At 64.9% G+C, this 113,670-nt stretch carries 105 protein-coding genes and 1 pseudogene (1 of these 106 only partly in view); 49 read left to right on the forward strand and 57 right to left on the reverse strand.

The window, feature by feature from the left end:
* Positions 1-177: 177 nt before the first annotated feature.
* From KHO41_RS09775 to KHO41_RS09795, 5 genes are read right to left on the reverse strand one after another with little or no spacing between them, the layout of a single operon-like run.
* Positions 178-663, reverse strand: a complete 486-nt coding sequence (locus KHO41_RS09775; RefSeq protein ID WP_244873767.1) for a RidA family protein — start codon at positions 661-663, stop codon at positions 178-180.
* Between the two features lie 40 nt (positions 664-703).
* The gene (locus KHO41_RS09780; protein ID WP_211953086.1) at positions 704-2,059 is read right to left on the reverse strand and encodes an amidohydrolase family protein; all 1,356 of its coding nucleotides are present in this window, start codon (positions 2,057-2,059) and stop codon (positions 704-706) included.
* A 55-nt stretch (positions 2,060-2,114) separates the two neighbouring features.
* Positions 2,115-3,089: a Bug family tripartite tricarboxylate transporter substrate binding protein gene (locus KHO41_RS09785; protein WP_211953087.1), complete on the reverse strand. Its 975-nt coding sequence runs from the start codon at positions 3,087-3,089 to the stop codon at positions 2,115-2,117.
* Between the two features lie 23 nt (positions 3,090-3,112).
* Positions 3,113-4,204: an amidohydrolase family protein gene (locus KHO41_RS09790; RefSeq protein WP_211953088.1), complete on the reverse strand. Its 1,092-nt coding sequence runs from the start codon at positions 4,202-4,204 to the stop codon at positions 3,113-3,115.
* 30 nt (positions 4,205-4,234) lie between these two features.
* Positions 4,235-4,864 (reverse strand): nuclear transport factor 2 family protein, encoded by a 630-nt coding sequence (locus KHO41_RS09795; protein ID WP_244873768.1) that lies wholly within the window; start codon positions 4,862-4,864, stop codon positions 4,235-4,237.
* 298 nt (positions 4,865-5,162) lie between these two features.
* Here KHO41_RS09795 and KHO41_RS09800 point away from each other — a divergent pair, with 298 nt between their 5' ends.
* Complete coding sequence (locus tag KHO41_RS09800) at positions 5,163-6,065, forward strand: LysR family transcriptional regulator (RefSeq protein ID WP_211953090.1); 903 nt, start codon at positions 5,163-5,165, stop codon at positions 6,063-6,065.
* A gap of 205 nt (positions 6,066-6,270) precedes the next feature.
* Here the strand turns inward: KHO41_RS09800 and KHO41_RS09805 are convergent, their stop codons facing one another.
* From KHO41_RS09805 to KHO41_RS09835, 7 genes are read right to left on the reverse strand one after another with little or no spacing between them, the layout of a single operon-like run.
* Positions 6,271-7,593 carry an MFS transporter gene (locus KHO41_RS09805; RefSeq protein ID WP_211953091.1) on the reverse strand — a complete coding sequence of 441 codons (1,323 nt, stop codon included), beginning with the start codon at positions 7,591-7,593 and terminating at the stop codon, positions 6,271-6,273.
* A gap of 32 nt (positions 7,594-7,625) precedes the next feature.
* Positions 7,626-8,639, reverse strand: coding sequence for an amidohydrolase family protein (locus KHO41_RS09810; protein ID WP_211953092.1), 1,014 nt, complete (start codon positions 8,637-8,639; stop codon positions 7,626-7,628).
* A complete protein-coding gene (gene nbaC, locus KHO41_RS09815; protein WP_211953093.1) occupies positions 8,636-9,205 on the reverse strand; it encodes a 3-hydroxyanthranilate 3,4-dioxygenase in 570 nt (189 codons plus the stop codon). Before nbaC ends, KHO41_RS09810 begins: the two co-directional genes overlap by 4 nt.
* Before the next feature lies 1 nt (position 9,206).
* Complete coding sequence (locus KHO41_RS09820; protein ID WP_211953094.1) at positions 9,207-9,638, reverse strand: RidA family protein; 432 nt, start codon at positions 9,636-9,638, stop codon at positions 9,207-9,209.
* A 52-nt stretch (positions 9,639-9,690) separates the two neighbouring features.
* On the reverse strand, positions 9,691-10,491 hold the full coding sequence (locus KHO41_RS09825) for a 2-keto-4-pentenoate hydratase (protein WP_211953095.1): 801 nt from the start codon (positions 10,489-10,491) through the stop codon (positions 9,691-9,693).
* 1 nt (position 10,492) lies between these two features.
* Positions 10,493-11,317, reverse strand: coding sequence for a 2-keto-4-pentenoate hydratase (locus tag KHO41_RS09830; protein WP_211953096.1), 825 nt, complete (start codon positions 11,315-11,317; stop codon positions 10,493-10,495).
* Positions 11,318-11,323: 6 nt separating this feature from the next.
* On the reverse strand, positions 11,324-12,787 hold the full coding sequence (locus tag KHO41_RS09835) for a 2-hydroxymuconic semialdehyde dehydrogenase (RefSeq protein WP_211953097.1): 1,464 nt from the start codon (positions 12,785-12,787) through the stop codon (positions 11,324-11,326).
* Positions 12,788-12,956: 169 nt separating this feature from the next.
* Between KHO41_RS09835 and KHO41_RS09840 the strand changes: the two genes are divergently transcribed.
* A complete protein-coding gene (locus tag KHO41_RS09840) occupies positions 12,957-13,904 on the forward strand; it encodes a LysR substrate-binding domain-containing protein (protein WP_211953098.1) in 948 nt (315 codons plus the stop codon).
* 7 nt (positions 13,905-13,911) lie between these two features.
* On the opposite strand, the gene KHO41_RS09845 is transcribed toward KHO41_RS09840, so the two are convergent.
* The gene (locus KHO41_RS09845; protein ID WP_376989745.1) at positions 13,912-14,226 is read right to left on the reverse strand and encodes a hypothetical protein; all 315 of its coding nucleotides are present in this window, start codon (positions 14,224-14,226) and stop codon (positions 13,912-13,914) included.
* A 406-nt stretch (positions 14,227-14,632) separates the two neighbouring features.
* Here KHO41_RS09845 and KHO41_RS09850 point away from each other — a divergent pair, with 406 nt between their 5' ends.
* The 3 genes from KHO41_RS09850 to KHO41_RS09860 all read left to right on the forward strand — a co-directional run bounded on the left by KHO41_RS09850 (position 14,633) and on the right by KHO41_RS09860 (position 17,566).
* Positions 14,633-15,946, forward strand: a complete 1,314-nt coding sequence (locus KHO41_RS09850) for an MFS family transporter (protein ID WP_211953100.1) — start codon at positions 14,633-14,635, stop codon at positions 15,944-15,946.
* A gap of 118 nt (positions 15,947-16,064) precedes the next feature.
* On the forward strand, positions 16,065-17,003 hold the full coding sequence (locus KHO41_RS09855; RefSeq protein ID WP_211953101.1) for a LysR family transcriptional regulator: 939 nt from the start codon (positions 16,065-16,067) through the stop codon (positions 17,001-17,003).
* A gap of 89 nt (positions 17,004-17,092) precedes the next feature.
* Complete coding sequence (locus tag KHO41_RS09860) at positions 17,093-17,566, forward strand: aminoacyl-tRNA deacylase (RefSeq protein ID WP_211953102.1); 474 nt, start codon at positions 17,093-17,095, stop codon at positions 17,564-17,566.
* 52 nt (positions 17,567-17,618) lie between these two features.
* Here KHO41_RS09860 and csgH read toward each other — a convergent pair whose 3' ends face one another.
* The 3 genes from csgH to KHO41_RS09875 are packed head-to-tail and all read right to left on the reverse strand — an operon-like array spanning position 17,619 to position 20,135.
* Positions 17,619-17,930, reverse strand: a complete 312-nt coding sequence (csgH, locus tag KHO41_RS09865; protein WP_211953103.1) for a curli-like amyloid fiber formation chaperone CsgH — start codon at positions 17,928-17,930, stop codon at positions 17,619-17,621.
* Positions 17,931-17,943: 13 nt separating this feature from the next.
* Positions 17,944-18,744 (reverse strand): ethanolamine ammonia-lyase subunit EutC, encoded by an 801-nt coding sequence (gene eutC / locus KHO41_RS09870; RefSeq protein WP_211953104.1) that lies wholly within the window; start codon positions 18,742-18,744, stop codon positions 17,944-17,946.
* A gap of 8 nt (positions 18,745-18,752) precedes the next feature.
* On the reverse strand, positions 18,753-20,135 hold the full coding sequence (locus KHO41_RS09875; protein ID WP_211953105.1) for an ethanolamine ammonia-lyase subunit EutB: 1,383 nt from the start codon (positions 20,133-20,135) through the stop codon (positions 18,753-18,755).
* Positions 20,136-20,301: 166 nt separating this feature from the next.
* Here KHO41_RS09875 and KHO41_RS09880 point away from each other — a divergent pair, with 166 nt between their 5' ends.
* A complete protein-coding gene (locus tag KHO41_RS09880) occupies positions 20,302-20,529 on the forward strand; it encodes a LysR substrate-binding domain-containing protein (RefSeq protein WP_211953106.1) in 228 nt (75 codons plus the stop codon).
* Between the two features lie 1,072 nt (positions 20,530-21,601).
* On the opposite strand, the gene KHO41_RS09885 is transcribed toward KHO41_RS09880, so the two are convergent.
* Complete coding sequence (locus KHO41_RS09885) at positions 21,602-22,111, reverse strand: nucleoside deaminase (protein WP_211953107.1); 510 nt, start codon at positions 22,109-22,111, stop codon at positions 21,602-21,604.
* A 139-nt stretch (positions 22,112-22,250) separates the two neighbouring features.
* Between KHO41_RS09885 and KHO41_RS09890 the strand changes: the two genes are divergently transcribed.
* Together KHO41_RS09890 and KHO41_RS09895 are read left to right on the forward strand one after the other, a co-directional pair.
* Complete coding sequence (locus KHO41_RS09890; protein WP_244873769.1) at positions 22,251-23,177, forward strand: LysR family transcriptional regulator; 927 nt, start codon at positions 22,251-22,253, stop codon at positions 23,175-23,177.
* A gap of 303 nt (positions 23,178-23,480) precedes the next feature.
* On the forward strand, positions 23,481-25,493 hold the full coding sequence (locus KHO41_RS09895; protein ID WP_211953108.1) for an alkaline phosphatase D family protein: 2,013 nt from the start codon (positions 23,481-23,483) through the stop codon (positions 25,491-25,493).
* A gap of 54 nt (positions 25,494-25,547) precedes the next feature.
* Here KHO41_RS09895 and KHO41_RS09900 read toward each other — a convergent pair whose 3' ends face one another.
* The 3 genes from KHO41_RS09900 to KHO41_RS09910 form a co-directional block, all read right to left on the reverse strand.
* Entirely contained in the window at positions 25,548-26,537 is a 990-nt protein-coding gene (locus KHO41_RS09900) for a Bug family tripartite tricarboxylate transporter substrate binding protein (RefSeq protein ID WP_211953109.1), read from the reverse strand.
* A 78-nt stretch (positions 26,538-26,615) separates the two neighbouring features.
* Positions 26,616-27,818, reverse strand: a complete 1,203-nt coding sequence (locus tag KHO41_RS09905) for a porin (RefSeq protein WP_211953110.1) — start codon at positions 27,816-27,818, stop codon at positions 26,616-26,618.
* Positions 27,819-27,862: 44 nt separating this feature from the next.
* Positions 27,863-28,663, reverse strand: coding sequence for an alpha/beta fold hydrolase (locus tag KHO41_RS09910; protein WP_211953111.1), 801 nt, complete (start codon positions 28,661-28,663; stop codon positions 27,863-27,865).
* 229 nt (positions 28,664-28,892) lie between these two features.
* Here KHO41_RS09910 and KHO41_RS09915 point away from each other — a divergent pair, with 229 nt between their 5' ends.
* On the forward strand, positions 28,893-29,831 hold the full coding sequence (locus KHO41_RS09915) for a LysR family transcriptional regulator (protein WP_211953112.1): 939 nt from the start codon (positions 28,893-28,895) through the stop codon (positions 29,829-29,831).
* Here KHO41_RS09915 and KHO41_RS09920 read toward each other — a convergent pair.
* Positions 29,828-30,538 carry a TetR/AcrR family transcriptional regulator gene (locus KHO41_RS09920; protein ID WP_211953113.1) on the reverse strand — a complete coding sequence of 237 codons (711 nt, stop codon included), beginning with the start codon at positions 30,536-30,538 and terminating at the stop codon, positions 29,828-29,830. The genes KHO41_RS09915 and KHO41_RS09920 overlap by 4 nt on opposite strands.
* Before the next feature lie 209 nt (positions 30,539-30,747).
* Between KHO41_RS09920 and KHO41_RS09925 the strand changes: the two genes are divergently transcribed.
* The 8 genes from KHO41_RS09925 to KHO41_RS09960 all read left to right on the forward strand — a co-directional run bounded on the left by KHO41_RS09925 (position 30,748) and on the right by KHO41_RS09960 (position 39,303).
* Positions 30,748-32,034: an alpha/beta fold hydrolase gene (locus tag KHO41_RS09925; RefSeq protein WP_211953114.1), complete on the forward strand. Its 1,287-nt coding sequence runs from the start codon at positions 30,748-30,750 to the stop codon at positions 32,032-32,034.
* Positions 32,035-32,077: 43 nt separating this feature from the next.
* The gene (locus KHO41_RS09930; protein WP_211953115.1) at positions 32,078-32,734 is read left to right on the forward strand and encodes a VOC family protein; all 657 of its coding nucleotides are present in this window, start codon (positions 32,078-32,080) and stop codon (positions 32,732-32,734) included.
* Positions 32,731-33,003, forward strand: coding sequence for a hypothetical protein (locus KHO41_RS09935; protein ID WP_211953116.1), 273 nt, complete (start codon positions 32,731-32,733; stop codon positions 33,001-33,003). Before KHO41_RS09930 ends, KHO41_RS09935 begins: the two co-directional genes overlap by 4 nt.
* A gap of 15 nt (positions 33,004-33,018) precedes the next feature.
* On the forward strand, positions 33,019-34,716 hold the full coding sequence (locus KHO41_RS09940; RefSeq protein WP_211953117.1) for an AMP-binding protein: 1,698 nt from the start codon (positions 33,019-33,021) through the stop codon (positions 34,714-34,716).
* Complete coding sequence (locus KHO41_RS09945) at positions 34,713-35,471, forward strand: maleate cis-trans isomerase family protein (protein ID WP_211953118.1); 759 nt, start codon at positions 34,713-34,715, stop codon at positions 35,469-35,471. Before KHO41_RS09940 ends, KHO41_RS09945 begins: the two co-directional genes overlap by 4 nt.
* Positions 35,472-35,481: 10 nt before the next feature.
* Positions 35,482-36,615: an FAD-dependent monooxygenase gene (locus KHO41_RS09950; protein ID WP_211953119.1), complete on the forward strand. Its 1,134-nt coding sequence runs from the start codon at positions 35,482-35,484 to the stop codon at positions 36,613-36,615.
* Between the two features lie 80 nt (positions 36,616-36,695).
* Positions 36,696-38,111, forward strand: a complete 1,416-nt coding sequence (locus KHO41_RS09955; RefSeq protein WP_211953120.1) for an MFS transporter — start codon at positions 36,696-36,698, stop codon at positions 38,109-38,111.
* Between the two features lie 25 nt (positions 38,112-38,136).
* Positions 38,137-39,303 (forward strand): MBL fold metallo-hydrolase, encoded by a 1,167-nt coding sequence (locus KHO41_RS09960; protein ID WP_244873770.1) that lies wholly within the window; start codon positions 38,137-38,139, stop codon positions 39,301-39,303.
* Positions 39,304-39,445: 142 nt separating this feature from the next.
* Here KHO41_RS09960 and KHO41_RS09965 read toward each other — a convergent pair whose 3' ends face one another.
* Genes KHO41_RS09965 through KHO41_RS09975 form a run of 3 tightly spaced genes read right to left on the reverse strand, consistent with a single transcriptional unit; the run spans position 39,446 to position 42,946 of the window.
* On the reverse strand, positions 39,446-40,348 hold the full coding sequence (locus KHO41_RS09965) for a LysR substrate-binding domain-containing protein (RefSeq protein ID WP_211953121.1): 903 nt from the start codon (positions 40,346-40,348) through the stop codon (positions 39,446-39,448).
* 53 nt (positions 40,349-40,401) lie between these two features.
* Complete coding sequence (locus KHO41_RS09970; RefSeq protein WP_211953122.1) at positions 40,402-41,634, reverse strand: metal-dependent hydrolase family protein; 1,233 nt, start codon at positions 41,632-41,634, stop codon at positions 40,402-40,404.
* 13 nt (positions 41,635-41,647) lie between these two features.
* Entirely contained in the window at positions 41,648-42,946 is a 1,299-nt protein-coding gene (locus KHO41_RS09975; protein WP_211953123.1) for an MFS transporter, read from the reverse strand.
* 512 nt (positions 42,947-43,458) lie between these two features.
* Between KHO41_RS09975 and KHO41_RS09980 the strand changes: the two genes are divergently transcribed.
* Positions 43,459-44,232: a cupin domain-containing protein gene (locus KHO41_RS09980; RefSeq protein ID WP_211953124.1), complete on the forward strand. Its 774-nt coding sequence runs from the start codon at positions 43,459-43,461 to the stop codon at positions 44,230-44,232.
* Here KHO41_RS09980 and KHO41_RS09985 read toward each other — a convergent pair.
* Entirely contained in the window at positions 44,223-44,681 is a 459-nt protein-coding gene (locus KHO41_RS09985) for a DUF6130 family protein (RefSeq protein WP_211953125.1), read from the reverse strand. The genes KHO41_RS09980 and KHO41_RS09985 overlap by 10 nt on opposite strands.
* Before the next feature lie 266 nt (positions 44,682-44,947).
* Here KHO41_RS09985 and KHO41_RS09990 point away from each other — a divergent pair, with 266 nt between their 5' ends.
* Positions 44,948-45,943, forward strand: coding sequence for an alpha/beta fold hydrolase (locus KHO41_RS09990; RefSeq protein WP_211953126.1), 996 nt, complete (start codon positions 44,948-44,950; stop codon positions 45,941-45,943).
* Between the two features lie 248 nt (positions 45,944-46,191).
* Positions 46,192-47,250, forward strand: a complete 1,059-nt coding sequence (locus KHO41_RS09995) for a helix-turn-helix transcriptional regulator (protein WP_211953127.1) — start codon at positions 46,192-46,194, stop codon at positions 47,248-47,250.
* Here the strand turns inward: KHO41_RS09995 and KHO41_RS10000 are convergent.
* On the reverse strand, positions 47,235-48,071 hold the full coding sequence (locus KHO41_RS10000; protein WP_211953128.1) for an avidin/streptavidin family protein: 837 nt from the start codon (positions 48,069-48,071) through the stop codon (positions 47,235-47,237). The genes KHO41_RS09995 and KHO41_RS10000 overlap by 16 nt on opposite strands.
* A 230-nt stretch (positions 48,072-48,301) precedes the next feature.
* Here KHO41_RS10000 and KHO41_RS10005 point away from each other — a divergent pair, with 230 nt between their 5' ends.
* From KHO41_RS10005 to KHO41_RS10035, 7 genes are all read left to right on the forward strand, one after another.
* Complete coding sequence (locus KHO41_RS10005; RefSeq protein ID WP_211953129.1) at positions 48,302-50,983, forward strand: LuxR C-terminal-related transcriptional regulator; 2,682 nt, start codon at positions 48,302-48,304, stop codon at positions 50,981-50,983.
* A gap of 226 nt (positions 50,984-51,209) precedes the next feature.
* The gene (locus KHO41_RS10010) at positions 51,210-53,288 is read left to right on the forward strand and encodes a hydantoinase/oxoprolinase family protein (protein ID WP_211953130.1); all 2,079 of its coding nucleotides are present in this window, start codon (positions 51,210-51,212) and stop codon (positions 53,286-53,288) included.
* A 17-nt stretch (positions 53,289-53,305) separates the two neighbouring features.
* The gene (locus tag KHO41_RS10015; protein ID WP_211953131.1) at positions 53,306-54,964 is read left to right on the forward strand and encodes a hydantoinase B/oxoprolinase family protein; all 1,659 of its coding nucleotides are present in this window, start codon (positions 53,306-53,308) and stop codon (positions 54,962-54,964) included.
* 34 nt (positions 54,965-54,998) lie between these two features.
* Entirely contained in the window at positions 54,999-56,384 is a 1,386-nt protein-coding gene (locus tag KHO41_RS10020) for an aminopeptidase P family protein (protein ID WP_244873771.1), read from the forward strand.
* An 80-nt stretch (positions 56,385-56,464) separates the two neighbouring features.
* Positions 56,465-57,352 carry a hypothetical protein gene (locus KHO41_RS10025; RefSeq protein WP_244873772.1) on the forward strand — a complete coding sequence of 296 codons (888 nt, stop codon included), beginning with the start codon at positions 56,465-56,467 and terminating at the stop codon, positions 57,350-57,352.
* A 15-nt stretch (positions 57,353-57,367) separates the two neighbouring features.
* A complete protein-coding gene (locus KHO41_RS10030; RefSeq protein ID WP_211953133.1) occupies positions 57,368-58,186 on the forward strand; it encodes an aspartate/glutamate racemase family protein in 819 nt (272 codons plus the stop codon).
* A gap of 34 nt (positions 58,187-58,220) precedes the next feature.
* Positions 58,221-59,606: an MFS transporter gene (locus KHO41_RS10035; protein ID WP_211953134.1), complete on the forward strand. Its 1,386-nt coding sequence runs from the start codon at positions 58,221-58,223 to the stop codon at positions 59,604-59,606.
* A 72-nt stretch (positions 59,607-59,678) separates the two neighbouring features.
* Here the strand turns inward: KHO41_RS10035 and KHO41_RS10040 are convergent, their stop codons facing one another.
* Positions 59,679-60,848, reverse strand: coding sequence for a GGDEF domain-containing protein (locus KHO41_RS10040; protein ID WP_211953135.1), 1,170 nt, complete (start codon positions 60,846-60,848; stop codon positions 59,679-59,681).
* A gap of 200 nt (positions 60,849-61,048) precedes the next feature.
* Here KHO41_RS10040 and KHO41_RS10045 point away from each other — a divergent pair, with 200 nt between their 5' ends.
* Entirely contained in the window at positions 61,049-61,519 is a 471-nt protein-coding gene (locus tag KHO41_RS10045; protein WP_211953136.1) for a carboxymuconolactone decarboxylase family protein, read from the forward strand.
* Entirely contained in the window at positions 61,519-62,376 is an 858-nt protein-coding gene (locus KHO41_RS10050; protein WP_211953137.1) for a sigma-70 family RNA polymerase sigma factor, read from the forward strand. Before KHO41_RS10045 ends, KHO41_RS10050 begins: the two co-directional genes overlap by 1 nt.
* Positions 62,377-62,414: 38 nt before the next feature.
* On the opposite strand, the gene KHO41_RS10055 is transcribed toward KHO41_RS10050, so the two are convergent.
* The 6 genes from KHO41_RS10055 to KHO41_RS10080 form a co-directional block, all read right to left on the reverse strand.
* A complete protein-coding gene (locus tag KHO41_RS10055; RefSeq protein ID WP_244873773.1) occupies positions 62,415-63,446 on the reverse strand; it encodes a DUF1254 domain-containing protein in 1,032 nt (343 codons plus the stop codon).
* A gap of 61 nt (positions 63,447-63,507) precedes the next feature.
* Positions 63,508-64,848: a DUF1214 domain-containing protein gene (locus tag KHO41_RS10060; RefSeq protein WP_244873774.1), complete on the reverse strand. Its 1,341-nt coding sequence runs from the start codon at positions 64,846-64,848 to the stop codon at positions 63,508-63,510.
* An 11-nt stretch (positions 64,849-64,859) separates the two neighbouring features.
* Positions 64,860-65,606, reverse strand: a complete 747-nt coding sequence (locus tag KHO41_RS10065; protein WP_244873775.1) for an SDR family NAD(P)-dependent oxidoreductase — start codon at positions 65,604-65,606, stop codon at positions 64,860-64,862.
* Positions 65,607-65,639: 33 nt separating this feature from the next.
* Positions 65,640-66,395: an SDR family NAD(P)-dependent oxidoreductase gene (locus KHO41_RS10070; RefSeq protein ID WP_211953141.1), complete on the reverse strand. Its 756-nt coding sequence runs from the start codon at positions 66,393-66,395 to the stop codon at positions 65,640-65,642.
* Positions 66,396-66,406: 11 nt separating this feature from the next.
* Complete coding sequence (locus KHO41_RS10075; protein WP_211953142.1) at positions 66,407-67,342, reverse strand: alpha/beta hydrolase; 936 nt, start codon at positions 67,340-67,342, stop codon at positions 66,407-66,409.
* Positions 67,343-67,378: 36 nt separating this feature from the next.
* Positions 67,379-68,971: a flavin-containing monooxygenase gene (locus KHO41_RS10080; protein ID WP_211953143.1), complete on the reverse strand. Its 1,593-nt coding sequence runs from the start codon at positions 68,969-68,971 to the stop codon at positions 67,379-67,381.
* A gap of 249 nt (positions 68,972-69,220) precedes the next feature.
* Here KHO41_RS10080 and KHO41_RS10085 point away from each other — a divergent pair, with 249 nt between their 5' ends.
* On the forward strand, positions 69,221-70,192 hold the full coding sequence (locus KHO41_RS10085) for a LysR family transcriptional regulator (protein WP_211953144.1): 972 nt from the start codon (positions 69,221-69,223) through the stop codon (positions 70,190-70,192).
* A gap of 969 nt (positions 70,193-71,161) precedes the next feature.
* Here the strand turns inward: KHO41_RS10085 and KHO41_RS10090 are convergent.
* Together KHO41_RS10090 and KHO41_RS10095 are read right to left on the reverse strand one after the other, a co-directional pair.
* Positions 71,162-71,713: a DUF2939 domain-containing protein gene (locus KHO41_RS10090; RefSeq protein ID WP_211953145.1), complete on the reverse strand. Its 552-nt coding sequence runs from the start codon at positions 71,711-71,713 to the stop codon at positions 71,162-71,164.
* A gap of 99 nt (positions 71,714-71,812) precedes the next feature.
* Positions 71,813-72,163 (reverse strand): putative periplasmic lipoprotein, encoded by a 351-nt coding sequence (locus KHO41_RS10095; RefSeq protein ID WP_211953146.1) that lies wholly within the window; start codon positions 72,161-72,163, stop codon positions 71,813-71,815.
* A 240-nt stretch (positions 72,164-72,403) separates the two neighbouring features.
* Between KHO41_RS10095 and KHO41_RS10100 the strand changes: the two genes are divergently transcribed.
* The 6 genes and pseudogenes from KHO41_RS10100 to KHO41_RS10125 all read left to right on the forward strand — a co-directional run bounded on the left by KHO41_RS10100 (position 72,404) and on the right by KHO41_RS10125 (position 76,108).
* A complete protein-coding gene (locus KHO41_RS10100) occupies positions 72,404-72,811 on the forward strand; it encodes a PPC domain-containing DNA-binding protein (protein WP_211953147.1) in 408 nt (135 codons plus the stop codon).
* Positions 72,812-72,905: 94 nt separating this feature from the next.
* Entirely contained in the window at positions 72,906-73,331 is a 426-nt protein-coding gene (locus KHO41_RS10105) for a DUF3574 domain-containing protein (RefSeq protein WP_211953148.1), read from the forward strand.
* A 145-nt stretch (positions 73,332-73,476) separates the two neighbouring features.
* Positions 73,477-73,857 carry a hypothetical protein gene (locus tag KHO41_RS10110; protein ID WP_211953235.1) on the forward strand — a complete coding sequence of 127 codons (381 nt, stop codon included), beginning with the start codon at positions 73,477-73,479 and terminating at the stop codon, positions 73,855-73,857.
* Positions 73,858-74,053: 196 nt separating this feature from the next.
* Positions 74,054-74,356, forward strand: coding sequence for a hypothetical protein (locus KHO41_RS10115; protein ID WP_211953149.1), 303 nt, complete (start codon positions 74,054-74,056; stop codon positions 74,354-74,356).
* 366 nt (positions 74,357-74,722) lie between these two features.
* Positions 74,723-74,885 (forward strand): annotated as a pseudogene (locus tag KHO41_RS10120) (tripartite tricarboxylate transporter permease); the annotation flags it as partial.
* A gap of 188 nt (positions 74,886-75,073) precedes the next feature.
* On the forward strand, positions 75,074-76,108 hold the full coding sequence (locus KHO41_RS10125; protein WP_211953150.1) for an AI-2E family transporter: 1,035 nt from the start codon (positions 75,074-75,076) through the stop codon (positions 76,106-76,108).
* Here the strand turns inward: KHO41_RS10125 and KHO41_RS10130 are convergent.
* A complete protein-coding gene (locus tag KHO41_RS10130) occupies positions 76,089-77,264 on the reverse strand; it encodes a helix-turn-helix transcriptional regulator (protein WP_211953151.1) in 1,176 nt (391 codons plus the stop codon). The genes KHO41_RS10125 and KHO41_RS10130 overlap by 20 nt on opposite strands.
* Positions 77,265-77,472: 208 nt before the next feature.
* Here KHO41_RS10130 and KHO41_RS10135 point away from each other — a divergent pair, with 208 nt between their 5' ends.
* Positions 77,473-78,372, forward strand: coding sequence for a DMT family transporter (locus tag KHO41_RS10135; RefSeq protein WP_211953152.1), 900 nt, complete (start codon positions 77,473-77,475; stop codon positions 78,370-78,372).
* A 25-nt stretch (positions 78,373-78,397) separates the two neighbouring features.
* Positions 78,398-78,529: a hypothetical protein gene (locus KHO41_RS41650; RefSeq protein WP_280519694.1), complete on the forward strand. Its 132-nt coding sequence runs from the start codon at positions 78,398-78,400 to the stop codon at positions 78,527-78,529.
* A 120-nt stretch (positions 78,530-78,649) separates the two neighbouring features.
* Here KHO41_RS41650 and KHO41_RS41655 read toward each other — a convergent pair whose 3' ends face one another.
* Together KHO41_RS41655 and KHO41_RS10145 are read right to left on the reverse strand one after the other, a co-directional pair.
* On the reverse strand, positions 78,650-80,233 hold the full coding sequence (locus KHO41_RS41655; protein ID WP_211953153.1) for a methyl-accepting chemotaxis protein: 1,584 nt from the start codon (positions 80,231-80,233) through the stop codon (positions 78,650-78,652).
* A 400-nt stretch (positions 80,234-80,633) separates the two neighbouring features.
* A complete protein-coding gene (locus KHO41_RS10145) occupies positions 80,634-81,716 on the reverse strand; it encodes an alkene reductase (RefSeq protein WP_211953154.1) in 1,083 nt (360 codons plus the stop codon).
* A 161-nt stretch (positions 81,717-81,877) separates the two neighbouring features.
* Between KHO41_RS10145 and KHO41_RS10150 the strand changes: the two genes are divergently transcribed.
* Entirely contained in the window at positions 81,878-82,792 is a 915-nt protein-coding gene (locus tag KHO41_RS10150) for a LysR family transcriptional regulator (protein WP_211953155.1), read from the forward strand.
* 41 nt (positions 82,793-82,833) lie between these two features.
* Here KHO41_RS10150 and KHO41_RS10155 read toward each other — a convergent pair whose 3' ends face one another.
* Entirely contained in the window at positions 82,834-83,577 is a 744-nt protein-coding gene (locus tag KHO41_RS10155; RefSeq protein WP_211953156.1) for a FadR/GntR family transcriptional regulator, read from the reverse strand.
* 128 nt (positions 83,578-83,705) lie between these two features.
* Here KHO41_RS10155 and KHO41_RS10160 point away from each other — a divergent pair, with 128 nt between their 5' ends.
* The 5 genes from KHO41_RS10160 to KHO41_RS10180 all read left to right on the forward strand — a co-directional run bounded on the left by KHO41_RS10160 (position 83,706) and on the right by KHO41_RS10180 (position 89,479).
* Positions 83,706-84,485, forward strand: a complete 780-nt coding sequence (locus tag KHO41_RS10160) for a (Fe-S)-binding protein (protein ID WP_211953157.1) — start codon at positions 83,706-83,708, stop codon at positions 84,483-84,485.
* Positions 84,482-85,189, forward strand: a complete 708-nt coding sequence (locus KHO41_RS10165; RefSeq protein ID WP_211953158.1) for a LutC/YkgG family protein — start codon at positions 84,482-84,484, stop codon at positions 85,187-85,189. Before KHO41_RS10160 ends, KHO41_RS10165 begins: the two co-directional genes overlap by 4 nt.
* Positions 85,186-86,631: a LutB/LldF family L-lactate oxidation iron-sulfur protein gene (locus tag KHO41_RS10170; RefSeq protein ID WP_211953159.1), complete on the forward strand. Its 1,446-nt coding sequence runs from the start codon at positions 85,186-85,188 to the stop codon at positions 86,629-86,631. The genes KHO41_RS10165 and KHO41_RS10170 overlap by 4 nt, the downstream gene beginning before the upstream one ends.
* Positions 86,632-86,874: 243 nt before the next feature.
* Positions 86,875-88,584, forward strand: a complete 1,710-nt coding sequence (locus tag KHO41_RS10175; protein WP_211953160.1) for a lactate permease LctP family transporter — start codon at positions 86,875-86,877, stop codon at positions 88,582-88,584.
* A 124-nt stretch (positions 88,585-88,708) separates the two neighbouring features.
* Positions 88,709-89,479: an SDR family NAD(P)-dependent oxidoreductase gene (locus KHO41_RS10180; protein WP_211953161.1), complete on the forward strand. Its 771-nt coding sequence runs from the start codon at positions 88,709-88,711 to the stop codon at positions 89,477-89,479.
* A 109-nt stretch (positions 89,480-89,588) separates the two neighbouring features.
* Here KHO41_RS10180 and KHO41_RS10185 read toward each other — a convergent pair whose 3' ends face one another.
* The 3 genes from KHO41_RS10185 to KHO41_RS10195 all read right to left on the reverse strand — a co-directional run bounded on the left by KHO41_RS10185 (position 89,589) and on the right by KHO41_RS10195 (position 92,354).
* A complete protein-coding gene (locus tag KHO41_RS10185; protein ID WP_211953162.1) occupies positions 89,589-90,890 on the reverse strand; it encodes a type II toxin-antitoxin system HipA family toxin in 1,302 nt (433 codons plus the stop codon).
* Between the two features lie 3 nt (positions 90,891-90,893).
* Positions 90,894-91,268 (reverse strand): helix-turn-helix transcriptional regulator, encoded by a 375-nt coding sequence (locus KHO41_RS10190; protein ID WP_211953163.1) that lies wholly within the window; start codon positions 91,266-91,268, stop codon positions 90,894-90,896.
* Positions 91,269-91,463: 195 nt separating this feature from the next.
* Complete coding sequence (locus KHO41_RS10195) at positions 91,464-92,354, reverse strand: LysR family transcriptional regulator (RefSeq protein WP_244873777.1); 891 nt, start codon at positions 92,352-92,354, stop codon at positions 91,464-91,466.
* 143 nt (positions 92,355-92,497) lie between these two features.
* Between KHO41_RS10195 and KHO41_RS10200 the strand changes: the two genes are divergently transcribed.
* The 3 genes from KHO41_RS10200 to KHO41_RS10210 are packed head-to-tail and all read left to right on the forward strand — an operon-like array spanning position 92,498 to position 95,092.
* Positions 92,498-93,043: a cysteine dioxygenase family protein gene (locus KHO41_RS10200; RefSeq protein WP_211953165.1), complete on the forward strand. Its 546-nt coding sequence runs from the start codon at positions 92,498-92,500 to the stop codon at positions 93,041-93,043.
* A gap of 12 nt (positions 93,044-93,055) precedes the next feature.
* On the forward strand, positions 93,056-94,060 hold the full coding sequence (locus tag KHO41_RS10205) for a uroporphyrinogen decarboxylase family protein (RefSeq protein WP_211953166.1): 1,005 nt from the start codon (positions 93,056-93,058) through the stop codon (positions 94,058-94,060).
* A 51-nt stretch (positions 94,061-94,111) separates the two neighbouring features.
* On the forward strand, positions 94,112-95,092 hold the full coding sequence (locus KHO41_RS10210) for a Bug family tripartite tricarboxylate transporter substrate binding protein (RefSeq protein WP_211953167.1): 981 nt from the start codon (positions 94,112-94,114) through the stop codon (positions 95,090-95,092).
* 30 nt (positions 95,093-95,122) lie between these two features.
* On the opposite strand, the gene KHO41_RS10215 is transcribed toward KHO41_RS10210, so the two are convergent.
* The 3 genes from KHO41_RS10215 to KHO41_RS10225 all read right to left on the reverse strand — a co-directional run bounded on the left by KHO41_RS10215 (position 95,123) and on the right by KHO41_RS10225 (position 99,278).
* Complete coding sequence (locus tag KHO41_RS10215) at positions 95,123-96,253, reverse strand: CaiB/BaiF CoA transferase family protein (protein ID WP_211953168.1); 1,131 nt, start codon at positions 96,251-96,253, stop codon at positions 95,123-95,125.
* A gap of 20 nt (positions 96,254-96,273) precedes the next feature.
* Positions 96,274-97,254, reverse strand: coding sequence for a Bug family tripartite tricarboxylate transporter substrate binding protein (locus KHO41_RS10220; protein ID WP_211953169.1), 981 nt, complete (start codon positions 97,252-97,254; stop codon positions 96,274-96,276).
* Between the two features lie 230 nt (positions 97,255-97,484).
* Positions 97,485-99,278, reverse strand: coding sequence for an acyl-CoA dehydrogenase family protein (locus KHO41_RS10225; RefSeq protein ID WP_211953170.1), 1,794 nt, complete (start codon positions 99,276-99,278; stop codon positions 97,485-97,487).
* A gap of 140 nt (positions 99,279-99,418) precedes the next feature.
* On the opposite strand from KHO41_RS10225, the gene KHO41_RS10230 reads away from it, so the two are divergent.
* Complete coding sequence (locus KHO41_RS10230) at positions 99,419-100,318, forward strand: LysR substrate-binding domain-containing protein (RefSeq protein WP_211953171.1); 900 nt, start codon at positions 99,419-99,421, stop codon at positions 100,316-100,318.
* A gap of 1,044 nt (positions 100,319-101,362) precedes the next feature.
* Here the strand turns inward: KHO41_RS10230 and KHO41_RS10235 are convergent.
* The 4 genes from KHO41_RS10235 to KHO41_RS10250 all read right to left on the reverse strand — a co-directional run bounded on the left by KHO41_RS10235 (position 101,363) and on the right by KHO41_RS10250 (position 105,033).
* Entirely contained in the window at positions 101,363-102,415 is a 1,053-nt protein-coding gene (locus KHO41_RS10235) for a porin (protein ID WP_211953172.1), read from the reverse strand.
* Positions 102,416-102,464: 49 nt separating this feature from the next.
* Positions 102,465-103,244, reverse strand: a complete 780-nt coding sequence (locus tag KHO41_RS10240; RefSeq protein WP_211953173.1) for a cyclase family protein — start codon at positions 103,242-103,244, stop codon at positions 102,465-102,467.
* Between the two features lie 141 nt (positions 103,245-103,385).
* Entirely contained in the window at positions 103,386-103,928 is a 543-nt protein-coding gene (locus tag KHO41_RS10245; protein WP_244873778.1) for a flavin reductase family protein, read from the reverse strand.
* The gene (locus tag KHO41_RS10250; RefSeq protein WP_211953174.1) at positions 103,918-105,033 is read right to left on the reverse strand and encodes an LLM class flavin-dependent oxidoreductase; all 1,116 of its coding nucleotides are present in this window, start codon (positions 105,031-105,033) and stop codon (positions 103,918-103,920) included. The genes KHO41_RS10245 and KHO41_RS10250 overlap by 11 nt, the downstream gene beginning before the upstream one ends.
* Positions 105,034-105,352: 319 nt before the next feature.
* Between KHO41_RS10250 and KHO41_RS10255 the strand changes: the two genes are divergently transcribed.
* Positions 105,353-105,814 carry a MarR family winged helix-turn-helix transcriptional regulator gene (locus KHO41_RS10255; protein WP_211953175.1) on the forward strand — a complete coding sequence of 154 codons (462 nt, stop codon included), beginning with the start codon at positions 105,353-105,355 and terminating at the stop codon, positions 105,812-105,814.
* A 20-nt stretch (positions 105,815-105,834) separates the two neighbouring features.
* Here KHO41_RS10255 and KHO41_RS10260 read toward each other — a convergent pair whose 3' ends face one another.
* The 8 genes from KHO41_RS10260 to KHO41_RS10295 all read right to left on the reverse strand — a co-directional run.
* Complete coding sequence (locus KHO41_RS10260; RefSeq protein WP_211953176.1) at positions 105,835-106,452, reverse strand: flavin reductase family protein; 618 nt, start codon at positions 106,450-106,452, stop codon at positions 105,835-105,837.
* Between the two features lie 75 nt (positions 106,453-106,527).
* Positions 106,528-107,301, reverse strand: a complete 774-nt coding sequence (locus KHO41_RS10265; RefSeq protein ID WP_280519695.1) for a maleate cis-trans isomerase family protein — start codon at positions 107,299-107,301, stop codon at positions 106,528-106,530.
* Positions 107,301-108,344 (reverse strand): carbon-nitrogen hydrolase family protein, encoded by a 1,044-nt coding sequence (locus KHO41_RS10270; RefSeq protein ID WP_211953177.1) that lies wholly within the window; start codon positions 108,342-108,344, stop codon positions 107,301-107,303. The genes KHO41_RS10265 and KHO41_RS10270 overlap by 1 nt, the downstream gene beginning before the upstream one ends.
* A 29-nt stretch (positions 108,345-108,373) precedes the next feature.
* On the reverse strand, positions 108,374-109,285 hold the full coding sequence (locus tag KHO41_RS10275) for a fumarylacetoacetate hydrolase family protein (RefSeq protein ID WP_211953178.1): 912 nt from the start codon (positions 109,283-109,285) through the stop codon (positions 108,374-108,376).
* Between the two features lie 205 nt (positions 109,286-109,490).
* Positions 109,491-110,615, reverse strand: coding sequence for a cupin domain-containing protein (locus KHO41_RS10280; RefSeq protein ID WP_211953179.1), 1,125 nt, complete (start codon positions 110,613-110,615; stop codon positions 109,491-109,493).
* A 14-nt stretch (positions 110,616-110,629) separates the two neighbouring features.
* Positions 110,630-112,936 (reverse strand): bifunctional salicylyl-CoA 5-hydroxylase/oxidoreductase, encoded by a 2,307-nt coding sequence (locus KHO41_RS10285; RefSeq protein ID WP_211953180.1) that lies wholly within the window; start codon positions 112,934-112,936, stop codon positions 110,630-110,632.
* Positions 112,937-113,017: 81 nt separating this feature from the next.
* On the reverse strand, positions 113,018-113,446 hold the full coding sequence (locus tag KHO41_RS10290; RefSeq protein ID WP_211953181.1) for an acyl-CoA thioesterase: 429 nt from the start codon (positions 113,444-113,446) through the stop codon (positions 113,018-113,020).
* A 22-nt stretch (positions 113,447-113,468) separates the two neighbouring features.
* A protein-coding gene (locus tag KHO41_RS10295) for an indolepyruvate oxidoreductase subunit beta family protein (RefSeq protein WP_211953182.1) crosses the window boundary here: on the reverse strand, positions 113,469-113,670 show its end. 1,295 nt of this gene lie beyond the right edge of the window; the window shows 202 of its 1,497 coding nt (coding positions 1,296-1,497); its start codon lies beyond the right edge, outside the window; the stop codon is at positions 113,469-113,471.

Genomic DNA, 113,670 nt, shown 5'->3' on the forward strand with positions numbered 1-113,670 from the left:
CGCCCCTTTGGGGCAACCAAAACGCGTTTTTGGTTACTTTTGTCGCTCGGACAAAAGTGACTCGCCGGCTACGCCGGCGAAACAGCAGCGCCAGCGAAGAGCGACAACCCGCCCCAACGAGAAGCCCCGTAGGCTACGCCGGCGAAACAGCCGCGCATGCCAAGCACAACAACACAATCACTTCCCCAAACACCCCCCTTTAACACATTTATCCCCTATCACCGCCACCGCCTGCACCTCAACCTGCATCCCCGGCACCGCCAGGTTAGAAACCGTAATCTGCGCACTAGCCGGATAGTTCCCATCCGGGAACATCTCCTTCCGAACCTTCGAGAACGCGGCGCCATTGCGAGCATCCGTCAGATACGCCGTCATGCTGACCACATCCTTGAGACTGCCGCCAGCCCGCCGGAGCGTCTGGTCAATCAACGCAAACACCGTCCTCGCCTGCGCCTCGAAATCTCCCTTGATGTCCTTGCCGTTGAGATCCGTGATCGTCGTTTCCCCAGCCAGCCAGACGATACGCCCCCCTTCGGTAACGACCGCAGGCGAGTAGGAACGGCCCTTGATGCGCTCGCCCTGCTCCATGTATTCCGCGGCCTGCGCAGTGCCAGCCAGTGCGCAGCACGCAAGCAACGCTGCAGTGAACTTCGAAACCTTCATCGGTTGTCTCCCCTTTTTTGTATTTGAAAAATTGATGAATTCAGGCGGCACGCGCAAACCGATGCCGCAGCCCCTGGATCGATGCCGCCGCATCGCTGACGATGGCGGACACATCGACACGCGTATGGCAGCCATTGCGCACAAGCACCCTGCCATCCACCAGCACCGTATCGACATTGGACGGCTGCGCCGAATACACCAGCGCATGCACTGGGTCAATCACAGGGGCCACGTTGGCATCCGTGGTCCGTACCAGGATGATGTCGGCACGCTTGCCCGGCACCAGCGATCCGATACGCGCATCCAGACCCAGATCCCGCGCACCATCGATCGTCGCGAGTTCGAGCAGGCGGCGCGGCGGCAGTGGCACCGTGCTGCCGAAGCGCTGCTTGTGCGACCACAACAGCGCTCGCATGCAACTGAAGTAGTCGGCATTCGCCGACGCCGCAGAACTGTCGACGGACAGGCTCTGCTGCACCCGATGATCCATCAACTCCTGGAACTGGATCTCGCCACGCGTGGCCTGCGCATAGTGCATCTCGATCACCGGCGAGCACGAGAACGACGTGCCGGAGGCCGCGAGCAATTTCGCCTCGTCCGGCGATACGCCCTGCGGATGAACCAGTTGAAGATCGCGTCCGAGCAGCCCCTCGGCGGCAAGCACCGAGACTACGCCGGGTCGCGCATGCATGGTGATGGGCAAGCCAAGCGCGCGGATTCCAGCCATCTCGGCCTTGACCACGTCGATGGGCACCGCGCCGCGCGGATTCGATACCGGCGTGCGCACCGCTGCGCCAAGCGTGAGGAGCGTGGAGTCCGGCATGCCTTCGCGCTGCACGCGTGCCAGGTCTTCCAGGTCCATCATCTGGTCGAGGGCCAGCTCCTGCCCCCAGCCGTATGAAAAGCGGCCGCGTACACCCATCTCATGCATCGCACGCAGTTCCGCGTCCGCATGCTGCGGGCTCCGGGTGTTGTGCGACCAGTTGTTGACCGTGGTGATCCCCGAAGCGAGGCCTTCTGCCAAACCCAGCCGGATGGAGTGGTAGGAGTCCTCCGGCGAGAAGAACGGGCCGATCTGCAGCGTGGTCGGAAAGTATCCATGCTCGGGATCATCGCCGCGAACCAGCGCGCGCAGCGAGCTGTTCCAGAGGTGCCAGTGCGTATCGACCAGTCCCGGCATGACGATCATGCCGCGCGCGTCGATCTCCGCCATGCCGGGCTTGCCGAGCCCGACTCCGATGTCGACGATTTCCCCGTCGACGACATGCACGTCCGCCTCCGGCAGGTCGCCAAGCGTCGCGTCCATCGTGAGCACATGGCCCCCGCGTATCACGAATTCCGCTTCGCCTGGCAACGGCTGCTTCGTCACGTTCGCACTGCTCGCATTCTTGAACATCGAAATCTCCGACTCTCTTTTTCTGGGTTGTTCTTGTTTGAGACTTGCCAGGCCTTTATTCGGCCTTGGCCCCGGTGAGCCGGATCAGCTTTTCCTTCTGGCTACGGTCGGCCTGGATGAACTTCGCAAAGGCGTCCGGTGTGGAAAACACCGGATCAAAACCACGCGACCGCACGTAGCGCTCGATGAAGGCCGGGTCCGCCGCCACGGCGGCGACATCACGCGCAATCTTCTGCACGACAGGTGTTGGCGTGCCGCCCGTCACGAACAAGCCGAACCACGACTCATGCGGATCGATGTCTGCAAAGCCCGCTTCGGCCAGCGTCGGCACCTGCGGCATGCCCGGCAGCCGCTCGCGACGTGCGATAGCCAGCGCCTTCAGCTTGCCGGCGCGCAGATAGCCTTCGGCAGCCGGGACGCCGGCCAGCGTAAGCTGAACTTCTCCGGTCAGCACGGCGGTAACCGCCGGCGTGATGCCCTTGTACGGAATCTGCGTCATCTTCACGCCACGGCGCGCGTTGATGCCCTCGAACAGCAGGTGTGGCAGGCTGCCCGATCCATACGTGGCGTAGCTGAGCGAATCCGGCCGGGCCTTCGCCAGCGCCACCAGTTCCTTCATGTCCGACGCGGGCACCGATGGATTGGCGACAACCATCTGCGGCAGGCTCACCAGCTCCGAGATCGGTACCAGTTCCCGCGCCGGATCGTAGGGCAGCTTGTCGAACAGGTAAGGGTTGCTGGTGACGGTGGCTTCGCTCGTCAGCAGCAGCGTGTGGCCGTCCGGCAGCGCCTTGGTCACCGCGACCGTGCCGATGATCGTCGACGCGCCCGGCTTGTTCTCGACGATGACGGGCTTGCCCCATTTCTGCTGCAGGCGCTCGGCCAGCACACGGGCCATGCCGTCGATGCCGCCGCCGGGCGCGTACGGCACGACGATGCGCACGTTCTGCGTCGGGAACGACTGTGCCGCCGCTACCAGCGGCAGTACGCACAACGCCGCCGCTACCCATTTGATGCTCTTGGAATGCATTGCTGGCTCTCCGCCCTTCTCTTTCAGTTCGTACGCGCGGCCGCAGCCAGTTGTTCGCGCAATTGCGGCATCACCCGGAAGGCGTTGTCGCGATAGACCGCCTGCAGGACCTGCGGCGACAGCCCCGATGCTTCCAGGCCGGTGGCAATCTTCGCCGGCTCGACCCATGGATAGTCCGAGCCGAACACGATCTGGCTCGGCGGCACGATCATCTTCAGGATGCCCATATGGATCGCGTCCGCCGCTGCGGCCGTGTCGTAGTAGAAGCGTCGGAACTGGTACAGGCGCGAGTCGGCCGGGGCTTCGCGCGCAAGCGATGCCGCGGTTTCGCCGACCAGGAAGCGTTGCGCCCAGATGCTGCCGCCGCCGTGCGACCAGATGTATTTGATATCCGGCGTGGCCTTCGCCGTGCCGCCCTGGACCAGGCTCACCATGGCACGCGCCAGGTCCGAACCCAGTTCGACGAACGTCGGCAGGATGCCCGGCTGGAATTCCCACGCGCAGCAGCCCGGTGCCGTGGCGTGGATATAGACCACGGCCTTGCGGCGGTTCAGTTCTTCCCAGACCGGCCAGAACGACTTGTCGCCGAGCCATTTGTCGCCGTAGCTCGACAGCAGGCCTACGCCGTCCGCCTTGAGCGTGTCGAACGCGTATTCGATCTCCTTCAGCGTGGCATCGATATCCGGCAGCGGCAGCACGGCAAACTGGCCATAGCGGCCCTTGTGGTCCGACTTCATCGTCGCCGCGAAGTCGTTCATGTCGCGCGCCGCGCGCCGCGATTCTTCGACGTTGCCAAACCACACGCCCGGTTGCGTGACCGACAGGAAGGCTTTCTCGACATTGCCGCGATCCATCGCTTCCAGGTCCCTGGCGATCGTCCAGCTCTTGAACTGGTCGAAGCCGAGCACGGGCTGGACCTTGTGCTTGGACTCCACCAGCCTGACCCACGCCGGGGAAAAGTAGTGGTGATGGAAATCGATGCGCCCGCCACCGGGGCCGATCGTTTGAGCCTTTGCCAGGCCGGTCGGCATCAGCGCAGCGCCTGCCAGCGCTCCCAGCGAGCCTAGAAAATGGCGCCGCGACTGGCAGCCTTCGTGATCACAGTGTGTATGCAAGATGCGGGTCTCCGGTACGGGATGCGAGGCTTACTTCTCGCCGAACAGCGCGTAAGACGGATCGGCCTTGCCCAGGCGCGGCGCGACTTCATAGCGCTTTTTCACGTCGTCGGCGGACACGTAGCTGATGCGGCGGTAGTCCGAGACGGTCTGCCGGCTGTCCAGCGCCCATTTGCCATTGCGGCGCGACCACGTGTCGAGGTAGCGCGAATGCATCCAGCGTTCCTCGTACTGGTCGTCCTGGCCTTCACGCTTCACGAGCAGCGTGGCCGTACCGGTGGATTCGCTCACGGCCTTGTCGCCCTTCACCTCGATCAGGATATTGCTGATCCGGTGGTTGTTGCCGAGCATCTCGGTGTGCGCCTTGATCAACCAATCCACATACGCCGACCACGACGGGAACGTGCGCTTGCCGAACTGCATGCGCGCTTCCGGATGCGCGATCGACAGCAGCATGTCGCGGTCGAGCCGGTCGAGCGCGCGCGGGTACTTGTAGAGGAGTTCGGTGATGGCCTGCTTGCTGAGCAGTTCGTCGAGTTGTGCCGCCTGCGTCGGTTGCACCGACTGCGCGTGCACGACAGTGCTCATTCCGCATGCCGCGAAACACGCCGCCGAGGCCAGCACGACGCCGAGCAGCTTGCGGCTAAGGGTACGTTGCATCTTGACAGTCTCCATGAGTTTCAGGGTCCGGCGCGTCGCAGTGCGAGTCGGGCTCCGTGTTGTTCTGGCGTGTATTTCAGCGAATTCGAATCCATTCAGCAAGCGATTAAATTTAATGGTTTGATAAGAAATACTTGTTCACGGCCGCGGAGCCAGATTTCGCGCGGGACGGCGACACAGTGCCTGCATGCGGGCGCTGCACGCGATGTCGTGATCCGGTGACACGCCGGCCGCAAGCTGCGGCACATCGGCTATGCTCGGGGAACTAGTCAATCCGGCAGATTCATAAGAACCGCATATGAACGTGACCCTGCGGCAGTTGCGCGCGTTTGTCGAAGTCGCGCGCAGTGGCGGCTTTACCGCGGCCGCGCCCAAGCTTCATCTGACCCAGTCGGCCACGAGCCTGCAGATACGCGAACTGGAATCGCAGCTCGGGCTGCAGCTGATCGACCGCTCCACGCGGCGGTTCGCCCTGACCGATGCCGGCAGCGAGTTCCTGATCAGCGCCATGCGCATCGTCGGGGATGTCGAGCAGTCGGTGGCCGATACGCGCGAGCTTGTCCACAAGCGGCGCGGCCGCATTACCGTGGCCACCACGCCGCTGCTGGCGTCGACGCTGTTGCCGGAGAGCATTGCGCACTTCCTCGACGCCTATCCTGCAATCACCGTGCGCATCGCCGACCTGCCGGCCGAACAGATCGGGCGCCGCGTGCTGAGCGGGGACGTGGATTTCGGCTTTGGCGTGTTCCCGGAAGAAGACGCGCAGTTCGACCGCATTCCGCTGCTGCGGCATCCGCTCGGCGTGATGGTGCCCAGCAGCTGGCCGCTGGCCACGCGCAAGCGCGACCTGGTGTGGTCGGACCTGGAAGGGCAGCCGCTGATTGCCATGTCGCACGCAACCGGCATGCGTACGCTGATCGACCAGCAACTGCACCAGGCCGGCGTGCAGATCAATCCGCGTTTCGAAGTCGCGTATCTCGGAACGGCCGTGGGCCTGGCTGAGGCCGGCCTTGGCGTGACCGTGGTGCCAGCCTATGTCGGCAAGCTGATGGGATCGGACCGCGTGCGCTTCCGGCCGCTGCACAAGCCCGTGGTGCACCGTCAGATCGAGCTGATCGTGCGCGCGGGGCGCTCGCTGTCACCGAGCGCCGCGGCGTTCCGCGATTGCCTGGCGGCGCGCTGCCAGATGCTGAATGGCTGATCGGGGGCGTGCCAGCTTGTTTGCTCCCCTCTCCCGCATGCGGGAGAGGGGTTGGGGGTGAGGGCAGGAGCCTCCACGAAGTCGAAGCGGTCGCATCGAGACACGCCAACCCTCACCCCCGGCCCCTCTCCCATGCATGGGAGAGGGGAGGCACCGTTGGCAGCTTTTCGCTTTGTCGGCGGCCTCAGGCGCGCCATCGCAAGCGTCAGCGCTGTGCCACGGCCAGCGTAGACCGGCCATGGTTCACCAGCGAGATCGTCACCGCTGCAATCACTGCAGGCAACGCGATCACGAGGAAGTTCTGGGCGAGCGGCAGCGACATGCCGATGACAGCGCCGATGACGATCGGCGACAGGATGCCCCCGGCCCGCCCCACGCCGAGCATCAGGCCCAGGCCGGTCCCGCGGCACGCGGCCGGATAGAACTGGCCGCAATAGGCACACGACAGCGTTTGCGTTCCGATCGTGCAGGCACCGGCAAGTCCGACCAGCACGTACAGCGCCCATGTCGGCATCTGGCTGCCAAGCAGTGCAATGGACATGGACGCGACGACGAACATGAGCACCAGCACCACCTTGATGTGCAGCCGGTCCGCAAGCCAGCCGCCGCCGATCGCGCCGACCGTGGCGCCGATATTCAGTACCAGCACGAAGGTCAGGGCCGAGCCCAGGCTGTAGCCGGCGGTGGCCATCAGCTTCACCAGCCATGAGTTCAGCGCGTAGACCATGAACAGCGACATGAAGCACGTTGCCCAGAACATGAGCGTGCTGAAGCCGCGCCCTTCGGCAAACAGCGTACGCAGCGGCGCATCGTGCTGCCGCGGCGTGGCCGACAGCACGAACTCGTCATCGGGGTTGAACACGTGTTGGGGCGCAATGCGCGAGAGAATGCGCTGCAGCTCCGCCGTGCGGCCCGTCTTCAGCAGGAATGCCATCGATTCCGGCATCTGCTTCCAGATCAGCGGCAGCAGGATGACCGGGGTACCCGCGGCGATGAACACGCTCTGCCAGCCATAGGATTCGATGAGCCCCTTGCCGGTCACCGCCGCCAGCATGCCGCCCACGGAGTAGCCCGAGAACATCACCGTGATCAGCGTGCTGCGCATGCGCAGCGGCGCGTACTCGCTCATCTGCGCGATCACGTTTGGCATGACTCCGCCCATGCCCAGTCCCGCCAGGAAGCGCAGCGCGCTGAAGCTCACCGGATCGCTTGTCAGGCCGGCGGCCGCGGTGCAGACGCTGAACAGCGCAATACACACGACAATCACACCGCGCCGCCCCACACGGTCGGATACGGTGCCAAACGCCACGTTGCCGAACATCATGCCGAACAACGCGGAGCTGACCATGAAGCCCGCCTGCGTGGCATCCACGCCCATCTCCTTCATGATCGACGGCAGCGCAATGCCGGCGACGGCCAGGTCGTACCCGTCGAAGATGATCGCCATTGCGCACCAGAACAGCACGACGCCGTGGAACCGCGTAAAGCTGGCTTCGTCCGCCAGCCGGCTCGCATCAACTTGCTTCATGGTTGTCTCCTCTTATGTTTTTTCCTGTTCAGTCATGCCGCCTTGTGCCGCGCGTCGAGCCTGAAAAAGCCGCTCGCGTTGTCCGCCAGGATCTTCCGCTTCTGCGCACCGTCGAGGAACGACACCTCGCGCACCAGTCCGCCCACTTCCTGCTCGCCGAGCGGGAACGGATAGTCAGAACCGAGCATCACGCGCTCGACGCCCATCACGTCGACGAGCAATCGCAGCGCGCCTTCATCGAAGACGATGCTGTCCACATGCAAGCGGTGCGCGTACTCGGACGGCGGACGCGGGCAGTCCTTGCGCACGATGTCGCGATGCTTCCACGCGTTGTCCGCGCGGCCCAGCAGGAACGCGAAGCTGCCGCCGCCATGCGCAAAGCAGATGCGCAGCGACTCGGGGATGCGTTCAAGCGCGCCAGACAGGATCAGCGACATCATGCCGAGCTGCGTCTCCGCGGCCATGCTGACCAGCCACGGCAGCATCCATTGCTTCATGCGCTTGCCGCCGCCCATCATGTCCCACGGGTGCACAAGCACGGGAATGTCGTTCTCGGCGCAATACGTCAGGAAGTCGACAAGGTCCGGATGATCGAGGTCCTTGTCTCCGACGTGGTTGCCGATCTGCACGCCGACGCAACCGTTAGCCACGGCGCGCGATGCCTCGGCGCACGCCAGGCGCGTGTCCTGCAGCGGCACCTGCGCGAGTGCCTTGAGCCGGTCCGGGTGCCCCGCGCAGAACGCCAGCGCCTTGTCGTTCATCTGCGCGGCCCAGTCGGCGGCCTTGGCTGCGTCCCAGCCATAGCCGAACATCACCGGCGTGGCGCAGACGAGCTGCGTGGCAATGCCCTGCGCATCGAGTTCGGCGACGCGAAAATCGGCATCCCACAGCGCGCGGTACACGGGCCGGAACGGTTGGTCGGCCAGCATGATCTGCCCGGTCTCGCCGGACGGATCGACCGCGAGCCACGGTGCGCGCTCCGCATCAACGGCCTGTGCTTCCTGGCGGCTGATGAGCGGAAGAAAGTGCGAATGGATGTCGATCATGAAAAGTGTTTGGCGAGCGTGCGGTGCCAGGCCTGGAAATCGCGGCCCGGATGGATTTCGCCGCAGGCCGGGCAGCGGCGGGCATCCTCGGAGCTGGCGTAGAACTTCTCATACAGCGGCGGCAGGTCGGCCACGATGCTTTGCAGCGTCACCTCATGACGCTGCACCACGGTGCCGCAGCTTGCACAGCTCCACTGGAACGCATCGTTCTGGCCCTGCGGACGCTTGCGCTCGACCACCAGGCAGCGGCTGTCGGCCTCGGGGCGCTGCGGCGAATGCAGCGTGTGCGGCGGCAGCAGGAACATGTCGCCCTCGCGCAGGTCGACGCGCTCGTAGCGGCCGTTCTCCCACAGCAGCAGGTAGGCGTTGCCCTTGAACTGGTAGAACAGTTCCTCGATCGGGTCATCGTGGAAATCGCTGCGTTCATTCGGGCCGCCGACCACGGTGACCATCATGTCGCTGTCCTGCCAGATCTGCTGGTTGCCGACCGGCGGCTTCAGCTTGTCGGCGTGGTCGTCGAGCCAGCGCTTGAAATTCAGCGGCCGGCCGTATTTCAGGTCGAACATGTCATGCCTCCTGTCTGGCCAGCGGCTTGTACGCCGTGGCCTTGATCTCGATAAGCAGGTGCGGGTGCGGAAGCTGGTGCACCGCCACTGTCGTCCGCGTGGGGCCGTCGTAGTCGAAGTACTCGGCCCAGACTTCATTGAAGCCGCCGAAGTCGTTCATGTTGACGAGGAACACCTGCGTCTCGACCAGATCGGCCAGGCTCGCGCCGGCGTTCGCCAAAATGTCGCGGATATTCTCGATCACCGCGCGCGTCTGCACGCGGATGTCGAGTTGGGTCACGCCCATCTCGTCGGCCTGCGCGCCGGCAAAGCTGTTGTCCGGCAGGCGCGAACTCGTGCCCGAGACGAACAGGAAATCGCCCGCACGCTTGCAGTGCGGAAAGCGGCCCCTTGGCTTTGCCTTGCCCTGCACCAGATGCGCCTCTATCGGCATGGTTGGTGTCTCCTGATAGCTGTTGAATGCGTGGTTGCCGCGGGTACGGCAGTCAGTCTGGCATGCCCGCGCGCGTGGTGAACGACACGCTGCCCAGCGCGTTCGCGCCGCTGCCGATATGGCAGCCCACATGCAGCCCCGGGCGCAAGGCCTCGGCCGCGGTGGCCGCCCCGGCCATGATCAGCGAGCCCGCCGGCAGGCTGACCTGCGCCGCGTGCAGCAGCCGCGAGGCCTGGACTACGGTGCGCAGCGGGTGGCCGAGAATCGCGCCCGTCGAGCCGACCTGCACGTCGCGGCCATCGAACTGCATGCGCACGCCAAGGTTCGCCAGGCCCGTGAAGTCGCGCGACCACGCGCCCACCACGAGTCCGGCCGACGAACAGTTGTCGGCTACGACGTCTTCCAGGCTGAAGCGGAAATCGCGGTAGCGCGAGTCGATGATCTCCATCGCCGGCGCGACCGCTTCGAGATAGTCCGCCGCTTCCAGCGCTGTCAGCGGCGCATCGATGGTCCGGCGCGTCACAAAGCAGACTTCCGGCTCCACGCGCGGGTGGATATAGCGTCCAAGGTGGATCGTACCGCCATCTTCCTCGAGCATCGCATCGGTGAGGAAGCCCCAGATCAGGCTGTCCACGCCCATCTGCACCATCTTCGCGCGGCTGGTGAAGCCAAGCTTGATGCCCTTGACCTGTTCGCCGCGCGCGACGCGGTGCTGGATCGACGCGCGCTGGATCGCGTACGCCGTCGGCAAATCGAAATGGCCGGCTTCGAACTGCGGCATCGACTGCGCCTGCATGGCGGCGGTATCAAGCGCGAGTGCCGCGTCGACGATCGTCTGGCTCATGTCGGTCATCTCAGGCATCTCCTTGCTTGCTGTCGGCGCGGAACGCGGCGGTCACGGCACCGAGGCCCTCGATGCGTGCGGTGAAGACATTGCCCGGCTGCACAGTCGCCATCGGGCCGAGTGCGCCCGTCAGGATCACGTCGCCGGCCTTCAGCGGCGCACCGACGCGGCTCATGGTGTTGGCAAGCCACACCGCCGCGTTGAGCGGATTGCCCAGGCATGCGGCACCGGCGCCGACCGACACCGGGTCCCCGTTAAGCTCCATGCTCATGCCGCAGTTGGCCAGGTCCAGCGCGCCAAGCGATACCGGCCGCGTGCCCAGCACGAACAGGCCTGACGACGCGTTGTCGGCAATGGTGTCGGTCAGGCGGATGTCCCAGCCGGCCACGCGGCTGCCGACGATCTCGATGGCCGGCAGCGCGAAGGCCGTGGCCCGGATCACGTCCGCCACGGTGTTCACCTCGTGCGGCAAGTCGCGTTCGAGCACCAGCGCGACTTCGGCCTCCACCTTCGGCTGCAGGACATCGGCACAATCGATGTCTTCGCCGTCCTGTCGCGCCATGTCGGCGAACAGCATGCCGAAGTCCGGCTGGTCCACGCCGAGTTGGCGCTGCACCGATTTCGCAGTCAGCCCGATCTTGCGGCCGACCAGGCGGCGGCCGGCGCGCAGCGCGCGCTCGGTGTTGTACTGCTGGATCGCATAGGCCTGCGCGATCGGGTCGGCGCCACCCGCGCTGGCGTGTGCAATGGCATCGCGCACGGGCAGGCACGGCTGGCGGCGTTCGGCGGCGAACCAGAGCTGGTCGGCGGCCTCGATAAGTTCAGGGTTCAGCATGCGGGCTCACGGGTTGACGCAGATGGTGGTGGTGGACGAATAGAAGTCCAGCGAATGGCGCCCGCCTTCGCGGCCAAGGCCCGACAGGCGCGTGCCGCCGAACGGCGTGCGCAGGTCGCGCAGGAACCACGTATTGACCCAGACGATGCCGACGTCGAACTGGCGCGTCACGCGGTGCGCACGGCCCAGGTCGCGCGTCCAGACCGAAGCAGCCAGGCCATAGCGCGAATCGTTGACGCGCGCCACGACCTCGTCGTCGCTGTCGAACGGCGCGATGTGGCAGACCGGACCGAATACTTCTTCCTGCACGCAGCGCGCCGAATCGGGCAAACCCGTCCAGATCGTCGGCTGGACGTAAGCGCCGTTGTCGCGCGCATCGCCGAACTGCGGCACGCCCCCGCCCGCGACAACCGTCGCGCCTTCTTCGCGCGCCAGCGCGAAATAGGACAGCACCTTGTCGCGATGGCCGTGCGAGATCAGCGAACCCATCTCCACGCCATCCTCATCGGGATAGCCGATGCGCATGGCCTCGGCCCGTGCCTTCATGGCCGCGACGAAGCGCTCGAAGATCGGACGCTCGACATACACGCGCTCCGAGCACAGGCAGACCTGCCCGGTGTTGGTAAAGCTCGAACGCGTGACGCCGGCCACGGCCTTGTCGAAATCGCAGTCGGCGAAGACCACGGCCGCATTCTTGCCGCCAAGCTCGAACGACACTTCTTTCACGCCGTCGGCAACAGCCTTCATGATGGTGCTGCCGGTGCGCGATTCACCGGTGAAGGTGATGGCATCGATGTCCGGATGGCGCGACAGGAACTCGCCCGCCGAGCCGCCGCCGAAGCCATGCACGAGGTTGAAGACGCCCGGCGGCACGCCTGCCTCCTGCATGACTTCTGCGAGCAGCGTCGCGCTGCCCGGCGTTTCTTCAGATGGCTTGATCACCACCGCATTGCCGCAGGCCAGCGCCGGCGCGACCTTCCAGGTCATCAGCAGCATCGGCAGGTTCCAGGGCGAGATGATCGCGACCACGCCGTGCGGCTTGCGCACCGTATAGCTGAAGACATCGCCATCTGCCGCGCGCATCTCGAAGCACTCGCCGCCGGCCTGGCCGGCCAGTTCGGCGAACGTGCGGAAGTTCTGCACGCCGCGGCGGATATCGAGCATGCGTGCCTGGTGTTCGGGCCGGCCGGTGTCGGCGACTTCGGCCGCCACGAACGCGTCGAAGCGCTTTTCGATGCCGTCAGCAACGGCTTGCAGCACCCTGGCACGCTCGGCTGGGGTAGTCCGGCCCCACGGACCAGCCAGGGCGGCGCGCGCGGCGCGGACGGCACGGTCGACCAGATCGGCGTCGGCCTCGCAGACGGTGCCGATCACGGTGCCGTTGACCGGCGAGATATTGGGGAAGCCTTTGGCGGACTCGACGAAGCGTCCGTCAACGTAGTTCCGATACAGGGTCGGGGATGGTGACAAGACTGTCTCCTCGCAAATGTTTGCAGGCAGTGTATCGACGCCATCTATTCCTGAAAAATGAAACTTTCGGCTCCTGATATTCCAGACTAGAATACTGGGCACGCCACGGAGCCTGACCACGCGGCGCGACCTTCCGCCTTCGTTTGTCGCCTGCAAAGCGCCTTTCCCCATGTCCCTGAATCCCGCCTCGCTTGGCCGCAAACTGCGCTTCGCGCAGATCATCGTGTTCGAACAGGTGCTGCGTAGCGGCTCGATCCTGCGCGCGGCGCAAGCGCTCAACATGACGCAATCGGCGGTCACGAAGGTGATCCACGAACTGGAAGGCCAGCTCGGCGCGCCGCTGCTGATCCGCGGCAATCGCGGCGTGACCACGACCGAGTTCGGCGAGCTTGTCGCGCGGCGCGCCAAGACCCTGCTGGCCGAGCTGCGCCACCTGACCGACGAGATCAGCGCCTTCCGTGAAGGCACGTCGGGGCAGGTGCTGATCGGCACGCTGATCTCGGCGTCGGCGGTGCTGCTGCCGCGCGCCATCCAGCTGCTGAAGGAACAGGCGCCGGCGGTGTCGGTCACCTTGCGCGTCGGCCAGATGGACCAGCTGCTGCCCGCGCTGGCTGTCGGCGACCTCGACGTGGTGGTCGGGCGGATTCCGGAGGATGTGTCGTGGCGGGCGACGGCACCGGGGCTGGAAGCCGAAATCCTGCACCGGGAGCCGCTGTGCGTGGTCGGCGGCATGCATCATCCGATGGCATCGCACACTTCGACCACCCTGCAGGCGCTGAGCGACTACCCGTGGATCCTGCCCACGCGCGACTCGTCACTGCGGCAGACGGCCGAACACCTGTTCTACGACGCGGGCCTGGCGCTGCCTGCGAACGTCGTGGAGTCGCTGTCGGTCATGACCAACGTCGCGCTGATGTTCGACCAGAAGACCCTCGGGCTGATGCCGCGCTCGGCCGCGCGGCAATTCGTCGACACAGGCAGTCTCGCGATCATCCCGCTGGAGAATGCGCCGTCATTCGGCGATGTCGGCTTCTTCGCGGTGCCGGGCACGCTGGCCGTGCGCGCGGTCGAACTGTTCAAGGATTGCCTGCGGGCAGCCGCGCGGGAAGTCGGCTAGCGTCCCGTCATTCGCACCGCTCGCGCGCCAGCGTCTCGCGCGTATAGCCGTGCCGCACGCGCAACTGGTGCTCGACCGCATCGGCCTGGTCGAGACAGGCGAACATCAGGTCGTCCTTCACACGCTGTGGCACGCCCTTGAGCCGGGGCGCCTCATACGAAATCCGCCGCGCGCGGCAGCGCAGGAACAGCAGGGTTTCGGTCGTGGCGGCGGCAAGCTGTTCCTGGTCGATGCGCTTGCATTCGACCAGATCCTGCGCCCACGACGGCTCGGCTGCCGCGAGCAGCATCAGGCACACCCATTTGCGCAGGGAACGGGGCATCGGCATGTGAGTTGGGGACGCTACGGGACTCATCATTGTCCACCGGCACGCGCCTTTCAAGCCGACCGGCACCTCTGCCCCACAGGCGCCTGGCAAGACAGTGTGTCCAGAGCGCGGAACAATCGGCCGCCAACCCAGTCGCCACGTAACAAATGTTGCATCGCAACAGGATACACGACGCGGCCGGGGTGTGCAGGCAGCCCCGGTTCGCGTTAGGCTGAAAAGCACCGACGCGCCGCAGTGTGCGCGGATTCACGCCAGTCAGTACGGGCAAGATGCCCGCCTTCCTCCAGCCGCCCCGCCCCATCCCGGAATCCGGCGGCGTTCCAACCGGCGCGAGCCGCCCTGCGGCCAAGCTGACTCCTGCCAGCCGCCGCGCATCGCCCCCTGACTGCAAAACACAACAATGACCGATCTCACAGCCAACTCCAACCAGGCCACCGCGCCATCCGCCGAAGAGGTGCGCAAGCGCGTCTTCGCCATCGTTGCCGCGTCGTCCGGCAACCTCGTCGAATGGTTCGACTTCTACGTCTACGCGTTCTGCGCCATCTACTTCGCGCCGTCGTTCTTTCCCAAGGCCGATCCGACCGCGCAGTTGCTGAACACCGCCGGCGTGTTCGCCGCAGGCTTCCTGATGCGGCCGATCGGTGGCTGGCTGTTCGGCACCATCGCCGACCGCCACGGCCGCAAGAACTCGATGCTGATCTCCGTGCTGATGATGTGCTTCGGCTCGCTGCTGATCGCGAGCCTGCCGACCTACGACAGCATCGGCAACTGGGCCCCGGCCCTGCTGCTGCTCGCGCGCCTGATCCAGGGCCTGTCGGTTGGCGGCGAATACGGCACCACTGCGACCTACATGAGCGAAGTGGCACTGCGCGGAAGGCGCGGCTTCTTCTCGTCTTTCCAGTACGTCACGCTGATCGGCGGCCAGTTGCTGGCAGTGCTGGTCGTGGTGATCCTGCAGCAGCTGCTCGATGAAGCCGAGCTCAAGGCCTGGGGCTGGCGCATTCCGTTCGTGGTCGGCGCCATTACCGCCGTCGTGGCGCTGTTCCTGCGCCGCACGCTGCACGAGACCTCGTCCGCTGCCACGCGCGGCAGCAAGGAAGCCGGCAGCGTCGCGGAGATCTTCCGCAACCACAAGGTCGCGTTCTTCACCGTGCTCGGCTACACCGCGGGTGGCTCGCTGATCTTCTACACCTTCACCACGTACATGCAGAAGTACCTGGTCAACACCGCGGGCATGTCGATCAAGACCGCCAGCTATGTGATGACGGGATGCCTGTTCCTGTACATGTGCATGCAGCCCGTGTTCGGCGCGCTGTCGGACCGCATCGGCCGGCGCAACAACATGCTGCTGTTCGGCGCGCTGGGCGCGCTCGTCACGGTGCCGGTCCTGACGGCGCTGCGCACGGTGAGCAGCCCCGAGCTGGCGTTCGTGCTGATCGCGGTGGCGCTCGCCATCGTCAGCTTCTATACGTCGATCAGCGGCATCGTGAAAGCGGAGATGTTCCCCGCCGAAGTGCGCGCGCTCGGCGTCGGCCTGGCTTATGCGATCGCCAATGCTGCGTTCGGCGGCACGGCCGAGTACGTGGCGCTGGGGCTCAAGTCCATTGGCCACGAAACCGCGTTCTACTGGTATGTCACCGCGATGATGGTGATCGCGTTCCTGGTCAGCCTGCGCCTGCCGCGCCAGGCGAAGTACCTGCGTCACGAACACTGAGCCGGCATTGCGCGCCATGCCGGCGGCCGGGTGCTGGCGGCGGCGCGTGGCAATATACGGGTGCGGACGCTGCCGCCGGCAGCCCGCACCCTGAACCGCCTGCCCCCTTCCCTCATCCATGGATCTCAACGCCCTGCGCCTGTTCGTCGACATCGTCGATGCCGGCAACCTCAGCGCCGCCGCGCGCAAGCTCAAGATGACGCGGGCCAACGTCAGCTATCACCTGAAGGCGCTCGAGGAAGAACTTGGCGTGCAACTGCTGCGCCGGACCACGCGCCACGTGGAGCCGACGCCCGTGGGCGCCGGGCTCTACGAGCATGGGCGCAACATCCTTGGCGAGGTGGCAGCGGCCAACGCGCTGATCAGCAATATGGGCAAGAGCCTGCAGGGCCATGTGCGGCTGTCCGTGCCGACGGGCCTCGGGCACACCATGCTGTCGCCGCTGCTGGTGCAGTTCAAGCAGCGCTATCCCGACATCCTGCTCGACGTGGTGTTCGACAACCGCGTGCACAACCTCGTGTCGGAAGACGTCGACGTCGCGCTGCGCATCATTTCCACGCCGCCCGATTCGGTGGTCGCCACCGAGATCGGCGAAGTCGACTGGGTCGTGTGCGCCGCACCGGCCTACCTGGCCGCACACCCGGCGCCCAGCGTACTCGCGGAACTGGACGGGCATGCCGTGGTGTGCGCATCGCCGGTGGGCCAGAAGCTCAAGGTGTCGGGCTTGCCGCCGCATGGCGTCGGCGCACGCGAACAGATCGTGCTGGAACCCACGCTGAGCTCCGAAAACTTCGGGTTCCTGAAAGAGGCCGTGCTTGCGGGGCTGGGCATCGGCATCTTCCCCATCTACGCGATCGGCACGGAACTCGCCAATGGCACGCTGGCATCGCTGCTGGATGGTTACCACGTCAGCGTGTTCGGCAGCCGGCTTTACATGCTGACCATGCCCAACCGGTACCAGACGCTGGCCACGCGCTGCCTGCTGACCTTCCTGAAGACCGAACTGCAGGCCGTGTGGCCGCGGCTGCACGCCACGCCGGTCCAGCGCCAGGCCTGACGCCACGGTCTATAGTAGGAGCACAAGGAAAACCCTTGATCCCGGCCGGTGCCCGGGGGGTGCCGGCCCCTGCATCCAGAGGAGCAACCATGGCCCTCGCAAGCACGCTGGCAACCTGCCTGAGCAGCAAGAATACGCAGTACGACATCATCCACCACCCGTACACCCTCAGCAGCATGGCCACTGCCGAGGCTGCGCACATTCCCGGAGACCGCCTGGCCAAGACCCTGTTGCTCGAAGACGAGATGGGCTACGTTGCTGCCGTGATCCCGTCGAACCATCACCTGCACATGGCCGCCCTGTGCGAACAGACCGGCCGCAAGCTCGTGCTCGCGCACGAGGACGAAATCCGCGAGGTCTTCAAGGACTGCGACCTCGGCGCGATTCCGCCCGTGGCCATGGCCTACGGCATGCAGACCTATGTCGACGACAGCCTGATGAAGCACCCCGATGTCTATTTTGAAGCGGGCGATCACCAGGAACTGGTGCACATGAGCATGGACCAGTTTTCGAGCCTGATGTCGGATGCCGAGCAGGGGCATTTCTCGCGGCGCATGATGTAGCCGCTGCTATCAACATCGCAACGCGCAACGGCCGGCCTTGAGCCGGCCGTGGTCATTTGGCGCTGCAGTCGAGCTTGTACTGGCCGACTACAACATTGCCCTCGCGCAGCGTCAGCCCGACCTCGCACTTGCCCCCTCGCACCGGCGTTACCGTCATGGTTGACACCTGGCTCGGCTGGTTCTGCCCGACGTGCACCATGCCACTCTGCGCGACCGCCGACGAGCTGCCCTGCCCGCTGTTGCGCAGCCGGATGTCGTACTGCAGGTCTATTTCCCGGGCCGCGCTGACATACGCGATGATCGTCGTCATGCCGTTGCCGGGGTGGGATTCCAGCCAGGCCTGCAGGTTGATATCGGCTTGCATAGTGGTCTCCGTGTCATGTCCCGAGAGCGTTGGCCGGCCCGTCTGACTCGTCCGACAACCCTTGCGCACTGTCGTCCTTGAGTGCGACGCCCGAGCAACCAAGTGCCGCAGCGCCACGTAACAGGAAGACCAGCCGGCTGGCCGCCTGCTCGTAGGACAGCCCTTCGGGCCGAACGTTGGAAATGCAGTTGCGCTCGGCGTCGGTGCGGCCGACGCGCGGCGCATACGTCAGGTAGAGGCCAAGGCTGTCCGGCGAACTGAGTCCCGGCCGTTCGCCGATCAGCATCACGACCTGCCGCGCGCCGAGCAACTCGCCAACTTCATCGCCAAGCGCGACGCGCGATTGTTCCGCGATCACCACTGGCGCCGCGGTCCAGTCCTGCGGCAGCCGCTCACGCACGGCGCACAGCAGCGGCACGCCGTGGCGCTGCGCGGCCAGCGCGGACAGGCCATCCGCGATCACGAAAACCACATCGGGTGGTGAGTCCGCGCGCGCTGCGGACAGCTGATCGCGGCTGGCGTCATCGAGCCTGCGGCCCAGGTCCGGACGTCGCAGGTAGTGCGCACGGTCGGGCGCGGCGCTGTGCACGGACAACGTGGCGAACCCCGCGTTGCGCAATGCGGATTCGACGGCGGCGCGATCCAACGGCAAGTGGACCGCATCGCGCGCCTGCGCATGGGCCAGTCCGAAGGCGAGTACCGTGTCGGTCGTCTGGCTGTGTCCCGCGCGGCCCAACGCAATGCGTGCGCGCGTGAACTGGCGCAACTGCTGCCAGGGATTCTGCTGCGTGACGGTCGCTGGTGGCTTGGTCATGGCAGGGCTCACAGCGTGTGCGCCAGTTCGAGCAGCGGCTGCCGCTCAGCCGGTTCCAGCAAGCGGCCACTGCCATCGGCGATGCCCATGCGCCGCAGCCACGCCTCGAATTCGGGTGCCGGGCGCAGCCCCAGCACTTCGCGCAGGTACAGCGCGTCATGAAACGACGTGCTCTGGTAGTTCAGCATGATGTCGTCGGCGCCGGGCACGCCCATGATGAAGTTGATGCCCGCCACCCCGAACAGCGTCAGCAGCGTATCCATATCGTCCTGATCGGCCTCGGCGTGGTTGGTGTAGCAGACATCGCAACCCATCGGCACGCCAAGCAGCTTGCCGCAGAAATGGTCTTCGAGCCCGGCGCGGATGATCTGCTTGCCGTCGTACAGGTACTCGGGACCGATAAAGCCGACCACCGTGTTGACGAGCAACGGCGAGAATCGCCGCGCCACCGCATACGCGCGTGCCTCCATGGTCTGCTGGTCCACGCCGTGGTGCGCGTTGGCGGACAGCGCACTGCCCTGTCCGGTCTCGAAGTACATCACGTTATCGCCAACGGTGCCACGCGCAAGCGCCTGCGCGGCGTCGTGCGCCTCGGCCAGCAGCGACAGGCTGATGCCGAACGCCGCATTGGCGCGCTCGCTGCCCGCCACGGACTGGAACACGAGATCGACCGGCGCGCCCTGTTCCATCGCTCGCAGCGTGTTGGTGACATGCGTGAGCACGCACGACTGCGTGGGGATGTCGTAGCGGCAGCGCAGGTCGTCGATCATGCGCAGCAGCGACACGATCGCGCCCAGGTTGTCCGACGCCGGATTGACACCGATGGTCGCATCGCCGCAGCCATACATCAGTCCGTCGATGATCGACGCTGCGATGCCCTTGGGATCGTCCGTGGGATGGTTCGGCTGCAGCCGAACCGACAGCCGGCCCGCGAGGCCCACGGTGCTGCGAAAGCGCGTGACCACTCGGCATTTGCGCGCGACGGCGACGAGATCCTGGTTGCGCATCAGCTTGCTGACGGCTGCAGCCATCTCGGGCGTGATGCCGCGTGCCACGCGCGCAAGCGTGGCGCTGTCGGTCTCATGCAACAGCAGCCAGTTGCGGAAATCGCCGATGGTCAGCGATGCGATCTCGCCGAACGCGACGGCGTCGTGGCTGTCGACGATCAGGCGGGTGACTTCATCGTCCTCATACGGCACCAGCGCTTCGGACAGGAACTGCGTCAGCGGCACCGCGGCGAGCGCCATGCGCGCCGCCATGCGCTCTTCCTCGCTGGCCGCGGCAATGCCGGCGAGATAGTCGCCCGAGCGTGCGGGACTGGCCTTGGCCAGCAGCGTGCGCAGGTCGGCAAAGACATGGCGGTGCTGTCCGACGGTGTGGGTGAATGCCATGGGTGGGGGCTCCGGGGCAAACCACGCGATGGCATGCCGCATGCGCCATCGGGACCGGGCGATATTGCGCCGGTATCGTAACTATAGATGGTCTGGAGCGGTCACCTGTTTCACCCATGCTCGGCGGCGACAGGTGTGTCGCTTCCGGGGTTCCCGATGACCGCCTGTGGCGCTGATCGAACTGCTCAGGAGCGGCATCGGCTGGGCGGTCGTGCCGAGGCGGCTGATTCAGACGGATCTGGAGACTGGAACACTCAAGGAACTGCAGCTGCAGTCCTATCCGTTTACAGAATGGACCATCGGGCTCGACCTGATCTGGAGATCGGACGTCAGGCCTGGCGTGATTGCCACGTGGTTGAAGTCGGAGATTGCGAAGAGGCCGGTGTTTGCGTGAATGGGGGGATAGGAGTGAAGTTGGGGCTTTGCCGAATTGCGGAGGTTTTCGTTCTTGGCAGGCGCTGCTGTTTCGCCGGGGTAGCCGGTGGGGCTTCTCGTTGGGGGGCGGGTTGTCGCTCTTCGCTGGCGCGGCTGTTTCGCTGGCGTAGCCGGTGGGGCTTCTCGTTGGGGGGCGGGTTGTCGCTCTTCGCTGGCGCGGCTGTTTCGCCGGCGTAGCCGGTGGGGCTTCTCGTTGGGGGCGGGTTGTCGCTCTTCGCTGGCGCTGCTGTTTCGCCGGCGTAGCCGGCGACCTACTTTTACCCGAGCGGTAAAAGTAGGCAAAAGCGCGTCAAGAGGTTGCCCCAAAGGGGCGAATTTTTATCGTAGTGTGCCAGCGGTGTTGTACGGGTATAGGCTTCAGAGTTCTTCACGCTGCCTGCCGCGTTGGGCACCACCGTGGTCAGAATTACAGCGCTGATTGAACGAGCCCTGCAAGCGTCTGTGGCCCCTGCTACTACCGGTATCGTGTAATCGCCTTCGGCTGCGCTACGCGCAGAGCTCAAGTCTGAGCACGCAGGCCCAGGGCCAACCACGCCTCGGTGACGATGCCCGCGCATGCATGCGCGTAGAGCAAAAAAACGAACCTCAGACGTCAGCGACGTTGATGAGCTTGCCCCCAGACGACGACGTGCGCGCAGCGCAGCCGAAGGCGTCCCACCACTGACCTCGTTGGAACGCTGTACCCGAGTCCGTCTTGGGGATCGTCCAAAAGTCGTGCCGCGCGAGGCACAGGTTCTGACTCACATGGCGTAGCAGGTTGGAACGGCCGACCACCATCGCTGGCGTCCAAAGCCGTTTGAACCGCTGCCGCCGTGGAATTGATGGCCAGCGGCAACGACGCGCTTTTCTGCCTACTCTTTTGTCGCTCGGACAAAAGAGTAGGTCGCCGGCCACGCCGGCGAAACAGCGGCGCCCGCCAAGAGCGACACCCCGGTCTCAACCAAAACCCGCCAACTACGCCGGACCGAACCCGCAGCGCGAGCCAAGAACCATCCCCCCCACCATTCGGCCGAAGACCCTCGAACTCCCAATTACCCCCAAAACCCCAAATGCGGCCGCGCAGCCTCCTCCTCCAGCATCGGCCCCGCCACCTTCACCCTGCGCTGCCCACGCGCGAATACCTCGCGGCACGGCAGCGAGAACGTCGGGTTCTCGGGATGGTCACCCGTGAGTCCGAGCAGCGAATGCTCCGACAATGCATAGACGACCCGGCCAATCCCCGTCCAGTACACCGCACCCGCACACATGCAGCACGGCTCGGCGCTGGTGTACAGCGTGCAGCGCGCAAGTTGTTCGGGCGTCAGCGCCCGAGCGGCCGCCGCAGCCGCTACCAGTTCGGCGTGCTGCGTGGGATCGCCTTCGGGCGGCATCGAGTTGTTGCCCGCGGCCGAAATGATGTTGCCGTCTTCATCAGCGACGAGTGCCGCGAAGGGATGGCGACCGCGTTCCTTCGATTCGTACGACAGTGCGATGGACTTGCGCAGCAGCTCCAGGTCGAGCGGCGATACGCGGTCGGAAGTTTCGTTGTTCTGGTTTGTCATGGATTTTCTCCTTCCGAATAGGGCGACGGGGGTCACGGCCTCCGCACTGCGCACCGGTCTGTTGCCTGGATATGCGCCGCTGCGGCATCATCTCCCCAACGTCATCGGTACAACAAATCAGGAGACATCGATTTTTTCGATGGATTACGCCATGCGTTTTTCGCTCGAACAGCTTCAGGTGTTTGCCCTCGTCGTGCAAACCGGATCGTTTTCCGCGACGGCAAGGCGTCTCGGGAAAACCCAGTCGACCATCAGCAGCGCGATCGGCAATCTCGAGATCGACCTTGGCGTGGCGCTGTTCGACCGCACCAGCCGCAACCCTTCGCTGACCGAGGCCGGGCGCACGCTGCTGGCGGAAGCGACCGCCGTGCTCGAGCGATGCCTGTCGCTCGAGGCGCATGCGGCGAGCCTTGCCGATGACAATCCCGCCGAACTCACGCTGGCGATCGAGATTCCCTACAACACCGTCATGCCAGTGCTGCTCGACTTCGAGCGCGCATTTCCCTACGTCGACCTGACCATCCGCAATCCCGTCTATGGCGATGTCAGCGACCTCGTGCTCAAGGGCGAAGCGGAACTCGGCATTGCCTTCGCGCAGCCGGACTACCCTGCCGAACTCGCGTTCACACAGCTCGGCAAACTAATCATGGTGCACGTCACGCACCCGTCCCACCCGCTGGCATCGCTGGACCAGGTGTCGTTCGCCGACTTGCATGCCTATCGTCGCCTGGCCTTCAGCGCGCATGCGAACAAGCTGCCCACGACCGAGTATCTGCGCTCAACGCGCACCTGGCAGGCGGAAAGCTATCTCGCGCTGATGGAGATGGTCAGCAACGGGCTTGGCTGGGCAACGCTGCCGCGCCAGCTGATTCGCGATGCCCTCGACAAGGGCGAACTCGTCGAACTGCAACTCGCGGCCTATCCGCACACGGACTGGCTGGTGGGCGTCGACCTGCTGTGGCGCAAATCCGGCCGCCCCGGACGCGCGGATAGATGGCTGCGTGAACGCTTGCAGCAGCATATGGTGTTCGAGGTCGCACAAGGCGGACAACGGACCACGCGCTAGCACGCATCGCACCAGCGCTGCGCTCGATGCAGGTGGCGGTGTCCCTCGCGCTTCCACTCTCTCCGACCGCCACCATGTCGTGAACGACACCGCGCAATTCCGCCATGTCCTGAATGACGCGATATTGCACACCTGTGTCCGTGCTACGCGCAAGACGCGCGCGCACGCACATCCGCGCCACACCACTGTCCGGCGTCGTCCTTCTCCTATAGCGATGTCGGCAATGCACCGACAGCGACCGCGTTACCCGGCACCTAGTATCCAGATGCCACCGCTTGCGGGACCAGAACAGGGAGAAGCACCATGGACCGTCGACAGTTCCTCAAGTGGGGGAGTTTCCTGACGGTCTCGGTGGCTACCGGCGGGCTCGCCGGATGCGGTGGAGGTGGAGATTCCGATGGCGGGCCAGCCGATACCGGTAACCCGGAGAACTTCAACTTCGTGCACGGCGTCGCCTCGGGCGACCCGAAGCCCGACAGCGTCATCGTGTGGACGCGCGTCGACGGCAGCAACGGACAGCGCCCCGTGGAAGTGCGGCTGCAGGTCTCGGCGCAGCAGGACTTCGGCACGCTGCTGGTCAACCAGCGCCTGTCCGCGCTGCCGGACTGGGACTACACGCTGCGCAACAAGGTGACGGGCCTCTCTGCCGCGACGCAGTATTACTACCGCTTCCTGCTAGGCGATCGCCCCAGCATGACCGGCCGTACGCGCACTGCCGCCGCGGCCGGTACGCCGTTGTCGCAACTGCGCTTTGCGTTCGTCTCGTGCCAGGACTGGAACGTCAACCACTGGGCCGGCATGGAAGAACTCGCGCAGCAGGACCTGGATTTCATCGTCCATGTCGGCGACTACATCTACGAAGCCGTGCCGGGCGGCTCGCGCGCCGGCAACGTAGAGGACCGGCACGGCGTGCTGCAACTCCCCAATGGCACGCCGCTGCCTGACGGCTCGATCTACGCGACCACGCTGGCCGACTACCGGTACCTGTACCGCAGCTACCGCAGCGACCCGCGCCTGCAGGCGCTGCATGCCGCGTTCCCGATGATCGCGATCTGGGACGACCATGAGTTTTCCGACAATTGCTGGCAGGACCGCCAGACCTACTCCGCCAGTGACGACGCGACACCGCGCACCGCGCGGCGGCGCAGCGCCAACCAGGCTTGGTTTGAATTCCTGCCGACTGACGTCACCATCGACCTCAACAACCCGTCGTTCCAGAACATCCAGATCTACCGGTCGTTCACGTTCGGCAACCTCGCCACGCTGCTGATGACCGATGAACGGCTGTACCGCGCCGACCACATCATCCCGGAGACATCGGCGGGCGGTAGCGTAGGCAGCCTGTACTTCGTCCCGGCCGGGAAGCTGGCCAGCGCCGAAGCCGACAAGATGGCAGCCGCCGGCAATGCGCTGACGCCGGTGTCCATGCTCGGCGACACGCAGCGCACGTGGTGGCAGGACCGCGTCGGCGGCGCGAATACGACCTGGAAGCTGTGGGGCAATGAGCTTGCGATGCTGCGCATGCAGGTGGACATCCCGCAGGCACTGGCCGACCTGATTGCCAAGGCGCTTGCGCAGTTCAACAGTGTGCTCGCCCCGGTTGTCGCCGACATGACAACCGCGCTCGCCAGCGATCTGCGGGGTGCCGGCGCCGCGGGCACTTACGCCGGACTCGCCTATACCGCGTTGCGCAACGTGGTGTCCCGCGTGGGCATCAGCAGCGCCACCTTCGACTCCACCATCAAGCCATTCATCGAAAGCCGGCTGCCGCCGATCTGGCTGCTCGACCGCATCCTGCTCAATACGGACCAGTGGGATGGCTTCAATGCCGAGCGCAAGAACCTGATGGCTTTCCTGAAGACCCACAACGTCACGAATGTCGTCGCACTGAGCGGCGATATCCACGCGTTCTTTGCCGGGCAGGTGATGGACGACTACGACGCCACGACACCGGCGCCGGTCATGGTCGACCTCGTCACGGCCGGGCTGTCCAGCAACTCGCTGCAGAGCGGGCTGCGCGCGAGAATCGATAACGACCAGACCTTCGCCGCGCTGCGCGAACTCGTCTACAGCAACGTTGGCGGCGCACTGGTGAACACCTTCGATGCCACGCTGCGCACGTTCAATCCGTGGATGCGCCACGCCCAGACCAATGCAGAGGGCTATGCCGTGGTCACGCTTACGCCGGACAAGCTCAGTTGCGCGTTCCACGTGATGAAGGAACTCGAAGGCTCTACGGCGCCGGCGCAACCGGCGACGGCCAGCGTGCAGGTGTTCGAGGTGGCGGCGGGCGCTGCGGACGTGGTGGGGGTCTAGCGACATGCACGGCCTCCGGCACGATCGCGCTCGGCCGGACGCGGCTTTCTGACTTTACTGCGGCACGACACCCAGATCCCGCAGCAGCGGAGGGATCACCGCCAGTTCCGCCCGGAACTCGGCATTGAACGCTGCCGGCGTATTGCCGACCGCTTCAAAGCCGATCGATGCCAGGAAGCCATCCATGGCCGGATCGCGCACGCATGCCTGGATCTCGCTCGCCATGCGGTCCAGCGTGGCGCGCTCCATCCTGGCCGGGCCTGCGACACCGGCCCATGTGGCATTGGTGAAAATGAAGTCGCGGAAACCGGCTTCCGGAAAAGTCTGCACGTTGGGCAGGGACTTCGCCCGGTGCTTTCCCACCACGGCAAGCGGCTTGAGCTTGCCTTCGGCAATCATCGGCGCCGCCACGTGCGGGGACAGGAAGGTCATGTCGACCTGATTGGCCAGCACGTCCTGCAGCGCGGGCGGCGATCCGCGATAAGGAATCTCCGTGACCTTGACGCCGGCCTTGCGTGCGAAGCTTTCCATCACCTGCACTGGCATCGTTCCCGGTCCCCATGATCCGTACGTGGCCTTCAACTTGCCGGATTTGAAGTCGGCCACCAGTTCGGCAAGCGAATTCGCCTTGAAGCCCGGATTAGCTACCAGCACCACCGGGCTTGCGCCGACCTTGCTGATCAGCGCGAAAGCCGTTGCCGGGTCGTACGGGAGAGACTTCATCACGGAAGGCGCAGTGACCAGCGGCGAGTTGGTCGTGACCAGAAAGCTGTGCCCATCGGTCGAACGTGCGACGTCCGACGCGGCCAGTACGCCGACGGCGCCCGCCTTGTTCTCGACCACGACCGCAACGCCCAGGCGCCGCGACAGCAGCTCCGCAAGCTTGCGGGAAATGGCATCGATGGGTGCCCCGGCCGGCGATGCGCAGACCAGCCGAACGGGGCGCGACGGGAAGGTATTGCGAGCCCAGGCGATGTGCGTCGTTGTCGCGAGGGCAACGGTGCCGACACTGATGTTGGCAAGAAACTGACGGCGTGTGGTCATGCTGAATCTCATTGGAAAATTGTCACGGACCGCGCGGCGGACAGGGAATCGCCCCTGCCTTCGATGCCGAACAGGTTCTCAAAAGGCATGCGCCATGCCAAGCGAGACCGTGATCGGACTGACACCCGTGCGGGGCACCGTGCTGCCTTCCATGGTCGGCAGGCTGTTGCCGTTGAACGGGACGGTCGAGATGCCGAAGTTGCGGATGAATCCGGCCCGCCCGTACAGGCTGGTGCGCTTCGACAACAGGTAGTCATAGCCGAACATGCCGCCGAACCCCGCGTCTTTCGCCAGTTCGCCGGACCGGTCGCGCACGCCGGAGGTGTCCCGGTAAAGCAGCGATGCCCGCAGCACATGGCGCCCGAACGGGAAGATGCCGCCAATCGTGTAGTTGCGTGCAATACCGGCCTCGGCACGATGCGGCGCATTCTGCGTAAAGCCACCCATCAGCACCCAGGAGCCCGAATCGTACAGTCCGCCGACGCTGTACAGGTCATTGCGGACCGAAGTCGCTGTCTGTCCCGGCGCGAGCACCACGGGTGCGCTCCACACACGGTTATAGGTGCCGAACAGCGCCGCGGGCCCACGCGCCCACGTCAGCATGGCGCCGTCGTTGTTGGTACGCGACGGAGCAGATGCCGAGTTGCTGAACGCGTGCAGCAGCTTGAGGTTGAAACCAGCGACTCGCGGCGAATTCCATGACACCGCATTGGCAACCCGCGCTGCGACCTGCGTGGCACCAGGGCCAAGGTCTGCGTTGAAGCCCGAGCCGGTCGGCGTCTGTACAACGGCGTAGCCGAGCGAGGTATAGATCGAGTTGGTGCCGACCTGTCCGAAGGGGTCCAGGTACACGGGGTAACCTACGTTGTCCTGGTTGCCGAGTCGCAACTGGCCGAACGCAGGGGACGCCAGACCCACCCATGCTTGCCGGTTGAAGATCACACCATTCGCACCGAGCGCCCCGGAATCGGCATTGAAGCCATTCTCGAGGCTGAACTCCGCGGCAAGGCCGCCGCCAAGGTCTTCCTTGCCCATCAGACCGAATCGCGATGTCGACCGGCCGCCGCTTTGCAGTGAAATGACAGACTTGCCACCGGCGTTCTGATAGTTGAGCGCGAGGTCGACGACGCCATAGAGCGTCAGTCCCGGGCGTGGCACGGCGCCGGCGTACTCGGGCAGCTCCGCGACGATCGGCGTGATGTACGAGGCGTGCGCGAGCACGGAAAAGGACAACGGTACCCCGGCCGCACCAAGCGTGCGGAATACACGGTATGAATTCATGGGAAGACTCGTGGGGAACAGCGTGAGCGTGGTGGCCAGGAGGCTTACGATGCGGCAACGCCGCGCGTCACGTGACGCGAAAGAAACGCATCAAGGACCTGGTTGAACGCGTCAGCGTCCTCGAAGTACGTGGAATGGCCGGTATCGGGAAAGGTGTGGGATGCAGCGCCGGGAATCAGGGTGGCCACATGCAGGTGGCTTTCCGGATTCAGAAAGTCGTCGTGCGAACCGCCCGCGATCATGGTCGGCACCTTGTATCCGGCCATGTCCTCCGGATGCAGCTTGACGCAGTCATCCATCATCGACGTTGAATCAAAGCCCGGATTGAGCTGCTTGATCTGGCTGTAGAGAAACATGACTTCCGGGCGCTCCCGCACCGTCCTGCGGTTCCAGCCGATGCCGGCATCGCGTTTGGCGGCCGTGTCGTTGAAGATGCCGGTGGCACGCCGCAAGGTCTGCCAGTTCTTCTCCGAGTAGGCAGGCGTTGGCGAGCCATTGATAAAGAGGCAGGACACGCGCTCGGGATTCCGCACGGCCAGCGGCAAGCCGGCCCAGGCGCCGAGCGACTGGCAGACCAGCGCGGCGGACGAAATGTTCTCAGCATCGAGGATGGCCCGCAGATCGTCGGGGTAGTCGATCGGGTGCGACACCACGCCGGGCGCGCACACGGATTGCTTGAAGCCCCTGAGGTCGACAGTGATGACCTGGTAGCGATCACGAAAATGCGGCACCTGCTGGTAGAACGCCATCGTGTTGCCGCCGCCACCGTGGACAAACACCACCGGGTAGCCGGCGCCGTGGACTTCATAGTAGAGCGTCGTGTCGTTGCGTTGGATCGTTGGCATGCGTGTCTCCGTCTGTGTCAGATTCCGCAACCGGCCGTGGTCGAATGGCGCGGTTGGTGTGAACGCATTGTTCGACAACGCGGAATGCCGCACAAACCAGAAATTCTTTGAGCCATGCGTTTTGTTTATCGCTCACGCTGCGCGCAGCCTTGTGCGGTACTTCCGCCAATTGCTGGGTGCGGTCAATCTTGTTATCGTCCCCGCGAAGGCTTTGCACCCGGGTTCCAGCATGAAACTCAAACAACTACAGGCTTTGCGGGCGGTGGCGGAGACGGGCAGCTTGCAAGCCGCGGCCCGGCGCCTTTGCGTGACCCAGCCGGCCGTCAGCCGCGCAATCATCGAGCTCGAAGGCGAGCTTGGCCTACCAGTGCTGATACGCGCGGCGCGCGGCGCGTCGCTGACGGAGTTCGGTGCATCGATCCTCAAGCGCGCGCTGGTGATCGACCGCGAGGTGGGGCGCATCTATGATGCGGCCGAAGCCATGCGCGGCACCATCGGCGGGCGCCTGACCATTGCGATCACGCCGGCGTCAGCTACCCGCACATTTGTCGAAGCCATCACAGCGTTCACGCAAGCGCGGCCCGAGGTACAGGTCAGTATCCTGGAGCTTCGGCGCGCGCAGATCGTGGCCGGGCTCGACGACGGCAGCCTGGATGTCGCCTTGTTCCCCGAGTATGGGTTGCCCAGGGATGCTTCGTACTACCAGACCGAAGCGCTCTATGAGATCGGCTCGGTGCTGGCAGTCAGCAGTCTCTATCGGGGCTCGCTCGATGTGACCGTGGCAGACCTGCAGACGATGCAATGGATGGTGCTCGATGCCGCGAGCGACGAGTCCAGTCTGATGCGAACCCTGTTTGCCGCACACGACCTGGCGCCGCCCAGCCGGGTGCTGCGCTGCTCCTCCGCCTACGTCTACGCAGAACTTGTCACAAGAATGAATGTCGTGTCGACGTGGAGCGATGCCGGCGCAAAGGTCCTGAACGAACGCCTGCGAGCAGGCACCATGCGCCGACTCAACGTGGCCGGCGGCACGCCGCGCGGCTCGGTTTGCGTGGCCTATCCGAACGAAGACCTGATGACCGCCGCGGCGCGCGATTTCATTGCGTGGCTGCGCACGGCATTGCGCAAGCCGGGCTCTGCGGACGGCGTGACCGTAGGTATCGACTAGTCGCGTGGCTGAGGCGCACTAGCCGGCGCCTCCAGGCTGCGCTCCAGCAACGTCAGATCATCCCGCAGCATCTGCAGGATGGCAGCCGGCCCCGGCTTGTCCAGTGCGCGGCTGGCCGGCAGCTCGACCGAGCGCAGCGCCATGTCGGCGATCTGGCCCGCTACCTCATCCATCGATACCTGTCCCGCAGGATTGAACCACCACGCGGTCCAGTTGCACATGCCGATAATCGAAAACGCGGCGACCTTGGCGTCCACCACGCGAAAGGTACCGTGGTCGATGCCGAACTCGATCGCCTGCCGGAACTGTTCCAGCACCGCACGGCGCGATTGCTCGGCCATCTTGCGCTGCTTGAGCGGCAGGTTGTTCTCGTTGCGCTCGACCACGCGGAACTGCAGCGGGTGCGACAGGATCAGCGTGGCGTGGCGCAGCACCAGGTGGCGCAGGATGCCGTCCGGCGTCCGCATGGCCTCGGGGATGGCCTCGGTGGCCAGTTGCGCCGCGGTGCGCGTGACCGCCGTGGTCAGCTCTTCGAGGATCGCTTCCTTGCTCTTGAAGTAGTAGTACAGCGCCGGACGGCTCAGTCCTACCGCGTCCGCGATGTCGTTGAGCCCGGTGCCATCGAAGCCGCGCTCGATAAAGAGGCGCGTCGCAACCTCCAGGATCGAGTCCCGCAGCGCGTCGCTCTTGGTCTGTGTCTTTGCCATGGACTGCCATTCAGTTTTTCGACGCAGGCGTCGACAAGCCACCACGATAAACAAAATGGCGCTAACACGCCACCCTGCGCGCCTTCCCGTCAGTTTCATCACGCCTGACTAGTGCATCAAGCGCCGCCCTGCGCGGCCATTTCGACGCCCTCGCGAAAAAATTTACGCTAACGTCGAAAAATGGACTATTCTGTAAAAAACGGAGTGAGATGATGACAAGCCCCCAGACGCCCCCCAACGCTTCCCCCGCCGCACGCGGGCCGATTGCAGGTTTTCTGAACACCGACTGGAACCCCCGCGACGTGCCAGCCGGCACCGTCACGCGCAATGTCGTGCTGCGCACGGAGGATGGCGCGGCCACCGGTGGTTCGCTGTACGCCGCAGGCCAGCCTGACACGGTGGTCTGCATCATGCATCCGCGCGAGTTCATGGCCTGCCACTACCTGATTCCCGACATCGTGGAAGCCGGCTATGCAGCGTGGTCGCAATCGCCGCGCAGTGTCGGCAACGACCAGCGCCTGGAGCACGAGTTCGCGCTCTATGACGTGGCTGCCGGCGTGCGCTTCCTGCGTGAAGCGGGCTTCCGCAATATCGTGCTGCTCGGCAACTCGGGCGGCAGCGGCCTGTATGCGCTGTACGTGCAGCAGTCGAACATTGCGCCCGAGGCACGCATTGCGCGGACGCCAGGCGGCCGCGCGACGAACCTTGCATCGGCACTGCTGCCGGCCGTGGATGGCGTGGTCTTCGTCGCACCGCATCCGGGACAAGGCATGCTGCTGCAGTCCTGCATCGACCCGTCCGTGACCGATGAGCTTGACCCGCTTTCCGTCGATGCAGCGCTCGATGCATTCTCGGCTGTCAACGGCTTTGCGCCGGCGCCGCAGTCGTCCACGTATCACGCCGACTTCGTCGCGCAGTACCGTGCTGCGCAGCAAAGACGCGTACAGCGTCTCGACCATCTTGCCAAAGCGATGATCGCCGAGCGCATGGACGCGCGCGCCGAAGTGAAGCGCAACCCGGGCACGGTCAGCGATGCCGTGCGCCGGCGTGCCGCCCACACGCAACTCTTCACCGTGTGGCGCACCGACGCGGACCTGCGCTGCTTCGACCTGTCGCTCGATCCGTCGGACCGCAAGTACGGCTCGCTCTGGGGCTCTGATCCGTTTGCGTCCAACTATGGATCGGTCGGATTCGCACGCGTGTGCTCGCCCGAAAGCTGGCTGTCGACGTGGTCCGGCCTGTCGTCCAACGCGGCGCTGTCGCGCACGGCGCCCGCCATCCAACAGCCCACGCTGCTGATCGAGTACACGGCCGACCAGGCCTGCTTTCCGAGCGTCATCGCAGACATCTTCGAAAGCCTCGGCAGCGCTGGCAAGCAGCACCACCGTGTGCGCGGCGACCACCACGGCCGCGCGCTGGCCAAGGGCGAGGAACCCGGCCGCTACGCAGCGGGACGCCTGCTGCAGACGTGGCTGCGCGAGACCTTCCCGCAGTAACGCACGCACACATACCGCCCCATCCCGATCCGGAGACACAACGATGTACGCAAGGACCGCCCCACCCGACGCCGCCGCGCCACTGCGCCTGCACGGTGTCGACCACACCGCCCGGCCCACCTGGCGCCTGAAGGAAACCGTCACGTTCTATCGCGACATTCTCGGGCTGCCGCTGATCCATACGATCTCGGCGCGCGGCTGGGGGCCTTCGACGCACCCCGATTTCCTGCACTTCTTCTTTGACAGCGGCAAGGGCAGCACCATCGCGTTCTTCTACTACCTTGGCAGTGACGCGCCCGAAGCGCTTGCGGGCCGCGACACGCGCCCGCCGCTGCCGGACGATCACGTGTTCGATGCCACCCACACGGCGTGGCTGGTCGACACGCAGGAAGAACTGCTGGCGTGGAAGGCGCGCCTGGAAACGCGTGGCGTGGTGGTGTCCGCGGAAACCGCGCACGAGGTGATCGAATCGATCTACTTCCGCGACCCGAACGGCTACTTCATCGAGATCACGCGCAAGCTGCGGACGCTGGCCGCGCTGGATGCGCGCGACGCCGACGCGACGCTGGCCGCTGCCATCGAACTGGAAGACGAAGCCCGTGCTGCGCAAAAGCGCGTGACGTCGATCGACGATATCTGGGTGCGCAAGGCAGAGATCATTGGCCGACGCCTGAACCTGGAGCAGGAGTGTCACGCATGAGCCAGTCCACCCTGCGCATTTTTGTGCTGAACGTGCCCGAGTTCGCATCACTGACCGAAGCCGCGCGCCGCTTGCCGGCATGCCGCCTCAGCGACGTTGGCGACTACACCGTGATCGCCTCCGATGAGCCCGTCGAGTTCGGGCGCCGCGCACTGGGCCTGAAGCCCGCTGTCTGGTATGGCCTCTTTACCGGCGGCCTCGACGGCAGGATCGAGCGATTCGACCGCGATATCGTGCGCATCGTGCCGCGCGATGCCGCGGCGCAATGAGTCCCGGAGGCCATCATGACCGGCATTCATTTCCCGATTGAAGGCGTGGCGTACTGCCCGCCGGCAGACGCTGAACGGTACTTCAAAAGCGGAGCATGGGTCGACGATACGCTCGGCGGCGCACTGCGCAAGACCGCACGGCGCGCACCGGACCAGGCCGCGTTCATCAGCGACGAGCGGACGATCACGTTTGCAGAACTCGATGCGCTCAGCGAGCGCCTCGGTGCCGCGCTGCACCAGTTCGGCCTGCTTCCGGGCGACCGCGCCATCTTCCAGATGGGCACCACGATCGACTCGGTCATCGCGCTGATGGGCTGCTACAAGGCAGGCGTCGTTCCCGTATGTGCGGTGCCGCAATACCGTGAAGTCGAGATCGGCCAGCTTTCCGCGCAGTCGGAGCCCCGCGCCTACTTCGTGCAGGCCGATTTCAGTGCGTTCGACCTGACCGGCTTTGCCCGCGGCATGGCGCAGCGCCACCCGTCGATCGAACACCTGATCGTGGCGCGTGGTGGCAGTCCTGCAGCACAGGGCCAGGTTGCCGAACATGGCATGGATGCGCTCATCGATACGATCCCCTACGAGCAGGCTGTCGAAGTGCTGGCCGGCGTTCCGATCGGCAGCGAGGACGTGCTCAGCTTCCAGTTGTCCGGCGGCACGACCGGCGTACCGAAGATCATTCCGCGCTTCCATGCCGAGTATATCGGTCATGCGCTGGCCTGCATGCGCCAGCTCGGCCAGACCGCGCAAAGCCGGCTGATCTGGTCGCTGCCGCTGCTGCACAACGCGGGACAGGTCTACGTGCTGGTACCGGCGGTGGCGGGTGGCATGACGTCGGTGCTGATGCCGCGCGTCGATATCGCGCGCATGCTGGAACTGATCGAGCAACATCGCGTCACGCACGGCATGTCGATTGGCCCGGTCGCGCCGCAGATGATCGCGTACCAGGACATCGCGCGGCACGACCTGTCGTCGCTGCAGCTGTTCGGCACGATGACGCGCGCCGACGCGCTCGAAGCACATCTCGGCGTGCCGTGCTTCAACCTGTTCGGCACCACGGAGGGCTTGCTGCTCGGCGGCGGCGCGCGGTTCCCAGCCGCGATGCGGCATCGCACCCAGGGTTTCTCTGGTTGCCCCGATGACGATCTCCGCCTGCTGGTACCCGGCACGGACGAGGCTGCAGCGCCGGGAACGCCGGGCGAACTCTGCTTCCGCGGCCCTTCCAGCCTGCGCGGCTACTACAAGGCGCCGGAAGCCACTGCGCAGTCGCTGACCGCAGAGGGATTCGTGCGCTCCGGCGACCTCATGACCGAGCACGTGATCGACGGCTATCGCTGCTTCGCATTTGAAGGCCGCTTGCGCGACAACGTGAACCGCGGCGGCGAGAAGATCGGCTCGGAAGAAGTGGAGGCGTATGTCAGCCGGCATCCGGCAGTGGCGGATGCCAAGCTCGTCGCGATGCCGGATCCGCTGTATGGCGAGAAGGGTTGCATCTACGTGATCCTGCGCGCCGAGCACGTAGCGCCCGATGTGGCGGAACTCGCGGCATTCCTCGTGGAGCAAGGCCTCGCAAAGTTCAAATGCCCCGAACGAATTCAAGTGGTCGCCGAGTTTCCGGTGACGCGGGTCGGCAAGGTCGACAAGGCCACCCTGCGCGCCATGGTCGCGCGCCAGCTCGAAAGTGAAACCACCGAAGTGGGAAGGAAGTCAGCATGAAGAGCCGTACCTACCGAATCGGGCAGATCGTGCCCAGCTCCAACACCACGATGGAGACCGAGATTCCCGCCATGCTGCGTGCACGGGAACAGATCCTGCCGGAGCGCTTCACCTTCCATTCGAGCCGCATGCGCATGCACCGCGTGGTGCGCGAGGAACTGGAAGCAATGAACCGCGAGGGACTGCGCTGCGCCGCGGAACTTGCCGATGCGCGCGTGGACGTGATGAGCACCGCGTGCCTGGTCGCCATCATGGCAATGGGCCCCGGCTACCACCGCCAGGTCGAGCAGGATCTGCTGCGCGTGGCGCGCGAGAACCACTGCGAGGCACCGGTCATGACATCGGCCGGCGCGCTGGTGGCTGGACTGAAGTCTATGGGCGCGCGCCGCATTGCGCTGATGGCACCGTACATGAAGCCGCTGACGCAGGCCGTCGTGCAGTACATCGAGCATGAAGGCATCGAGGTGCTGGATGCGTTGTCGTTCGAAATCCCCGACAACCTCGAAGTCGGCCGCCGCGATCCCATCCAGTTGCTTGATGACGTCAAGCGGCTGAACACGGCCAATGCCGACGTCGTCGTGTTGTCCGCCTGCGTGCAGATGCCATCGCTGCCGGCCATCCAGGCCGCGCAGGATGCCATTGGCCTTCCGGTCACGTCCACCGCGGTCTGCACGGTGCGCCAGATGCTCGAGCACCTGGACCTTGCCCCCATCGTCCCCAATGCTGGTGCGGTTCTGGCGCCGGCTAGCAAGTAAGAGGCTTACCATGAATGTCGCCGTCATCGGAGGCGGGCCCGCCGGCCTGTACTTCTCGCTGCTGCTCAAGCAGCGCCACCCTGAAGACCACATCGTTGTGCACGAGCGCAACGAAGCAGGCGCCACGTATGGATGGGGAGTCGTGTTCTCCGACATCGCGCTGTCGTTCCTGCAGGACGCCGATCCGGCGTTCTTCGAGAAGTTCACCGCACATCACCAGCGCTGCGACCATATGGAGGTCATCCACCGTGGCGTGGCGGTGCCGTTGCGCGGCAACCATTTCTCGCGTACCTCGCGCATCGACCTGCTGCGCGTGCTGCAGGACGCGTGTACCGAAGCCGGTGTCGAGATTCGCTACGGCAGCCGCGTGAACGATCCGGCGGAGTTGCCCGATGCGGACCTGATCGTGGCAGCCGACGGCATCAACAGCGAGGTGCGCACGCGGCTCGCCGAACATTTCCAGCCGAGCTTCGAAGTTCGCCGCAACAAGTTCGCTTGGTACGGTACGCATCAGCTGTTCCATCCTGTTTCGCTGATCTTCCGCGAAACCGAGTACGGCGTGTTCATCGCCCACTCGTACCAGTACAGCGAAGAGCTGTCGACGTTCCTGGTGGAGGTGGACCCGGATACCTGGCACCGCGCCGGACTGGACATGGCAACCGAGGAAGAGAGCCGCGCGTTCTGCGAGAAGGTGTTTGCCGACGATCTCGGCGGTCATTCACTGCTCGGCAATCGCTCGAACTGGTTCCAGGCCAGCGTGGTGCAGAACGCGCACTGGTCGCACGGCAAGGTGGTGCTGCTCGGCGACGCGCTGCGCAGCGTGCATTTCTCGCTGGGCTCGGGCACCCGCATGGCCATGCAGGATGCCATCGCGCTGTGCGATGCGGTCTGCGCGCATCGCGACGACGTGCCGGCTGCGTTCCAGGCATTCGAAGATTCGCGCCGCGATGCCTCGGCCAAGTTCCAGGACGCGGCCCGCCGCAGCCTGGACTGGTATGAATCCGTCGACCGCAAGATGCATCTCGACCCTGTCGCGTTCGCATACGACTACATGCTGCGCACGGGCCGCGTGACGCACGAAGACCTGCGCGAGCGCGACCCCGAGTTCATCGCACGCGTGGAAGCCGCTGGCAACGCCGCGTAGTCCTTCACCGAAGCACAAACCCGCAGTATCCGCACAAGCCGCAGCATAGCGGCTGTGCGCAGACAATCCCAGGAGACAACATGACCGCCCCATCCGCCCCCAACGGCGCGGCTAGCGTGCCTGCGCGCAACGCCGTCAACGTCCGCGAGTTCATCGACGCCGCGCGGCTTTCGCCCTTGCAGTTGCGCATCATGCTGCTGTGCTTTGCGATCGTCGCGCTCGACGGCTTCGACATCGCCATCATCGGCTTTCTCGCGCCCCATATCCGCAGCGAATGGTCGCTGTCCATGGTCGCATTGGGACCACTGTTCTCGGCCGGCCTGCTCGGGCTGATGACCGGTGCCTTCCTCTGCGGGCCGCTTGCCGACCGCATTGGCAGGCGTCGCGTGCTGATCCTGTCGGTCGCGTGGTTCGGCGCGGCGTGCGCCGCCTCCGCGGTGGCGCCCGGCATCGGCTGGCTGATCGCGCTGCGCTTCCTGACCGGTCTTGGCCTTGGCGGTGCCATGCCCAATGCCATCACGCTGACGGCGGAGTTCAGCCCTTCACGTCGGCGGGGAACCTTGCTGACCGTGATGTTCTGCGGGTTCTCGCTTGGCTCGGCGATCGGTGGCGTGGTGACGGCCTACCTGATCGACCAGGTCGGCTGGCGTGGTGTGCTCGCGCTCGGCGGTGCGCTGCCGCTGGCGCTCGTGCCTGTCCTCGCGCTGGCATTGCCGGAATCGGTGCGCTACCTCGCCACGCGTGAAGGCATGCAGGCGCGGATTGCCGCCATCCTGACGCGCATTGACGCGCGCCGGATCACGGCCGACATGCACTACGTCGCCGACGAACCCGAAGGCCCCGGCTCGCCGGTCAGCCAGTTGTTCGCACCGCGCTACCGGATGGGAACGCTGTGGCTCTGGCTCGCATTCTTCTGCAGCCTGCTGTTGCTGTACCTGATGATCAACTGGCTGCCGATCCTGGTCCAGCGCAGCGGCCTTTCGCTGAAGGAGGCATCGATGCTCGCAGGCCTGCTGCAAGGCGGCGGCGTACTCGGTGCCATCGTGCTGGGCATGCTGCTGGACCGGTTCAATCCGTATGCCGTGGTGGCCGGCGCCTACACGCTCGGCGCGATCTCGGTGGCATGCCTCGCTTCCGTGAGCGCACCGCTGGCGATGGCCGCGGCGATCTTCGTCACGGGCTTCTGTGTCAGCGGATCGCAAGTCTGCGCCAATGTGCTGGCGTCGGCGTTCTATCCGACGTCGAGCCGTGCCACCGGCGTGGCATGGGCGCTCGGCATCGGGCGCGTGGGCGCCATCGCAGGCTCGCTCGGCGGAGCTGTGTTGCTGTCGGCGGGATGGAGCAATGCCGCGCTCTATTTGCTGCTGGCGATCCCGGCTGTCGTCGCGGGCATCGGCATCTTCCGGGTCGGTCGCGTGCAGGCCGCACTGGGTGCGCGGGAGCGGACCGCTCCGGAGTTCGGGCGGATCGATGCTGCCGCCGAGATCAACAGCTAGAGAGCCAATGCACAGGAACAGGAATATGCACGTCAAGTTGCGCAATCTTCTCGCGGGCCTGCTCGCGCTGATCGGACAATGTCTGTGGTTTCCTGCGGCGGCCCATGCCGCGGACGGTGCCGTGGCGTCGGCGCCTCCCGCGGCTGCGGCCTATCGCACAAGCCTGGTGTTGCTCGGAACTGCCGGTGGCCGGACCTCTTACAACGGCTCGCACCTCGCCGGCATCTCGTCGGCGCTCGTCGTGGACGGTGACGTCTACCTGGTCGACTTTGGCGAGGGATGGCTGCGGCGATACCTGCAGGCAGGGCTGGGGAAGATGCCTGGCAAGCCCGGTCTGTCGTCACTGCGGGCCGCGTTCATCACGCACCTGCACGCCGATCATGTGGTGGACTATCCGTCGTTGTTCCTGTTCGGTACCACCGACGGGCTGGTTGCGCGGAAAGCGCCGGTGCGCGTGTTCGGCCCCGGCCCGCGTGGATCGCTGGTGCCTGTGGCTGGCGCAAACCGCGGCAAGGTACCGGTCATTCACCCTGAAGATCCGACGCCGGGAACGGTCGCCATGACCGAGTCGATCTATAAGGCGTTCGCCAACGACATCAACGACAACATCCGCGACAGCCAGAAGCCGGACCCCCACACGCTGGTCTCGGTGGAGGACATCAGGTTGCCGGCAGGTCTGGTCGTGCATCCCGATCAAGATCCCGCGCCCGACATGCAGCCGTTTCCCGTCTATCAGGACGAGAAGGTGAAGGTCACGGCAATCCTGGTCAGCCACGCTCCGGTGTATCCGTCGTATGCATTCCGCTTCGATACGGCGGATGGCGCCGTGGTGTTCTCCGGCGACACCAGCCCGAGCCGTAACCTGATCCGTCTCGCCCAAGGCGCCGACATCCTGGTGCACGAGGTCATCGATACGAAATGGATCGACGAATTCCTGCCAAAGCCGCGCAACGCGGCGCAGGAAGCGAAAGCGCGCCATCTGCTCGAAGCGCATACCGCCGTGGAAACCGTAGGCGGCGTTGCGCAAGCTAGCGGCGTGAAGACGCTGGTCCTGTCGCACCTGGCGCCCGCCGACAGCACGGAAAGCCGTTGGCGGCGCGCGCAGGAGGGATTCTCCGGACGCGTGGTGGTCGGCAAGGACTTGATGTGGTTGGGTGTCGGTGCGCCCGTGTCCGTTGGCAAGTCGCAATAGCTCTCGCTTGCGCGGCCCCGGGATCACGATTGGAATTGGACAGGAAGAGATCGGTCGGAGCCGCGCTGCCCTTTGGCTTGCCGTGGCTCGGCGCCGCGCGTCAGTTCTCGATGGGGAACGGAAACAGCAATTGCTTTTTTCCCTAGCCGGTCCTGCCGCTCTGCTGCAGCAGCCACAGGCGAAAGGTGCGCGCTACCGAGGTCTCCACGCGATCCCGCTGCCATAGCGCGTAGTAGCCTCCGCCCAGCGTGGCGCTGGCTTCGCAGGCGCGCACCAGGCTGCCGTCCTCAAGGCAGCCGTCGATCATGTGCCGCCAGCCTAGCGCGATGCCATGACCTTCCGTAGCCAGTTGAACCAGCATCGGGTAGGAGTTCGACACGAGCGTGTGGCGCAGGCGCGCCTTGGCGAGACCATTTTGCGCCAGCCACGCAGGCCATGACATCCACTGGCGCTGCGCATCCTCGAGGACCAGCAAAGTTTCGCCGGGCAGGTCCGTGACCGACAGCCGCCGCCGGCGCAGATACGCAGGCGCGCATACCGCCATCACTTCTTCGTCATAGAGCCGTTGCGCAGCCAACCCTTGCGGGGGCCCCTCGCGCAGGTAGTACAGAGCGACGTCGAAGCTGGTGTCGACCAACGACGTGAGGCTGTCGTTGACGACCAGTCGGAACTGGACATCCGGGTGCTCGGCACGCAAGCGCGACAGGCGCGGCGCCAGCCAGAGCCGGGCCACTCCCGAAGACGCTGCCACGGTCAGCTCGGTCCCGCCCTTGCGACGCATCACGCTTTCGGTGGCTTCGGCGCAGTCAATCAGCAGGCGCTGTATCTGCTCGGCGTACTGCTGGCCGCTGACGGTGAGGCTAAGCGCGCGCGGCCCGCGCTCGAACAGCTTCTTGCCGAGGAAGCGCTCGAGTTGCGCAACCTGCCGGCTGATCGCGCTCTGTGTCAGGTGAAGCTCCGCGGCGGCACGCGTGAAGTTGCCATGTCGCATGGCCGCCTCGAAGGCGACCAGACAGGAAAGAGGCGGAAGCGGAGAGATGCGCATGGGGTGGCCAGCCGACGTGAGTCCACTGTCCATCATACGGCGAAAGCACGGAATCAGCGCTGGCGCTCGTGGATGCGGCCACCTTGCAAGACCAGTTCGATGTGCTCGCCCTGGCCGCACAGCAGGGAGATGTCCCGCAGCGGATCACCGTCGACAACGAGAATATCCGCCAGCGCACCGGCAGCCACCGTACCCAGCTCTCCCTCGCGCTGCAGCACTGCGGCGGCGATGGAGGTGGCGGAGCGGATGGCCTCAAGGGCACCGAGCAGCGCCGCGCGAATGCGGAACTCGTCCGACTGGTAGTGGTGCATCTCGCCTAGCAAATCGGAGCCGAATGCCATCGGCACGCCGGCCTCGGCGTAGATCCCCAGCGACGTGCGCCCGGCCTCGCGCACCGTTTCAATCTTTGCCACCGATTCGGGTGGCAAGCCGAGGCGTGCGCCGTCGCGCGCCAGCGCGTCATAGGTGACAAGCGTCGGCACGGCGAAGGCGCCGTGGTCGCGCATCACGCGGGCCGCGGCCGCATCCACGAGGTTGCCATGCTCGATGGTGCGGACGCCGCAGCGGACTGCCCGTGTAATGGCGCGCCCCGTGTAGGCGTGTGCCATCACATAGGTCTGCGCCGCCTCGGCCTCGGCCACAATGGCGCGGATTTCATCTTCGCTGTACTGGGTGTTGCCGATGGGATCCGTGGGAGACGCCACGCCGCCGGATGCCATGATCTTGATCTGGGTCGCGCCTTTCTGGATTTCTTCCCGCACGGCCAGCCGTACCGCGTCGACGCCGTCCGCCACGCGTGCGATGGCGCCCGCGCGGAAGGCGCACGAGCACGGCTCGAGCACATCCGAGCGCGGGCGGAAATCGCCATGGCCGCCGGTCTGCGACAAGGCTTTGCCGGAGGGAAAAATGCGCGGCCCGGGAATCAGCCCCGTGGCGATGGCCTGCGACAGGCCCCAGTCGGCGCCGCCGGCATCGCGTACCGTGGTGAAGCCGCGTTCGAGCATCGCCTTCATGATCGGCATGGCACGGAAGGCCACCAGCACGTTGGGCTGGACGGCATTCACGCCCAGGTTCGCGAGCGAGGCGAGAACGTGTACGTGGCAGTCGATCAGGCCCGGCATGACAGTCTTGCCGGTGACATCGATCTGCCGCGCATGCGGTGCCACGATGCCTTGTTCCGAGACTTCGACGATGCGCTCGCCTTCAATCAGCACATCGGCGCGGGACAGGGGCTTGCCATGGGCAGGGTCAAGGACGCTTCCGCCTTTGAGGAGGATCTGGTTCATGATCGATCTTGGTTCAATCGCGGAGGTAGGCTGGCTCACGCACGAGCAGTGTGCCGGCAAAGCTGATGGCAGCCGCGATCATCACGTAGATTGCCGGGGCCATCGTGCTGCCGGTGGCAGCGATCAGCCACGTGATGATGAAGGACGCGAAGCCGCCGAAAATGGTCACTGCCAGGTTGTACGCCACGGACAGGCCGGTCGACAGCACCTTGGCCGGGAACAGTTCCGCGAAGGCCGCGAGAATCGGGCCGGTGTATCCGGCAATCAGCACGCCGAAGACGAATTGGAACACCAGCAGCGAGAACAGGCCCGGCATGAGGTTGATGTAAACGTACATGGGCCACGCCAAGACGAAGATCAGCAGCGCCGAGCCTGAAAGCAGCTTGCGCCGGCCGAATCGGTCAGCCAGCCGGCCGACCAGCGGCGCGAACACCAGGATGGCGAGCCCGCCGACCATGCCGGCAATGAAGCCCGACGACTGCGGCACCTTGAGCACCTTTACGGCGTAGGTCGGCATGTAGAACAGCAGCACATAGGTGCACACCGTCCACAGGATGACCATTGAAAAGCTCGCTGCCGTCTGCCGCGGGTAGTGGCGCAGCACTTCCGCAAGCGGCGACTCGACCTTGTCCTTGGCCTCCCGGAAGGTGGGCGTCTCGTCCAGGTGGTGGCGGATGTAGTAGCCGACCGGGCCAATCAGCATGCCGATCAGGAAAGGCAGACGCCAGCCCCAGCTATTGAGCGCCTCGACAGGCAGCGAGGCGGTGACGAACGTGCCGACGGCGGCGCCAAGCAGCACGGCCACGCCGATGCTCGCCTGTATCCAGCTCGAATAGTAGGCACGCTCGCGTTCTGGCGCGTACTCGGTAAGGAAGGCGGTTGCGCCGCCCATTTCGCCGCCTGCGGAAAAGCCCTGGAGAAGGCGCGCCAGTACGATCAGCAGCGGCGCGAAGACGCCCACTTGTTCATAGGTCGGGGCAATGCCAATCAGGGTGGTACCGGCCGCCATCAGCAGGATGGTGAGCGATAGTGCTGCTTTGCGTCCGACGCGGTCGGCGTAGATGCCGATCACAATGCCGCCCACGGGCCGCATGAAGAAGCCCACGCCGAAGGTAGCGACGGCCAGCAGCAGCGACGAAAGTTCGTTGCCGGTGGGAAAGAACAGCTTCGCGATAATGACGGCGAAAAAGCTGTAGACGGTGAAATCAAACCACTCGAGACCGTTTCCGATCACGGTGGCGACGATGGCGCGTCGTCGCTGGCTGGCGCCGATTGGCGCGACCATGGTGTCAAGGGTTGTGTTGGCTTGCATGTCCTTCCACTCCGGGCTATGGGTACCGCTACCAGGCCGCGCGCGGCTCGCGCATGAGGCGGCGGTGGCACGAGGCAATCCGATGGTAGTTGTCGCCCTCATGACAGCGAAACGATATCTGTGCATGGAGGTATGCGTGCAGCGCATGGATACCGAGGCATCGTGGCATCGGATCGACAGCGTTTCCACGCCCCGCCTGGGCTGGCGGGCGGCCATCCGTACGCGTCGCGCCGCGGCTCAAACTGGTATGCACCAATGCATTCCTAGGGAAAACACTTAGGCGACCAGACTGTGGGCCACGCGGGCCTTCGGGCGGAATGGTGGCGCCTCACAGCGGGAAATGCGAATCGTGCTCCGGCGGCCGAGGTACCGTGTTTTGCCATGCGCACCGCGCATGCATGCCCAGCATAAGTGCCGACATGGTTTTCCCCAACCACCCTCGCCGTTGCTTGCGCCCCGGGCATTGCGTATGCCACCGTGCATCCAGTGCTTCATGAACGGAAGGAAATCCAATGATCGCCTACGGGACCCGGGCGCGCGCGGAAGCAACCCGGCGCGCCATTCCGCTGCGCTTCGACGGAGCAGAACCCAGTGTCTTCCACAAATCGGAGTGGATGGATGCGGGACAGGACCCGCACCTGTCGCCCACGATCTTCCTCGTCGAGCAGCCGCCGAATTCAGTCGCGCCCGCGCATTTCCATCGACAGAACCAGTTCCAGCTTTTCATCGAAGGCGATGGATCGATCGGGCGGCATCCGCTGGAGCCGCTGACGGTCCACTACGCGGGCGCCTATACGGGCTATGGTCCGCTGGTTGCCGGCGCGAGCGGGCTCAAATACTTCACGATTCGCCCGGTGTACGAAAGCGGACTCATCCCGATCAGCGACCGGGACAAGATGGTTCGCGGGCCGAAGCGGCATGCGCAGGTCGGCCCCATCGCGGCAGCGTCCACAGACAGCCTGCAAACGTTGTCGGCGCCTGTCTTCGACGACGTTCTCCCCGTTGCCGAAGACGGACTGGGTGTGGTGGTAGCGAAACTTCCACCGGGCGCCGCGTTGGTAGCGCAACGCCCCGCGCATGCCGGCGATCCCTTCCTTGTGGTGTTGGCAGGATCGTTGCGCAACGGCGAGCAGGAACTCGGCCGCTGGGAAAGCGCATTTGCCACGAGCGACGAGGCGTTAACCGACTTTACTGCGGGCCCTGAGGGGGCGCAGGTCGCGTTGCTCTACACACCGCAGAAGGCATCCGCCTACATGCCTGCGACCGCGGACGGTGGTCAATGCTGATGTGAAGACGGCGCACGCAGATCGGGAACCGTGACAGCCACCACTTCGGTCGCCAGGATCTTGTGATTGGGATCGGCAAGCTCCAGTCGGACCTTGTGCGGTCCCGCCGGAAGGCCCACCACGATGACAGGGTCCTCGCTGGTATGCGCCCATGTCGCGGGGCCCTGATCGACAGTCACATGCAAGTGACCGACGCGCGGCGACACCTGCGCGGCGGCCTTGCCGAAGACGGGAATGACGCGGAAATGCTCGGTCCGGAACTGGACGATCACGACACCGCGGGCCAGCGGCTCGGGTAGCGGCGCGTACGCAAGCAGGCTGGGCGCCGGCTCCGAGTCGAGCGGAAGAATTGCCGGCGGGCGGACGGTGTCTGGGGACGTTTGCGCAAAGGCCGTCACACAGAAGGCGGTGCCGACGGCGATCAGCAAATATCGGGGCAAGGTTCGCATGGTGTGTTTCCAGTGAGGGACAAGGATGCATTCACGTGTGATTCGGCGTGAATCGCACCGCTGCGAAGAATAGGCACATGGAAACCTGCGCGCGCGGGCTTTTTGTACGCCAATGTATCAAGCGGGATTGGGAAACATGACGATACGTTTGATGCGTGCCGCGGCTACAGCCGCGACACATCCTGTCCCTTTAATGCTCGTCAGGCAGCCGACGCTGTTCCACCGGAAAGCGTCGGCTGCCATCGGCTCACGAAAAGGCGACAGGCATGACAACGCAATCCATTTCACATCGATCGATCCGGCTGGCAGGAACCGCCGCCGCGGCACTGCTCATGGGCACCACGGCAGGCCACGCGGCAGATAGCACCACAGCTCGCACGACAAGCGCGCAGGAGATCCGGCCGGCACTGGACATTGGCCGACTCGATATCAGTCCAGACATCCAGCTGCGGCGGATGGTGGTACGCAATGCCAGCGCCAAGGGAACCGTGCTGCTCCTGCATGGCTTTCCGGAGACCGTGCTTGCGTGGCACGACGTCGCGCTGAAACTTGGCACCGACTACGAGGTCCATGCTTTCGACTGGCCAGGCTACGGCGAGTCATCGCGTCCTTCCGCAGACAGGTTTTCCTATGCACCGCGCGACTACGCCAACGTCCTGAAAAGCTACGTCGACGCAGCCGGGATCGACAAGCGCAACCTCGTGATCTATGCGACGGATATCGGTGCCCTGCCTGCACTCCTTGCCGCGATCGACGACCCGGCCATTGCCAGGCGCATCATCGTCGGCGACTTCGCGCCGTTCAACCGGCCCCAATACATGCAGGAGCGCCTGCAGGGATTGAAAGACCCGAAGTCGGCGCCGGCCGTGCGGGCGGCCTTCAACCAATCACGCGACGAGATTCTCGAGAACGCCTTTAGCCGAGGCCTGCCTGCCCCCTCGCAATACAAGCTGAGCGCGGAGTACAAGGCCGACCTGGCGCGCGGCTGGAATAACGGAACGCTGACATCGGCGGACGCCTTCTACCACTACTACGCTAACTTCACGCGTGACCAGAACGCCTTCGAGGCAACCCTTGCGAGGCTCCAGACACTCGTCACGGTGGTGTGGGGTGAGCAGGACATCTACATCCGAAAGGAAATGGGCGCCGAGCTGGCACAGAGGCTGAACGCGCCGTTGCATGTCTTGTCCGGCGTGGGTCACTATCCGCATCTGCAGCAGCCGGAACACACCATCGACGAAGTGCGCGCGTCGTTCGAGTGAGCAGAAGACGCCGCATCCGCCCGGCCTGCTTCGAGAAAAAGCCGGGCGCTCCTCCACGCCCGATTGTTGCGCGGGCGCCCTCCCCACAAGAGTAGGGCGGCCGGAAGTGGGGCCCCGAATTCGTCGGTCTGCTACGCTACCCCCAAAGCCGTACCAAAAGCCTGGCGTCATGATCAGGCGAAGATATGAATCATCAGGCACAAGGGGGGAGCCTAACCGTGCATGCGTCTGTCCCGTTCCAGAGAGCCATGGAGGCAGTCGCGTGCATTGCCGACGAGACGCCGCCCTGGTCCGATATCCTGACCGTCACACGCGACCTGATCGGGGCCGACTCGGGCTCGCTGATCATGCTCGACGGTGGCGGCGACCTGCTGCATGTCAGCCACATCGGGCTGGCCGACTCCACGCTTCAAGCGTACGAGCAGCATTTCCACAAGCTGGATTTGCTCGCGCATGCCGCGGCAAAGCAGGACGCCGGCCAATGGATCGACACCGACGAAGCCATCGCGCGCCAGACGCTGCTGCGCTCGGAGTTCTATAACGACTACTTGCGCCAGCACGGCCAGAACCAGATTGTCGGGCTGCTGCTGGAGCGCAGCAGCACGCGCATGACCGCGATGAGCTTCCAGCGCGCGACGATCGAGCCGGGCATTCGCGAGCGACTGGGGAGTGGTCACATCGGTGAATATGTCCGCGCATTCCAGGCCGCGCTGGCGCGAAAGCAGCAACTGATTGCCGAGGACGTCGGCCTTCTGGCAGAAACGTTCGATGCTTTCGGCGAGGCAATCTGCCTGGTGTCACGCGGCGGGGCCGTCATTCGCATGTCGCCGCTATGCGAAACGCTGCTCGACAACCGGCAGGGCCTGACCGTCAGGCGGGGTCGCCTGTTCCATCCGAACCCCGCGGTGTACGCGCAACTGCTCGACAAGCTCGGCCTTGCGATTCAGGGCAGGATTCGCACGAAAGCAGCAATCGGCCTTTCATCGGGAGATACGCTTGTCGTCGATATCTCCCCGGCACCGAAGAAGCTGCAGATGGTTGGCGAACCCCTGGGGCTGGTACGCTTGCGCCGCAACACGGAAGGCCGGAACATCGATTTGTCCGCCCTGATCGCGACCTTCGGCATTACGCCGGCCGAAGCGCGCGTGCTGGCTGCACTGGTGAGCGGCCGTACGCCGCTCGAGTACGCAGCGGAACATGCCGTGTCCGAGAATACCGTTCGCAAGCAGATCGCCAGCCTCAAGATCAAGATGCACTGCAGCCGCGTTGTCGACCTGGTGCGAATGGCGATTCAATCAGCGACCTGAGCAGGTATCTTCGCGTGGGCCCAGGCCTTCGGCAGCAGAAAGTACTCCACATGCGATGCGGAAGTCTGCGCGTAACGGTCGCCTGGAGTGGTGGATCGGCTTGACAGGCTGAACAGCTGGAGCGTGCCGCGCGCTGCATCGAGTGTGCCGGACATCGCCGCCACGGTGCCCGCGCCCGGATCGGCGACCGCCAGCGACACGGCATGCCGCGAAGCAGCGGTCCCGCTTCCGCTGGTGATGAAACCCGTCACCGCCGCTTCATGCCCCTTGCGCAACAGCACGCCGGATGCCTCGGCAAACCCCGCATCAGGCTGCAGGCCCGCAACCAGCTTCAGCACCGTGCCGTCGGCACCGCACCATTCGCCGGCAAGAGGATGGTCCATGGTCACGCTGGCAGCGGCAGGCCGCACGATCGCGGGCGCAGGTGGTGGGTTGGCGTGCCTTCGGAAAGACAGCTTGTCGATGTAGTGGCCCGCAGGCATCAGCCCGGGAAAATCGCCCGACGCCATCAGCAGATGGGACAAGGTCAGGACTTCCTCGCCATCCACCACGCTGAGCTGGCCGCTCAGGCCGGACGTCCACTGCCAGCTCGGATCGGCCTGCTCGCGGCCTAGCGAATGCCAGCAGATCGACAGCGCGACCGGCTGGCCGTGGTCTGGGCCGGCTGCGTGCGCAGCGGCGAAGCCCGCGACGACATAGCTGCCGACAGAGCCGGTCGATGACCGGTAGAGGCCCCGCAAGGCTCCCGGGGCGGCGCCGTCCCCGACCGAAAGGGTCATCAGCGACCCGTATTCGTTGCGCCACGTTCCAGCAATCGACATCCGGTTGTCTCCTCATGATCGGGGTGCGGACAGCGAGCGCGTCGGTAGCCGCATTCCCTGGCGAACGCCGAGCATAGGTGAACGAAAGGCAACACGTCGTCGCACACGCGGGTAGTGCGGGGCCGGCAAGTGCCGGTGCCTACCCGAACGGGTAGTATCGTCAGGGAAGATGCTGAGGCAGACGCTGCGCTGCCATGCCAAGCTCGCGGCACGACTTGCCCTCCAGAATCATGAATACCCAAGACCGCGACGACGACAACCCTGCCAATGCCTGGATGTGGTTCGGGAAGCTCGCGCCGCCGCATACCCAGCTCGAAACCGTACCGCGAGATGCCTTGCTGGCAGACATGCGCGCGCACGCCACATGTCCGCTTGCGCTACTGGTTTCCGCACCCGGTTTCGGCAAGACCACGCTGCTCTCGCAATGGCGCAGGGCTCTGCTGCAGGCATCGGACAGCGCGTGCGTCGCATGGCTTTCGCTTGATGAAGCGGATGCCGAGGTCAACCGCTTTCTTGCCTACATGCTGCTCGCGCTGGAAGAGGCGGGGCTCGATATCGGCGGCCTGTCGCCGCTGGCGCGCTCCCAGCGGCTTGACGAGCAGCCCCAGCGTACCGTGGCCGCGCTGCTGCAGGTTTTGGCGCGGCACGGACAACCTGTGACGCTGATCCTCGACGACTACCATCGCGCGGAATGCGCCGCCGTTGACGAAGCGCTGCTGACGCTGCTCGAACGCGGTGGCCGCTGGCTGCGGCTCGTGGTGTCTTCGCGCAACCGGCCGTCATGGCCCCTGGCGGCGCTGCGCGCCCGCGGACTGGTGCATGAACTCGATGCAGCGAGCCTGACGCTGTCGATGGCGGAAGCCAGCCAGATCTTCGGTGCGGCGCTGGAGGGATCGGCGCTGGCCACGCTGCACGCCAAGACCGAAGGCTGGGCCGTGGCACTGCAGCTCGCGCGGTTGTGGCTGGCACGCGGCAGCGGCTCGGCCTTCGGGCTGCCATCGTTCTCGGGCCGGGTGTCGGAGGTTGCCGAGTACCTTGCCGAGCAGATCGTCGACAACCTGCCGGCGGACTGCCGCGAGTTCCTGCTGGAAACGTCGCTGCTGGAGCGCTTCAATGCCGATCTGGCCGACGTGGCGCGCGGACGCGACGACAGTGCCAGGCTGCTGGCCCGGCTCTCTCAGTTCGACGCGTTGCTGGTCCCGCTCGATCCCGGCCGCAGCTGGTTTCGCTATCACCTGCTGCTGGCGGACTTCCTGCGCGCGCGGCTGCCGGCCGCGCGCGCCAGAGAAATACATCGCGCCGCAGCGGTTTGGCTCGCGCGCAACGACGACCTCGTAAAAGCCGTCTCCCATGCACTCGCCGGCGACGATACCGCGCTCGCGCTGCGACTCGTGGTTGACGCAGGCGGCTGGGAACTGGTGTTGCGCAAGGGCATCCGCTACACCGAGAACCTGCTGAGCCAGTTCGACGAACTGGCCACGCGCGCAGAGCCCGAGCTGACGCTGATGCATGCCTACCTGCAAGCCAAGCTCGGCAAGGAAGCGCTGGCACTGGAGCTGCTGCGGCTGGCGCAGGTGGCGGCCCAGGATACGCCTGCGCTCAGGCGTGACTACGGCGCCATCGAGGCGATGGTCCATGTCTACTTCGACGTGTTTGACGACTACGAGCGCTGGCCGGTCACCGGCAATGCCGCGCAGCAGCGCAACCCCGACGATCCGCTTGCGCAGGGGATGCAGCTCTGCGCCAGGGCCGTGGGCTCGCTCGCATGGGGCCGCATGGACGATGTCGTGCAGGCCGCTCGCGCGGCGCGCGTGCAGATGCAACTGATAGCAAGCCCGCTCGGTGAAAATTACTGCCTGATGCACGAGGCGCTGGCGCTCGCCATGACGGGACAGATGGCATGCTCGCGCCAGCTCCTGAGCGAAGCGCTGCGACAGGCCGAGGCGAACTTCGGCACGGACAGCTCGCTGAAGGGCATCGTCGGCTGCTTCTGGGCGCAGCACCTGTACTGGCAGGGCGAATGGAAAGAGACCCCGCCATGGATCCGCGACGGCAACGCGACGCTGGAACAGACCGATGGCTGGCTCGACGTGTTCGCATCCCATGCGGAAGTCGCCTGGCGCACCGCATTGCGCCTCGAAGGTCTGCAGCCGGCACTGTCCGTGCTCGATGACGCCGCGCGCACGGGGCGCGAGCGCCATCTGGACCGGCTCCTGCATCTGGTGCAGGCATGGCGCGTGGACCTGCTGTCGCAATGCGGCCTCGCGGCACAGGCACTGCAGGAGGCCCGCGCCGCGGACCTGGAATCCGCTGCCGGACACTTGCCCGTACCGGGCCTCGGGTGGCGGCGCCTCGAAGCGGTCACACTGGCGCTCGCGCGGCTCGCGCTGGCAAACGGTGCTTCCGCGGCGGCGCAGGCACGCCTGGAAGCGGCAGCCGGCATGTTCGAGCAGGCCGGCCTGATGCTGCCCGCATGGCGGTTCCGGCTGCTCGCGCTGGTCGCGCGCCGCAAGGCGCAGGACGGCGACGTGGCACCCGCGCTCGTGCAGGCCGCCATGGCGCCCGTCGTCCGCTTCGGCTTGTCGGGGCTGCTGCTGGAGACAGGACCCGCAATCCTGCCGTTCCTGCCGGATGCCAACAGCGAGGCGGGCCAGTCACTTGGTGCTGCGGTATCGCAGCTGCGCGGCTGGCAGGCGCATCCGGTACGCCGGCGTGCGCAGTTCAGTGCCAAGGAGATGCAGGTGCTGGCGCTGCTCGCGAGTGGCCAGTCCAACAAGGCGATCGCGCGCGGGCTCGATGTTTCCGAGAACACCGTCAAGTTCCACCTGAAGCAGATCTTCCAGAAATTCGGTGTGGACAATCGCGCGGCGGCCGTGAGCCAGGCCATGCAGCAGGGGCTGCTTTCGCCATAGCCGCGCCGGCGTCAGCCCTCGCCCCGTTTCAGGGGTTGCCCTCACCAACCTACCCGGGCGGGTAGCCATCCGCCTCCCTGCCGCCAACTCCCACCTGCCGCCGCTGTTGAGCGGTTCCCCAGCTCTTCCTAGAGTGCCTGCCAACGGGCCGGAACCGACAGAGTTCCGCCTGTCAGGCAACCGGCGCGGCAACGCCGCCGCGCCCGAATTCTGCTAGGAGAAGCACTTGACGCAACAGCGCAATACCGTCCGCGTAGCCACCGACGTGGGCGGAACCTTCACCGACCTCGTCTATTTCGAGTTCGATCCCGCCACGGGCAGGCAACGCATCCGCACGGCAAAGTCCGACACCACGCCACCCAACTTCGAGCAAGGCATCCTCAACGTCCTGCGCAAGGCCGACGTCAATCTCGACGAGGTCAGCTTCCTCGCCCACGGCACCACCGTCGTGATCAATGCGCTGACCGAGCGCCGCGGCGTGCGCACCGGCCTCATCACGACCGAAGGCTTTCGCGATGTGCTGGAGATCGGGCGCGCCAACCGTCCCGACTTCTTCAACCTGAGCTGGGTCAAGCCATCGCCGTTCGTGCCGCGCTATCTGCGCCGCGAAGTGCCGGGCCGCATCCATTTCGATGGCGCAGAGCGCCAGCCGCTCGATCTGTCGGGGGTGGCGCAGATCATCGATGACTTCCGCCGCGAGGGTGTGGAAGCCGTCGCCATCTGCCTGATGCACGCCTACGCCAACCCCGCGCACGAGCAGGCCGTGCTGGCCGAAGTGCGCAAGCTGTGGCCCGAGGTATCACTCGTGGCCTCGCACCAGATCACGCGCGAATGGCGCGAGTATGAGCGCACCAGTACGGCAGTGCTATCGGCGTACGTGCAGCCGATTGCAGCGCGCTATCTCAGCAACCTCGAAGACGGCCTGCGCGCCAATGGCTACCGCGCGCCGCTGTATGTGATGCAGTCCAACTGCGGCGTCGACACCGTGGCGCGGGCACGCGAAATCCCCATCACCATGGTCGAGTCCGGTCCCGCCAGCGGCTTCTGGGGTGCAGCGGAACTCGGGCGCCTGATCGGCGAGCCGAACGTGCTCGCGCTCGATATCGGCGGCACCACGGCCAAGTGCTCGCTGATAGAGAACGGACAGGTCGCCATCAAGACGGACTACTGGATCGAACGGGACCGCACCAGCGCGGGCTATCCGATCATGGTGCCGGTGGTCGACCTGGTCGAAATCGGCAACGGTGGCGGCTCCATCGCCTGGACCGACGACTTCGCCAAGCTGCACGTCGGTCCGCAATCCGCCGGCGCATCGCCGGGCCCTGCCGCGTACGGCAACGGCGGCACCCGTGCCACGACGACCGATGCCAACCTCGTGCTCGGCCGCATCAATCGCGATTACTTCTGCGGCGGCGAAATCCAGGCCGACATGGGTGCCGTCGATCGCGCGCTGCAGCCGCTGGCCGAGCGTCTGGGCCTGTCGCGCGAAGAAGTGGCGCGCGGCATCGTGCGCATCGCCAACGACAACATGGTCAATGCGCTCAAGCTGGTCTCGCTCAATCGCGGCCACGACCCGCGCGAATTCACGCTGGTGGCATTCGGCGGCGGTGGTGCCATGCACGCGGTTGCACTGGGACAGGAGCTTGGCGTGAAGAAGGTCGTCATTCCGCGCGGCGCATCGGTGTTCTCGGCGTGGGGCATGACCATGTCGGACCTGCGCCGCGACATGTTCGCCAACCGCTTCTTCGAAGCGAGCCGCGACGGCGCGACAAGCGCGGCGCAGGCGCTGCTCGAAGAACTCGCGCAGTCAGCGCGGCAGCAGTACGCACAAGAGGATATCGACCCGTCCCACGTACGCGTGGCCCTGCATTGCAAGCTGCGCTACCAGAACCAGGAGCATGCAGTGGAGGTGCAGTTGCTGCCCGGCGAGCGTGTCGATACCGACTGGACGGCCATTGCCGAGCGCTTCCATGCGCTGTACGAGCAGCAGTACACGTACCGGCTCGATGCCCCGCTCGAGATCGTCGGCTTCCATGTCGTCGCGGTCGCCGAGATCGGCAAGCTCGACCTGGAAGAGCTGCCCGTCAGCGGCGCAACGCTCGACGCGGCCATCAAAGGCAAGCGGCTCGTCGACTACGCGCTCGAAGGCATCCACGAAGCCACCATCTACGACAGCGTCCGCCTGGAGCCAGGCATGGCCTTCGACGGCCCGGCCATTGTCGAAGACCCCGGCACGACCATCGTCGTGCATCCGGGCAACCGCGCCAGCGTCGACCGCCTCGGCAACCTCCACATCATCCTCTGAGGGCGAGGAAAACCATCATGAGCCGTACCGATATCTTCACGCTGGAAATCATCCAGAACTCGCTCCAGGCCATTGCCGACGAAATGTTCGCCGCCATGCGCAAGACCGCGATGAGCCCGATCATCTACGAGGTGCTCGACATGGGCACGGGCATCACCGATGCGCAAGGACAGATGGCGAGCTCAGGCTCCGGCATCCCGGCCTTCGTCGGCGTGCTGGACAAGGCCGTGCGCTGCGTGCTGGCGCAGCATTCGCAGCCCGGCGACATCGAGCCGGGCGACATCTTCATCACGAACGATCCGCACAACGGCGGCGTCACGCACCTGAACGACGTGGTGCTGACCATGCCGGTGTTTGCCGGCGACCGGCTGGTCGCGTGGACCGCCAATATCGCGCACTGGAACGACGTGGGCGGCATGGTGCCCGGATCGCTGAGCACCGATGCGACTGACATCTTCCAGGAAGGGTTGCGCCTGACCGGCGTCAAGCTGATTTCCGGTGGCAAGCCGGTGCGTCCGGTCATGCAGATCTTGCGCGCCAACACCCGCATGCCCGATTTCATGGAAGGCGACCTGTGGGCCGGCATTGCCGCGGTGCGCGGCGGCGCCGGTCGGATCGTCGAGCTGACGCGCAAGTACGGTGTCGATGCCTTCGTCGCGGCGATTGGCGACTTCATGGACCATGGCGAGCGCGTCTCGCACCATGCGCTTGCCGACGCGCCGCGCGGACGCTTTACGATGGAAGAACTGCAGGACGACGGCCAGACGTTCCGCGTGACGGTCGAACTCACCGGCAAGGAGATGATCGTCGACCTGTGCGACAACCCGGCCCAGGCGTCCGGCCCCACCAACCTGAGCCGCGACGGCACCATCGTGGCGGCGCAGATGGCGTTCAAGGCCGTCACCGCGCCACAGGCCGCGACCAATGGCGGCACGTTCCGTCCGTTGAAGGTGCTGACGAAGCCCGGAACGCTGTTCGACGCACGCATGCCGGCTGCGGAGGGCTTCTACTTCGAGAACCTGATCCGCGTCTACGACCTGATCCTGCGCTGCCTTGCCGCGCACATGCCGGAACGCCTGCCTGCAGGCAACTTCGCCTCAGTCTGCGCAACGATCATCGGCGGCGTGCATCCGGACACCGGCCGCGTCTTCACGCTGGTCGAGCCCGAGATCGGCGGCTGGGGCGGCGAGGCCGGCCGCGACGGCAACAGCGCGATGTACTCGGGCCTGCATGGCGAGACCTACAACTGCCCCGCCGAAATCTGCGAGGCCCGCTACGGGCTGTACGTCGATGGCATGGCGCTCAACGATGAGCCGGGCGGCCACGGCCAATACCGCGGCGGACGCGGCATCCGCATCGACTACCGCGTGCGCGCCGACGACACCTTCCTGACCTGCGGCTACACGCGTTCGCAAGTCCCGCCGTGGGGCCTTGCCGGCGGGCGCGACGGCACGCCGAACTATATCGAGGTGCTGCGCAAGGATGGCCGCAGCGAGCGGCACGCCATGGTCAGCGGCCTGATGCTGCAACAGGGCGACGTCATCCGCGTGCGTACCGGTGCCGGCGGCGGCTACGGCGACCCTGCCAGCCGTTCGCCCGAGGCCGTGCGCGACGACGTGCGCAACGGCTACCTGAGCGCGGCGCAGGCCCGTGAAATCTACGGCGTCACGGTCTGACATGGGCTCCGCCATCGAACCTATCGGAGTTCCCATGTTTGACAAGGACGTCTACCAGGCGCGCCGTCGCCAGCTGCGCGAGCGCGTCGGCACGGGTCTGCTGCTGTTTCCCGGCAACGACGATTGCGCCATCAACTTCGCGCACAACCCCTATCCATTCAGGCAAGACTCGACCTTCACCTACCTGTTCGGCATTCGCCGTCCTGGCCTGGCCGCATTGATCGACGCCGATAGCGGTGCGGAAACGCTGTTCGGCGACGACGCCACCGCTGACGACGAATTGTGGCTCGGTACCCAGCCTCGCCTCCATGCGCAGGCCGAACGTGCGGGCATTGCCAGTGTACGGCCGTTGTCGGAGATCGAAGCCGTGATCCGCACTGCCCGCAGTCAGGGGCGCACCGTGCACTACCTGCCTGCTTACCGGCACCAAACGACGCTCGATCTCGCCCGATGGCTTGAGCTGCCAGCGGCATCCATCACGGCACAGTCTTCCGTCGCACTGATCCGCGCAGTGGTCGCACTGCGCGAGATCAAGAGCGCGGGCGAGGTATCCGAAGTCGAAAAGGCGCTCACCGTGACGCACGCCATGCATCTCGCCGCCATGCGCATGAGCCAGCCGGGTGTGGTCGAACGTGAGGTAGTCGCGGAGATGCGCCGCATTGCGCAATGCCACGACGTGCAGGAAGCCTATGCGCCCATCTTCACGCGGCGCAAGGACGGGCTGCATGCGCAGGTCTATGACATGCAGCTTGCCGAAGGCGACCTCGTCATCAACGACGCTGGCGCATGCAGTGCGATGGACTACGCCAGCGACGTCACACGCACGCTTCCCGTCGGTGGCCGCTTCAACGCCAGGCAGCGCGAACTGTATGCATTGCTGCTGTCCGCCCAGCTGGACGGAATCGCCGCGATGCGCCCCGGCGTGCGGTATCTCGACCTGCACAAGGACGTGAGCACGGCGATCGTGCACGGCATGTGCGAGATGGGGTTCTTCCGCGGCAATCCGGAGGAGATCGTCGCGGCCGGCGCCCATGCCATCTGCTTTCCACACGGGTTGGGTCACCAGCTCGGCCTTGATGTCCACGACATGGAGGCCCTGGGCGAAGACCACGTCGGATACGACGACGAGGTGTCGCGCAGCGGCCAGTTCGGGCTGAGCTACCTGCGCATGGGCAAGCGCCTGCGCGAAGGCATGGTCATGACGATCGAGCCGGGCATCTACTTCATGCCGGCCCTGATCGACCGCTGGCGCGCCGAGCAACGGCACGCCGCGCACATCTGTTACGCGCGCTTCGACGCCTGCCGCGATTTCGGCGGCATGCGCATCGAGGATGTGGTGCATGTCGGCGGGGAGAGCGCGCGCGTGCTCGGCCCGCACATCCCGAAGACGGTGGCCGAGGTCGAGGCGGCCATGTCGTAGTCGATCCGTTCGTCGCAGCATCCTGCGGCACCCGGCCATTCCGCACGCCGCAGCGCTTTCCTACCACTGAGAGAGAGATCTTGAAGGCATCTTATTTGCCGCGCATTTGCGCGTCGGCCGCGCTCGTCCTGACGGCGGGCATTTCGGCCACCGCCCACGCCGACCAGTTCATCGGGTTCGCCCAGCCCGGCGCGCCGGGATCGTGGGCCATCGAGGCGTTTCCCGTCATCAACCGCAGCGCCGGCGGCAATGTCCGCGCTGGCGCCAATACCGTTCTTGCGTACTTCTCCAAGACAGGCTTCACCGGGACCACGCGCGACCAGATCGAGGTCTGGGCCGGTGCCATCCCGGGCTATGCCACGCCCGTCGGCGGCTCCGAAACGGCCGCAGGCATTGCATCGCCGAACATCGGCCTCGAGTACTACTACAACGTCGTGGAACCGAAGGGCGAGTATGGCTCGCCCGGCTACACCACGTTCTGGACGAGCCCGACATTGATGATCGAGTTCCCCAACGGGAACAAGGACGTATCGGGATTCGGCGCGGGTGGCAACCGCTATGCATACAGTTTCAGCATCGCGAACTATGTGCAGGTCGGCAAGTGGGGCATGACGTTCACGCCCGTGGGCTTGTACTACGCGGACCGTGCGCGCAATGCAACAGACATGGGCAATGGGGACTTGCGCAGGCTGCGCGGAGGCCTGAGTCTGTGGTTCGCGGACGTCGCCGCCGGCTATCAGGTATCGCCGTCGCTGTGGCTGGGCCTCCACCACATCTACAGCATCTACAGCCACAGCGCATCCGATTTCGCCGAGTCGCGCGAGGGCAAGATCGGCCCGTCGATGACCTACACGGGCCTGGCGAAGTACGGCGTCTTCATCTCGGCGAACCTGAACTTCGGCTACTACCACTCGGCCAACCTGCCGCACGCTAACTCACTGACCATGGCGCTCGTAAAGAGCTTCTGACGGAGGCACCACCGCATGAACACAAACCAACCTGCACAGGCCGTCGACGTACCGGTCTCGGTGCGCTGGCTCAACCCGATCGGATCGCCGGCGTTCGACCAGCCTATCGCCGACCTGCTTGGTGGAATCAAGCAGCCCGGCACACAAGTCGAGGTGGTGTCGTTTGACATGACCCCCACACCCAGCCATCTCGAATATCGCGCGTACGAAGCGCTGATCTACGAACGCACCGTGCGCGTGGCACGCGACTGTGCACGCAGCGGCGTCGATGCGCTGGTGGTCGGCTGCTTCTATGACCCCGCGCTCGAAGATGCTCGCGAAATCTCGGGTGACACCGTCGTGGTCGCGCCGTGCCAGGCCAGCCTGCAGGTCGTGGCGAACCTCGCTAATCGCTTCTCGGTCATCGTGGGCCGCAACAAGTGGATCGAGCAGATGACGGCGCGTGTGCGCGACTACGGCGCCCTCGACCGGCTAGCGTCGATGCGTGCGCTCGGCATGGGCGTGGACGAGTTCCAGCGCGACCACGCCGTGACACGCCGCCGCATCATCGAGGAGGCGAAGCGTGCCGTCGAGCACGACGGCGCGGAGGCCATCATCCTCGGCTGCACGATCGAGTTCGGCTTCTTCGAAGCCGTGCAGGCCGAGGTGGGCGTACCCGTGATCGATCCGGTCGTCGCGGCTTTCAAGATGGCCGAGGCATTGGCTGGCATGAAGCGGCGCTTCGGCTGGACCCCGAGCCGGGTCGGAAGCTGCGAGCCGCCGCCCGAGGCCGAGATCGAGGCGTTCGGGCTGTTCAAGGATCCGGTGCCCATCGCCAACGTCGTGCGGGCCTGACCAACATACGCGAAGAGAAAGAGGAGACATCTCCATGAGCGAGCTATCGCCAAGCCTGGCGGACGCTGTGCGCAATGCGCCGTCGCACCGCACACTGCCAGCCACACACACGACGGACTCCATTGCCGTCGGCAAGCTGTTCGAACAATTTCCGCTGACCCGCGAACACCTGAAGAGTTGCCTCGCGCTGTTCATGGTCTTTGCCATCGAGGCGTGGGAGATGATGATCATCGTCTACACGGCGCAGCTGATCGGCACGGAGTTCCAGCTCGACGCCGCGGCGCTTGGCAACCTGATCGGCGCGATCTTCGTCGGCATGCTGATCGGCTCGCTGTGGTGGGGCAAGATCTCGGACCGGATCGGCCGCAAGCGCTCGATCATCCTGAGCCTCGTGCTCTACGGGCTGATTTCCGTTGCCAGCGCCATGGCTACGAGCTACGGCATGCTCTACGCGCTGCGCCTGCTCTCGGGCGTCGCGGCAGTCGGCATGATGGTGGTGACGTTTGCCCATTTCGAAGAACTGCTGCCGGTGAAGGCGCGCGGTACCTGCACCGTGTACCTGGCATCGGGCTGGCCGATCGGGATGCTGATGGCGCTGGGCCTGTCGACGTGGCTGCTGCCGTGGGGCTGGCGCGGCATCATCGCCGTGAGTTCGCTCGCAGCGGTATGGGCGTTCGTCGTGGCGCGGTGGGTGGAGGAATCGCCGTACTGGCTGGCCGCGGTTGGCCGCGACGACGAGGCAAAAGCCGTGATCGGCAGGCTGAGCCGCGGCGCCGTGATCGTGCCGCCCTCGACGCGGCTGCACGTGGAAAAAGGCGCGCATGGCGGCACGCACCGCGAGCTGTTCTCCGGGCCGGCGCTGCGCATCACGCTGCTGCAGATCGCGGTCAACTTCACGTTCTCGTGGGGATACTGGGGCCTGCAGACCTGGCTGCCAACGCTGCTCCAGCAACGGGGCCTGAATCTGCCGCAAAGCTATGGCTTCATCGCGATCTCGGCAATCTGCATGATCCCGGGCTACATTGCCGCGTCATTCCTGACCGGCAAGTTCGGCCGCAAGCGCGTGATCGTCGGCTTCGTCGGCATGGCCGTGATCGCCGGCTACGTCTTCGCGAATGCGCAGACCATGGCAATGCTGTACGTGGGCAACTTCGCGCTGGCCTTCTTCAGCATGGGCGCCTGGGGCGTGTGGGATACGTGGATCGGCGAGCTGTATTCCACGCGGCTGCGCACGCTGGGCTACAGCTGGGCCGTGTTTGCGCAACGGGTCGCCAATATCGCGGCGCCCAGCCTGATCGGCATGCTGCTGGTCCGCGGCTGGTCCTTCAACACGACGACGACGATGATCAACGCGTTCATGCTGGCGACGGTGCTGCTGGCACTGTTCATGCCTGAGACTGAGGGCAAGGAATTGGACTAGCGTTGCCAGCGCAGCGACTGCGAGCAGCCAGCTGGCACGTCGCTGCCGGCAGTCATCATCCGGCCGCGCTGTTCAGGAAAGGGGATCGAGGCCTGCCTGCGCCAGTTCAAGGCGATTGCCGCCCAGCGACTTCGCGCGATACAGCGCCTGATCCGCCGCAGCCAAACCTTCCACCAGCGCGGGCACCTCGTCCTCGAAATGGGCCAACCCAACGCTGACTGTCGCCGGTATGCCCAGGTTGTCGGTACGGCTCGAAGTCGTCTCGGCAAAAAGCCTGGCAACGGTCTCGCCCAGCGACTGGGCGCGCATGGCGTCATGGCCAGACAGCAGCGCCGCAAATTCTTCACCGCCGATGCGGGCGAGGATCGCGTCGGGGCCGACCACGCTGCGGGCGGTGTCGGCGAACGACTTCAGCACCTTGTCGCCGGTCTGGTGGCCGTACAGGTCGTTGATGGCCTTGAAATGGTCGAGGTCGAACGCGAGCACGGAAACCGGGCCGCTTGCGCCACCGTTGAGGATGCGGGTGCCCTGTTCGAAGAACCACCGGCGGTTGCCGAGACGGGTCAGGTAGTCGGTCTGCGATTCGAGCAGGAGCTGGCCGTGGGTCTCCTCGCGGACCAGCCTGATCAGGGCCATCGGCAGGAGCACCGAGTACAGCACGCCCTCGTAGAGCGTGACATTGCTCGCGATCGCGTTGATGGACGGCCCGTACGCGGCCACAAGCCAGGGCAGGACGAACGCCCGGCCCGTGTAAAGCACGGCGTGCACACCGGTCACCGCCACAACGATATACCGCGAATGCAGCGGCTTCATCGCCTCACAGCGCAGCATTTCCCACGCCGTCGCGGCGCTTACCAGCGCGAGCGGAAATGCGCTGATGTAGCACCAGATGACGTCATGCCAACGCGCACCCGCGACAATCCACACGAGTGCCATGGCGACCAGCAGGCCGAATGAGGCGGCACGGTAGCGCCGGCCGCGCAATGAGGCGACGCCACCGAGGACAAGCAGGTAGCCGCTGAGCATGATGAGATTGGCGACGGCGGAACCGAGCACCTCGGGCAGGCTGCGGCGAACCAGCACCACCGCGCAACCGACGGCGAGCGTTGTGAACCCCGTTGCAAGGATCCGCAACGACTGGCTGCGCCCGGGATTGGCCCTACGCTCCCAGAACATCATTGCGGCACTCGCGAGGAGTGTTCCGATGGCCAGAAAGTAAAGGGTGAGAAGGTCGACGTGCATCCCAAATGTAAAGACATTGCACCGGCAGATCGGCGGCGGCGGGGGAGATTTTACGTGGGAAGTATGGCAGGTAGCCTGGAGGGGGCTTCTGGTCGGAGCTGGGGTGGGCGGAAAAACCAAAAAAATCTCCCCCCGATGTCACATTCAAGGGGCCCTGGCTCGTCATGTCGTCGTAACCCTGACAAAACGGAGATACCACCATGACCGCCAGTTTCGACCCGTTCACCGCCGCCCCCGCCCAGATGAAGTCCTGGATGGGCACATCGCTCGCCGTGGCGGGGAGCCTGGAACCAGGCCTCGTGTCGCTCATTGAAGTCCGCGCGTCCCTGATAAACGGGTGCGCGAACTGCATTAACATGCACACTGTCGACGCCCGCGCGAAAGGCGAGACCGAGCAGCGCCTCTACCTGCTCTCCGCGTGGCGCGAAGCGCCGTGCTATACCGAGCGCGAACGCGCGGCACTCGGCTGGACCGATGCGCTGACGCGGCTGTCGGAAGGCCACGCGCTCGACAGCGCCCGAGCCGCACTCGATGAACATTTCTCGAAGGAGGAGCAGGTGAAGCTGACACTCATGATCAACGTCATCAACGGGTGGAACCGCCTCGCGGTCGGCTTCCGCATGTGGGTCGATCCGGCAGCGGCCAAATCGGCCGCCAGGGCAGTCGCCTGATGACTGACGCCAATCTGGCGGATGCCGCGGCAAGCTTCGAGCCGCTGCGGCGCACGCTGATCCGGGTGGGATACCGCATGCTCGGTTCGGTCGCCGATGCCGAGGATATCGTGCAGGACGCGTTCATCCGCTGGGTGAACGCCGAGCGCGCCGAGGTGCGCGTGCCCGAAGCGTTCCTGCGCCGCATGGTCATGCGGATGTGCCTGGACCAGCTCAAGTCCGCGCGCCACCAGCGCGAAACCTACATCGGGCCGTGGCTGCCCGAGCCAGTCGTCGAGGAAGACGAGCAGGAGGACGTCACGCTGCCGCTGATGCTTGCGCTCGAACGGCTGTCGCCGCTCGAACGCGCGGCGTTCCTGCTGCACGACGTGTTTGGCCTGGAATTCGACGAAATCGCGGCGACGATCCAGCGCGAGCCGGCCGCGTGCCGGCAGTTAGCGGCGCGCGCGCGTACCCATGTACGCGAATCGCGCCCGCGCTTCCAGGTCGAGAAGCAGCGCGGCATCGAACTCGCGAAGGCGTTCTTCGATGCCTCGCGCAGCGGCGACATGAGTGCGCTCGGCGCCATGCTGGCCGCGGACGTGAGCCTGCATGCCGACGGCGGCGGCAAACGATCGGCGGTCGGAGCGCCGGTCTTTGGCTTCGACGACGTGATGAGACTGCACGCGAACCTGTCGGCGTACTTCCAGAAGAACGGTTCGACACTCGTGCGAGCGGGCTTTATCAACGGGCTGCCCGGCATCGTCACGCTCGAGGCCGATGGCGAGCTGCAGACGACCGCGCTCGACATCGAGGATGGCAAGATCACGGCCATCTATGTCGTGCGCAATCCGGACAAGCTGCGGCATCTGCATTAGCGTGCGCCAACTGGCGGTGTGCGCACGCCGCCACCAGTTCAGGACGCGGGTTGTGCCTGCGGAAACTTCCAGCGGCCGTCGAGGATCTCCGCATGCGGCAAGTAGAAGCGCACCATGTAGTTCCATCCCGGCATCGTGGGCAGGCAGTTCGGGGTATCCGGTGCGCAATTGCCAAAGCGGATTGACACCGTGCCGTCCGGCGCTGCATTCGCGGTCAGGTTGTTGATGGTGTACGCCTGCTGCGTATTGGGCTCGAAGTACCCTGCCGCGTTGTAAACGCTGATTGACCAGAAACCGTCCACCGGTACGCGGGGGACGTCCAGGCGATAACCGGTCTTGCCGTCGTTGCGCTCGGGACTGACGATCAGGTAGAACGCGTCGCGTTCGGGTATGCCGCCCCAGGCAATCGCGCTGCCCACCAGATGGCGCACGGGATTCACCTTGCCGGGCGCGCCGAACATGCCGCGAGAATCGGGTACGGTGGTGCCGAGCGTCACCAGCGCATGCCGAAGGGCATCCTGGCTGGCCATGTTCCATGCGGGGACCTCGAAGCGGCCGGGGCCACCGGGCTGGCTGACGGCAATGGCGTCCTGCATCGCGCGCGCAAGCCGTACATCGTCGGCGCTGCGGGGATCCACCATCGTGCGCACACCAACCAGCGCATAGCGCGTGCCGACACTTTCTTTCGTCAGCACGTAGCGCCCGGCAGTGTAGTGCACTGCCGCAACGTAGTGATCCTCGTTGAATACCGACATGGACATGTAGCGGTGCCCCGCATCGGGCATCGACACCGTGACAGGTCCGGCATCCAGATCGAATACCGCGCTGGAGTAAAGCGTGTCACGATTCCCGCGCACCACGGTCTGCGCCTCGACCGGCATCACGGTTCGCGCGTGCATAAAGCGGCCGAGGGCGCCGCGCTTCACCACGCGATCGAAGTAGCGGTCCGATTCGGCACGCGCGAAGTTGTCGACCGTGACCGCCACTGGCGTGGCGGACTGTGCGTGGGCCGTCAATGCGGCCGCACCGATCAGCGTGGAAGCGACCACGCCGCGGAATCGTTGTTTCATCTGCTCTCCCTTCCAAGGGTTCGTCCGATGCGCCGCAAGCGCCCTTCTTCCGCTGCCCTGGCTAGTCAATCCGGACAAGCGCCGGCGGATAGGCATTGCCGTTCGCGACCTCGGCATCCGGGCCGTAGTACCGGAACGTCAGGTTGTAGCGGCTCCCGGCGGGAGTCGGCAGCCAGTTCGATCGCGGCGTACCCGACGGCAGCGTGGGGGCGTAGACGATCGTCAGCGAACCGTCCGCGTTGTACTTCAGCGGCGACTCTTTGTTCAGCAGGAAGCGGCTGATCGGATTCGGAATGACCTTGAAGTCTTGCGCATCGACCGCTATGACCGACCAGAAGTACCTTGCATGCTTTGACGGAAGGGCCGCGGCCGGGAACGTCTGAGAGAAAGCCTGGCCGCCGTCGAGTCCACGGTTGCCGAAGTAGGTCACCTCGGCGCTATTGTTCGCCCAGATGCCGACTAGATTTGCAACCGTACGCGTCTTGTAGTCGCTGCCGTAGTTGCCGACCATCGACGGCCGAACCCAGTCGTTGCGGATCGTCCCGAGGTTCCTCATCTGTGCCTGAAGTGCTTGCCAGCCCTGCCCGCGGATCACCTGATCGACGCGCGCCCGTCCGGATGAACCAGACCGTGCGAGCGCGGCGACCGAAGCCACCTGGCCGCGGATCGCCGCCATGCCAGCGTTGATGTCCGGCTCGCCGCTCAGGATGGCATCGGCCCAGTCGAATACCTCGGCACCGGGCAGGTTCCTGTTGGTGAAGGCCGGCACCTGCATCGGCGTATCGATCTTCGGCTGCCCCAGGGGCGTCAGCCGGAACTGGTGCTGAAGGCGCGCAGCGCCGGCAGGGTCCGCACCCAGTTCGATACGAGCCAGCACGCGGAGCGTCCTGGCCGGTAGATCGACACGCTGCAAGCCCGCCGGCACGCTGACAGCGGCGCCTTTCAGGCAGAGGGCATAGCCACCATCGGGATGAGACGGGTAGGTCCGATCGTTGATATTGACCACCGTCTCGCCCCAGCCATTGAGCATGTGCCAGGTGTAATAGCGCCCGTTGACCTTCGGCATGTCGAGCCGCACGCATGTCTTTTCGTCAACGGCAACCCAGGCTTCCGAGTAGGCGACATCCAGGTTCGGGTTGGACCACGCAACGGCGCCGGGCTCGCGGTGAACGAGGTGATTCCACTGGAACCCGTCACGCTCAAAGTCGAGCCGCTGCTGACGGAGAATCAACACACGGCCCAGCAGGTAAAGATACGCATCGCTGATCTGCTGATCCGTCGGCGCGGTGGACTGCCTCACGGACGGCTCGCCTGCGCCACCCTGCGGCGCGGATGGGGCCGCACAGGCTGCAAGCAGGAACAGCGCGGCACCGGCGGTTGCTGTCGCACGAAAGGCTTTCATCGGTCGTCTCCTCATTGCGCGCAATAGCCGCCATCGACCATCAGGCTTGTGCCGACGATGAACGATGCATCGTCGCTCGCAAGAAACAACACGGCCTTCGCGACCTCATCGGCCCGACCCAGCCGGCCGATCGGATGCGCCGCCACGAGACGCGCACGCGCTTCCTCGCTGGCTCGCTCGATCAGCGGCGTTGCCACAAAGCCGGGGCATACGGCGTTGACGCGAATGCCGTCCTTCGCATGCGCGACGCCGAGCGAGCGCGTCAGGTTGACCACGCCGCCCTTTGCCGCGTTGTAGGACGCCGCGCCCGGCATGCCGACATGGCCAAGTATTGACGCCATGTTGACGATCGCGCCGCCGGTGCCCTGCTTCTTCATCTGCATGATGGCCAGCTTGTTGCTCAGGAAGACGCCGGTCAGATTGACGTCGATCATCTGCTGCCATTGCTCGACACTGACGTCTTCGACCGGTGCGGACGGATGCGCGATGCCGGCATTGGCAACCATGATGTCGAGCCGCCCGAACCGGTTCACGGTGTCATCGATGAGCCTGCGCGTGTCGTCCTCGCGCGACACGTCGACTTCGCTGTAGTGCGCGGCCAAGCCGCTTGCGCTCAGTTCACGCGCGAGCTTCTCGCCAAGCGCCGAGCGGTCGGCAATGACCACGCTGGCACCTTCCGAAGCAAACAGCCGAACCGTTGCCTCGCCAATACCGCTGGCACCGCCCGTCACGATGGCGACCTTGTCCTTGAGCTTCATGTCGATGTACTCCATTCAGTCTGTGGTTGCCGGCTATGCCGCCGTAAATCCGCCGTCCAGCACCAGTTCGGCACCGTTCATGTAGGACGACTCGTCCGAAGCGAGGAACAGAGCGAGGCCGCCGACTTCATCGGCCGTGCCCAGTCGGCCCATCGGCGACATGACCTGGCCGAGATCCTGCTTGCTGCGTCCCGCCGTGCCCGAAGCGTAGTCGGCCATCGCCGTATCGATAAGGCCGGGATGGATCGAATTGACCCTCACGCCCTTCGCGGCATACTCCAGTGCTGCGCCCTTCGTCATCGCACGCACGGCACCCTTGCTGGCGCTGTACATCGTGGACCGCGGCGAGCCGACCAAGCCAGCCACCGAAGATACGTTGATGACCGATCCCTTCCCGGCGCGCGCCATCAGCGGCATCACGTGCTTCATGCCAAGGAACACGCCCGTGACGTTGATCGCCATGAGGCGGTTCCACTCGTCCAGCGTCGTTTCGGCAAGCGGCTTGAGCACGAAGATTCCCGCATTGTTGAAAAGAACGTCGACCGTGCCGAATGCCTCGACCGTAGCGCCGACGACTTGCGTCCACTGCGTTTCGCAGCCCACGTCGTGCGCCAGTGCCATGGCACGCCCGCCGGCTGCGTTGATCGTGTCGGCGACTTCCTGCGCGCCGTCGCGGTTGATGTCGGTCACCACAATGCTCGCGCCTTCGCGCGCGAAACCAAGCGCGGTAGCGCGGCCGATACCGCCCGCAGCACCGGTGAGAATCGCAATCTTGCCTTGCAGTCGCATGTCAGTACCTCTTATCGGTTGTCGCTCTGGAACGCCGCCGCGAGTGCGGCCGCCGTGTCGTCGAGTGCCTGCCTGCCCTTGTCGAGTACGCCCGGCATCCAGCAGAAGCCGTGGATGGTGCCGTCATACCGCTTGCACTCCACCGGCGTGCCGGCCTCTGCAAGCCGGCGCGCGTAGGCCTCGCCCTCGTCGCGCAGCGGATCGAACTCGGCCGTGACCACGAAGGCCGGCGGCAGGCCACGATGGTGTTCGGCGCGCAATGGCGAGGCGTAGGGATGCGTGCGGTCGGCATCGCCCACGTAGTGGTTCCAGAACCAGACCATGCTGTCGCGCGTGAGCAGGTAGCCCTCGGCGTTCTCGCGGTACGACGGCGTGTCGAGCGCGCCGTCGGTCACCGGGTAGAGCAGCACCTGAAAGCACGGCTGCGGGGCGGCGCGGTCACGCGCCATCAATGCGACGACTGCCGCGAGATTGCCGCCGGCGCTATCGCCACCCACGGCAATGCGGGTAGCGTCGACGTGCAGGGCACGCGCATTGCTCACGAGCCACTGGAACGCGGCGTAGGCGTCCTCCGCTGCAGCGGGAAAGCGGTGTTCGGGTGCCAGTCTGTAGTCGACCGACACGACCACGCAAGACGCGCGGGTAGCAAGGAGACGGCATGGCACATCGACCGTGTCGAGGTCACCGACGACCCAGCCACCACCGTGGCAATACACCAGCGCCGGAAACGGGCCGTCCCCGTGGGGTGTGTAGATGCGAACCCGGATATCGCCGGCGGGCCCGGGTATCGTGATTTCCTCGATCTGCGCGACGGCCTCCGGCGCGCCGGCCAGCGGGCTGAAATCGAACGACTGCCGGGCCTGCTCCGGTGTGCAGGTATGCAATGGCGGCCGCCCGGCCGACGCAATCATGTCAAGGAGGTAACGGGCCTGCTCGTCGAGCGCCATGGTCTCTTGTCTCCGTCGTAGTTGTTGTGGCCCGGCTCAGGCCTGCAGGAAGCCGTCGTACCCGTTCGCCGCCACGCGATCGCACAGCTCGCGATAGACGCTGATGCCGGCCAGGTAGATCGGGAAGCTCATCTTCTTGCCTTCGACGTTCGAGCCGTTGTACCAGGACTCGCCTTTCGGGAAGAGCGTGGCATCGGCGACTTCATGGCAATGCCGGCTCCATGCCTCTTCGGCCTGCGGCTTCGCTTCGATGACAGCGGTACCGTTCTGCTCCATCTGGCGAATGCACGCATCGATCCATTCGACGTGCTGCTCGATCGACCACACCATGTTGGACAGCACCGACGGGCTTTCCGGGCCGGTGATCATGAACATGTTCGGGAAGCCGGCGGTCGCCAGGCCCAGATAGGTCTGGATGCGTTCGCCCTCCGCCCACTTCTCGCGCAGCGTCATGCCGTCCTTGCCGCGGATGTCGATCCGGAACAGGGCGCCGGTCATGGCGTCGTAGCCGGTGGCAAAAACGATCACGTCGAGCGGATATTCGGCGTCGGCAGTACGCAGCCCCGTCGGCGTGAATGCCACGATGGGCGCGGCCTTGACGTCGACCAGCGTCACGTTGTCGCGGTTGTAGGTTTCGAAGTAGCCGGTGTCCATGACCGGTCGCTTCACGCCGTACAGATAGCTCGGCGTAAGCTTTGCGGCGATTTCCGGATCCTTCACCACCGTGCGGATCTTGTCGCGGATGAATTCGCACACGGTCTCGTTGGCGCTGGCGTCGGTGACGAGATCCTTGTACAGGCCATGCATCCAGCCGCCTTCGGTCCAGGCTGCCTCATAGCGCTGCTGCCGCTGCGCTTCGGTATCCTCGAACGTCGAACGATCGGGGCGCGGCCGTGTCGTCGTGCCGCCCCAGGACTTCAGGACCTGTTGCCTCAGGGCCGGATAGTCCGCCTTGATCTTCGCGACGTACTCGCTGTCATAAGGTCGGTTGGCCGCTGGCGTGCTGTACTGCGCGGTGCGCTGGAACACGAACAGTTGCGTGGCCTGCGCAGCGATCTGCGGGATGGCCTGAATGCCGCTCGATCCGGTGCCGATCACGCCAACGCGCTTGCCGGCGAAGCTGACCGGCTCATGCGGCCACGTTCCCGTGTGGTACTGCTCGCCACGGAAGCTGTCCAGGCCCTTGAAGCGCGGCGTGCTCGATGTCGACAGGCAGCCCACGCCCGAGATGAAATACTTGGCCATGGCCACGCGGCCATCATCCGTCTGCACCCGCCACTTTCCGGCCCTGGCGTCAAAATGCGCCGAAACGACGCGCGTGCTGAACGCGATGTCACGGCGCAAATCGAAGCGGTCCGCCACGTGGTTCAGGTACGCGAGGATCTCTGGCTGTTCGGCATAACGGCTCGTCCAGGTCCACTCGGCGAGCAGTTCCTTCGAGAACGTAAAGTTGTAGTAGATGCTCTCGACATCGCACCTGGCGCCCGGATAGCGGTTCCAGTACCAGACGCCGCCGACGTTGTCGCCGGCCTCGTAGACCCGCGCCGACAGGCCCGCTTCACGCAGGCGATGCAGCATATACAGGCCGGAGAATCCGGCTCCCACCACAATGGCGTCGTAGTTGTCCATCTTGTTGTCTCCTTCATTCTGCCCGACGGGTTCCCAAAGGCGGGACCATGGCGTGTCGTTTGGTTTTTTTATGCTCGCACCCGCGTGTCGGCACTGTCCAATTCAACTTTTTCCGCCGTATTCCTCAAAGTCATACCTCGGCAAAACGGGCGGCGGCGCGCTGGCCGGACCGGTTGCCAGGGCCTGTCCGCCGTGTCCGTGGCAAAATCACCCACCACTGATATCCGGCCAGCATGGGAGAGGTTGCAAATGGATGCTCGTCTGAAGCAGGCCGTCGCCGTTGGCAGGTTCGGCTCCTTCTCGAAGGCAGCGGAAGCGGTCAATGTGACCCAGTCGGCCGTCACCAAAAGCGTCGCCGAGCTGGAGCGGCGCCTCGGCTTCCCGATCTTCATCCGCACCTCGCGCGGCGTGGTGCCGACCAGCGAAGGGCGCGCATTCCTGGAGCGCGCCTCACGGCTGATCGCGGATACCGATGAACTGCTGAGCGGAGCGCAGCGCACCGATCCGTTCAGCGGCAGCCTGCGCATCGGGATCTTTCCGACGTTGCTCGAATGGGTGCTGGCCCGGCCGATCGAAGCGCTGGTCAAGCGTCATCCGCGGCTGCTGCTGGACATCACCTCGGGAACGAAGGAGCGCGGCTTGCAGCTCCTGGACCAGGGTGACATCGATGTGGCCATCGGGCTTGAGTCGATCTTCGATGACAAGGCCCGCTTCAAGCTCGAGTTCATCGCGCCCATTTCCGCGGGGATCTTCGTCAGGCGCGGGCATCCGCTTCTCGCACTCAGTGCGCCGGTCGCGGAGGACATCGCGCGGTATGACATGGTCCTTTCCGGCCAGATCTGGGATCTGTCGGTCTATCCGATGCTTAGCCAGATCTACGGCAAGACGGACGCAATCCGCTTCCACAAGATCGAGAACTTCTCGCTGCAATGCACGGTCGTCGAGAACACCGACGCGATCGGCTTTGTCGATCATGCCATGGCCCGGACGGACTACTTCCAATCGCGGTTCGTTGTCATCCCGGGGCTCGAAGAAGTTACCCGAGGTGGCATTGTCTGTGCCGTTCGCGAGCAATGGTCTGCCAAACCAGGTGTCGCAGCGCTGGTCGATATCCTGCAGCAGGTGCATGCGAATGGCATGCTCGACAGCAACATTCAGAACCGCCTGTTCGGGCATGAATGCGCTGCGGTTCCGGCCGAAGTGGCGCCGCGTCGGACGTAGTCGGCTAGCGGCGTTTTGCTCTTCGTGGAATTGCGGGGGTGATGGCGCTTGGCATGCGATGCTGTTTCTACGGCGTAGCCGGCAGGGGTTCTGTGGGTGGGATTGAGGTATCGCGCTTGGCTCGCGCCGCTGTTTCTACGGCGTAGCCGGCAGGGGTTCTGTGGGTGGGATTGAGGTATCGCTCTTGGCTCGCGCCGCTGTTTCGCCGGCGTAGCCGGCGACCTACTCTTTTGTCCGAGCGACAAAAGAGTAGGCAGAAAAGCGCGTCGTTGCCGCTGGCCATCAATTCCACGGCGGCAGGGGTTCAAACGGCTTTGGACGCCTGCGATGGTGGTCGGCCGTTCGACCCTGCTACGCCATGTGAGTCAGAACCTGTGCCTGGCGCGGCACGGCTTTTGGACGATCCCCAAGACGGACTCGGGTACAGCGTTTCAATAGCGGCAGTGGTGGGACGCCTTCGGCTGCGCTGCGCGCGCGTTGTCGTCTGGGGGCAAGCTCATCAGCGTCGCTGGCGCCCGAGTCCCCGTTCCCGTTCCTGATGTCCTGTCTCTACGCGCATGCATTGGCAGGCATCGTCACCGAGGCGTGGTTCGCCTTGGGCCTGCGTGCTCAGACTTCGGCTCTGCGCGTAGCGCAGCCGAAGGCGATTACACGATGTGGGTAGTAGCAGGGGCCACAGACGCTTGCAGGGCTCGTCCAATCAGCGCTGTATTGCTACCCACGGTCGTGCCCCACGCGGCAGGCAGCGTAAATCACTCTGAAGCCCATACCCGTACAACACCCCTGGCACACTACGATAAAAATTCGCCCCTTTGGGGCAACCAAAACGCGCTTTTGCCTACTTTTGTCGCTCGGACAAAAGTAGGTCGCCGGCTACGCCGGCGAAACAGCAGCGCATGCCAAGACCGACACCCCCACAATCCGGTGAACCACCTTTTCGCGATCTCGCGCCCCGATAGACCATCAAGCCTATTGCATCTTCCCCAGACCGGGAATCTTGATACCGACCCACTTCCACGACCAGAGTCCATCTCGCCGCAGATCGGCAATGATCTGGTCGCCGTTGTCCTTCGTGGCCGTCGCCTGAACCATTGTCCAGCTTCGATACGACACGTCGTACTTCAAGGCGTCCTTGGCCGCTTCCTTGCGGGGTGCTTCCGGTGCGGGCGCCGGCGATTGCGGTGCCGGGCTCCTGGTTGCCGGCTTCTCGCCGGCCATCAGCGCCATGACGCCGGCCGGCGACACCATGGTGTCCACGATCGTGTTCACCATGGCGAGGCCGATCATCTGTCCGAGTCCGGCAAACGGGTTGTCCTTCAACGCCGGCGATTGCATCTGGCCCTTGAGCGAAGACAGGAGTTGGCCCTTCAGGTTTTCGCGCAGCGCGGGATAGTCAACGTATCGCGAGAACTTCTCCGCATCATGCGTTTCGATGGCGGAGCGCATCTGGTAGATGGTCCAATACGGGCTCGCGTAGCTTGTGGCTGCGCCAATCGCAATCACGGCGATCGCTGCAGCCATCCATTTCCTGTTCAATATCCCCTCCGGCAGCGCGCATGGGCCTGACGTTGTCCATGCGCGGATCAAGTCTTGAAGACGACTCGAAATTGTAGCCGTGGATTACTGACACTGGCTGATCGCACCCGCGGCACCACTGTCAGCACCACGGAACCCCAGCCATGAGCCGGCGCCCGTTGGCGACTTGCGCACGACGGCAGCGGAGCCGCTCGGCGGCTGTTGGCCCGGAACATAGACATCGAAGGCCTGGTCATTGGCGAGCATGTATTGCATCCACACTTGCTGCTGGGTACTTTGCGCCCACGCCTGGCCGATACATTGGGCGGCGTCCTTGGGCGCCAGCTTGCTTTCGCCAAGGGCGCGCGTGTCCTGCGTGGGAGGTGGCGTGTAGGGAGATGTGACGCAGCCGGCGAGCGCGGCGGTGGCGAGGGCGACGATGAACGGATATTTCATGTTATTAGCTCCATATCGAATCGCGAAAGCACCGACGATGCCGCATGAGTCGATTCGTCACCTTCCGGTGCCGCTTACGTGACCTAAGATGGGTCAAGAGACCCGGTCCGTACGAGATCCAGTCTAGGCGCCAGATGGCGGATGCGGCAAAGGCGCAAACAGCGGTCAGCGCTGCCTGCAACAGGAGCGGTGCACTTCCTTGTCACGCTCCGGTCATCGAGCATTCCACCCGGAAACCCAATGCAAGCACATCCTCTGCGCCTTTGTCCCGGCGATGATCTGCGTGGCGCACTGGAAGACATGGTGCGCCAGCGCCAGGTGTCCGCGGCCTTCGTGATTCAGGGTATTGGCAGCCTCAGCGTCGCCCAATTGCGATTCGCGGGAAACGAGAGTCCCGCTGAACTGCGCGACGATCTGGAAATACTGACGCTCGCGGGGACGCTGTCCGCGGATGGCGCGCACCTTCACATGTCGGTCGCCGATTCACGCGGCCAGGTGTTTGGTGGCCATGTGGCACACGGTTGCGTGGTCCGCACCACCGCGGAAATACTGCTGGCGATTCTTCCTGAGCATCGCTTTTCACGGGAGTACGACTCGGGTTCGGGGTTCATGGAACTGGTGATACGAAGCAAGCCGCTACCGGAGTAGCCTCGATGCATGAAACCAGGCAGCGTTCCCACAGCGAGGGTGTGCATGTTTGCCTGTCACCGGCCCTTGACCGCGCGCGATCTTCGCAGATGCGATGGTGACTGTACGTTCGTTGACGCTGGCACTGACGCCGACACTGACATTGGCGGTTATGCTGTCGGGCTGCTCCGCCATGCCGCATCACCAGTGCCTGCGTGGCGAGGAGCCCAGGATCAGCGACGTGCTGTACTTTGGAACAAGGAAGCACGACGGGCTGGTTTCGCCATCCGAATGGGATGCCTTCCTGCGACGCTCGGTGACGCCCCGTTTCGAACAGGGCTTCACGGTATGGGCGGCGTCAGGCCAATGGCGTGGAGCCGACGGCGAACGGGTTCGAGAGCCATCCTACGTTCTCAGCGTGGTCCATGCCGATGACGAACGTCGCGAAGCTGCGGTACGAGAAATCATGAGCGAGTACAAGTCCCTTTTTCAGCAGGAGGCAGTCTTGCGGGTTCGCAGCCACGTGTGTGTATCGCTCTGAAAGGGGTCGAGGCCGGCGTTCCCTTTCGAGGCACCGTGTGAAGCGTGCGCCCCAACCTCAAAAGTTATATTCTTGATAAACGGGGCCGACAGGCGTCATGGCCCTCGTTTCTCCGTCACGGCACGGAAAGTGTGGCATTGACAACATGCGGCCCAGACACGCACCGATCGTGCTTTGCATCATGTTGGCCGCCTGCGCCTCGACCGGCGTCGACGTCAGACCGGAGCAGATGTCCAACTTCCTGCCCGGCTTCTCCACCATTGACGATGTCACCACGCAGCTCGGGACGCCGACCTCCCAGGTCACGCTGAAGAGTGGATCCACCGTCCTGATCTATTCATTCGCAACGTCCAGACCTCACCCTGAAAGTTTCATCCCGTTCATTGGTCCGCTCTTCGCCGGAGGCAACGTCCGGTCGTCGACAGTCCTGTTCGAGTTTGACGAGAACGGCGTGCTCAGCAGCCTGCGCAGGGCGACGTCGAGTGGTACTTCGGGTTGGAGCGTATTGCCTGTCGAGGCGATGTAGGCCGTTAGCTTGCGGAGTAGAAATCATCGCACCCTGGGAACAGGTGTGTGGGCAAAGTGCGCCACCTCAGCGATGTGACTGGCTCCTGCCGATGTGGGACAAGAGCCGACAAGCCTTTCAGCCTGCGCAGCAGGCACCGCGCAAGTTCGCCGCAGTAAATTGAAGGTATCCGGTCCGACTTTCAAAGAGGTGAATCATGTCCCTACGCTACGCCACTTGCCTTGCCCTTGGCCTGCTCGCCACAGCTGCGTCGACCACCACATTGGCGCGCGAGTATGTGGAGAGTGGTCCCGTCTATGTCGAGCCGGCCCCGCAGCCGGTCTATCAGCAGGCTCCCGTACTCGTGGCCGGGTCGCACGTGGTCGTCGGCTGGCACGGCGACCGCTATTGGGACGGTCACCGCTGGTGGGCACGCGACGAGTGGAATCGTCATCATCATCGGCATGACCATCATTACGATGACCACCACTACGATCACCACGACGAACACCACGGTTAAGGCATTCGTTTGAAGCGCGCGGGGCTCCGCTCGTCGTCAATCTGACCTTAGCATTGACCTTTCTTCGCCTTGCCCGGCGGGCAGAAGGATTCATTGCCGTACTGGTCTACGCGGCAATTCCCTTTCTTTGCCTGCCCCGGCGGGCAACCGGGACCGCCGCCTGGCTCTTCGTAAGGCGGCGCCACAACGCAGCCGCCTAACAGTAGCGAGCAGCCAGCCAGAATGATCAGAATCGCTCTCATGATTTCCTGCCTCCAAGGGTCAATGTTTGTGATGAGAAGCTTGGGCGCACCGGCGCCCTGACTGACGCAAAGTGTATCGCGGCGAGACCGACGGCCCATTGAGTAGCGATGCCCGGGACCGCCTGGCACCCTTCCTGGCGGCGGCGCGTCGCTGGCATCGTTCGCCGACTACTCGCCGGAGAAGAAGACGTCGAAGTACGCGCACGAACTTCGGCAAGGGCGCAGTCGAAGGTGTGGCCGGTCCGGAATGCGCCAACCATGCGGCCGCGCAGACGTCGTTCATTCCACGGTCGGGATGGCGCTGATGGTCGGGCCTTGACGGCCAGCGTCCTTCCCCTTAAGCACCGCCTTGAGCCCCAGGTGCTTGCCTAGTCTCTCTCCTGCCCCGAGAATCTACCTCCAGCGCTCCGCCAGTAGTTGGCAGCAACAGGCTTTCCCAAATGCTGCGGAGGAGACACATATGCCGGAGAGTTTGATGGATCACCAACCCCCGCCCCCCACCCCTCGCCTGCTCCCAGCGGCCTGGTTCACCGTGGTCGGCGCCTCCTACCTCCTCACCGCCCTCGCGCTGTGGACGGTGCTCCAGGCCAATCTCGTCGCCGCCTTTCTCTCCGGCCTGCTGCTATATTCGCTGGTAGACGTCCTGGCCCCGCGCCTGAAGGGCCTGAACCATCGGCACGATGCCGTGGCGGTCGCCATCCTCTCCTTCGTGATCCTGCTGGCGCTGTCTCTGGGAATATGGGCGCTGGTCCGATTCGTCAGCGGCGAGGGCACGCTGGACGCCCTGCTCAACCATATCGCCGATATCATCGACCAGTCCCGCGGCCAGTTGCCCGACTGGGTCAGCGGCGCCCTGCCGAGCACGGTGGAAGAACTCGCCAACACCATGATCCACTGGCTGCGCGAACACGCGCAGATGGCGCAGAAGCTGGGCGCCGAGGTTCTGCGCACGCTGCTGCATATCATCATCGGCATGGTCATCGGCGCCATGGTTGCGCTCTACCGCGCCGTGTCCCGTCCCAACCGCCGGCCGCTTGCGACGGCACTGGTGATGCGCGCCCGCGCGCTGCAGCAGGCCTTCGCCCAGTTCATCTTCGCGCAGATCCAGATTTCGACCATCAACACGATGCTGACGGCGATCTACCTGCTGGTGGTGATGCCGCTGTTCGGCGTGCACCTGCCGCTGTCGAAGACGCTGGTGGTGATCACCTTCGTGGCCGGACTGCTGCCGGTGCTGGGCAACCTGATTTCCAACACGGCCATCGTGGTGTCGTCACTGGCGGTGTCGTTGCCGATTGCGGTGGCGTCGCTGTTCTATCTGGTGGTGATTCACAAGTTCGAGTACTTCCTGAACGCGCGCATCATCGGCGCGCGCATCCAGGCAGCGGCGTGGGAATTGCTGATCGTGATGCTGCTGATGGAGACGCTGTACGGCATTCCCGGCGTGATTGCGGGACCGATTTTCTATGCGTATCTCAAGCGGGAGTTGTCTACGGCCGGGCTGGTGTGAGCGAGGCTTGCACGTCGCCGCGAACCGGCGGAGTAGAGCGATGAAGCAGGCTGAGCAGGTCGGCCTGCCTTGTCGTGCCGGTCTTGGAGTAGATGCGCTGCAGATGGGTGCGAACGGTTGGCTCGCTGATGCCGAGCATCTCCGCCGACTCCATTCCGCCGAGTCCTTGCGACAGGGCCAGCAGCACGCGCAGTTCGCCGCCCGTCAGCCCATGCAACCGCGCAAAGGCCTCGCCAGGCATGAGCGGGACCTGGATGGGGTCTTGCATGAATACGGCGACCGACGCGGCAAAGGGTGCCAGGATACTGCTGCGCTCGCCGTTCTCGATCGGCAACAAGGTGGCAACGTAGCCGCCGTCCCCGCTGCCATCTGGAATCGCCACGGAATGCTCGCTCCAGCCTGAGGAAGTGTCCGCGCGCGTGGCCGAGTGGATGCTCGTTGCGAGCGCGGCGCGCGCTGCGGGATGGACCGGGGTCAGACGATTCTGGGCGAGGCGGATCGAATGCCCCGCTTTCACCTGCCGCTCGCCGGCGGCATTCATGTACACAACGTGACCATCGCGCGCAGTCAGGAACACGCCGGCTGACAATCCGTCCAGCGTCCTTTCGAGCATCTCGGACCGAAGCGCACGGATATCAAGCGCGTCGGAGATAGCGAGTGCCCGACAGACATGCGGCGAGAGCAGCCTGAACAGTTGCATCTCCTGCTGCTGATAGAAGGGCCGCTTGTCGCTGCGGGAAGCATGCAGCGAGGCCATCCTTCCGCCAGTACGCAGGGCGGGGAACCAGATGATGTCCGTCAGCCCGTAAGGCTCAAGGACGTCGCGATAGAAGCGGCTTTCAAGCAACTGCCGCGGCTCCTTCGCCAGCGAGTTGACGTCACCCACATTCGAGACGATGTCCGCAGCGGCCATCGGACTGTCGGCGAACTGGCTGCCCAGCGCCTCCAGGAATTGCGGTTGGTAACCGAACACGAACAACTGGTCGTTGCGCACCTGCTTGAGATCATGCACGCAGATGCCGCCGCCGGTACTTGCGCACAGATCCGCAACCGTTCTGCAAGTGGCGGGCCAGCGTTCGGGATCGAGGGCGCAGTCGTAGATGGCGCCAATCACGTCGGAGAGTTGCTGAGCCGTCACACCCGCAAGGCCGTCCATATCGAACTCCCCGTTTCTTATTCTTGGCGTCTGTCCGGTCATCGGTTCCGATGACGCGGCGCAAGCACCCAGTTTATACGCTTACCAGCAACAAGAAAGGTCAGGATGCCCGGCTGTCGACCGTGTGAATCGCACCAGGCGAACACGCACCGGCAATGAACGCACGCTGATCACCCGCATGCTTGTGGCGCTGGGGAAAGGAGCCGTGATGAATGCATATCTGGATCCCGCGGACGCGAATGCCATCACGCCTTCCTGTGCCTTGCAGGGCGCGGTCGCCGTTGCTGCGTTTGCCTCGAACGCTCTGCTGTGTCGCGTCGCGCTATTCAGCCACAGCATCGACGCAGCCACGTTTTCCGATATCCGGCTGCTGGCTGGCGGAGCGACATTGCTGGCCGTGACGAAACTGAGCCCGGGACATGCCCGACAGTCCCGTCCCGACTGGGTGTCGGCGATTGCGCTTGGCATTTTCGTGAGCCTGTTCTCGCTGTCATATATGTCCCTCGGCGTCAGCACCGGTGCCCTCGTCTTGTTCGGGACGGTACAGCTGACCATATTTGGTGCCTGTCTCCTGAAAGGCGAGCGCTTTCACCGCGTCGCTTTGATCGGGTATCTGCTGGCAACTGTCGGACTGCTGTTCCTGACGGTACCTGGCGTCGGCGTACCGGGCTTTTCCGGCTTGCTGATGATGGGCGCCGCGGGCGTTGCCTGGGGGCTCTATACCTTGCGTGGCAGGCGTGTCGCAAGTCCGTTATCAGCCACGACAGGAAACTTCCTGCGGGCGGCACCGATTTGCATCGTCCTCGGATTGATCCTTCACGGCCACGCGCATGCAAGCGTTGCCGGAGTCGCCCTCGCTGTGGTTTCCGGCGCCGTGACTTCAGCGATCGGCTTTGTGGTGTGGGGTTCGGCAATCCGAAGACTGACGGCGATGTCCGCGGCTGCGCTCCAGCTGCTGGTGCCACCCGTTGCGGCGCTCGGCGGCGTCCTGTTCCTGCAAGAGCCTGTGAGTGCGCGTCTGGTTCTCAGTTCTGTTGCCGTCCTTGCCGGCATCTGGCTGACAGCTTCAGCGGGTGCCAGACACAAGGACAAGGGCAAAGCTCGATAAACACGCGGCTTGGCGAGGTGCCATCATGAAAGAAGCGATCGGCTTCACTATCGCATGCTGGCTGTCGTCCGCAATCCTGCTTCTCATGGATTCGACGGCGGCAATCGTGCTGAGCGGCACGCTTGCCCTGGCGGGGCTGGATCTATTCATGCCTTAGGCAAGGCGCTGCAATCCCCGGCGCGATCTGCAGTTCGGTACTTGCGCAGGCCTGCTCGCCGGCGTCCGAGTCAGGTCGGAAAGCGTCGGTCATCCGGCATAACGCTTCCCGACCAAGTCCCTACCCCAGCGCGATCCGTGCAGCTGTCCCCGATTCAATCCGGAATACGCTGACAGCCTGCACAAGTTCCTGGGCCTGCCCCTTGAGGCTTGAGGCCGCTGCCGCCATTTCCTCCACGAGTGCCGCGTTTTGCTGGGTGGCCTGGTCCATCTGCGTCACAGCATCGCCCACCTGAGCCACGCCTGCGCTCTGCTCGCTGGTGGCGGAGCCAATCTCGGCCATGATGGCCGAGACGCGCTGAATGCTGCCGACCACTTCGTTCATGGTCTCACCGGCCTTGTTCACCAGCTGCGACCCTTGCTCCACGCGCTCGACACTATCGGTAATCAGTTTCTTGATCTCCTTCGCCGCTTCGCCGCTGCGCCCGGCCAGCGAGCGCACCTCGCCGGCCACCACCGCAAAGCCGCGGCCCTGTTCGCCGGCACGCGCTGCCTCGACCGCGGCGTTGAGTGCCAGGATATTGGTCTGGAACGCAATACCTTCGATCACAGTAATGATGTCGGCGATCTTCTTGGAACTGTCGTTGATGCCCTGCATGGTGCTGACGACCTCTGCCACCACTTCACCACCCTGAGCTGCCACGCTGCTTGCATTACGCGCCATTTCGTTGGCCTTCTGCGCATTGTCGGCATTCTGCCTGACTGCGGAGCCAAGTTGCTCCATCGAGGCAGCGGTCTCCTCGATCGAACTGGCCTGGCTTTCGGTACGTGCGGACAGGTCCATATTGCCCTGGTCGACCTGCAGGCTCGCCGAAGCGACCGACTCGGAGCCACGGCGTACCGATGCCACCACGCCGGCCAGGCTGTCCCGCATGGATCGCATCGCCGCCAACAGGCTGGTGCTGTCGCCCGCGCGCACCTGTACGTCGACGGCCAGGTTGCCGGCTGCGATCTCGCGAGCGACGTTCGCGGCATAGGCCGGCTCTCCGCCAAGCTGGCGGCCGAGCGATCGCGTGATGAGCCAGGCCAGCATCGCGGCAACCACGCTTGCCAGTGCAGCGACGCTCAGCATCAGTACGCCGGCCCTGGCGACAACATGGCGCGCGCGCGCGCTGCTCTGGTCCATCTGGCTATGCTGGAAGGCAAGGAAGTCGTAGAGACTCTTGAAGTAGGCGGCCTGCAATGGCCGGGCTTCGTTCAGCAGTACATTGCGTGCCTCGTCATTGCGGTTGGCGAGACCGAGTGCAATGCTCTTGTCCAACATCGCGTTGTAAGGCCCGCGCGAATCCGCCAGGACCTTGATCAGTGCGCGGCCTTTTTCACTCTGGACAGTGGCATCAAGCTTTTGGAAGATGGCGTTGTTGGCCTCGCGGGCCTTATCGATACGTGCCTTCTCGTCGCGCATGGATGCATCGTCGGGCAGCATGATCAGGTTGCGCGTTGCGCGAGCGACAAGATTGACGTTGTCGATGGCTTCATTGATCAGGTCGACCTTGACCATCCTGTCGTCGACCAGCAGGGTCATCTCGTCATTGATGGTGGCCAGCTCAATACGCCCGAACAAGGCGATGGCAAGACCGGCGAGAATCACGATGGCAAAGCCCCAGATCAGGCGGGCGCCGACAGTCATGTCTTTCAGGTTCACGATATTCTTTTTCTTGGTTCGGCGATGTCTTCGCCTGAATGTTGGGGGACGTTCTTCGTGTCCGGAGAGCGAGATTGAAGGGCGTGGGGCGCGCCCCTTGCATCAAGGCCGCTACCGCGGCTCTTGCTGCACCCCATCCATCGAAGTCCAGTCGCTTTGCGACGTCGGATAGGGCACAGCCATATCGACTTGAATGGCAGAGGAATGAATCCCGACTTTCGTTGGGTTGGTCTCGAATTCCCAGATGTGGCTGGCAGCGGCCCCTTTGTCCTTGGCCCCCACCAACGTGGAGCTGCAACGCTTTAGTCTGTTTCGGCGATGTGAGCAACAGCCGCCATCATGGCGACTCTCATTGGGAATGAGGTCGCCAGATGGCGGCATTGGTGGGCTGGAACAACCGTCAGATACGCGCAAACTCGGTGTAACCTTCCGCGCCACCACCAAAGAACGTAGCCGCCGGTGCCTCGAACAGAGGCGTCTCCAGGCGCAGCCTTTCGACGAGGTCAGGATTGCCGATAAAGGGCTTGCCGAAAGCGATCATGTCCGCATGACCTGAAGCCGTGGCACTCAAGGCGCGCGCCCGGTCGTAGCCGTTGTTGGCGATATACGCCCCACCGAACGCTTCGCGAAGCGCCTGCACATCAAGCAGTTCAGCGCCGTTGCCTGCGTGCAGTTGCCCTTCGACGACATGCAGGTACGCCAGTCCCATCTCTCCGAGCCGTCGAGCAAGGTAGCCGTGCGTCTCCATCGGCGTGCTGTCCAGCGGCGTGTCGCCGATCGCGGTGGAAAGCGGCGAGAGGCGAAGCCCTACGCGGTCCGCACCCCAAACCCCGGCCACGGCTTCGACGACTTCCAGCGGGAAGCGTGCGCGGTTCTCGATGGAGCCACCGTACTGGTCGTCGCGGAAGTTGGTGCTGTCGCGCAGGAATTGCTCCAGCAGATAGCCGTTGGCTGCATGCACTTCCACGCCATCGAACCCTGCATCCTTCGCACGGCGCGCTGCCTGCCGGTAGTCCTCCAGAATGCCGGCGATTTCCTCGGTGGTAAGCGCACGCGGCATGGACGGCGGCACGTTTCCGGCTTCGGTGAAGACGTTGCCGCCGGCCTGGATCGCCGAAGGCGCCACGGGCGCCGCGCCGCCCTCCTGCAGGCTCGTATGCGACATGCGACCTACGTGCCACAACTGAACCACGATACGGCCGCCAGCCGCATGCACGGCCGCCGTCACGGGCGCCCAGGCATCCACATGCGCATCGGTGTAGAGCCCTGGCGTGTAAGCGTAGCCACGGCCCTGACGCGAGATGTTGGTGGCCTCGGCGATGATCAACCCGGCCGAAGCGCGTTGGCCGTAGTAATCGGCGGCCAGCGGCGTCTGGACGCCGTCCATGCCAGCACGCGAGCGGGTCAGCGGTGCCATGGCGATGCGGTTGCGAACGTCGATGGCGCCAATGCGGGTGGGGGAAAAGAGGGCTTCAGTAGACATGGTGACTCCAGTTTGCCAGGGCCGAATGCAGTAGGGGACAAGGCATCTGCTTGTCCGTTCTGACCGCAGCAACGCCTCGTTGGAATGCAGTATGTGTGGCGCGAAATCATTGATCCAATTTATTCATTGAATTCCAGTTATATCCTCGGCAATATGACTGGATGCGCTACGACCTGAACCTCTTGCCCGTTTTCCTGACGCTCATGGAAGAGCGGAACGTCACGCGCGCCGCCGAGCGGCTCGGGATGACGCAGCCGGCGCTGTCCAACGCGCTGGCGCGGCTGCGCGACATGCTGCAGGACCCGCTGTTCATTCGCGAGCGGTACGGCATGCAGCCGACGGAGAAGGCCGAAGCGATGGCGCCTGGCATCGCCGCCGCGATAGCCGAGCTGGACCAGCTGGTGTTGGGGCAGCAGGCGTTCGACCCGGCGAAGGCGGAGCGCCTGTTCATCCTGGCGCCGAACAGCTACGTCGAGTTCGTGCTGCTGCCAGGAATCGTCGCGAAGCTGAGCGAGCGCGCGCCGGGCATCCGACTGCGGCTGGTGCCGTTTGGCGCAGAGCTGGCGGAAACCGGTGTGAGTTCCGGCGCGACAGCGATGGTGCTGGGCCGCATCGTCGACCCGGCGGAGAACCTTGTGGTGCAGCCGCTGATGGAAGATGGCCTCGCCTGCGTGGTTCGCGCTGACCATCCGCTTGTCAACAAGCGGATTTCCCGGCAGCAGTACGAGCAGCTCAGGCACGTCAATGTGCTGCCACCCGGCCGTTTGCGCGCGGGTCTGTTCCAGACGCTACAGCGCGAGGGGCTTCGCCGCGAGGTGGCGATATCGGTCACGCACTTCATGGCCGTTCCCGAACTGGTTGCGGCAACGGACTACTGCGCAACACTGCCTGCGCAGATCTGCCGGCACCTTGCGCGCGATGCGCGGCTAAAGGTGCTGGCCGCACCGGTCGATCTGGGTACGTTCCCGGTGCAAATGGCCTGGCATGTCCGCTACCGCCATGATCCCGCGCACCAGTGGCTGCGCGAACTGGTGGCCGAGGTCGCCCGTGAGACCGTAGCGGTCAAGGCAAAGTAGGCGACTGCGGCGGTCTCGCGCAAGCGGCAAATACCTGCCGGCTAATCCATGATCTTGTCCGCCCCGCCGCCGTTCTCCACCCACGTCCGCACGAAATCGATATGCGTTTGCATGGCAGTGCGTGCTTCTTCCGGACGGCGCGCGCAGATGGCATCGCACACGGTGCGGTGCTGCAATAGCAGGAGCGCGGACGTGGCCTCGCCCTCTTCGCGCAGGCCGGTGCCGCTGATGGTGATGTGTTCGCGCAGCATGCTGATGACACTGGTATGCAGGTGCAGGAACATGGTGTTGTGCGAGGCCTGCGCGATGGCATCGTGCAGGCGCGTGTCGGCGTCTGCCTCAGCCTGTTTGTCGTCCACCATGCGCGCGCGTTCGAGTTCGGCCATCAGGCCGCGGATGCGCTTGCGGTCTTCATCGTCGCCACGCAGCGCGGCGAAGTAGGCCGTGGCGCCTTCCAGCACGCGGCGGAATTCGAGGATGTCGTCGCGCAGGGCCGGATGGTCGGCCACGAGCTGGCCCCATGGCGAGGCAATGCCTGAGCGCAACTGGTCGGTCACGTAAACGCCCGCGCCGCGCCGGCTTTGCAGCAGCCCGCGCGCGGCCAGCCGCTGGATGGCTTCGCGCACGGTGTTGCGGGCCACGCCGTACTGTTCGGCCAGGTCGCGCTCGGCCGGCAGGCGCGCGCCCGCGGGCCAGGTGCCGTCCAGCAAGGCGGTTTCCATTTGCCGCATCACCGTTTCGACGCGTCCCCTGCCCCGCCCGTGCGATTGCGTCTGCGTTGCCATCTGCTCCCCCGCTGATCCCGTCATGCCAATGTGATGTCCGCGCAAAGTGGTCCAACCAATTTGAACTGTAGCGCGGAAGCGGGAATTATGCGCCGGAACGTGCGATTCCAGCGCGTGCGGAGCGAGACATGAAGGACAGGCAATACCCCACCACTGCCCCCACGCAGGTCTATCTGTTTGCGACCTGCCTGGTCGACCTGTTCGTGCCCGAGGCCGGGCTTGACGCCGTGCGGCTGCTCGAGCGCGAAGGTCTGACCGTGCACTTTCCGCGCGCGCAAAGCTGCTGCGGACAACCGGCCTACAGCAGCGGCAATCCCGAACAGGCCCGCGATGTGGCACGTGCGCAGCTCGACCTGTTCAGCGAGCCGTGGCCCGTCATCGTCCCGTCCGGCTCCTGCGCCGGCATGATGCGGCACCACTGGCCGCAGTTGTTTGCCGATGACCCCGTCGCTGGGCCCAAGGCCCGCGAACTGGCCGAACGCATCTACGAACTCGGCGAGTTCCTGCTGAATGTGCTCCGGCTGGACTTCAGCCAGGCGCTGTCGAGCCGGCAAGCTGACGAGCGCATCGTGCTGCATACCTCATGCGGCGCGCGTCGAGAAATGGGTACGCGCCAGCATGGCGTGGCGCTGGTCGACGCGCTGCCCGGCGTGACGCGCGTGGAACATGAACGCGAATCCGAGTGCTGCGGCTTTGGCGGCACGTTCTCGCTCAAGCACCCCGATATCTCCGGCGCAATGGTGCGCGACAAGGTCGCCTCGGCCTGCGCCACGGGCTGCGACCGCCTGGTGTCCGCCGATTGCGGCTGCCTGCTCAATATCGGCCACACCGCCGCGCATGACGGCGCACCGTTGCAGGTCGAACACCTTGCCAGTTTCCTGTGGCGCCGTACCGGAGGTGCAGCATGAACGCCCTCACTGCACGCGAACGCATGCTGGGCCGGCTGCGCGCCGCCGCGCCGGCAACTGTCGCCACCACTACCGCCGAGATCGATCAACGCATCGACACGCACTATGCCGCGCGCAGTCACGGCACCCCTGCGCGCGCCGAACTCGTGGCGTCGATGCAAGCCGCGCTTGAAGCCTCGCATGCCGAGGTGTGGTGCACCGGCCCATCGCAATGGCCCGCGCTGCTGGCAGAGAAGCTCGCGCAGGCTGGCGTGCAATGTCTGCTACTGAATCCGACGCAGCCGGCTGGCGCCGCGCTGAAGCAAGCCTTGCCGCCGCAGATCGAAGCCATCGGCTACGACCGCCCGATCGAGCAATGGAAGGCCGAGTTGTTCGACACGGTCGATGCCGGCTTCACAGTCGCGCGCTCGGGGCTGGCCGCCACGGGCACGCTGATCCTCGCGCCGGATGCGGGTTCGCCACGCACGGTGTCGCTGGTGCCGCCGCTGCATGTGGCGCTGGTGTATGCGTCCACGCTGCATGCCGACCTGCACTCGGCCGCGCGCGCCGAACGCTGGCGCGAGGGCATGCCGACCAACCTCGTGATGGTGTCGGGCCCGTCGAAGACCTCCGATATCCAGCAAACCCTGGCCTATGGCGCGCATGGTCCGCGCCAGCTCTGGGTAGTGATCGTCGATGACAGCAACGCAGGGAGCCAGGCATGAGCGAAACCACGCTGCACTTTGTCCCGACACAGGACTTCAAGGCACGCGCCCGGGAGGCGCTCGACGACCCCAAGCTGCGCCAGAGCTTCCGCGGCGCGATGGATTTCCTGCAGGGTAAGCGCCTGTCGCAGTTCCCGGATGCCGATGAACTCGAACATCTGCGCGACCTGGGCGAGGCGATCCGCCAGCACGCGCTGGCCAACCTGCCCGACTTGCTGGTGCAGCTCGAAAGCAATCTGACCGCGGCCGGCGTGCAGGTGCACTGGGCCGAGACCGCCGACGAAGCCAACGCGATCATCCATCGCATCGCCGAATCGAAGCGGGCGAAGCGCGTGATCAAGGGCAAGTCGATGGCCAGCGAGGAAATCGAGCTGAACCATTACCTGGCCGAGCGCGGCGTGGACTGCATCGAGTCGGACATGGGCGAATACATCGTCCAGCTGGCCGGCGAGAAGCCGTCGCACATTGTCATGCCGGCGATCCACAAGACCAAGGGCGACATTGCCACACTGTTCGAGCAGCACATCCCCGACACGCCCTATACCGAAGACGTCGACGCGCTGATCCAGACCGGCCGCCGCGCGTTGCGCCAGGCGTTTGTCGAGGCCGATATCGGCCTGTCCGGCGTGAACTTCGCCGCGGCGGATACGGGGACGCTGTGGCTCGTGGAGAACGAGGGCAACGGGCGCCTGTCGACCACGGTGCCGGACGTGCATATCGCCATCATGGGGATGGAGAAGGTGGTGGCGCGGCTCGAGCATATCGTGCCGCTGTCGAGCCTGCTCACGCGCTCGGCCACGGGGCAGGCGATCACCACCTACTTCAACCTGATCTCCAGCCCGCGCCGCGAAGGCGAGCGCGATGGGCCGCGCGAGGTGCATCTGGTGCTGCTCGACAATGGGCGCACGCAGGCTTATGCCGATGCACAGCTGCGCGCGACGCTGCAGTGCATCCGCTGCGGGGCTTGCATGAACCATTGCCCGGTCTATACGCGCATCGGTGGCCACGCTTATGGCACGACGTATCCGGGGCCAATCGGCAAGATCATCTCGCCGCATCTGCTGGGGCTGGAAGCGACTGCCGATCTCGCTACGGCTTCGAGCCTTTGCGGTGCATGCGGGGAAGTGTGCCCCGTGCGCATTCCGATTCCGCAATTGCTCGTCCGCCTGCGTACTGAAGCGAATCGCAATCCCGACGAGCAGGTCGAGCATCCTCTGCGTGGCCAAGGGGCCAAGTACAGCCGTGGCGAACACCTGATCTGGCGATTCTGGAGCGGGGCGTTCTCGCATCCAAAGGCTTATCGCATGTTCCGCTGGGCGGCTACGCGGATGCGTGCGCTGACGCCCGCGAAGCAGATGGGATGGACGCAGCATCGGACACCGCTGACGCCTGCGAAGCGGAGCTTGTCGGACTTGCTGAAGGACAAGGGCCAGCCGGAGTAGCGCCTGCCTGAAGGTCTTAAGCAAAACCAGTTTTGTGCCCCCTCTCCCGCTTGCGGGAGAGGGTTGGGGAGAGGGCTTGTGCTTCGACGAAGTGAAGCGCTGTCGTAAGGCCGACGCCTGCCCTCTCCCCCGCCCCTCTCCCGCAAGCGGGAGAGGGGAGAAAACAAGCGGTGCGGTGACGGCCGACGCCCTTGCCAACAACAACAAGGATTTTCCGAAATACCACTGAAGTAGGAGACGAGCGTGCAACCCTGGACCCAAATCTATATGCCGCTGGGCAGCCTCTGGCTGTCCTCGCTGGCGGCAGCCATTCCCATCCTGTTCTTCTTCCTCGCCCTGGCGGTGCTGCGCCTGAAGGGCCATGTCGCGGCGGCGGGGACGTTGCTGCTTTCACTGGCCGTGGCGATCTTCGCGTACGGCATGCCGGCGCAGCAGGCACTGGCGGCAGCGGGCTTCGGCTTTGCGTATGGCCTGTGGCCAATCGCGTGGATCATCGTAACCGCGGTGTTCCTGTACAAGATCGTGGTCAAGACCGGCCAGTTCGACGTCATCCGCGCATCGGTGCTATCGATCACCGATGACCAGCGCCTGCAGATGCTGCTGATCGGCTTTGCGTTCGGCGCGTTTCTGGAAGGCGCGGCCGGCTTCGGCGCGCCGGTGGCCATTACCGCCGCGCTGCTGGTGGGTCTGGGCTTCAATCCGCTCTACGCAGCAGGCCTTTGCCTGATCGCCAATACCGCGCCGGTGGCTTTCGGTGCGATGGGCATTCCCATCATCGTCGCCGGGCAGGTGACGGGTATCGACGCCATGCACATCGGCGCGATGGCGGGTCGCCAGCTTCCGCTGCTGTCGCTGATGGTGCCGTTCTGGCTGGTGTTCATGATGGACGGCGCCAAGGGCGTGCGCGAGACGTGGCCGGCAGCGCTGGTGACGGGCGGCAGCTTCGCCGTGACGCAGTACTTCACGTCGAACCATATCGGGCCCGAGCTGCCGGACATCACCTCGGCGCTGGTCAGCCTGGTGTCGCTGGCGGCCTTCCTGAAGGTGTGGCAGCCGCGCAGCGCAGCGCAACGTGCGGGCGGCAGCGTGGGTGGCGGCACCATGGCGATGTCGGCATTTGGCGGTGGTGGCTTTGGCAACGGCGTGCAGAACGGCGGCGATCGCAAGTCGCCGTACACCGCTGCGCAGACAATCCGTGCTTGGGCGCCGTTCGGCATCCTGACGGCCATCGTCACGGTGTGGAGCCTGCAGCCGTTCAAGGCGCTGTTCGTGGGCAATGGTGCGCTGGCCGGTACGGTGCTGAAGTTCAAGGTGCCGGGGCTGGACCAGTTGGTCCTCAAGGCCGCGCCGATCGTCGCTTCGCCCAAGCCGTACGAAGCCGTGCTCAAGCTCGACCTGCTGTCGGCCGTCGGGACCGCGATCCTGCTGACTGCGCTGATCTCCGCCGTGCTGCTGCGCATGAAGCCGCGCGACCTCGTGTCGACGTTTGGCGAGACACTGGTGGAACTGGCGCGCCCGATCCTGTCGATCGGCCTGGTGCTGGCGTTTGCGTTCGTGGCCAACTACTCGGGCATGTCGTCCACGCTGGCGCTGCTGCTGGCCGGTACGGGCGCCGCATTCCCGTTCTTCTCGCCGTTCCTCGGCTGGCTGGGCGTGTTCCTGACGGGTTCGGACACGTCGTCGAACGCGCTGTTCTGTTCGCTGCAGAACACGACTGCCCACCAGATCGGCGTGTCGGACACACTGCTGGTGGCCGCCAACACCACGGGCGGCGTGACGGCCAAGATGATCTCGCCGCAATCGATCGCGGTAGCCTGCGCGGCGACGGGGCTCGTCGGAAAGGAGTCCGAACTGTTCCGCTTCACCGTCAAGCACAGCCTGCTGTTCGCGGTGATCATCGGCATCATCACCGTGGTGCAGGCGTATCTGCTGCCGGGGATGATCCCGGGTTAAGCCACTCCGGCCCGAGGCGGGTTTCGTCGCATCCGACGATGCCCGCCAGCTATGCGGCCTCTTAGCATGATCTGATCCGCCCGACCACAAGGGCCGGCTCATCCATCCTCAAAGGAGACAGATCATGCCTTTCACCCCCTTCGACCTGACCGGCAAAGTGGCGCTGATTACCGGCGGCAACGGCGGCATCGGCCTTGGCATGGCCGAGGGCCTGGCCCAGGCCGGCGCCGATATCGCGATCTGGGGTACCAATGCGCAGAAGAACGCCGCCGCCGCCGAGCGGCTCGCGCAGTATGGGCGCAAGGTGCATACCGCGATTTGTGATGTGAGCAACGAGACTTCCGTGGCTGCGGCCATGGATGGGACGCTTGCTGCGCTGGGTCGTCTTGACGGCTGCTTCGCCAATGCCGGCGTCTCGGCGCGTGGTACGCGGTTCGAAGAAATGGGTACGGACGACTGGTATCGCGTGTTGCGGGTCAACCTCGACGGGGCGTTTTTTACGCTGCGCGCGGCGGCGCGGCAGTTGCTGGCGCAGGGGGATGGGGGGGTGCTGGTTGGGACGGCTTCCGTCGCTGCCATCGAGGGCGCCGCACGTAACGAGCACTACGCTGCTACCAAGGGCGGGTTGATTTCGATGATGCGCGCGCTGTCGGTCGAGTATGCGCGGCATGGGATTCGTGCGCACTCCGTGCTGCCGGGATGGATCAAGACGGAGATGACCAGCAATGCGCAGGCCAATGCCACGTTTCAGGAGATGGTTGGGAAGCGGGTGCCGATGCGGAGGTGGGGGGAGGGGGCTGACTTTGCTGGGATTGCGGTGTATTTGATGAGTTCGGCGTCGGGGTATCACACCGGGGATACGTTTGTGATTGATGGGGGGTATACGTTGTTTTGAAGGGGTGGCGTGGCGTGCTTGGCATGCGCTGCTGTTTCGCCGGCGTAGCCGGCAGGACAGCTTCGCTTGCCAAGCGGCTTTGGCGATACGAGCCACTGAGTGCTGTTCCCTACTTCAAGAGTGTCCTCGCAATACGTATCTGCTCATGCTCGAAAGCAGGCGCAAAGTCTTCGAGGTCACGGCCTGACATGCCAACCGCGGCCGACATTGCGACGCTTGCCCAATTGCCAATGGCAGCACAGACCTCGCCCAGTATGCGTTGGACCGTTGCGGCATCCAGCCGAAAGTAGCCCGCCATGCTGACCACCGCCTTAATGGAATCGACTGGGCCATAAGCCTCGTCGAGCCACAGCTTGAGTTCCTGGTCTTTGTCCGGGAACGGATTGATGTCGAAGGCGGGTGCCAGACGCCACTGGCCGTGCTCGACATGCAGGAAACCATGGTTCTGCACGTGGTCGTCGACGTTCGTGATGAGCAGATTGAAGACGAGCCGGCGCCACAACTCCTGGAGGTCCTGACCCGGATTAACGCTGTTCGCGATGATGGTGTCCGCGATCTGCGTGTAGGCGTGGTCCTCCTGCCTGGACGCCTGCATCATCGAGCCGGCGGACAGGTAGGGAATCCGACTGCCGCCTTCGACCCGGTCGAACCGGCGAATGAGCGCGACCGGGGTGTCCTCGGACATCACGATGCGCGAGTCGGCAACGGAAATGCCGGCCGCCGCTGCGAGGTGCAGCGCAAGAACCTCCCCGCGGGTCACGCTGCGGTCATCGTTCACGCTTGGGAACTTGCCGATGGCCAGGTGCCCGTCTTCATCGACGACCGTGCACTTCGGTCGCATGCCACCGACCGAAGTACCACGGCCGCGGAGATATCGCAGGTCGGCCTCGGTTTCCTTGTTCATCTCCACCGCGCGCGAAGCAGCCATCAGATGCGCCAGTTCGAGCAAGGGCGGTGTGCCACGCCCTCCGTCTTCGATGACGCGAAGGAAAGCCCCGGTGTCCGGGTTCAGCAGTCGGATGGCGCCGATCCGGCTCATATCATCGACGCCGAGCAGGTAGTCCATCTCGCTGAGTTCGGCGTTCGGCAGCGGCTTTCCGTTCTGCTGAGCCGCTTTACGACGCCTGGCATGGTCGCGCGCGATAACCCGGCAGCCCCAGCCGTCCGGTTCGGTGTCAGCGAATGCGAAATGGAAGGCCGAGTCCTCTTTGGAGGGCGCCTTGCGAAACTGATTTCCTCCGACGAGCGGAAGGTCCGGGGAGATGGCAAACGATGCCGCGTTGGACAGCCACGCGGCATCGTAGGCGAACGTCGAATGTTCGCGTCGTCCGTCCTTGGCAAAGGCGAGCTCGCCGACGGGTATGGCACTCTGACCCAATGCGACGTCCACCTTCTTCTGAGTCAGGGCCATAGGTCAGAGGGCTCCCGAAGAAGATTTACGGCTTTTCCCGCGCACGCGCTGGGGCAGTTGCTCGTTCATGAGCGTCAGCCCGATTTCGTCGGAAGCCGTATCGAGCATGCCGGTGATCTTGTTCAGCTCGCCCAGTACGAAAAAGGCCTGCGCAATCGTGCCGATGGGGATGCGAGGGTCGCCTTTCTCAAGCCTGCGTAGCGTGGCCACAGATGTCTGGATGCGTTCCGCCATGGACTCCTGCGTCAGCATCCGCCGCCGGCGCGCCAGCGACAGGTCGTTCCCAAGCTTTACCAGCGCGCGGGCCACCGGTATGGGCAGGGTAACATCCTTTTTAGCACTCACATATGAGCGCTTATGTGTATTGGAGTGATCCATGTGAGCGGTTACGGCTTGGAGAGGCTCGAGCCTCCATTATTGGGCTCCGAATCCGCAGCCGTCAACCAATAGGATCAATTACCGCTCACATATGAGCTGTTAGGCGAATATTTCGCTCATATATGAGCGATAAGATTTTTTGTAGATTACGCACCACATTGCGTACATATCCATGCACCCGGAGCCGGAACACCTTCATGCGGTGCTGGCCACTTCGCCGCTTTGTCGCAGCACATCTACCAGCGCGGTGACATAGTTTCTCGCCCCCAGCACATCTCGCCGCACACACAGGCTGAGCGTCCGCCTGGCCCAGGCGTCACTGAGCGCCACGACGCGCAGGCCTTCCACATTGATCGCTGCCAACGCCGAGCGCGGAACGATCGCTACCCCAACTCCCGACCGCACCATGGACGTCACCGCGGCGAATCCGGCCACCTGGATCCGCACGTCGACGCGTCTGCCCTGCTCGCTTGCCTTGGCTAGCAGGAAGGAGTGAATGGCGGAGCCGTTCTGCTGGCTGACGAAGGGAAAGGACAGGCAGTCCAGGAACGCGACGGGCTCGGTTTTTGTCCACGGCTGCGTTTCCGCCAGGAGCAGGACGATTTCGTCTTCGTGGTACGGGAAGTAAACCAGGTCCGGGTGCGGCTCGTCCTTGGTCAGGATTCCGATATCCGCGCGTCCTTCCACGACGGCGACCAGCACGTCGCGGCTGAGGTGTTCTTCCAGCGTGATTCTTGCCTTCGGATGCGACTGCAGGAAGCCCTGCAGGTCGCCGGGCAGGAACGATGCAATGGCGCTGCTGTTGGCATAGAGGACCAACTGCGCATGCACGTCTTCCGAGAACGGGGTCAGGCTTGCCTGCATCTGCTCGATCTCCGACAGGCAGCGCCGGCAATGGTCCACCATGATCTGCCCCGCCCGGGTCAGCGACACGCCGCGCGCCTCGCGCCGGAACAGGCGCGTTCCTACGATCTCCTCCAGGTGCTTGATGCGCAGGCTCGCGGTCGATGGTGCGAGGAAGCAGGCAGAGCCGCCTTTCGACATGTTTCCCGCGTCGGCCACGGCAACGAGAAGCCTCAGATCCATGATGCTGCAATGCATCAGCTTTTGCATTTCTCAAACCCTGGTGTTGGAACAACTCGTTTGTCAGAACCCCGTGATAACGCCAAAGTTCGCTCAGGCGCCATTCTGCTGGAGCCTTTGCAAAACACAAATACGGGAAGACAAGTATGAAGAAAGCCACCGAAGACCCTTCATCGCGAATCGCCACCCTCGCCAGCGCAATCGACGCGCTTCTGGCCTCCGAGGCGTGCTTTGATCCTCGCGTTATCCAGCGCATGATTCGCGACGCGTTCCCGTCGGGCAACTGGCTGCCGGAGGCCATGTGCAAGTCCAACGAACAGGGCTATGTGCGCCATGTCCTGCACAGCGACGCGGCAGACCGGTACACCATCGCGGCGCTGGTCTGGAGGCAGGGACAACACAGTCCGGTCCACGCGCATCACACGTGGTGCGCGCTCTCCGTCGTCGAAGGGGAATTGCTGGAGGAGTACTTCGACTACGACGCGCAAGGCGCGGCAGCAGTGCCTGCCGGCAGTGCTTGCCGGAAGGTCGGCGAGGGAAGCTCCGGCACGGCTGGCCTGCATCTGATCCATCGCGTCGGAAACAGCCAGGCCCGCACCGCCATCTCCGTGCACATCTATGGCGTCGCCACGTCGCAGATGTCCTACGGGATCAACCACGTGTTGCCGGTTGCCGAAGCGGCAATCGCGTAAGGGAGACACGCAATGAAACCGATGGACCATTGGCGTCGCCTTGAGGCGACCTTGCGTGGCGAGTCTAGTGACTGCGTGCCGGTTGCGCTCTGGCGCCATTTTCCCGTGGACGATATGGACGCCGGCAAGCTCACAGCCCTGACGCTGGCGTGGCAACGTAAATGGCAGTTCGACCTGCTCAAGTTCATGCCGCCCGGCACGTATGGCGTGGAAGACTGGGGCGCGAAGACTGCCTATGCCGGCGCAGCAAACGGCGCACGCGTCGTGACCGATCCCGTGGTCAGGCGAACCGAAGACTGGGAGAAGATCCGCTGGATCGATCCGCGATCCGGCGCTTACGGGCAACAGAACATCGCGCTCGGGCAGACGGCACGGAGCCTTGGCGGGACGGTGCCAATCCTGCAGACCGTTTTCAGCCCGCTGACCACCGCGCGCAAGCTTGCAACAGAACGCCTGTTTGCGGACATCCGGTGCCATCCGGCGGCGCTTCACGCAGCGTTGCGGATCATCACGGATGTCACCATCGACTTCTGCATCGAGGCGCTGAGCGTGGGCGCGCACGGCATCTTCTTCGCTACGCAACTGGCATCGCATCGTCTGCTGACGACGGTGGAGTACGAGCAATTCGGCAAGCAGTACGACCTGGAAATCCTTGATGCCATTCGTGGACGTTGCCGCGTAAACATGCTGCACGCCCATGGCGACGACATCATGTTCGACCTGCTGTCGGACTACCCCGTCGAGTTGTTCAACTGGCACGACCGGCTCACCGATCCTGACCTGAGCCGCGCGCGGCGGCATTTTCCCGGTGTGCTTGTCGGCGGGCTGAATGAACACCATACGCTGCTGCATGGGGGACGAGATGCGATCGCCGATGAAGTGCAGGATGCCGTGGTTCAGACGGATGGACGGAAACTCATCATCGGACCCGGCTGCGTGCTGCCGGTGGAGACGTCCGATGCCTCCATTCAGGCAGTACTCGACGCTGCGCGGAATATGGAAGCGCAAGCGGCTTAAGCAGTCGATGCATTGACGCCTGTATCGCCAGGCGATTTCACGGAGAAGAATATGCTGAAGCACATCTTCAGGATCGGTGCTGTTGCGGCCTTGCTCCCCGCCAGCCAGGTCAGCGCTGCCGACACATGGCCAGAGCCATCCAAACCCATCATGTTGATCGTTCCCGCGCCCGGTGGAAGCGGGACCGGCGACACGATTGCGCGCGTGCTGGCTCAGCGCCTCAAGAAAGAATTGGGTACGGCGGTGATCGTGGACAACCGCGGCGGGGCCAACGGCAATATCGGCGCCGGTGCGGCGGCGTCCTCAGCCCCGAACGGATACACGTTCCTGCTCTCGTGGGCCGGCACGCTCGCAGTCAATCCCAGCCTGTACCGGAATCTTCCATTCCATCCGCAAACGAGCTTCGAGCCTGTGGCCTTGATTGCGGACGTACCGAATATTCTGGTGGTGAACAGCACGCTGCCCGTGAAGTCGCTGCAGGACTTCATTGCCTATGCCAGGTCACACAAGGGGGAGCTGAACTACGGCAGTTCCGGCAACGGCAGTTCCATGCATCTTGCCGGCGAGCTGTTCGATCGCGAGACCGGGGCGGAGATGACGCACGTTCCCTACAGTGCGCCGGGTACGGCGACCACGAACCTGCTGGCCAATGATATCCAGGCCATGTTTCAGCTGGTCCCTGGCATCGTCGGCCAGGTGAAGTCGAACAAGGTCAGGGCACTGGCGATCATGTCCACCAAGCGATCGCCAGCGCTGCCCGAGGTACCGACCACGACTGAGCTGGGCTTTCCCTCGTTGCAGTCGTCCACCTGGTTCGCGGTCCTGGCGCCGAAAGGAACGCCGAACGACATCGTGCGCAGGATGAATGTCGCGATCAACAACGTCGTGGCGGATCCGGACACCGTGAAGATCTTCACGGAGATGGGCGCCAGCCCGCTCGGAGGGTCTCCGGAGCGGGTGGCGTCCGTACTGTCTGCGGATCTGCTGAAGTGGCGTGCGGTGGTGAAGCGCGGCAATATCCAGATGCAATGATCCGGCCGTCGCGTCGCCACATGGGCGTACTCAGTCTTCCTTCGGCAGGAACTGGTCGCCTTCCGTCAGCGGCGCGAACCGGTACGTCGCAGGCGTGCGGCTCAGCTTCACTGGGGCGCCCAGCCCCTTGTAGCCCCCTTCCATCTCGACGACCATCTCACGGTGCACGGTGTGCGGATGCTGCAGGGCATCCGGCACCGACAGCACCGGTGCACACGGCACGCCGGCCGCGACCAGCGTATCGGCCAGCACCTTGCCGTCCATCTCCCGCATCCGCGCTTCCAGCTCGGCCTTCAGCGCCACGCGATTGACCGACCGACCGCCTGCGGTGGCATAGCGCTCGTCATCCGCCAACGCCGGAACCTGCAGGTACTCGCACAAGATCCGGAACTGCCGGTCATTGCCAACGGCAAGGAAGATCGGATCTGTCCCAGTGGCAACCGTGTCATACGGATAGATATTCGGATGCGCATTGCCCGTCCGCACCGGCGTCTTGCCGCTCATGAACCAGTTCGCCGCATGCGGATGCAGCAGCGACAGACCGGAGTCATAGAGCGCCGCTTCGACGAACTGGCCGCAGCCGCTGCGCTCGCGTTCCTGCAGCGCCAGCAGCACGCCGAGCGCGGCGTTCATGCCCGTCACCATATCGACGACGGGCAAGCCGACACGCAATGCATCGCCATCGGCCTCGCCGTTGATGCTCATGAGGCCAGCCATCGCCTGCACGGCGGCGTCATAGCCGGGCAGCCCGCCGAGCGGGCCATCCGCGCCGAAGCCGGAAACCCGGCAGTGAATCAGGCGCGGGAAGCGAGCCGACAGCGTGTCAAAGCCAAGCCCCCACTTCTCCATGGTGCCGGTCTTGAAGTTCTCGACCAGCACATCAGCGTCTTCGAGCAGCGCGAGCAGCACGCTGCGGTCCGATTCGGTCGTGAGGTCCAGCTTCATCACCCGCTTGTTGCGGTTCAGCCCGAAGTAGTACGACGCGACGCCGTCCTTGAACGGAGGGCCCCACGTGCGGGTGTCGTCGCCCTGCGGCGGCTCGATCTTCAGTACGTCGGCGCCGTGGTCGCCCAGGATCTGCCCGCAGTACGGGCCGCCCAGGATGCGCGACAGGTCGACCACGCGGATGCCGGCCAGCGCGCCCGTCTTGGATTGCGTCATGACATCGCTCCTTGTCAGTCTCAGTCGAGTTGTGCGCCAGACTTCTGCACGACTGTACGCCACTTGGTCACTTCGGACTTCACGAAGCCGCCGAGCTGTTCGGGCGTGGTGGACGGGGCGAACTCAAGACCCTGGGCCAGCAGCGTCTTGCGGACCTCTGGCTTTTGCAGCGCTTCGGCGAAGGCATGGTTGAGCTTGGCGATGACCGGTGCAGGCGTGCCGGCCGGAGCGACCACGCCGAAGAACACCGACACGTCGAAGCCGTTCACGCCCTGCTCTGCCACCGTCGGCACATCGGGCAGCGCCTGCGAGCGCGCCTTGGTGGTCACGCCCAGCGCGCGCACCTTGCCACTCTTGATGAACGGCATCGCGGTCAGCACGTCGGTGAAGGTCATGCTGACCTGCCCGCCGAGCAGGTCATTGAGCGCCGGGCCGGTGCCCTTGTACGGCACGTGCTGGAAGTCGGTGCCGGCCAGGTTGTTGAACAGCACGCCAGCCAGGTGCGAAGACGCGCCATTGCCCGACGATGCGTAGCTCAGCTTGCCGGGATGGGCCTTGCCGTAGGCGATCAACTCGCTGACGTTCTTGGCGGGGATGCTGGGGTTCACCACCAGCACATTGGGAAGCTGGCCGATCTGGATCACCGGCGCGAAGCTCTTGACCGGGTCGTAGTTGATCTTGCGGTACAGGCTCACGTTGATCGCGAGCGGCGCCGAGGTGCCGAACATCAGCGTGTAGCCATCCGGCTCGGCGCGGGCCACCGCTTCGGCGCCGATATTGCCGCCGGCACCGGCGCGGTTCTCGACGATCACGGGCTGGCCGAGGCTGGTCTTGAGCGCGGCGGCAAGCGTGCGAGCCATGGCATCGGTCGGACCGCCCGGCGGGTAGGTCACGACCATCATGATCGGCTTGGACGGATAGTCCTTCTGCGCGAAGGCGGGGGTGGCGCTCACGCAGAGCGAGCAGGCGGCGATGGCCGCGACGCGGTGCCAGAGTTTCATGGCTTGTCTCCTGATGTAGGACGTCTCCCGCTCGTGGCGGGATGAGGGTACGGGGGCTGATGAGCGGAAGGTTTTCTCCCTCTCCCCTCAGCGGGAGAGGGTCGGGGAGAGGGGTGGCCTGGCAAGGCACCACGTATCTGCGGGCGCCTGCCCTCTCCCCCGGCCCCTCTCCCGCAAGCGGGAGAGGGGAGCAAAACGGTCGTTGATTTCAGGGCTTCAGAATTACGGCGTCAGAACACGTTGACTTGATCGACCGCACCGGCTGCGCGCACGGTACCGTCGGCAGGCGGGGCCACGGTTTCGGCGAGCCATTCCGGCTCGGCCTGGCCGGACAGCGGGTCTTGCGGCAACACGCGGTGGCGCAGCACGAGTTGGGCGAGCCGCATGCGGCGGACCGAGCCGATGCGCCCGGCTTCCCAGGCCATCGCCACGGCGGTGGTGACGTTGTACAGGCCGGAGGCAGCCTGGCGGGCCAGCAGGTCGCCTTCGGCACCGGCTTCGGCCGCGCTGGCGGCGAAGGCCGCAGCGCGTTCGATGGCGGATTCGAAGGTGGCGCGGGCGGTCGGATGCAGCGGCGTATCAGCCAGCAGGCCGGCCAGGTGCGCACGCAGCGCGGGCAGCGAGCCTTCGCGGCGGATCGCACGCAGCACGTCGAGCGCGACGATATTGCTGGTGCCTTCCCAGATCGAGCCGAGGTGGGCGTCGCGCACGAGACGCGGGTCGCTCCATTCCTCGATGTAGCCGCAGCCGCCGCGGATTTCCATGGCATCGCCGGTGACCTTGCGCGCGTCACGGCACGCGCGGAACTTGATCAGCGGCGTGAGGATGCGCATCAGCGGATAGGCGCCGTCCTCGCCGGCGTCGGCGCGGCGCAGCGCTTCGGCAGTCTGGAACACCATGGTGCGCGCCTGCTCGGTCGGCAGCGTCAGCTTCAGCAGCTGGCGGCGCATCAGCGGCATGTCTTCGAGGCGCTTGCCGAAGGCCTTGCGCTCGTGGGCGATGAACAGGCCCTCGGTCAGCGCGCGACGCATCAGGCCGGCGGCGCGCACGCCGTTGGACAGGCGCGAGTTGTTGATCATGTCGGCCATCTGCACGAAGCCGCGGCCGAGTTCGCCGACCAGGTACGCGCTGGCGCCTTCCAGGCGGATTTCACCGCTGGCCATCGAGCGCGTGCCGAGCTTGTCCTTGAGGCGGATGATGCGGTACTGGTTGGCGCTGCCGTCGGACAGCGTGCGCGGCAGCAGGAACAGCGACACGCCCTTGTGGCCGGGCACGGCGTTGCCGGCTTCGTCTTCCACACGCGCCAGCACCATCGCCAGCGCGGCGTCGGGGTTCGAGCAGAACCACTTGTCGCCGCTGAGGCGCCAGCCGCCTTCGGCCTGCGGATCGCGCATGGCGCGCGTGGCCGTGGCAGCCACGTCGGAGCCAGCGCCCTGCTCGGTCATGAACATCGCGCCCTGGTACAGGTCTTCGAATACCTGCGTGGTCAGGTTCGGCAGAAACTTCTCGACTAGTGCCGGATCGCCGAACTTACGCAGCGTGCGCGACAGCGAATCGGTCATCGACAGCGGGCAGCACAGGCCGAACTCGGCCTGCACCAGCATATACGTGAGTGCGTACTTGGCTGCGGGCGGCATCGGCTTGTCCCAGCCGAACACGCCGCCGCGGTGCGAGACCGCAGCCAGCCCGAACTCGGAGAACGCCACGCGCTCCAGCTCGACGTAGGCGGGATGCTTGTGGACGAGTTGCTGGTCGATGCCGCTGCGGGTGCGGTGGGTCAGCGTCGGCGGGTTCTGGTCGGCGGTCAGGGCCAGCTCGTCGAGCACTCCGCCCGCCAGTTCGCCCATGCGCTCCAGCTGCGGTTGCAGCAGGTTCAGCAGGTCTGCCGGCAGGTACAGCGGCAGGAGCGCGCGCAGATCCGGATCGGCGGTGTACAGGCTGCCGCCCTTGCGGTCGGGCACCGGGTGCTCGGCCGGCGATACAACGGGGGCTTGAGGGGCAGCATGGCGCACAGCACTGGTCATCTAGGTCTCCTGGATTGGCCTGGCCCGCCATCCGCCCGGCTGGGTTGCCGGCGCGCGGACCTGTTTGAACCATTATTGGATCCCCATGGATTCGCGTCTAATTCTAAAATTGGCTTGATCCATATAATTTTTGTATCGCCATGGAATTCCGACACCTGCGCTATTTCCTGGTCCTTGCCGAGGAACTGCACTTCGGCCGTGCAGCGAAGCGGCTGTCGATTTCCCAGCCGCCGCTGTCGCTCAATATCCAGCAACTGGAGGCTTCGGTCGGGGCAAAGCTGTTCGAGCGTGACAGCCGGGGGGTACGGCTGACGGCAGCCGGCCGGGCATTCCGCGAATCGGCCAACGCGTTGCTGGCGCAGGCCGAAGCGGCGCGCGTGCTGGCGCGCGAGATCGAAGCCGGGGCGGTCGGGCGGCTACGCGTGGGCTTTGTCGGGTCGATGCTGTACCGGGGGCTGCCGCAGCACTTACGCGACTTCCAGGCGAGCTATCCGGGCATCCAGGTGGCGCTGACCGAACTCAACTCGCAGGAGCAGATCGACGCGCTGCTGCACAACGAGCTGGATGCCGGGTTCGTCCATACGGGCCGACTGCCGGATGAACTGAGCGCCGTACTCATCCACAGCGAGCCCTTCGTCTGCTGCGTGCCGCAGGACCATGCGCTGGCAGCACAGGCCGAGGTCGCGCTGGTGGACCTGCGCGCCGAGCCGTTCGTGCTGTTCTCGCGCAAGGCGTCGCCCGATTACTACAGCCGGATCTTCGATATGTGCGCGGCGCAGGGCTTCTATCCCCAGATCCGGCACGAGGTGCGGCACTGGCTGTCGGTGGTATCGCTGGTGTCGCAGGGGATGGGGGTAGCGGTGGTGCCGGCGGCCCTTGCGCGCTCGGGCATGGCGGGGGCGGCGTTCCGGCCGCTGGCCGATGCGACGGTGCCGTCCGAAGTCTACTGCGCGTGGAAAGCCGCGCCCGACCATCCGGCACGCGATCATTTCGTGGCGATGGTCAGGGCAGCCACGGCGGCACAGCCGGCCGACGCCTGAACGGATTCCGGAACCCCAAAGAAAAGGTTCTTCGACGAATTGTGGGGTTGTCGTTCTTGGCGGGCGCTGCTGTTTCGCTGGCGTAGCCGGCGGGTTTTGGTTGAGACGGGGTTATCGTTCTTGGCGGGCGCCGCTGTTTCGCCGGCGTAGCCGGCGACCTACTCTTTTGTCCGAGCGACAAAAGAGTAGGCAGAAAAGCGCGTCGTTGCCGCTGGCCATCAATTCCACGGTGGCAGTGGTTCAAACGGCTTTGGACGCCTGCGATGGTGGTCGGCCGTTCCAACCTGCTACGCCATGTGAGTCAGAACCTGTGCCTGGCGCGGCACGGCTTTTGGACGATCCCCAAGACGGACTCGGGTACAGCGTTCCAATACCGCCAGTGGTGGGACGCCTTCGGCTGCGCTGCGCGCACGTCGTCGTCTGGGGGCAAGCTTATCAGCGTCGCTGGCGCCCAAGTCCCTCCCTCCAGATCCCGATCTCCTGTCTCTACGCGCATGCAATGCGCCCAAGGCATCGCCACCGAGGCGAGGTTCGGGTCAGACCTTCGCAGTCTTACTCTAAGCCGCGCGTAGCGCAGCCGTAGGCGTCCCCGCGATGTCCTGATTAGAAGGGACCACTCCGTAATCCGGGTTCGCTCGTACGCGCTGTCCCACCCTAATCATCTACGCGGCAGGCAGTCCAGCGGTCCTCTGATGCAACAATCGCATTGAGCTTTTGGTTGACCACGTAAACGCGCTTTTGCCTCCTTTTGTCGCTCGGACAAAAGGAGGTCGCCGGCTACGCCGGCGAAACAGCAGCGCCTGCCAAGAGCGATACCCCCGCATTTCGGCGATTGACCCAAAGAAAAAGCCACCTGCCCAAAGGCTGGTGGCTTATGAAGTACGCGTGGAACGGGGTGTTCAGCGTGAGTGCAGCTTAACTCCGCAGCCCATGTCTCACCAATAACACAAATGTAGTAATCAGCGCCCGGCCCTTCCATGGGGGTAATGACTCTACGGGAAGACAGGTAAGGCGCACTTCACAGAGGCAAGGGCGGGCGTCCACTCAGAACTTGTGCCGCAGCCCCAAACCGAAGGTGTTGCCCGGATTCAGCATGGTCACCTTGTCATAGCGCCACGCGGCGTACATGTCGGTGCGCTTGGAGAACGGATAGTCGTACGCCAGCGTCGTAGTGTCACGGCGGGCCGAGCCGATGGTCTCGTTGCCGCCCTGCCACGTGCGGACCCACGTAGCCATCAACGAACCCGGACCCAGCGGAGCGCTGGCGCCGACCTGCACGGTCTTGTCGCGCTGGCGGCTCTGGGCGTTGAAGTTGTTGTCCGACTGCGCATACTGGCCGAACAGCTTCACCACCTTGAAGTCGTACGAGGCGCCGGCCAGGTAGGCCATCTGGTAGGCGGCGCCGGACGCGGCAAACTCGGGCGCGTTCACGGCCACCCGCTGCACGGCCAGCGTGGCGCCGAAGTTGCCGTTGAAGTAGGTGGCATTGCCACCGTAGTTCTGCTTGCCCTGGTGGCCCGTGGTCTCGCCAGTCGAGTAGATCGCGTTGAAGCGCAGACCGCCGAAGCCGGGGCTCTGGTACAGCACCGAGTTGTCCCAGGCGGTGTCGCCGGCCACCGAGTTGGCGACGGGCGAGCCCGGCGGCGTGGTGTAGGTGTGCAGGAACATCGGCGAGAACGTGGCCGAGTCCGCGAGCGGGTTGAATAGCAGCATCGACACGAACCACGGCGTGGTGTTGCGGCCGAGCTTGACCGCGCCGAAGCTGCCGTTCAGGCCGACATAAGCGTTGCGGCCGAACATGACGTCGCCGTCGAAGCGGCCGACCTTGCCGTTGTCGGTGCGAAAGAAGCTTTCCAGCGCGAACTCGGCATTCAGGCCGTTGCCGAGCGCTTCCTGGCCGCCAATGCCCCAGTAGGACGTGGTCAGGCCGGAGCTTTCCACGGCGGCGGTGCTGTGGGCGTCGCCACTCGCGCGTACGGAGCCGACGAAGGCGTCGACGGTGCCATACAGCTGCACATTGCTCTGGGCGCTTGCGGCGCCCGCGGCAAGGCTGCCGGCGGCCGCCATCACGGCCAGCATCTTGCGTTGAGACTTCATTGTTTCCTCTTTCTCTCTTTTGGTGGATGGGGGTCGGACGCTCTGACGATCAGCCGCCGATCAGCGCGAGCACGCGCAACGGGCTGCCGGAGCCGTTCTGGATCTTCAGCGGCGCAGCGACGATGACCGCGCCGGTCGGCGGCAGCTGGTCCAGGTTCGTCAGGCACTGCAGGCCGTACTTGTTGGCGCCGTGCATCAGCGTGTGGCACGGGTACGGCACCGGCCATGCGTACGACTGGCCTGCATCGGTGTTGATCGTCTCGACGCCGAAGCCGTGGACGTTGCGTTCGTGGATCAGCCACTCGACCGCTTCCTGCGTCGGGCCCGGCGTGTGGGCGCCGTCTTCGCGCAGGCCGAGGAATTCCTGCGGATCGGTCTTCTTGCTCCAGTCGGTGCGCAGCAGGACCCAGGCGCTGGCGGGGATTGGGCCGTGCTTCGCTTCCCAGGCTTGCAGGTAAGGCACGGTCAGGGTCCAGTCGGGGTCTTCGGCTACCGGGCCGCTGGCGTCGATCACGACCGCCGGGGCGATGAAGTTCTTCGCGTCGATCGTGTCGACCGAGTTCTGCGCGTGGTCCTTGCCGCTGATCCAGTGCACAGGCGCGTCGAAGTGCGTGCCGGTGTGTTCGCCACAGGAGAAGTTGTTCCAGTACCAGCCGGGGCCTTTCTCGTCGTACTGGCTGATGCGTTCCATCTTGAACGCCCAGACCTGGCCGAATTCGGGTGGCAGGACCAATGCGGGGAAGTCAGGGCTCAAGGTTTGCGTCAGATCTAGGACCTTGACTTGGCCGCTGGCGAGGTCGCCAGCCAACTGCATGAGGCTTTGGCTCATGGGGATGTCTTCCTTGTCTTTTGTGGGGTACGGAGGCGGGGGCAGCGCTGGACTTCGTGGAAGCGCTGGCCCTCTCCCCCGGCCCCTCTCCCGCAAGCGGGAGAGGGGAGAAACATTGGGGACGTGGTGAGCGCGCTGCGATTAGCAGGCGCGGGTTTCGGCGAGGCGGGTGTAGCGGCCTTGCCAGTACAGCAGCGGCGCAGGCGCTTCCTGTGCTACACGGATCTCGCGGACACGGCCGATGATCAGGTAGTGGCCGTGGCGCTCCAGCAACTCGTCCACCTCGCAGTCCATCGCCACGACTGCATCGACTAGTACCGGGGCGCCGTCTGCCAGCAGTTGCGTCCACGCGTCGCTGCCGTAGCGCTCCAACCCGGCTTCGCCACCGAACCCGGTGAAGCGCTGCGCGATCGCCTGCTGCTCTTCTCGCAGCAGGTTCACGCCAAAGCGACGGGTACGCTGCAGCAGCGCCGCCGACGAACTCGTCGCCTTCATCGACGCCACCACCATCGGCGGCGTCGCCGAGAACGACGAGACCGACGTTGCGGTGAAGCCGCTGCGTTCGGACTCGTTCAGCGGATCCGCCACCGTCACCACGCTCACCGCGCCGGCGAAGCCGCGCATCGCCTGCTTGAACGATTGCTGCAGCACTTCCAGCGCCGCCGGCATCTTGTCAGTGCCCATTCTTCGAGCCACCGGGCTTGCGCAGCCCGCGTGCCTCCAGAATCGGCAGCACCGTGTCGCGGAAGTACGGGAATTCCTTCACGTAGTCCACGAACGACAGTGTCGTGCCCTTGAAGCCGGCTTCGGCCAGTGCGCAGATGCCATCGGCCACTTGTTCCGGCGTGCCCACCAGCGGGAAGCCGCCGTGGCCCGCTGCCATGCGGTCGCGGATCAGCGCCAGCAGGTCGTGCGGGAACGACTGGGCATTGGCAAACTGCAGGGCCACCAGGTTGTCGACCGCGGCCCAGTCGGCGTTGTCCTGGGCGAAGTGGCGCAGGTAGTCGCGCGCCTCTTGCTCCGTCGGGCGGCACACCACGTGCGAGAACGTCAGCACGTTCACGGGCTTGTTCGCTTCCTTCGCCTTGGCCTTCAGTTCGGCGACTTCCACCTTCGAGCGCTCGAGGTCGATTGCCGGCGTGAACAGGAAGTTCGCGTTGTTGATCGCGAACTCGCGGCCTTCGCCCGAACCCGCTGCATTGAGGATTGGTGGGCGCTCCCCGTTCCACGGCTTGGGCAGGCCATAGATGCCCTTCAACTTGAAGTTCGCGCCTTCGTAGTTGAAGGCACCGTCGCGCTCCCAGATCTGCTTGATCACGTCGAACCATTCGCCCGCGAACGCGTAGCGCTGGTCATGGCTCACCGCCAGGTCCTGGCCCATCGCCTCGTACTCGGGGCGGTTCCAGCCCGCCACGATGTTCAGCCCCGCGCGGCCCTGCCCGATCTGGTCCAGCGTCGCGATCTGCTTCGCGACCACCGCCGGGTGGTTGCACGCCGTGTGGATCGTCGCGAACACCGTCAGGTTCTTGGTCTGTGCCAGCAGCGCCGCTGCCCACGTGATCGTCTCGAGCACCGAGCCGTGGAAGTCCGTCTCGCCGCCATAGCCGATCCAGCGCGCGATCGGCAGCATGAAATCGATCCCCGCCTCGTCCAGCATCTGTGCCAGCTTCGCGTTGTTCTCCCACGAGTTGTCCCAGCGCTCGCCGATCTTCGTCACCGACATCCCGCCCGAGCAGTTCGTCGCAAACGTCCCCAGGACGAAGTCCTTCGTGTTCAGAATTTTCCTCATGCCGTCACCATTCAAAGAGTTGGGGTTGGGGTGCAACACGGAGGCGAGTTGCACTCCGCACGTCGTGTCTGGCGCGCGATTCGTAGCCTCGCGCCGTTCTATGATTATGATTATGTTTATATCTAAACTATTCCATAATCATGGTTTACCCCCGAGACGTTTTTAGTGCGTGATGAGGTACTTGCCAGCACCTTCACGGTGCGTTCCGGGCCGCGTTCTTCGCCGGCTTGTGCCACGCGTGCGGCGGGGTCACCCTCGGTCGTGGTATGTTCTTGCCCGTCCCGCGGCCCGCAAGGCCGCTTACCGCCTGCCAATACGCATGACAGACCCGAAAAAGCCCCAAGACGAAGCCGATTTCGTCGACGACTACACCCCCGCGTTGCTGGCCCAGGCCAGCCAGCTGATCTCGGGAGAATTCCACGTTATCGTGCAAGCCAACGGCTTCACCATCTCGGACTGGCGCGTGCTGTCCTCGCTGTCGGGCGGCAAGGCCCTCAGCATCGGCGAACTCGCGCAGATCTCCGTGACCAAGCAGCCGACCGTGACGCGCCTGCTCGACCGCATGGAAGCCCAGGGCTACGTCAAGCGCATTCCGCATGACACGGATCGCCGTATCACGCTCGTGCGCATAACGCCGCGCGGGCAGAAGCTGACCTCCAGCCTGATCGAACAGGCCCGGATGCATGAGGACGAAGTGCTGGCGCCGCTCGGCAAGAAAAAGGCCGACGAGCTGCGTGCGACGCTCAAGCTGCTGATCGACCTGCACCGCCCGGCCAACTGAGGCCGGCCGTGCTCACGTCCTTACGTGGGCCGGCGCATGTGGAACAGCGTCGAGTGGCTGACCTCGAAGTAATCGCCGAGGCCGCCACCGCGCAGGATGGGGCGTGCTGCCGCCGTGTCGTAGACGCCATCCGTCACGAACGCGCGGTCGATATGCACGCCGACCACTTCCCCCAGCACCATCCACGTATCGACCAGCTCGCCGTCTGACTTGCCGAGCTGCATCACCCGCGTCACTCGGCATTCGAACGACACCGGGCTTTCCTGCACGCGCGGCGCGGCGACAAGGCGGGATGCGACGGGCGTCAGACCTGCCAGTGCGAATTCATCCTCATTCGGCCCCACGCCGGCGCTGGTCATGTTCATGCGCTCGGCCAGCGGGCGCGTGACGAGATTCCAGACAAACTCGCCAGTCGCCTCGGCATTGCGCACCGTGTCCTTGTAGCCGACGCTGGAGAACGCGACGATCGGCGGCGTGTAGTTGAACACGTTGAAGAAGGCATAAGGCGCGAGGTTCGCAACGCCTGCCTTGTCCACGGTGGAGATCCAGCCGATAGGTCGCGGGCCCACGATGGCAGCCAGTGGATCATGCCGCAGGCCATGGCCGCGCGCGGGTTCGTAGAAATGGATATCGTCCATGCGAGTCACACACAACAACACGCCGCCCTCACGCAAGCGAGGACGGCGTCGGGTCAACAAAGGCGAACGGCCGGATCAGTACTTGCCGCTCAGCAACTCACCGCAGCCCTGAACTTCCGCGCGCAGGCCCAGCTTGCGCAGCATCTGCCATGTGGTCGCCACGGCAGCCGACACGGTCGGGATACCCGACTCTTCCTGCACCTTCTGGATCGACGGCAGCGACTGCATCTGCACGCAGGCCGACAGCACGATGGCATCGACGCCGGTCGTGTCGATGCGCTTGTAGATCTCCAGCAGATTCGCCGGATCCTGCGCCGCGACCTGCAGGTTGTCGGGAATCTCCAGCGCGCAGTAGTCCTTGACCTCGATGTCTTCGCTTTCGATGTACTCGACCACCATCTTGGTCAGCGGCTTCATGTACGGGCACACCACGGACACGCGCTTGGCGCCCATCGCCTTCAGGCCGTCGACGAGCGCGCCGGCGCTGGTGACCACCGGCGCAGGGTTGCCGTTCTCGACGGTGCGTTGCGTCAGGCGCTCTTCCGATACGCGGTGATAGCCCTTGCCCATGCTCATGATGGCGACCAGGCAGGCGTAGCCAAGCACATCGACGCGCGCGTCCGACAGCTCGATCGCGCAGCGGTCGCTGTCGCGGTCCATCGCCTCGAGTTCTTCCTTGACCACCTTCTTCATGCGCATGCGGCTCGAGTGGAAGGTGAAGCGCTCGGCGAAGTCGAGTTCGCGCGCGCGGAACATCGCGGGAATCTCGGTCTCCATCGTGGTGTTGGACGACGGCACGATCTGGCCGATACGCAGCGGCTTCTGCGGGGTGAAGATTGGGGACTGCATTACTTGGTCTCGGTCAGTTCGAATGCGTTGAGTTCGGCGCCATCGATTTCCGTGGCGTCCAGGTCGATCTGCGGCGCCAGCCCGTCGAGGAATTGCGCCGGTTGCTGCGTGCGGCGGTTCACGCGCAGGTCGAAGATGTCGAAGCGGTTGTAGTGGCCGGTGATGTCGTGCATCTGTCGCGGCTGGATACAGCGCGACAGGTCGATGTCGGCGTAGACGATGCCTTCCTCGTCGATCAGCGGCTCGCCGATCACGCGTCCGTCCGGGCCCAGGAAGCCCGAGAACGCGCTGTTGCGGCGCGACATCAGCTCGCGGGCCTTCGGGTTCAGCGGTTCCATCGCGGAGATGATCTCCTCCGACACGGTCGAGCACGACACTGCCGTGAATACCTTGCCCTCGAAGCAGTGCGCAGCGGCACGCACCTTGATCGCTTCCGCCATGTCGTAGTCGGCCGGCGCGACGGGCAGCGAGATGTAGCTGGCCACGTGCATCAGCTCGCCTTGCGACAGCAGCGAGAAGCGCGCGAGCGTGTTGGTGTTCTCGCCGCACGCGAGCGAGCCCAGCGGGCCCACGCTGGTCTGGTGCACGCGCAGCGCGGATGCATCGCCATTGGCCCACGTCAGCTTCTCGGCCCACGTCGGCACAAGCTTGCGGTGGCGGCCCAGGATGCGGCCTTCCTCGCTGATGGTCACCAGCGTGTTGTACAGCGTGCCGACGCCGGTCTTGCTGCGCTCGTTCACGCCGACCACCACGTTGATGTGGTTGGCCTGCGCGGCTTGCGCGATCTTGCGGATCTCGGGGCCGGGAATTTCGATCGAGGCCTTGACCAGCTTTTCGAACCACGGGCTTGCGTCGACCGGGTTGGTCAGCCAGCTCCAGTACGGGTAGCCGGCGACGAACACTTCTGGAAAGGCGACCAGCTTCGCGCCGTTGTCGGCGGCTTCCTTGATCAGACGGCAGACCTTGTCGACGGTGGCGTCGGCGTCCAGGAACACCGGCGCGGCCTGTACGGCAGCGGCCTTGAACTTGGGCAGGTTGAGCATGGAATTCTCCGTTACGGGAATGCGCGGCTTCAGACGGCAACCACGGGGTGGCGCAGTTCGCCGATGCCTTCCACCTTGGCCACGACCACGTCGCCCGGCCACAGCCATTCCTGCGGAGTGCGGCCAGCGCCTACGCCGTCCGGCGTGCCAGTGGCAATGATGTCGCCCGGCTCCAGCGTCATGCCCTTGCTGATGTCAGCGATCAGCGCGTTGACGTTGAACAGCATGTGGCGCGTGTTGGAGCTTTGCTTGGTCACGCCGTTGACGGTCAGCGACAGGTCCAGCGCGTGCGGATCGGCGATCTCGTCAGCGGTGACGATGACCGGACCGAACGGGGCGTACGTGTCCTGGCCCTTCGAGTAGATCCACTGGCCCGCGCGGCGGCAGTCGCGCGCCGAGATGTCGATCATCACGCTGTAGCCGAACACGTAGTTGAGCGCCTCAGCTTCCTTCACGCCCTTGCCGCGCGTGCCGATGATCACAGCCAGCTCGACTTCCCAGTCCATCTGCTCGGTGATTTCCTTGTTGTGCTCGATGGCATCGCCCGGGCCGATCACGGTGGTCGGCGGCTTCGAGAAGATCACCGGCTCCTTGGGCAGCTCCTTCGAGGTGTCGAGGCTGCGGCTCGATTCGGCCACGTGCTCGACGTAGTTCAGGCCGATGCCCCAGATGTTCTTGCGCGGGCGCGGGATCGGCGCGAGCAGCTTGACGTTGGATGCAGGCACGGCCACGCCGAACGGGAAGCGGCCCTTGTACTCGTTGAGCAGCGCACTGGTCGACTTGACGGCGGCCGGACCGAGGTCGATGAACGACAGCATGTCGGACGGGATGCTCGCGCCGACGGCTTCGCCGAAACGGGCCAGGTCGACGACATAGCCGTCCACGATGGCGCCCAGGCGGGCGGCGGCGGCAACTTCAGTGCGGAAGGTAACGAGACGCATGGTTTTACTACTCCGATAGAGGCCGCGGTTAGCGGCTGCATAAACTTGGATGTGGGATCTGTTGTCTTTCTCCCCTCTCCCGCTTGCGGGAGAGGGGTCGGGGGAGAGGGCAGGAGGTGCCTCATGCGACGACGCAACAAGATGCGCCCACCCTCTCCCCCAGCCCCTCTCCCATAAATGGGAGAGGGGAGCAAACATTGGGCACTCAGCCAGTCACCGCTTGATGGCCGTCGTTCTCCGCGAGCGCTTCCTCGCGGTACAGGCCGAGCGAGTGCATCACCGGCAGGTCGTTGAAGCAGAACAGCACGGCGTCGTCGCTGGCCGATGCGTTTGCGTGTTCGTGGAACGCCCACGATGGCACGCAGAAGATGTCGCGCTCGGTCCAGTCGAAGCGCTGGCCGTTGATGACCGAATGGCCGCTGCCCTTGGCCACCTGGTAGATAAAGCTGCCGGTGTGGTGGTGCGCTTTGGTCGCCTCGCCGGGGCGCAGCAGCTGCATGCTCGCGCCGATGGTCGGCATGACCGGGCCGCCGGTGACCGGGTTGACGTAGTGCATCAGCACGCCGTCGAACGGGCTGCCGTCGGTGACCTTGCTGTAGCGTACAAGCGCCTCGTAGGTCGGCGCCCATTCGTACTTGTACAGCGGCGAGTACGGCTTGCTCCACGTGCCGCCGTGTGGCTTCAGGCCCTTGCCGCCCCAGATGGCCGGCATGTCGTCGACGGGATGCGTGACGGCCTGCTGCAGGTTCGGGTGCACCGCGTAGAAGCCGGCTTCCATCGCGTTGACGAGCGGAATGTCGAGGCCGTCCTGCCAGATGCAGGTCGTGCCATCGGCCGACACGCCGTGCTCGTGCCACGTACCGTTCGGCGTCAGCACGAAGTCATTGGCACCGAGCGTCATCTTGTGGCCGTCGACGATCGTGTACGCGCCGCTGCCTTCCATGATGAAGCGCAGCGCCGACGACGAATGCGCGTGCGCCGATGCGGCCTCGCCCGGATGCATCACCTGCAGGCCCGAGTAGAGCCAGCCCACCGCGGCCGACACGTCCTGGCGCCCCGGGTTGTTCAGGTAGATCACGCGGCGCCCGGCCTTCTCCGGCGTCACCAGATCCACCGAGCGCAGCACATGGTCGCGCAGGTCGCGGTAGCGCCACAGCACCGGCACCGATTCGGACTTCGGCTGCCACGGCTCGATCTTGTTGGCCACGGTCCACAGCGCGCCGGTCTTCAGCGTGTCGAGTTGCTTGTAGTAGGCGACCAGCTCCGGGGTGTCCTCCACATCGGCGCGGCCGGCAACGCTTTCGCGGTAGGTGTCGTAGTTCTCAGCCATCTTGTCTCCTTCTCTCAGGCGGCGGCGCGCTTGATGCTGCGCTCGAGTTGGTCCTTGGCGAACAGATACTGCCGGGGCCATTCCACGCGGCGGAAGCCCAGTTGCGCGGTTTCGCGCAGCACCCAGGCCGGGTCGGCCAGGTGCGGGCGCGACAGCGCGCACAGGTCGGCACGGCCTGAGGCGATGATCCCGTTGACCTGATCGGCCTCGGTGATCGCGCCGACGGCGATGGTCGGCACGCCGGCTTCGTTGCGCACGCGGTCGGCGAACGGGGTCTGGAACATGCGGCCGTAGACGGGCTTCTGGTCGGGCGTGACTTCGCCGGACGAGCAATCGATCATGTCGGCGCCGGCTTCCTTGAAGAGGCGAGCCATGTCCACGGCGTCGTCCGCGCTGTTGCCGCCCTCGACCCAGTCGGTCGCCGAAATGCGCACCGAGATCGGCTTGTCCTGCGGCCATGCGGCACGCACCGCGCGCAGCACTTCCAGCGGGAAGGCCATGCGGTTCTCGAGCGAGCCGCCGTATTCGTCGGTGCGCTGGTTCGTCACGGGCGAAATGAAGTTCGACAGCAGGTAGCCATGGCCGGCCTGCAGTTCGAGCCAGTCGAAGCCGGCCGCCGCGGCGCGGCGCGTGGCGGCGACGAAGTCATCGCGCACGCGGTCCATGTCTTCACGCGTCATCGCGCGCGGCGTCTGCGACACGCCCGGCAGATACGGAAGCGCCGATGCGGAAATCAGCGGCCAGTTGCCGTCCGCCAGCGGGTGGTCCATCTTCTCCCAGCCGACTTGCGTGGAGCCGCGACGGCCCGCATGGCCGATCTGCACGCCGATGCGCGCGCTGCTGTGCTCGTGAACAAAGGTCACGATGCCGGCGAAGGCCGCAGCCTGCGCGTCGTGCCAGAGGCCGGGGCAGCCCGGAGTGATGCGGCCATCGGGCGACACGGAGGTCATCTCGACCATCACCAGTCCAGCGCCGCCGAGCGCCCGGCTGCCCAGGTGAACCATGTGGAAGTTGCCCGGCACGCCGTCCTTGCACGAGTACATGGCCGTCGGCGATACCACTACGCGGTTCTTCAGTTCCACGCCGCGCACGGTGTACGGCGTGAGCATCGGCGGCACAGCAGCAGGCTTGGTGCCCGCGCGCTCGGCCAGCCACGACTCATAACCTTCGAGCCATTCCTTGTCGCGCACGCGCAGGTTCTCGTGCGAGATGCGCTGCGAACGCGTCAGGAGCGAGTAGGCAAACTGCTCGGGTTCCAGGTCTTCATAACGCTTGACGTTCTCGAACCATTCGGTCGAGTTGCGCGCTGCGTTCTGGATCTTGAGCACTTCGACCGAGCGCACGGCCTCGTAGTGCTTGAGTGCCTCTTCCAGCGAACCGTCAACGCCCTTGATCGTGCGTGCGAGTTCGATCGCGTCTTCGAGCGCAAGCTTGGTACCCGAGCCGATCGAGAAGTGCGCGGTATGCGCGGCATCGCCCATCAGCACCACGGGCACGCGCTTGCCGTCGATCTCGTTCCAGTGCACCCAGCGCTCGCAGATCACGCGCGGGAACTGGATCCAGATGGCCGAGCCGCGCAGGTGGCCGGCGTTGCTGATCAGCGGGTTGCCGTCCAGGTACGGGGCGAACAGCTTCTCGCAGTAGGCGATGCCCTCTTCCTGGCTCATCTGGTCGATGCCGGCGGCCTTCCACGTCTCTTCAGGCGTCTCGACGATGAAGGTCGAGGTGCCGTCTTCGAAGCGATACGCGTGCGCCTGGAACCAGCCGTGCTCGGTCGGCACGAAGATGAAGTTGAACGCATCGAAGACCTTCTTGGTGCCGAGCCAGACGAAGCGGCATTTGCGCGTGTCAATGTCGGGGCGGAAGGTGTCGGCATAGCGCTTGCGCACCACACTGTTCAGGCCGTCGGAAGCGATCACCAGGTCCGCACCGTACTTGCGAGCGACTTCCTGGTCGTCTTCGATGAAGGACTCAAACACGAGCTGCACGCCAACCGCTTCGCAACGCGCCTGCAGGATGTTAAGCAGCTTCTTGCGGCCGATGCCGATAAAGCCATGGCCGCCGCTGCGCACCGCGCGCTCCTTGAAGTGGACCTCTACATCGTCCCAGCGGTTGAAGGCGTCGCCGATGGTTTCAGCCGACACGGGGTCGGCTTCACGCAGGTTTCCCATGGTGGCGTCGGAGAACACCACGCCCCAGCCGAAGGTATCGTACGGGCGGTTGCGTTCCACCACCACGACGTCGTTGGCGGGATCCTGCAGCTTCATCAGCAGGCCGAAATACAGGCCGGCGGGACCACCGCCGATACATACGATCTTCATTGCAGCTTCCAGTCAAATGCTTGGGTCGGGATGTCTTGCCAGGCGCGGCGCGTTCCACCCCACGTTGGGTGAGTCGCGCCCTCAGGCCGCAGCCGCCATGCGCGCTTCGATCGCCGCATGCAGGTCATCGGGCACGGCGATGGACAGGTGCGTGTCGAGCGAGGTGATGACGATGGTCTGCGTGACCGCCATCCTCAGGTCCCCATCCTTGCCGGTGCAGCGCCAGGCGAGGGTGATCGACTTGGTGCCCAGACGCATCACATCGAGCGACAGCGTGACGTCATCGCCCATGCGGCTGATCGCGCGAAAATCCGCTTCCAGACGGACCGTCGGCATGCCGGTGCGGCGCTGCACGATCAGGCCCTCGAATCCTTCGGGCAGCATGTCGTCGATCCATGCTTCCATCAGGTTGTTGAACATCACGAAGTACTGCGGGTAGAACACGATGCCGGCGGGGTCGCACTCCGAGAAGCGGATGCGGTGCTGGCGTTCAAAGACGGTCTTGCTCATGACGGGAAATCCAACGGTCGGTTCAGGCGAGCGCGTGTTGCGCCAGCAGTGCGCGCAGCTTGTTGCCGTGCTCGTCGGCGAGCGCGGCTTCGCGCAGTTCGCGCAGCGTGGCTGGCGCCAGATGCGCGCCAGCGCGCACCACGGCGCTCATCAGCGTCTGGTAGTTGGTCAGGCCGCGCACATGCGTGTCGCTGTAGCCCTTGACCAGCCGCTGGCACTGCACC

The organism is Cupriavidus numazuensis, assembly GCF_905397435.1.
GTDB lineage: Bacteria > Pseudomonadota > Gammaproteobacteria > Burkholderiales > Burkholderiaceae > Cupriavidus > Cupriavidus numazuensis.

Coding starts and splice junctions, on each gene's coding strand:
- KHO41_RS09775 (WP_244873767.1), bottom strand. CDS start 663: ATGAAGGTTTCGAAGTTCACTGCAGCGTTGCTTGCGTGCTGCGCACTG.
- KHO41_RS09780 (WP_211953086.1), bottom strand. CDS start 2,059: ATGTTCAAGAATGCGAGCAGTGCGAACGTGACGAAGCAGCCGTTGCCA.
- KHO41_RS09785 (WP_211953087.1), bottom strand. CDS start 3,089: ATGCATTCCAAGAGCATCAAATGGGTAGCGGCGGCGTTGTGCGTACTG.
- KHO41_RS09795 (WP_244873768.1), bottom strand. CDS start 4,864: ATGCAACGTACCCTTAGCCGCAAGCTGCTCGGCGTCGTGCTGGCCTCG.
- KHO41_RS09800 (WP_211953090.1), top strand. CDS start 5,163: ATGAACGTGACCCTGCGGCAGTTGCGCGCGTTTGTCGAAGTCGCGCGC.
- KHO41_RS09805 (WP_211953091.1), bottom strand. CDS start 7,593: ATGAAGCAAGTTGATGCGAGCCGGCTGGCGGACGAAGCCAGCTTTACG.
- KHO41_RS09810 (WP_211953092.1), bottom strand. CDS start 8,639: ATGATCGACATCCATTCGCACTTTCTTCCGCTCATCAGCCGCCAGGAA.
- nbaC (WP_211953093.1), bottom strand. CDS start 9,205: ATGTTCGACCTGAAATACGGCCGGCCGCTGAATTTCAAGCGCTGGCTC.
- KHO41_RS09820 (WP_211953094.1), bottom strand. CDS start 9,638: ATGCCGATAGAGGCGCATCTGGTGCAGGGCAAGGCAAAGCCAAGGGGC.
- KHO41_RS09825 (WP_211953095.1), bottom strand. CDS start 10,491: ATGACCGACATGAGCCAGACGATCGTCGACGCGGCACTCGCGCTTGAT.
- KHO41_RS09830 (WP_211953096.1), bottom strand. CDS start 11,317: ATGCTGAACCCTGAACTTATCGAGGCCGCCGACCAGCTCTGGTTCGCC.
- KHO41_RS09840 (WP_211953098.1), top strand. CDS start 12,957: ATGTCCCTGAATCCCGCCTCGCTTGGCCGCAAACTGCGCTTCGCGCAG.
- KHO41_RS09845 (WP_376989745.1), bottom strand. CDS start 14,226: ATGCCCCGTTCCCTGCGCAAATGGGTGTGCCTGATGCTGCTCGCGGCA.
- KHO41_RS09850 (WP_211953100.1), top strand. CDS start 14,633: ATGACCGATCTCACAGCCAACTCCAACCAGGCCACCGCGCCATCCGCC.
- KHO41_RS09855 (WP_211953101.1), top strand. CDS start 16,065: ATGGATCTCAACGCCCTGCGCCTGTTCGTCGACATCGTCGATGCCGGC.
- KHO41_RS09860 (WP_211953102.1), top strand. CDS start 17,093: ATGGCCCTCGCAAGCACGCTGGCAACCTGCCTGAGCAGCAAGAATACG.
- csgH (WP_211953103.1), bottom strand. CDS start 17,930: ATGCAAGCCGATATCAACCTGCAGGCCTGGCTGGAATCCCACCCCGGC.
- eutC (WP_211953104.1), bottom strand. CDS start 18,744: ATGACCAAGCCACCAGCGACCGTCACGCAGCAGAATCCCTGGCAGCAG.
- KHO41_RS09875 (WP_211953105.1), bottom strand. CDS start 20,135: ATGGCATTCACCCACACCGTCGGACAGCACCGCCATGTCTTTGCCGAC.
- KHO41_RS09885 (WP_211953107.1), bottom strand. CDS start 22,111: ATGACAAACCAGAACAACGAAACTTCCGACCGCGTATCGCCGCTCGAC.
- KHO41_RS09890 (WP_244873769.1), top strand. CDS start 22,251: ATGGATTACGCCATGCGTTTTTCGCTCGAACAGCTTCAGGTGTTTGCC.
- KHO41_RS09895 (WP_211953108.1), top strand. CDS start 23,481: ATGGACCGTCGACAGTTCCTCAAGTGGGGGAGTTTCCTGACGGTCTCG.
- KHO41_RS09900 (WP_211953109.1), bottom strand. CDS start 26,537: ATGACCACACGCCGTCAGTTTCTTGCCAACATCAGTGTCGGCACCGTT.
- KHO41_RS09905 (WP_211953110.1), bottom strand. CDS start 27,818: ATGAATTCATACCGTGTATTCCGCACGCTTGGTGCGGCCGGGGTACCG.
- KHO41_RS09910 (WP_211953111.1), bottom strand. CDS start 28,663: ATGCCAACGATCCAACGCAACGACACGACGCTCTACTATGAAGTCCAC.
- KHO41_RS09915 (WP_211953112.1), top strand. CDS start 28,893: ATGAAACTCAAACAACTACAGGCTTTGCGGGCGGTGGCGGAGACGGGC.
- KHO41_RS09920 (WP_211953113.1), bottom strand. CDS start 30,538: ATGGCAAAGACACAGACCAAGAGCGACGCGCTGCGGGACTCGATCCTG.
- KHO41_RS09925 (WP_211953114.1), top strand. CDS start 30,748: ATGATGACAAGCCCCCAGACGCCCCCCAACGCTTCCCCCGCCGCACGC.
- KHO41_RS09930 (WP_211953115.1), top strand. CDS start 32,078: ATGTACGCAAGGACCGCCCCACCCGACGCCGCCGCGCCACTGCGCCTG.
- KHO41_RS09935 (WP_211953116.1), top strand. CDS start 32,731: ATGAGCCAGTCCACCCTGCGCATTTTTGTGCTGAACGTGCCCGAGTTC.
- KHO41_RS09940 (WP_211953117.1), top strand. CDS start 33,019: ATGACCGGCATTCATTTCCCGATTGAAGGCGTGGCGTACTGCCCGCCG.
- KHO41_RS09945 (WP_211953118.1), top strand. CDS start 34,713: ATGAAGAGCCGTACCTACCGAATCGGGCAGATCGTGCCCAGCTCCAAC.
- KHO41_RS09950 (WP_211953119.1), top strand. CDS start 35,482: ATGAATGTCGCCGTCATCGGAGGCGGGCCCGCCGGCCTGTACTTCTCG.
- KHO41_RS09955 (WP_211953120.1), top strand. CDS start 36,696: ATGACCGCCCCATCCGCCCCCAACGGCGCGGCTAGCGTGCCTGCGCGC.
- KHO41_RS09960 (WP_244873770.1), top strand. CDS start 38,137: ATGCACGTCAAGTTGCGCAATCTTCTCGCGGGCCTGCTCGCGCTGATC.
- KHO41_RS09965 (WP_211953121.1), bottom strand. CDS start 40,348: ATGCGCATCTCTCCGCTTCCGCCTCTTTCCTGTCTGGTCGCCTTCGAG.
- KHO41_RS09970 (WP_211953122.1), bottom strand. CDS start 41,634: ATGAACCAGATCCTCCTCAAAGGCGGAAGCGTCCTTGACCCTGCCCAT.
- KHO41_RS09975 (WP_211953123.1), bottom strand. CDS start 42,946: ATGCAAGCCAACACAACCCTTGACACCATGGTCGCGCCAATCGGCGCC.
- KHO41_RS09980 (WP_211953124.1), top strand. CDS start 43,459: ATGATCGCCTACGGGACCCGGGCGCGCGCGGAAGCAACCCGGCGCGCC.
- KHO41_RS09985 (WP_211953125.1), bottom strand. CDS start 44,681: ATGCGAACCTTGCCCCGATATTTGCTGATCGCCGTCGGCACCGCCTTC.
- KHO41_RS09990 (WP_211953126.1), top strand. CDS start 44,948: ATGACAACGCAATCCATTTCACATCGATCGATCCGGCTGGCAGGAACC.
- KHO41_RS09995 (WP_211953127.1), top strand. CDS start 46,192: ATGGAGGCAGTCGCGTGCATTGCCGACGAGACGCCGCCCTGGTCCGAT.
- KHO41_RS10000 (WP_211953128.1), bottom strand. CDS start 48,071: ATGTCGATTGCTGGAACGTGGCGCAACGAATACGGGTCGCTGATGACC.
- KHO41_RS10005 (WP_211953129.1), top strand. CDS start 48,302: ATGAATACCCAAGACCGCGACGACGACAACCCTGCCAATGCCTGGATG.
- KHO41_RS10015 (WP_211953131.1), top strand. CDS start 53,306: ATGAGCCGTACCGATATCTTCACGCTGGAAATCATCCAGAACTCGCTC.
- KHO41_RS10020 (WP_244873771.1), top strand. CDS start 54,999: ATGTTTGACAAGGACGTCTACCAGGCGCGCCGTCGCCAGCTGCGCGAG.
- KHO41_RS10030 (WP_211953133.1), top strand. CDS start 57,368: ATGAACACAAACCAACCTGCACAGGCCGTCGACGTACCGGTCTCGGTG.
- KHO41_RS10035 (WP_211953134.1), top strand. CDS start 58,221: ATGAGCGAGCTATCGCCAAGCCTGGCGGACGCTGTGCGCAATGCGCCG.
- KHO41_RS10040 (WP_211953135.1), bottom strand. CDS start 60,848: ATGCACGTCGACCTTCTCACCCTTTACTTTCTGGCCATCGGAACACTC.
- KHO41_RS10045 (WP_211953136.1), top strand. CDS start 61,049: ATGACCGCCAGTTTCGACCCGTTCACCGCCGCCCCCGCCCAGATGAAG.
- KHO41_RS10050 (WP_211953137.1), top strand. CDS start 61,519: ATGACTGACGCCAATCTGGCGGATGCCGCGGCAAGCTTCGAGCCGCTG.
- KHO41_RS10055 (WP_244873773.1), bottom strand. CDS start 63,446: ATGAAACAACGATTCCGCGGCGTGGTCGCTTCCACGCTGATCGGTGCG.
- KHO41_RS10060 (WP_244873774.1), bottom strand. CDS start 64,848: ATGAAAGCCTTTCGTGCGACAGCAACCGCCGGTGCCGCGCTGTTCCTG.
- KHO41_RS10065 (WP_244873775.1), bottom strand. CDS start 65,606: ATGAAGCTCAAGGACAAGGTCGCCATCGTGACGGGCGGTGCCAGCGGT.
- KHO41_RS10070 (WP_211953141.1), bottom strand. CDS start 66,395: ATGCGACTGCAAGGCAAGATTGCGATTCTCACCGGTGCTGCGGGCGGT.
- KHO41_RS10075 (WP_211953142.1), bottom strand. CDS start 67,342: ATGGCGCTCGACGAGCAGGCCCGTTACCTCCTTGACATGATTGCGTCG.
- KHO41_RS10080 (WP_211953143.1), bottom strand. CDS start 68,971: ATGGACAACTACGACGCCATTGTGGTGGGAGCCGGATTCTCCGGCCTG.
- KHO41_RS10085 (WP_211953144.1), top strand. CDS start 69,221: ATGGATGCTCGTCTGAAGCAGGCCGTCGCCGTTGGCAGGTTCGGCTCC.
- KHO41_RS10090 (WP_211953145.1), bottom strand. CDS start 71,713: ATGGCTGCAGCGATCGCCGTGATTGCGATTGGCGCAGCCACAAGCTAC.
- KHO41_RS10095 (WP_211953146.1), bottom strand. CDS start 72,163: ATGAAATATCCGTTCATCGTCGCCCTCGCCACCGCCGCGCTCGCCGGC.
- KHO41_RS10100 (WP_211953147.1), top strand. CDS start 72,404: ATGCAAGCACATCCTCTGCGCCTTTGTCCCGGCGATGATCTGCGTGGC.
- KHO41_RS10105 (WP_211953148.1), top strand. CDS start 72,906: ATGGTGACTGTACGTTCGTTGACGCTGGCACTGACGCCGACACTGACA.
- KHO41_RS10110 (WP_211953235.1), top strand. CDS start 73,477: ATGCGGCCCAGACACGCACCGATCGTGCTTTGCATCATGTTGGCCGCC.
- KHO41_RS10115 (WP_211953149.1), top strand. CDS start 74,054: ATGTCCCTACGCTACGCCACTTGCCTTGCCCTTGGCCTGCTCGCCACA.
- KHO41_RS10125 (WP_211953150.1), top strand. CDS start 75,074: ATGGATCACCAACCCCCGCCCCCCACCCCTCGCCTGCTCCCAGCGGCC.
- KHO41_RS10130 (WP_211953151.1), bottom strand. CDS start 77,264: ATGGACGGCCTTGCGGGTGTGACGGCTCAGCAACTCTCCGACGTGATT.
- KHO41_RS10135 (WP_211953152.1), top strand. CDS start 77,473: ATGAATGCATATCTGGATCCCGCGGACGCGAATGCCATCACGCCTTCC.
- KHO41_RS41650 (WP_280519694.1), top strand. CDS start 78,398: ATGAAAGAAGCGATCGGCTTCACTATCGCATGCTGGCTGTCGTCCGCA.
- KHO41_RS10145 (WP_211953154.1), bottom strand. CDS start 81,716: ATGTCTACTGAAGCCCTCTTTTCCCCCACCCGCATTGGCGCCATCGAC.
- KHO41_RS10150 (WP_211953155.1), top strand. CDS start 81,878: ATGCGCTACGACCTGAACCTCTTGCCCGTTTTCCTGACGCTCATGGAA.
- KHO41_RS10155 (WP_211953156.1), bottom strand. CDS start 83,577: ATGGCAACGCAGACGCAATCGCACGGGCGGGGCAGGGGACGCGTCGAA.
- KHO41_RS10160 (WP_211953157.1), top strand. CDS start 83,706: ATGAAGGACAGGCAATACCCCACCACTGCCCCCACGCAGGTCTATCTG.
- KHO41_RS10165 (WP_211953158.1), top strand. CDS start 84,482: ATGAACGCCCTCACTGCACGCGAACGCATGCTGGGCCGGCTGCGCGCC.
- KHO41_RS10170 (WP_211953159.1), top strand. CDS start 85,186: ATGAGCGAAACCACGCTGCACTTTGTCCCGACACAGGACTTCAAGGCA.
- KHO41_RS10180 (WP_211953161.1), top strand. CDS start 88,709: ATGCCTTTCACCCCCTTCGACCTGACCGGCAAAGTGGCGCTGATTACC.
- KHO41_RS10185 (WP_211953162.1), bottom strand. CDS start 90,890: ATGGCCCTGACTCAGAAGAAGGTGGACGTCGCATTGGGTCAGAGTGCC.
- KHO41_RS10190 (WP_211953163.1), bottom strand. CDS start 91,268: ATGGATCACTCCAATACACATAAGCGCTCATATGTGAGTGCTAAAAAG.
- KHO41_RS10195 (WP_244873777.1), bottom strand. CDS start 92,354: ATGGATCTGAGGCTTCTCGTTGCCGTGGCCGACGCGGGAAACATGTCG.
- KHO41_RS10200 (WP_211953165.1), top strand. CDS start 92,498: ATGAAGAAAGCCACCGAAGACCCTTCATCGCGAATCGCCACCCTCGCC.
- KHO41_RS10205 (WP_211953166.1), top strand. CDS start 93,056: ATGAAACCGATGGACCATTGGCGTCGCCTTGAGGCGACCTTGCGTGGC.
- KHO41_RS10210 (WP_211953167.1), top strand. CDS start 94,112: ATGCTGAAGCACATCTTCAGGATCGGTGCTGTTGCGGCCTTGCTCCCC.
- KHO41_RS10215 (WP_211953168.1), bottom strand. CDS start 96,253: ATGACGCAATCCAAGACGGGCGCGCTGGCCGGCATCCGCGTGGTCGAC.
- KHO41_RS10220 (WP_211953169.1), bottom strand. CDS start 97,254: ATGAAACTCTGGCACCGCGTCGCGGCCATCGCCGCCTGCTCGCTCTGC.
- KHO41_RS10225 (WP_211953170.1), bottom strand. CDS start 99,278: ATGACCAGTGCTGTGCGCCATGCTGCCCCTCAAGCCCCCGTTGTATCG.
- KHO41_RS10230 (WP_211953171.1), top strand. CDS start 99,419: ATGGAATTCCGACACCTGCGCTATTTCCTGGTCCTTGCCGAGGAACTG.
- KHO41_RS10235 (WP_211953172.1), bottom strand. CDS start 102,415: ATGAAGTCTCAACGCAAGATGCTGGCCGTGATGGCGGCCGCCGGCAGC.
- KHO41_RS10240 (WP_211953173.1), bottom strand. CDS start 103,244: ATGAGCCAAAGCCTCATGCAGTTGGCTGGCGACCTCGCCAGCGGCCAA.
- KHO41_RS10245 (WP_244873778.1), bottom strand. CDS start 103,928: ATGGGCACTGACAAGATGCCGGCGGCGCTGGAAGTGCTGCAGCAATCG.
- KHO41_RS10250 (WP_211953174.1), bottom strand. CDS start 105,033: ATGAGGAAAATTCTGAACACGAAGGACTTCGTCCTGGGGACGTTTGCG.
- KHO41_RS10255 (WP_211953175.1), top strand. CDS start 105,353: ATGACAGACCCGAAAAAGCCCCAAGACGAAGCCGATTTCGTCGACGAC.
- KHO41_RS10260 (WP_211953176.1), bottom strand. CDS start 106,452: ATGGACGATATCCATTTCTACGAACCCGCGCGCGGCCATGGCCTGCGG.
- KHO41_RS10265 (WP_280519695.1), bottom strand. CDS start 107,301: ATGCAGTCCCCAATCTTCACCCCGCAGAAGCCGCTGCGTATCGGCCAG.
- KHO41_RS10270 (WP_211953177.1), bottom strand. CDS start 108,344: ATGCTCAACCTGCCCAAGTTCAAGGCCGCTGCCGTACAGGCCGCGCCG.
- KHO41_RS10275 (WP_211953178.1), bottom strand. CDS start 109,285: ATGCGTCTCGTTACCTTCCGCACTGAAGTTGCCGCCGCCGCCCGCCTG.
- KHO41_RS10280 (WP_211953179.1), bottom strand. CDS start 110,615: ATGGCTGAGAACTACGACACCTACCGCGAAAGCGTTGCCGGCCGCGCC.
- KHO41_RS10285 (WP_211953180.1), bottom strand. CDS start 112,936: ATGAAGATCGTATGTATCGGCGGTGGTCCCGCCGGCCTGTATTTCGGC.
- KHO41_RS10290 (WP_211953181.1), bottom strand. CDS start 113,446: ATGAGCAAGACCGTCTTTGAACGCCAGCACCGCATCCGCTTCTCGGAG.